Below are 114889 nucleotides of genomic sequence, written 5' to 3'. Positions count from 1 at the left end.
CGCGCCTTTGAATACGCGGATCGCCGCCAGCCAGCGGATGTTGTCCGCTTGGAAATGGGTGGCCATGCTACTGGCGAAATGGTTCAGGGCCTCATCCGTCTTTCCTGCCGGGAATCGATGTAAATCGTCCCATAGTCTGTAAACGCCCTCCATACCTCCAGTTTGTTCGTAAAAACGCGCGGCGTGAAGCGAGATATCCTGATAGGATCGATTTCTCAAATTTTTCCGAAGCCGTCAGAAGCATCCGCTTCAGCCTGCTGTTTCATGATCCCGCCGCCGCGCTCCCCACAAGGCCCTGGAGATCGAGCGGGCGGGTGAACATTTGCAAGTCACCTGTTGCGGAACGAGGCCATAGTTCGGCCGGGCGGTCCCAGTAGAGCTCGACGCCGTTGTGGTCGGGGTCGCGGAGGTAGAGGGCTTCGCTGACGCCGTGGTCCGCCGCGCCATCCAGGGTGATGCCGGCGCGGGTGAGGCGTCGCAGGGCGTCCGCGAGATCCGCGCGGGTGGGGTAGAGGATGGCGAGGTGATAGAGTCCGGTGGCGCGGGGCGGGGGCGGCGTGCCGCCGAGGCTTTCCCAGGTGTTCAGGCCGATGTCATGGTGGTAGCCGCCCGCGGAGATGAAGGCGGCGTCGGTGCCGTAGCGTTGCGTGACGTGGAAGCCGAGAACGCCGCAGTAGAAGGCGAGGGATCTTTCGAGATCGGCGACTTTCAGGTGGACGTGGCCGATGCGGACCTGCGGGTGGATCGTGGGTTCGGTGGTCATGGTCCGAGTCTAGGGGAGACGGGGGAAGTTGCCAGTTTCAGTTTTGAGGGAAGAAAAGGGGATCGCCATGGGCGGTGACGGATGAAAAATGACCGGATGAAGATTCCTCCCTTCGTCGATCAGTTGTCGCATTCGTTTGTCGTCGATCGTCTGCTTTCTCGATCTTTTCGTTGTCAGTCTGCCCCTTGAGGATGTGTCGGAAAGTTTGCCGCTTGCTGCGGGGCGGCGAGGTCCTAGGCTGGGCGGAGAAAATCGGATGATGAAACGAAGCGAGACGGAATTTTTATTCGCCCTGACGAATCCGGGCACGGAAAAGGCGTTGAAGCTGGAGGTGGAGACGATGGGGCTCGGCTGGCGGCTGAGTTACCAGCGGCGCGGGTTCGTGACGTTCAAGGCGGATACTCCGTTTACGTTGGATTCGCTGGATGCGGAGGTGGCCTGCGCACGGAGGTTGTGCCTTTCGCTGGGGAAATCCGCGACGCGCGAGGAGGCGGTGGCGCGGCTTGGCGAGGTGCCGGTGGTTCATCATGCGAGGTTCCACGATCGGAAAATGCAGGGGGGGCACGATGGTCCGGCACCGGCGCGTCCGAAGCCCGGCGACTTGATCGGCACCGTGGTGGAGCTTGGGGAGGGGGAATTCTGGAGCGGGCTTCACCGGCACGCACCGTTTCTCAGCCCGGACCCGGCGGGGGATTCGGGGATTGTGATGACGGAGCGTTCGCCGTCGCGGGCATGGCTGAAACTGGAGGAAGGCGCGCGTTTTTTTGATCTGGATTTCACTGCGAAGGACGTGGTGGTGGAGGTGGGTTGCGCACCGGGCGGGGTCGTGCTCGCGTTGCTGGATCGCGGGGTGCCGGTCATCGGCGTGGATCCGGCGAAGATGGCGGACGTGGTGATGGCTTCCGCAGTTGCCAACCGCGAGGAGGGCCTGCCGGGGCGGACGTGGTTCCACCACTGCCGCAAGCCCGCCGCGTTGGTGAGCAAGCGGGACCTCGGGCAAGGTGTGACGTGGTTCATGTCCGACATGAACCAATCCCCCGAGGTGGTGCTGAAGGAGTGTGCCCGGTTTTGTAAAATGGCACCGGGCATCCGTGGAGCACTGATGACCTTGAAACTGACGGACCCGGCGCAGGTGGCGGAGAAGGCGGGCTGGTTTGCCACTTTGCGGGAAATGGGTTTCAGAAAAATCCGCCTGCAACAGCTCGCGGTTCATCACAAGGAACTGGCGTTGCTGGCGATGCGGTGAGGAAGAGCGAGGAGCGGAGGGCAAGACAGGAGCGGACATTCTTAAAAAACGCGCCGCCCTTCCATCGAGCGTTCCGTTTTCCCATGCTGGACAAACCGCACCGGGTCTGGCATCCATCCGCCCCCATGTCCGAGTTAGCGAAAGCCTATGAGCCCCAAGCCGTCGAAGCCAAATGGTACGCGGCCTGGTTGGAAGGTAAATGTTTCGAAGCGAATCCCGCGTCCGAGAAGGACGGGTATTCGATCGTCATTCCACCGCCGAATGTCACCGGCATCCTGCACCTCGGTCACGTCCTGAACAACGCCCTTCAGGACATCCTGGCCCGTCGCGCGCGGCAAAATGGGAAGGAAGTGCTGTGGCTGCCGGGCACGGACCACGCCGGCATCGCCACGCAGGCGAAGGTGGAGCGCGAGCTGCGCGAGAAGGAAGGCGTGACCCGCCGGGATCTCGGGCGCGACGAGTTCCTCAAGCGCGTGTGGGATTTCAAGAACAAGCATGGCGACATCATCATCAACCAGTTGAAGCGTCTCGGCTGCTCGTGCGACTGGAGCCGCGAGCGGTTCACGATGGACGAGCCCTACACGGAGTGGGTGAGTCATGTGTTTGTGGAACTTTTCAAAAAAGGCCTGATCTATCGTGGCAAACGCATGGTGAACTGGTGCCCGGTCTCCCTCACCGCGCTTTCCGACGAGGAGGTGATTTCGACGCCCCAGCGGTCCAAGCTGTATTTCATGAAATACGAGCTTTCGGACGCTCCCGGCGAATTCCTTGAAATCTCCACCACGCGTCCCGAGACACTGATGGGCGACGTGGCGGTGGCGGTGAATCCGAAGGATCCGCGTTTCACGAAATACATCGGCCGCAAGGTGAACCGTCCTTTCCCCCATGCGGAGATCCCGATCATCGCGGACGAGCACGTGGACATCGAGTTCGGCACCGGCGCGCTCAAGATCACCCCGGCGCACGACAAGGCGGACTTTGAAATCGGCATCCGCCATGGGCTTGAGATCATCGACGTGCTGACGCCGGACGCGCACATCAACTGCCCGGACCTGCCGGATTTCCACGGGCTGGACCGTTTCGTCGCGAGGCGGAAGGCGGCTGCGAAGCTGGAGGAAATGGGCCTGCTCATTCGCATCGAGGAATACGACAACAACGTCGGCTACTCCGAGCGGGGCGGCGTGCCGATCGAGCCGCGCATCTCGATGCAGTGGTTCCTCAAGTATCCGAAAATCCAGGAAGCCGCCGATGCCGTGGCGAGTGGCGACATCAAGTTCCGCCCCGAGCGCTGGGCGAAGACCTACGCACACTGGATGGAGAATCTGCAGGACTGGTGCATCAGCCGCCAGCTCTGGTGGGGGCACCAGATTCCGGTGTGGTACCGCAAGGACAAGATCGAGGCGCTGAAGGGCGCCGAGTCGCTCGGCATGACGGATTTCTCCGCTGGTGACATCCATGTCGGGGTGGAGGCTCCCGCCGATGCGGAAAACTGGACCCGTGACGAGGACGTGATGGACACCTGGTTCTCCTCCTGGCTCTGGCCGTTCGCGACCATGGCGGACGTCGGTGAGAAAACCGAGACGCTGAAGAAATTCTACCCGACCGACGACCTCGTCACCGGCCCGGACATCATTTTCTTCTGGGTGGCCCGGATGATCATGGCCGGCTACGAATTCACCGGAGAACTGCCGTTCAAGAACGTCTATTTCACCTCAATCATCCGCGACCTCAAGGGGCGGAAGATGTCGAAGTCGCTCGGCAATTCGCCGGACCCCATCGAACTGATGGAGAAATACGGCGCGGACGGACTGCGCTTCGGTCTGATGCGCATCGCGCCGACGGGGAGCGATCTCCGTTTCGACGAGACATCGGTGGAGGAAGGAAGGAATTTCGCCAACAAGCTCTACAACGCCTGCCGCCTGCGCCAGATGGGGGGCGAGCCGTTCCAAGTTCTGGAGACGCTGGACTCCGCCCGCCCGTATCACATCAACGTGATGGCGAAGCTCGACGAACTCGCCGTGGATCTGGAACGACTTTACGGGGAATATCGTTTTGGTGAGATCGCCCACCGACTCTATGAATTCCTGTGGAACGACTTCTGTGACAAGTTCCTGGAAGCGGTGAAACTCGACTTGCGCGACACGGCGGAGCCATGGGCGAAGGCGCTCTCGCTCGGCGTGTTCGACGCGGTGATGGGCCGCTACCTGCAATTGCTCAGCCCCTACATGCCGCACGTGACCGAGGAGCTGTCCGCACGCATGGGCTACGTGGCCGAGGGCGAATTCCTGATGGGGAAGGAACTGCCTGCGGAGCCGCTTCTCGCGGAGCTTTCCGAGGAGGAGATCGCCGCCGCGCGATCCGTCGCCGGGGAGATCTACGAATCCGCCGGACGCATGCGGAATCTCAAGGCGGAATACAAGGTCGGCTCGCGCAAGGACGTGCGCTTCGTCATCAAGGCCGCTCCGGAGTGGCTTGAGGGGGAGGTGAAGGTGCTCGCCCTGCTCGTCGGGGCCGAGCAAATCACGCTGGATTCCGCTTACGAGGCGCCGAAGGGCACGCCCGCCGCCGTCACCGGAGTGGGCGAGGTTTACCTGCCGCTGGAAGGCTTGATCGACGTCGAGGCCGAGCGCGCCCGCCTGACCAAGGAGATTTCCAACACCCAGATCGAGGTGAGGAAATGCGAGGGCAAGCTGGGCAACGCCAGCTTCGTGGACCGCGCGCCGCCGGAGGTTGTCGAACAGGAAAAGGCGCGTCTGGAGGACTGGAAGGCCAAGCTGGTGCAACTCGGCGAAATGCTCGCAGCGCTTGCATGAGGTGGGTTTGAGCTGAAGAGGAGGGGCTTCGTGGTCCCTTTTCTTCACCCTCGCGCTCCGGGAAGATCCAAGGCCGCTCTCTCAAGCGGACGGCAGGTCAGAACCCTGAACGCGCCAAGTTCGCGCTTTCAGGCGGCAGCTTGTCCTCTTCGATTAAAAGGCGGTTGATCATGTGACCGCTTGCCAAGACTTATACGGTGACTAAAGTGACCACGCGTTGATTAACCCATGACGAATCTCCAAAGTATCCCGGGCATCGGGAAATCATCTCTCGAACTGCTTGAAGCCGCTGGATTCGCCAATGCGGAATCCCTGGCGAAAGCGGGAGTGGACGAACTCGTCAAGGAACTGGAGCGGGCGAACCAGATCCTCCGGATCGCCGAACGTGCTCCCGGCCGCAAGGACATCGATCAATGGATTTCCACCGCCCGCACCCTCACGGGAGTCGAGGAGGAAACCGTCCCGGAGATGGTGATGCCGGTGGACTATGAAAAATCGCCGCAAGCCGCCTCCATGCTGGCGGGCGCGCCCTTTGCCATCCCTCTGCCTGCGAAGGTGCTGGTGGAGCAGAAACTCGGGGTGGCGGACATTCCGCCCGGCATCCTGCTGAACCGCTATTCCGGCGATTTGGAAATTCGCGTGGAAGACCGCGTCCCGGCCTCGAGAAATCCTAAGCCCCCGGTGCCTGTATCCAGCAACGTGATGATTTCCGATCCCGGTCCGTCCCGTATCGAGATCGACACGGCGCGCATCAAATCCATCGACGTGCTGTCCGGCCCCGCCCCCAGGACGGGAACCACCAAGAAACTTGCCCAGGACGACGACCGCGTGGCGCTCATCCGCGCTCCGCGCGTGGAGACGAACCGGGGAAAGGACCCGAGTTCCCGCCGCTACATCCGGGGCGTGCTGCACAGCCACCCGATTTCCCTGAGCATCGGTGCCATTCTGACTCTCGTGCTGACACTGTTGCTCCCCGCGGGTATTGTCTCGGCGGGACTGCTTCTGCTTTCCGACCTGATGCCGCAGCACTTCCAGTGGGTTCCCAAATGGTTGTTGGTTTTCCCGCTCTGCCTCCCGGTCGTCGGTATCGCATGGATGATCTGGGGCATGAACGGCAGTTGCCGTATCTGCGGACAGAGGCTGTTCGTGCCGCGCATGTGTCTGAAAAACAGCAAGGCACATCATGTTCCGGGCTTGGGCTACATCCTGCCCGTCAGTTTCCACATGCTGGTTTTCAGATGGTTCCGCTGCACTTACTGCGGCACTCCGGTGAGATTGAAAAAATAAGCCGCCTTTTTTCCATGAAACTCCTCCCTCTCTGGACATTGATCCCCGCCATCGCCCTTGTTTCGTGTGGAGGCGCGGGAAAGATCGAGCAACGGGAGAAGCAGGAGAATCCCATCAATCCCGCGACGAAAAGACCGTTGATCCGTTCGGGCAGTTCAGATTCGGGAACGCCGGTCGCACCGGGAGGAAACATTGCCGCCGGCGGGGCGAAACCGGACCTTTCCATTTTCCCTTCGGCGGACGAGATCGCCTATACCAATCCGGACGATCCCGAGGCCGGTGTGCCGGAACTCGGCGACCTCCTCCTGGCTCCGAAACGCGGGCCGTGGGAAGAAAGCGAGACCATCGCGAAACAGCGTGCCATGCGCGAGGGAAAGCCCCTTCTCATCTGGTTCACGGATTCCCAGACCAGCCCGATGTGCAAGGCTCTGAGCCAGGAGCTGTTCTCCACGAATGATTTCGGCAACTGGGCGACGGAAAACATCGTGCGGCTCAAGGTGGACTCATTCGTCAGCAAGGAGGACGTGCAGGACATGAAGTCCGAGGAGGCGGATGACTACCGTGCCAGGGTGAAGGAATACAACATCCGTTTGAAAAAGCGCTATAAGATCATGGGTTACCCCTCCCTGGTCATGGTCAGTCCGAACGGCGAGGTGGTAGGACGCTACCGGGGATACAAGCGCGGCGACTCGACGTTCCTGTTCGGGCAGTTCAAGCATTCGGCGGAGGTTTCCGTCCAGTCGATCAAGGGGTGGCACGGCAGCCTTGAGAAAAAAGGCTACCGGGAGTGGCAGGACCGCAAGGGGCGGAAGATCTTCGCCAAACTTACCTCCTATTCCAGCGGCTCCGGCGTGCTCAACTTCATCGAGCCGGACGGCACCCGGTCACGGACCACCGAAAGCAAACTCTCCGACGAAGATCGCGCGTGGATCAACGAGCAGAAGAAGCTGAGGAATCTCGAGTGAATCCACGCGATGCCGCTGATGACATGCGCGGTCAATTTGTTGCGCGAGCGGCTATCAGGCATTCTCTTTTTTCCGGAACAGCATCGGAGCGAGGACGAAGAGCGTGAGCAAGGCGGATATGGCGGAGGCGGCGGGGAGGTTCCGGTCCGCGAAGTTCCGCTGGGCGATCTTGTTTCCGATCATCTGCCCATCCGTGCCGCCGACCAGATCCGGCACGACGTAGGAGCCGAGCATGGGCACGAAGACGATGACCAGCGCGGTGGTGATGCCCTTGCGGATGCCGGGCAGGAACACCGAGCGGAACGAACGGAACGCTCCCGCACCGAGATCCCGCGCGGCATCCAGCAGGCCGAAGTCGAATTTCTCCGCCGCCGCGTAGAGGGGCAGGATGGCGAAGGGCAGGTAGGTGTAAACGCTGACCAACACAACCGCGCCGGAGTTGAAGAGCAGCGATTCGTTCTCACCAAGCAGGTGGATGGAGCGGAAAAATTTCGCGAGCGGCCCTTCCGAGTGGAGGATCTGGTTCCATGCGAAAACCCGGATCAGGAAATTCGTCCAGAACGGTACGATGACGAGCAGCAGCAATCGCGACCTCCATGCCGCGTCCGCCCGGGAGATGAACCATGCGACCGGCAGTGCGAGCATAAGGCAGATAGCGGTGACGGCTCCGCTGATCCACAGCGTGCGCCAGAGCAGGACGAGCGTGCTTTTCTCCCCGAAAACGCGGAACTGGTCCAGTGTCCACCCCGCGCCGATGCCTCCCGCCGGTGCCGTCTCACGGAAGGCGATCGCCAGCACCAGCAACGTCGGGACAAGGACGAACAGCGCCAGCCAACCGAAGCTGGGAAGGGTGGAGAGGAGTTCCGTGCGGTGTTTTTTCAATAATGTCCGCCGGATTAGAAAGCAGCCGACAGGGGGTGGCGAAGCTTTTTTGTGTAACTTTACATTGCCCGACATCCGGGAAATCTGGCAGACTACCTGAATGCTTACCCTTTTTTGGAGAAAATATTGCCGCGGTGCCGGCTGTTTCTCGGACGTCTGCGGGAGGATGTGAGGCCCCACTGGGAGCGTAGAATGGAATTCGCGCGAAATGCGGGAGTGAAAGCAAAGTCTAGCGATCGTTTTTTCGGCGGGTGGGCGCAGAAGCTGTGTTGATGTTGGGCAAGTAGCCCGGCACGTTCTTAGTCCTTTCCTTACATGTTGCAATGAATTCGTGTAGAACGCATTGGTTCCGTTTGTTTTAATGCTGGTGGGTTCGGATTCGTCCGCTAAAAATGGCGTCACTTTTGATGAGCTACAGGGTCTTTATCAGTTATCGGCGAAATGACGGCAATACCACTGCCGCATGGTTGGCCTCGGAATTGGAGAGGGAACTGGAGCGCGATGATATTTTCCTCGACAGATCCCAAATCGAACCTGGAGAGGTTTTTTCTGCGGTGCTTGAAAAGGCGGTGAATGTGTCTCCAGTGTTCATCTGCTTGATCGGGCCGCGCTGGAATGAGGTAATCGACGGCGTGCCTCGCTTGCAGAGGTCCGGAGATTACGTAAGAAGGGAACTCACTTTGGCGATTGCCGGTGCTAAATCGATCATTCCGGTACTCCATGATGGGGCACGAATGCCAGCAGCCGATTTGCTCCCCGAGGACATTCGTTCCATCCGGGATCACCACTGCCTTGATATGGAGGCACAGCGTCAACAGGTTTCGATGTCGGAATTGGTAGGCCGCGTCATAGACCGCTTGGATTCTTTGGATGAAACTCCATTTGAGGAGCGGTGGATCATGAATCAGATTTCTAATCTCCTCTCATTCGACGAGAGGAGAGTTAAAAGCGCTGGCCGGATTCTGGCCGCAAATCATCCTGAAATAATTCAGCTCGTACCGACTACCCGGCGCGGACTGGCGCACTGTCTCTATCGGATCGGTCCACTTGCGGTAAGTAGTCTGCTTCCGTTCGCTGAGAATGACCGGGTAATGGAGTCTCTTGTAGAGCTGCTTGCGACAAAATGGATTAGGTCGCCGGAGGCAAGTCGATTGCGCGAAAATCTGCTGCAAGCCGATCGGCCCAAGGCAGCGGCGGTGGAATGCATGCATCCGGATTTCACTCCGGCCAAGATGCTTCTCAAGGCATCCCATCAGGGGCGAAACTGGCCATCCGTCCATGTCAAGACGTCCGATCCAGTGGAGGAGATTCTGGAGCAGATCGCGGGAACTTTGGCGCGCATGTTTCAAAATACTTCGATTGCCGGAGCGAGAGCTGGTTTGAATGATTTGCTGCACCGCTACGCGATGGGCAAAAGGTTTCCGGTGATATTGAAACTCGATCATCGGGCGGGTATGGATTATCAACTGGTAAGGACAATCCAGAATACATTCCCGGCTTTAAAAATCCTTGTCTCTACTCCGGACTTTGATGAATTGTCGGCTTCAGGACTTGGCTATGACTGTTTCAAGCCCTACGGTGACGCTGCGGACGATGAGGATGAGGCTTACTTCGACTACCTTGATGCGAAACAAAGTTTTATCGAATCATGATTTCCGCTCATGTCACTCAATCATCCAATAGATTTTCCTTCTGTCATGACTCCATTTTTATCCTCTCTGTTTCACTCGCTCATCGAATCACCGGGAACATCCGTGGCTGACTTTCGAGATCCAGAGGAGGCCAGCGCTATGGGAGACCGGCGCGACGGTCGCTTCTACCGCTATGGTGAAGACCTCAAACTTGCGATTCGAGTGGCCTTGATTGTAGGTCGCCCGCTGCTCCTTTATGGACCCTCAGGTTGCGGGAAGTCTTCGATGGTCTTCAATCTGGCGCGCATCATGGGGCGCCGCTACTATGAATTCGTAGTGCATTCGCGCACTGAAGCCAAAGAGTTGCTCTACCGGTTCGATGCGATCAGGCGCCTAGGGGAAGCCCATCTGGGCGGGGCCTCGCTTTCGGATGAAGCCGAACCATTATGGCGGAGCCCTTACCCCTTTATCGAGCCGGGTTCGTTGTGGTGGGCTTTGGACCCGCTTTCTGCGGGGCGGCGAGGCCTTCCCGCGGGAGAGAATGATAAGCTTGTGCAAGCCCGAGATCCCGGTTGGAGTCCTGTGTCCGACGGGAAGGACTTCGTTCCTGCGATCGTACTCATAGACGAAATTGACAAGGCGGACATTGATTTTCCCAATAACCTGCTTGTCCCCCTAGGTTCCCGTCAGTTTTCCATCGAAGAATCCGGCGAAAATGTCAGATTTTCTTCTCTCTCTGCGGGGGATGAACCGTTTGTGATCATCACTTCCAATCAAGAGCGGGAGTTGCCAGAAGCTTTTGTCCGTCGCTGCGTGGTTTGTGAGATTTCACCACCTTCAGATGAAGACCTTATGGAGCTGGCACAGGCGACTTTCCGCCAAAGCGATGAACAAGTGGTTTCGGAATGGCGGCTGATACTTGACATACTTCGCAGAACCCGCGGCGCGGCTGTGGTGAGCCCCGCCGAGTTCATCGACAGCATCAAGGCCGTCGCCGCGTTGGGCACCGGGGATCAGAGCCGATGGAGGGAAATCATTCTTCACACCTCGTGGCACAATTCTTACAATTCGCAATAATGCGGAAGCGTTTGCCATGCGTGACCTACCTGTCGGCCTTTCGGATCTTGCTATGGTTTTTGGCGTCTTACAGCCCGACACCAAGGACTATGATCGAATTTCCCGATTGTTTGGGTTGAGAGGTGATTTCCTCGGAGACGCCCGGCCCGAACCTGTTGGATTTGCCGGTGTATCAGAGCCGACTGTCTCGCCGGAGGCGGCATCGGACGTGGAAAAAGGAGGTGGTGTTTTGTCTACACGAATACGGTTGCCGAAGCCACGGCCGTGGCAACCTGAACCACGTATCCACAAACCCGACGTCAAAGAGAAGTCCCTGCCGATCGGATTGTGCGAATCAAGGCCTCCGGCGGAACATGGAAAGTGCCCGGAGTATGTCGCACAGGCTGAAGAATTGGACTTTCCCGTTGAGGGGATACGTTACCATCCCACGCCGGACGCATTGGTGCCGGCACGTCAATTGCGTGGGTTGATTGCCCGGATCTTTTCAAAGAAGGTCCCGGGTGCCCCAGATGTGGATGCGCTTGTTTCTCTAATGGTTCGTGGTTTGCCGGTGCGTCGCCTTCCCCGCGTCCTTACAAAAGGTACTGCCACGGCAATCCGGGTCTGTCTGGACCATACTCTTCTTCAGGGGCCTTTGGCGTTCGATAGCGACCAATTGCTTGATTCCATCCATCGCGTTGCGGGAGGAGCGCTTAGGGCGGTTGAGATTCTTTCGGAGCCTCCCATGTCATCATCATTTGTCGGGAATACCGGTGCCGGTGAGATCGTGGTTTTTATCTCGACTTTTGGCTTGGGGGAAGACGCCTTGGAAGGTTGGAAAATCCGCAGGCGCTGGACAAACCTCCTGACGGAACTGAAGGCTTCTGGAATCGATACGGTTTGCCTCTCGCCTTTTCATCCTTCCCGCTGGCCCCGAAGGCTGACACGCTTGGCGCGCTTTTGTCATTGGTACAAACCGGGCCAGCAGTCCGGCAGGATGTTTAGCGATGCTACAGACGTGCTGGCGAAAGCCTTGTCTCTCGGTGCGATCATTGACTATGCTCTCTTGAGAAAAACCCGGCTTGCTTTGTTCCCGCAGAGTGATTCCGGCTTGGAATTCGATCTTCTCAATTCCTCATGGATATCGGGTAACAATAGCAAGCTGGTTATCCTGAAGTCCGGCCTTGTCGGCAGACTTAGAGAAAGTCTGGCAAGTGATCCAGTTCTTCTAGGTCAGATGAAAGAGGTGTTGGATCGGCAGCGCCCCCGTTCGGAAGATTGGACACGGGTGCTCTTCGAGGAACAAATCGTATACCTCTCGTTATCTGTAAGCGCAGGAGACGAACAAAATCTGAATCTTGCACTGGGGAGAGTGGCCAAGTCCTTGTTAGGTAGGATGCAGACACCATCTGCCGCACGGTGGGTACTCGGATTTTTGGACGAACTGCCGGAGCCCGTCCGCCAAGGCGAAGCCGCCGAGCTGTTGCGGGCGATCGCCCTTGTCAATCTTGGTTCTTCGGCAGCCTTGGTAGGCGAAATCGCCTGTCGGAGAAATGCCGGCTGGCTGTTTGAGGAAAAAGTATTGGTGGGCGTAGCTTGGAATGGGTCGGCAATTTTGCTCCGCGAACCACCGCAGTGGGATGATTTGGTAATCCCAGTCCCAAAAACCCGTCCACGGGTGGTGATGATTGCCTCCCAGGACTACAGCCGCTACAAGTTGCTCCGCTTCAGGCCAGGGAAGGGGGGCTGGACGAAGGCGACATCGCTACCCCGCACCTTGGTCACTGTCGATCATGCCGTCGCCACCATCATTACGCACGAATCCATGTGGACCACGGTTGAAAAACTATATGTGTCGGGACAAGGGGTGCGCGGATGGATCAGGAGGTCCGAACCGGGAGGCTATCGAGTGGACATCGGGTGTGCGGCATATCTGCCTAGCGATCCTCTGGTGGAACATTCGATGATACCGGAGTTACGGGGCTCGGGCAAGCCACAGATTTTTTATATCCTGCATCTCGATGAAATGCATCGGAAGATCACGGTTTCCTTGAATCCCGTGGGAGATAAGGAGAAAAAGGGATACCAAGCGCGCCTGAATCGATTGGAAGAGCGTATCGTGAAACTTGAAAAATATGGGGCGAATGATGAAGTTGTCCGAGCCAAAGTGGTAGCAGAGACTCAAAAGGGGTATTTGCTTGATATCGGATTTCCCGCGTTCATGGCTCATGAAGCATTCCCCATTATGGTAGGAGAAGAGATCGAGGTGATGTTGACAGGGTTCGACGAACAACGATCCTTGATTTTCGCTTCGAGAGGGAAGGTTGAAAAACTCAAGGAGCTGTCCAGGAAGAAAGAAACAATTGAATCTTTCCGTGTTGGCCAGGTGGTATCCGGGAGGGTTATCAATATCACGGGGCCCGGTGCTTTCTTGGATGTGTGTGGAGTGGGGTGTTTGCTACGTTTGGAAGATATGTCATGGCTTCTAGGCCAAACCGCTTCCGAATTGATCAACGAAAACCAGTTGTTGACGGTAGTGATCCTTAGTTTGGATCGCGAGAAAGGGCAGGTTTCAGTTGGACTAAAGCAAATGTCTGACGATCCGTGGATGGATATTGTAAGCAAATACCCCATCGGCCACAATGTTAAAGGCCGCGTGACCAAGCTCCTGCCATACGGCGCGTTCATCGAGATCGAGCGCGTTGTCGAAGGCTTCGTGCACGTTTCCGAGCTCAGCTGGGTCAAGCGCATCACCCGTCCTTCCGATGTCCTTAAAATCGGCCAGGAAATTTCCGCCGTCGTTCTCGGTATAAACATCGAGGAACGGAAAATCTCGCTCAGCGTACGCCAACTGGATCCCAACCCATGGGATGATCTGGAACTTCGCTATCCGGTGGGTGCCATAATCAAGGGCTCGGTGCGCAACCTCACAGGCTATGGCGCATTCGTGGAGCTGGAAGAAGGCATCGACGGCATGATCCACGTCTCAAACATGTCCTGGACACGCAAGATCGACCACCCGTCTGAAGTTTTCAAGAAGAACGACGAAGTGGAAGCCATCGTGCTCGCCATCGACAAGGCGAACCAACGCGTAGCCCTCGGGATCAAGCAAACCGAATACGACCCATGGAGCCTCATCGACAGCCACTTCAAGGTCGGCGATCTAGTCAAGGGCACGGTTGTGAAAATCGCATCCTGCGGTGCGTTCGTCTCGCTCGACGGTGACATCGACGGCCTCATCGACAACCCGCAACTCAGCGAGGACCACGTGGAGAAGGTCAAGGACATCATCAAGGTCGGCGAGGAAATCGAAGCCCGCGTCATTAAGGTCGACCACGATGAGCGTCGGGTCGCTCTTTCCTTGAGAAAAGACGGTGGCTCGGGAGATATCCGGTGAACTTGATCGAGGGAGGTGTTTCCGGCAGTTTTATCTTTGATGATGTGCCCCGATGATGGATACGGGTGAGTTTACGTGTCGTCCGGCCTGGCCGATATCACATTCCGATTATTATTTTTCCAACGAAGGAACGCGGACGTTCGGATCGGTGTCGGCGGCGTAGTCCACACCGCTGAGGCCAAAGCCGAAGAGGCGGAGGAAGCTGGATTGGTAACCTTCGAAATCGCCGAACTCCGCGAGGTTGTCGGTGTTGACGGTTTCCCAGCGCTCGCCGACCAGGGCCTGCACCTTGTCGTCCATTTCCCAGTCATCCACGCGGATGCGGCCCGCTTCGTCGGGCTGCGGGCTGTTGTTGTAGAGCCGGTCGCGGAGCAGGCGGTCCATCTGTTCGATGGTGTCCTCGTGCGTGCCATCTGCCTTCATCACCTTGTAGAGAAGCGAGATGTAGAGCGGCACCACGGGGATCGCCGAGCTGGCCTGGGTGACGAGAGCCTTGTTCACGGAGACCCAGGCCTTTCCGCCGATCGGTGCGAGCTTTTCATCCAGCGAGCGTTGCGCGCGCTCAAGGTCTTCCTTGGCCTTTCCAATGGTGCCGTTCTTGTAGATCGGCCAGGTGACGGAGGGCCCGATGTAGGAGTAGGCGACGGTTTTCACGCCGTCCGCGAGCACGCCGGCTTCCAGCAGCGCGTCCGTCCAGAGTTCCCAATCCTGCCCGCCCATGACGGCGATGGTCTGCTGGATGTCGTCGCCCTCGGCCGGCTCGATGGTCACTTCATTGACGACGCCGGTGGTGGTGTTGAGATTCTTGTTCGTGTAGCTCTCGCCCACGGGCTTTAGCACGGATTTGTAAACCTCGCCGGATTTCGGGTCGGTGCGGCGTGGAGAGGCTAGGCTGTAGATGACGAGGTCCACCTGGCCGAGATCCGCCTTGATGGCCTCGATGACCTGCTTCTTCACGTCGTCCGAGAAGGCGTCTCCATTGAAGGAGCGCGCGTAGAGTCCCGCGGCGGCGGCTTCCTTTTCAAACGCCGCGGAGTTGTACCAACCGGCGGTGCCGCACTTGTCCGCCTCGGCGGGTTTTTCGAAAAAGACGCCGAGGGTCGCCGCGTTCGATCCGAATGCGGCGGCGATGCGCGAGGAGAGGCCGTAGCCGGTGGAGGAGCCGATCACGAGCACCTTCTTCGGCCCGTTTTCGATCAGTCCGCGGCTTTTGACGACGGCGATTTGCTCGGCCACATGCTTGGCACAACCTTCCGGGTGGGCGGTGGTGCAGATGAATCCACGGATCTTGGGTGCGATGATCATAGGTGGGGAGGCTATCGCGGCAGGGCGGGGAGGCAACTGTTTTTGCGGGTGGCGGTTGATTGCGGAAAACGGGAAATGGCTCGTAATGATCCATGCCCTGGCACAGGCTCGGGACATGTTACCGGTTGGTAACGAAGCGTCTCGGAACCAAATCCATCATCACCGGTTGAAAATGAAGTATCTGCTTTTATTGTTGTGTCCCATCCTCATGAGCTGCGGCGCGAGTGGTCCCCGCTTCACCAATTCCGCTCCGGCTGCGGGAAGAGGACGTGTGATCGTCTACCGCGTGCCGTCCACCCCCGGCGGTCGGGCCGCGAACGTGACGGTGGATGGTCGGCGGCAGGGCAGATTGAAAATGAAAGGCTACCTCGCCTACGACCTTCAACCGGGGAGACACATCATCGGCATGACATTCGACAAGTCGTCCACCTTTGGTGACGTCACCCCGGCATCGCAGGAAGTCCACGTCGGCAATGGCGGCAAGGTCTTCCTGCGATACAGTACCAAGGCGGTTTACGGAGGACCCGGCATGATGATCGGTAATGTCATGATGCCCGACTACACGATGCACGGAATTCTGAGTCATTGCTCCGAGGTGCAGGCGCTTCCCGAAGTGAGGCGTTATAACATGGGCGAGCCGTCACGCTGAGGTCTCACGTCCGATTCCGTTTGTCATCACAACGGGATGGTCGGACACTCGTCCGCGGATGACGGAATGGTATTACGGAGAAGGCGGTCGCAGGTTCGGCCCGGTTTCCGAACAGGACCTGGGTTCGCTCATCGCGGCGGGCCGGGTGAGGGTGGAGACCATGATCTGGTGCGAGGGCATGGAGGAATGCCGTTCCTTGGCACGGGTGAGTGCGGAAGGTGGCCTGGAAGTGCTTCCGCCTTCGATGGGTTACGAGCTTCTACGTCCCGGCACACGCTCCGGCTGGGCGGTCGCCAGCCTGGTCTTCGGGATACTCGGCCTGGTAAGCTGCATGCTGTTTCTCGGAATCCCCGCCGTCGTTTGCGGTCATGTGGCGCTGCAACAGATCCGTAATTCGCGGGGCAGGATCGTCGGGGAGGACACGGCGCACGGCGGACTGTTGTATGGTTACCTGTGCGTGGTGATCCTGTTTTGTCTGATGACGGCGGCGGTGGTCGTTTTCGCTATCGCCAAGAAACCATGATCCGGCAAGGATCAGGCCCATGCAATGGTATCACGCTGAAAACGGCCAGCGCCACGGCCCCATCTCCGAGCAGGATCTGGGCTCGCTCATCGCGGCGGGCAGGATCGGACCGGCGACGCTGATCTGGCGGGAGGGAATGGCACAATGGCTGCCGCTCGGCCAGGTGAGCGCTGAGGGCGGGTTGGCCGTTCTGCCGCCGTCCGCCGGTTATGACCTGCTGCGACCCGCGACGACCTCCGGCCTGGCGATCGCGAGCATGGTCTGCGGCATCCTCGGCCTGGTGCTGTCATGCATGTTCCTGGGAATTCTGGGAATCCCCGCCGTCGTCTGCGGGCATATGGCGATGCACCAGATCAACAATTCCCGGAACATGATCGTCGGACGGGGGATGGCTCTCACCGGTTTGATCTGCGGTTATCTGGGACTGCTGACGATGCTCGGGTTCATTCTCCAGATCGTTTTCGCCCTCGCTCATTTCCCGTGATTTGTTACACACCCCGCCCATGGAATGGTATTACTCGAAAAACAACACGCAGCTCGGTCCCGTCACCGGGGATGAACTCCGTGCGAAGCTGTCCTCAGGCGAGGTTTTTCCCACGGATCTGATTTGGAAAGAGGGGATGGCCGACTGGCTGCCCGCGTCCCGGGTTCCGGAGTTTGCGTCGGGTGCGGTATCCTCTCCCGCCATTCCACCGGTGGTGCCCGTAACGGGAAACGCGGGGGCTTCTCCCTATTCCACACCATTTTATCCGTCTCCGGCCATGATCGGAGTTCCGATTCCCAACTACCTGTGGCAGTCCATCGTGGTGACATTGTTCTGCTGTCTGCCCTTCGGCATCGTCGCCATCGTCTATGCGGCGAAGGTGGACGGCCTGCGTGCTGCGGGGGATGTGGCGGGGGCGTCGGCGGCTTCCGCATCCGCGAAGACCTGGTGCTGGGTGTCTTTCGTTTCGGCGCTGGTCCCTGCCTTGCTGTGGTTGCTGTTCGTCATCTTTTTTGGTGCCATCGGCGTGTTGCAGAATCACTGAGATGCGAGCGGACCGTGCGCTTTGGATCGCCCTCGGAGTGCTTCTCCTGTCGGTCGCCGCGTATTTGCTCCGGCAGAGCGGTCCCAACGGGCTGCCGTGGCTTCCCCGCTGCATGTTTCACGAAATCACCGGGTTGCACTGTGCCGGCTGCGGCATGACCCGCGCCGCCTACGCCGCCCTGCACGGGGAAATCGGCACTGCCTTCCGCTACAATCCGGTGGGCATGATTCTTCTGCCGCTGGCGGGGATGGGCGTGGGGCTCCAGCTCCTGGGCTGGGTGCGAGGGAGACCGCTGCCATTCCGTCTGGATGTCGGTGTGAAAGGGGGATGGGGCATCGCCATCGCGCTCATCGCATTCTGGATCCTTCGCAACATTCCGTCATGGCCTTTCACACTGCTCGCGCCGCCGTGAACAGGCTCGTCTCCCCGTCGGCCATGGGTCGGATTCATTTCTCGCCATTCTCTTTTCCCATGTCTTCAAATCTGGTGTCTTAGTCCTAAAAACCGGTCCACAAGTATCATGCTTGCCGCGAGGCTTCCCGGCGGGTATTTCCGCGCATGTCCTTGCTTCTCGGAGTCAACATCGACCACATCGCCACCCTGCGCCAGGCCCGCTATGCGAAAGAGCTGTCCTCGCCGAACGCCGAGCCCTGTCCCGTGACCGCCGGTCACGACGCGGTTGCCGGAGGCGCGGACTCCCTCACCATCCACGTCCGCGGCGACCGGCGTCACATGCAGGACGCGGATGCCTTCCGTATCCGCGAGGAGATCAACATCCCGCTCAATCTTGAGATGGGTGTCACCGAGGAAATGGTCGGCATCGCCCTGAAGCTCAAGCCGGAGTTCGTCTGCCTCGTGCCGGAAAACCGTATGGAAGTCACCACGGAAGGAGGCCTGAACGTGCTCGCCAGCTTTGACAAGACCCGCATGGTCATCGCCCGCCTCCAGGACGCCGGCATCCGCGTGAGCGTTTTCATCGACCCCGATCTGGATCAGGTCGAGGCCGCCGGAGAGGCCTGCGCCGACATGATCGAACTCCACACCGGAGCGTTCGCGAACGCGACAGGCGACAATGTCCAGGTCGAGCTGGACCGCCTCATCGCCGCCGCGAAGGAAGGCGCCCCCAGCCTGCAGGTGCACGCGGGCCACGGCATCAACTACACGAACATCGCCAGAATCCTCACCATCCCGCACCTTTCCGAACTGAACATCGGCCACAGCATCATCGCCCGCTCCACCCGGATCGGTCTTGCGGCGGCGGTCCAGGAAATGAAACTGCACATGGCGGCTTACCAGGCGTGAACCATGCGGATCTACGGCATCGGCATCGACGTGGTGGAGGTCGGACGCATCGCGGCCGCGATCGAGCGGCTTGGCGAACCGTTTCTCGCGAAACTTTTCACATCCGCCGAGCGCGCGTATTGTGACGCACAGAAAAAACCCGAACTCCACTACGCGGCCCGCTTCGCCGCGAAGGAGGCGGTTTCGAAGGCCCTCGGCACAGGCATCGGCGGACAGGCGGGCTGGCTGGATCTGGAGGTCACCCGCGACGCCGCGGGCGCGCCGAAGCTCCTTCTGCAGGGAGTCGCCGAGAAATTCACGAAAGCCCAGGGCATCAGCGAGATCCAGATCAGCCTGACGCATGCGAGGGAATACGCCGCGGCGAATGCGATCGCGGTGTGTATCTGACTGAAACCCTCCGCAACACCACGCTTCAAGGAAGGCTCCGGGATGCCGCACCTTTTGCATTGCATCCGCACGGCTTTGCGCTTGGTTGGAGCATCATGAACCCATTTTCCCGCCGCCATTTCATCCAGCTCGGAGCCGCCGCAGCGGTTTCGCCGTTTTTCATCGCCCGCGCGCAGGAAGCGTCCCAGAAAAAACTGGGGGTGGCGCTGCTCGGACTGGGAGATTACTCGACCAACCAGCTCGGACCCGCGCTCAAGCAGACGAAAAACGCCCGTCTTGCGGGGATCGTCACCGGTTCGCCGGAGAAGATCCCCAAGTGGCAGAAGGAATACGAGATCCCGGACGGAAACATCTACAACTATCAGAATTTCGACACCATCGCGGACAACAAGGATATCGACATCGTCTATGTTGTCACCCCCACCGCGCTGCACCCGGAGTTCACCATCCGTGCGGCGCAGGCCGGCAAGCATGTGATTTGTGAAAAACCGATGGCACCGACCACGGCGGACTGCATGCGCATGATCGAAGCGGTGAAAAAGGCGGGCAAGACGCTGCAGATCGGCTACCGCCTGCACTGGGATCCGAACCACATGCGCCTGATGGATGCGATGAAGAAAAAGGAGTTCGGCGATTGGAAATCCATCTCCACCGCGAACGGCTCCGTCATGAAATCCTTCACCGGGTTGAACGCGTGGCGTATCGGCAAGGATCTGGGAATCGCAGGCGCTCTCTACGACATGGGAGTCTATTGTGTGCAGGGTTCGCTCTACACCGCGGGCATGAATCCCGTGAGCGTCACTGCGAAACATTTCACGGACCGTCCGGAAATTTTCAAGGAAGTGCCGGAAACCTACGAGTGGGTCCTGGAGTTCGCCGACGGCCGCAAGGCGGAAGGGACTTCCAGCTACGGCCGCCAAGGGAATTTCCTGCGTGCCGTGGTGGAGAAAGGGGTGGTGGAAATCGCTCCCGGCTACAACTACGGGGGTGGCCCGAAAGGCCGCACTCCGGATGGCGAGATGAACTTCGGTCCTGTGAACCAGCAGGCGCTGCAGATCGACGGGCAGGTGGCGTCGATCCTCGCCGGTACGCCGAGTCTCGTCCCCGGAGAGATGGGCGCGCGCGACATCCAGGTCATCAACGGAATCATCGAAGCCGCCGAGACCGGGAAGGCGTTCACCTTCGGCAAGTTTCCTTACTGACAGATTTGTCCGGTTGCTCCCACAAATCCATATCCCCTATTTCCCATATGATAAAACCACTATTCCTACTATTCGCCGCGACACTGGTCGCGCAGGCCGTTCCTGGCAAACAATGGACTCCGGAAGAGGCGAACGCCTGGCATGACAAACAGCCGTGGCTCATTGGTGCGAACTACGTGCCGGCGACCTCCATCAGCCAGCTGGAAATGTGGCAGGAGGAAACCTTCGATCCGGAGCGAATCGATCTCGAACTCGGCTGGGCGGAAAGCCTCGGGTTCAACACCATGCGTGTCTTCCTCCACGACATCCCATGGAAGACGGATTCCAAGGGCTTCATCAAGCGCATCGAGAAGTTCATCGACATCGCCGAGAAACACAAGATCCGTCCGATGTTCGTGTTCTTCGACAGCTGCTGGAATCCCGATCCGAAGCCCGGCAAGCAACCCGAGCCGAGGCCGCATGTCCACAACTCGGGCTGGGTGCAGAGTCCCGGCTGGGAGATCCTCCAGGACTCCGCCAAGCAGGACGAGCTGAAGCCTTATGTCGTCGGCGTCATCAGCCATTTCAAGAACGACAAGCGCATCCTCGCATGGGACCTCTACAACGAGCCGAACAATGAGAACGGCGGCCGCTTCAAGGAAGACCCTGCGAAAAAATTCCCCAAGGCGCTGGAACTGCTGAAAAAGACGTTCGAGTGGGCGCGTGAGGCGGAGCCCACCCAACCATTGTCCTCCGGCATCTGGATCGGAGATTTCGCGAAGCCGGATGACTTCGCGCGCTATCAGCTGGAGACCTCGGACATCATCAACTTCCACACCTACACCCCTTTGGAAAAGACGAAGGAGCGCGTGGAGGCGTTGAAAAAATACAACCGCCCCATCATGTGCAGCGAATACATGGCGCGTCCGGAAGGCAGCACCTTCCAGGCGGTGCTCCCGTATTTCAAGGAACAGAAGGTCATTTCGATGAACTGGGGCTTCGTGGACGGCAAGAGCCAGACCATCTACCCGTGGGACTCTTGGAAAAAGCAATACACCGGAGAACCGGACCCATGGTTCCACGACATCTTCCGCAAGGACGGGACCCCGTACAAGGAGGATGAGGTGAAACTCATCCGCTCGCTGACAGGGGCGAAATAAGCTGGCAATCGTGCCCTCAAGGCGTCGCCCCCCTGCGGAGCGGCGCTTTTTTATTATACCGGTTGCGAAAAATCATTTCCGAAACGAGTGCGCCAAGGATCCACAAGTCTTATGGAGTATCGGAAACAACTTCTGGCAAACAGGCTACTTCTGTCTCCCGCGTCTATTCTCCGAGAAGGTTTTTTCTCAGGAATCCCGCGCGGCGGAATTTTCCATAGGGCGTCTCGGCCGCACCGTGGCCGGCGTTCATGACGGGGATGTAGTCGAATTCCTTGCCCGCCTGTTGCAGCGCGTTCACGACCTGTGCGGTGGATGCGGGATCGACGTTCGTGTCGAGCTCGCCCACGACGAGCATGAGCTTGCCGGTGAGTTTCGCGGCGTGGGTGACATTCGAGTTGTTCGCATAGCTGTCGTCCACGGGCCAGCCCATCCATGCCTCGTTCCACCAGATCTTGTCCATGCGGTTGTCGTGGCAGCCGCAGTCCGCGACGCCGGCCTTGTAAAAATCCCCGTGATGGAGCAGGCCCGCCAGCGTGCTCTGGCCGCCGGCGCTGCCGCCGTAGATGCCGACACGGGTGAGGTCCATCCAAGGGCGGCTTGCGGCCGCCGCCTTGATCCATGCGATGCGGTCCGGGAAGCCGCTGTCGGAGAGGTTCTTCCAACAGACATCGTGGAAGGCCCGGCTGCGCCAGTTCGTGCCCATGCCGTCCATTTTCACGATGACGAAGCCCAGCTCGGCCATGGCGTTCATGCCGGACCACGTGCTGTAGTTTTTCGGGACGAAGAAGTCGTGCGGCCCGGCGTAGATGTCCTCCACGACGGGATATTTTTTCGCGGGATCGAAATGGGTGGGACGGATGATGACGCCGTAAATATCCGTGTCGCCGTCGCGGCCCTTCGCCACAAACCGTTCGGGGCGGCTCCAACCGGTTTTGCGCAACGCTTCGTCGTCCTCGCGTGCGAGCTCCGCGATCAGCCTGCCGTCATCCGCCCGGCGGAGTTCGGTGACGGGTGGCTGGTCGACACGGGACCAGGTGGCCAGGATGAAATTCCCGTCCGGAGAGAACCTGATGCCGTGGTTGCCATCGCTGGTGGTCAGGCGGGTGAAGTTCGCGCCGTCGAAGTCCACCCGGACGAAATGGGTGTGATAGGGATCCTGCCCGGTCACTCCCATGACCTTGAGGAGCAGCCTGCGCTTCTTCTCATCCACCTCCACCACCTCGCGGACATTCCATTTTCCCCGGGTGATCTGTTTTTTGACCTCACCCGACACGGCGTCCAGCAGGTAAAGGTGGTTGTATCCATCGCGTTCGGAGGCCCAGAGGATCTCGCGGGTTTCGGGAAGTTCGTGGATGTATGTCTTCTGCGAGTAGTCGATGAACGTCGCGCTTGTGTCTTCATATATCTTCCGCGCGACGCCCGTGTCCGCCCGCACGCCGACGATGCGCATGAGTTGGTGCCCGCGCTGGTTGTAGACGAAGGAAAACTCCGAGGAATCGGCGGCCCATGAGATATGGTTGATCTCCCATGGGTTGCTGAAGAGCGAGTGTTCGACGGGAATTTCCCTGCGGTTTTCGATCTCCAGCAAACAGGGCATCGGCTGCTCCAGAGCGTCGCCGGGTTTCGCGTAGTCGAGGGTTTTCAACTTCGGCTGGAGCTGGTCCGGCGGGGAGGACTGGACGATGTGGATCTGCCGCGTGTCGACATGCCGGGTGCGGAAGGCGACGATCTTTTTCGAATCCGGCGACCACTTCAGCGGCCCGTTGAAGCTGTTTTCCGGCGTGCCACCCCGGCTGATCGCGATGGCGTCGCCGCCCTCCGCAGGTTCGATGAAGACATTGTGATCCCGGATGGATGACTTCCATTTTTTATCCGGTGAAAGATCGTCCCGCACGCGGGGCGGCGCTGGAACCCGCCCGGTGACGCGGGCGATGGTGGGGGTGTCCTCGGCTTCGAGGGCGGCGAGCGGTTCGCCCGTCGAACGGGTCATGAGCCAGACGTGGCCCGCGTAGGTGTTCTGCGTGAATTTTCCACCGGGCTCGATCCTGCCATAGGATTTCCGTTCGCGGCCGCTGACCCAGAAGATTTCGATCTCGCCATCGCTGCCGTTTTCGATGGTGAGCGCGGAGGGCGGCCCGCTGCGGCCCGAGCGGCCGCGGATTTCCTCGGGGGCGAGCAGGCGGCTTTCCTGTGGCGGCAGGTCATCGGGCGAGACCTGTCCGGCCGATGCGTCCCAGCGCCAGGATTTTTCAAACGCGCGGAAACGCACGGTGCCGTCCGCGCTGATTTCGAGCTGATCCAGCGGCAGATGCCTGCCGTCGGTCACGCGCCCGGCGGCTTTCGCGAGTGCCTTGGCCAGCAGGTCGTGATCGAAGGCGGGTGACAGGGTGCCGGACCGGAGATGGACTTTGGAAAAGACCAGCTCGTCATTTGTTCCCCTGATCCGGTAGGCCAGGTGGCTGCCATCCGCCGACCAGAAGGGGCGGAAATCATTGTTCGTGATGAGGGAGCCGGACTTCCTGCCGGTTTCTTCCGCACGCCGCATGTCCTCCCTCAGATCTCCGGAGGATGCGGAAGAAACACACAGGCCGGTGAGGAGGATGAAAGTGGGCAGGAGTCTCATGTTTTGGAGGAAAACACGGATGCCCGCCGACCTCTTACACCGAAATGGGATTTGCGTGGAATCTGTATGGGAGGCTGGGGAATCCGCACAAGGGATGCGGGACTTGTCGACCCTTCTCAGAGGATGTGGAAGACGATGGTGAGTTGGAGAGTGACGGCGACGGACAGCAGCAGGAACCACAGGGCCGGCCACCGCCATGCGAAGCCCGCGGCCTTCAGACGGATGACGACGGTCGTTCCCATCGCGCAGATACTGGCAAGCAGGCTGCCAAAGAAGTAAAGCGCCGCACCTGAGGTGATGGAAAAGGGAATGAGAACGAGGCTGCCGATGAGGCAGGCGATGCCGAGTTCCCGGATGTAGATCCACCTTTTCGCGCCGAGCAAGAGCCAGCCGAGCAAGATCTGGATGGCCCATTTTCCCCCGGCGATGGAGCCGGAGAGGATCATGGTTTCCTGCGAGACGTAGCCACCATACACCCGGATGAAGAGGGCGGTGATGAGGGTGGAGAGCGCGAAGGCGACGGTGATTTCCGCCGCCTGCCTCAAGGTTGGGAGGGGATGGAGCATGGGAATGATGTCGGTCCCATAGGACTTATGGGGTCCTATGGGTCCTATGCATTTCCGACAAGCGCCTGAAGCCCCTCCTCATCAAGGATGGGGACGCCGAGTTTCTCAGCCTTGTCCCGCTTGGAGCCACCACCTTCCCCCGCCAGGACGTAATGGGTTTTTGCGGAAACGGAACCGCTGACCTTGCCTCCCTTGCTTTCGATGAATTCCTTCATCGCGTCGCGGTCCATGCTTAGGGTTCCGGTGATGACGAAGGTTTTTCCAGCGAGCGGCAGGACGGACAGATCGGCCTCCTCGGCGATGGGGAGGTAGTTGTCCGACTGGGGATCGATGCCGAGTTCGGTGAGCCGGGCGAGCACGTATTGTCCGGCTTCCGAGGTGAAAAAGCGGGTGATCGTTTCCGCCACGGCGGGGCCGACATCTCCGGTGATGGAATATTTCGCGAGGAAATCGTTCTGCTTTTTCGCGGTGGCGCGGGTGTCGCGCAGGAGTTCCGCAAGGATCTCAGAATTGGCGATTTCCCCGATGCCGAGATGCAGGCGGGAGAGTTCCTTCGCCGCGGATTCGCCGAGCTGCCGGATGCCCATGGCGAAGAGCCAGCGGTGCAGCGGCTTGGATCTGGCGGCATCCAGTGCGGCGAGGACCTTGGCTGCGTTTTTCTCTCCGAAACGGCGTGGGGATTCTTCGGTGCCGAGATTGAGGTTGGCGAGGGTGTCCTCGGTCAGCTTGAAAAGGTCCAGCGGCGTGGTGCAATGACCGTGGCGGACGAGCGCCTCAGCGACGATTTCACCGAGGCCGTCGAGATCAAGGGCCTTGCGGGCGGCGAAGTGCTTGATGCTGGTGACCGTCTGGGCCGGGCATGCGAAGTTCGTGCAGCGCCATGCGACGAATCCTTCCTCTTGGGAAATGGGGCCGCCGCACGACGGGCATTTGCCGCCGACACTGTCGTAGAGGGAAAACGGAACGGCTCCTTCCACGTGGCGGATGACCTTGACGATGGCTGGAATGATTTCTCCGGCTTTCTCAATGAGCACGGTGGCCCCCAGCCGGATGTCCTTCTTGGTGATCTCGTCCTGGTTGTGCAGCGTGGCGCGGGCCACGGTGGTGCCAGAGACGAGCACGGGCGTGAGCTCCGCCACGGGGGTCAACACTCCGGTGCGACCGACCTGGATGGAGATGGCGTTGAGCGTGGTTTCCTTCTGCTCCGGCAGGAATTTGTATGCGGCGGCCCAGCGCGGCGCACGCGAGGTATAGCCGAGCTGCTCGCGTTCGGCGCGGTTCAGCACCTTGATGACGGCTCCGTCCGTGCCGTAGTCGAGGTGGTGGCGGTCGATGTTGATCTGTCTTACCGCCTCCAGCAACTCCTCCAGATTGTTCGCATTGAGGATGGGCTGGTTCTGCGGAATGCCGAGGTTGGCCAGCAGGTCGTGGAATCCATGCTCGGTATCGAGCGGAGTGCCGTCGTAGGCACCGAGCCCGTGTGCGAGGAAGGCGAGCGGGCGCTGTGCGACGATCTTGGGATCGAGCAGTTTCAACGTGCCGGCGGCGGAGTTGCGTGGATTGGCAAAGGTGGGAAGACCCGCTTCATCACGCTCCGCATTGAGCGCGGCGAAGGCTTCGTTCGGCATGAAAATTTCGCCACGGACCTCAAGCAGGGTGGGGATGGCGGGTGGAGGAGGGGCGGCGAACGCGTCACCCTCCGAGAGAATCTGGAGGTCGATGGGAACAAGCTCGCCATCTTCGGTCTTGATGAGGTTGCCGACATGGGCGTCCGCGATCTCCACGCCCGATTCGTCATTTTTCCAACGGTTGTGCCCGGTGGAATGATAACCGTTCGAGGTGAACCATGTGGCGATTTCCTGAGCGGTGGGCTGCACTCCCGGCACATAAGGTTGGGAAATGACAAGCGCGGGGCCGAGCTTGGTTTCCAATACTCCGTGGAGCTGGATGTCATCGCCGAACACCTGGTTCGCAGCTTCCAGGTTTTTCAAATAAGCAATCGCATCACCTTGCGCTCCGAAATACGGAGGAAGAGTGAATTTGATCACACGGCCACGGCTCTGGAGGTGGAAGACCGTGTGCTCGGACTGGCCGCCTAGCTGAGGGTAACGAGCGGCGAGTCTTCCGAATCGTCTCGGGTCGAGGAGCCGGTTTGATTCTCCGGCCCACGATACCACGGATTCGGCTTCCTGTCGGACCCGTTGCGGAACATCTGTTCCATCGCCTCTTCCGAGGTCATCGACAAGCCTTTTCGCCAGGCTATTTCCCTGGCTTTGCGGAGGCGTGCGGCGAGAAGCTGCGTTTGGTTCATGGGTGTCAAGATAGGGAAGAAGGCTGTCCAAGTCAACCGTGGGGGGCGGCTGGGGTGCTTCATGGAATTTCAATTCCAATGGAATGCTACGGATCGTCCGTACATTGTGCGTCACATCGTCCCCCGTCTGGCCGTCACCCCGGGTGGCGGCGTAGGCGAGCTTGCCGTCGCGGTAGAGCAGGGAAACGGCGACGCCGTCGATTTTCGGTTCGATGGTGACGGCGATGTCCGGGCGTTTGAGATTTTTCTGGAGGCGTTGGTAGAAGTCGATGAGTTCCTGCTCCGCGCTGGCGGCCCCGGATTTTTCCATGGCCTCGGCACCGAGCTCGAACACGTCGTCGATGCTGAGCATGGGGACCGCGTGGCGGATCTGCTGGAATCCCTCGATGGGCGCGCCGCCGACGCGCAGGGTGGGGGAGTTCGCATCGTGGAACTCGGGGTGTTTTTCCTCCAGAAGTTCCAGCTCGCGGAAGAGCGTGTCATACTCCGCATCGGAGATTTCCGGCGTCGCCTTGTTGTAGTAGAGGCGGTTGTGGTGGTCGAGCTGGGCCCTGAGATCGCGGATGCGCGTCTCGGGTGGGGGTGCGGAGGAAAAAAGATCAAGCTCGTCCATGTGGAGAGTCTTGTCCGCCACACGAAGTTTTCAAGGCAGGAGTCCGCCGGGTGGGGATTACGGCACCTCGACGATCTGCGGCTTCTTCTGGGTGAAGCGGACGACGAGCTGGTAGCGTGCGCCATCCCGCGCCGTGCCGAGCAGCGCGCTTCCACCCTCGATCTTCCACAGGTGGGACGGGGAGAACATGCCGTCCGTGAGCGAGGTCACGCCGGGGAGAGGACCTTTTTGCAGCGGCTTGCCGTAGAGTCCGGTGAGCAGCTCGCCCAGCTGTTTCCAGCCGGGTTCCAACACGGACTTATAGTCGGATTCGGGACGGAGGTCGGTTTGCAGGGTGAGTTCCTTGAGTTTGCCCGCTTCCGTCCAGTCGAAGTAGAGGAAGCCATCCAGCGCGCCGATCTTCGCACGGGTCTTGAAAACGCCGTTCAGTCCGGAGCGGCCGATGAAAGCCTCGTCCGCCGTCATCTCCACCAGCTTGCTGACCTTGAGTTTTTTCAACGCGGTCTCCCGCGTGTCCTTGAAGGTGAGATTGTCGAAAAACGCCGTGGGGTCCGCCGCCGGAGGAAGCCCGCCGATGGGCTGGTTCGTATCCAGCCACTTCACGTCGTCCGAATGGAGCTTGGTGAACTCGATGGTGAGTTCCTTTCCTGCGTCCGTTTTGATCGTGACGCTGGTGGCGTCCCGCTTTACGAACTCGCCCTGTATTGTGCGCGTGCCATCCGCGCTCTTCCAAGGACGGGCCTCGGCAAACACGGAGGAAAAGGAGGCGGCGGCGATCAGCGAAATGAGGAGATGGCGTGGCATGGCGGTCCGGGTGGGGTTTATACAGAAAATCCGCGGGATGTCTAACGCTGTCGGCGGGGGATTTTTCGTTTTCACCATTTGCCATCCTCCGGGCATCCTCACTCCGTCAGTTTTCTCACCGCTTCCTCGGTTCCCTTCCATTTGTCGAAAACCTGCTTCTGCTCGACTTGGATGGAATCGTTCGGCAGCAGGACGATGTTCTTGTGGGCGAGGTTGGTGAAGTCCAGGCAGTACTGCTTTCCATCCCGCAGCAGGAGCAGATTCCTCCCGCCGAATTCATTCCGCCCGCCCGCCGCATCGATGGCCTGGATCACCGTCATGCCCTTGCGGAACGGGCTGTCGCCGGCGCGGCGGACCTGCCCACCCACACTGACAACCGCCGTTCCCTGCTGGTCCTTGCCCTGCAACGCCTCCACCTCGATGGCGGGGCGCGCGTAAATTCCGGCCTTCACATAGGCCGCCTCCGCAGCCCGTGCGAACTGCTCGGGCGTCAATCCTCGTGCGGATACCAATTCGTCGAGCAGAGGCAGACGGATCCCGCCGCTTTCCCCCACTCGATAGACGCCCGAGATTTTCTGCTGCTCCACCGGCCCAACGCCCCGGATGGTGAGGTTGATCTGCTCACCCGGCTCCAATCCCGCCAGAGCGGAGCTGGGGAGGACGACGAAAAGCAATGATGCGGCGATGTTTTGAAGCGGGCGTTTCATAAGTGGATTGGTGAATTACAAATTAACTTTGTGGGAAAAAGTTAATCTGGCAAGCATGGAATCGAATCCCCATTCACGAACGTTTCCGGTGGAAATCGCGGGGAACGAAGGCATGATGCGGTTTGATCATGAAAAAGACCGCTGCTGAAAGCCATCGGGTGGAACGCGATTCCATGGGAGAGATGGAGGTGCCCGTGGAAGCGCTTTATGGCGCATCAACTCAACGGGCGGTGTTGAATTTCCCGATTTCCGGCACGCGGCTGCCGTCGGCCTTGATCCATGCCTACGGGCGGATCAAGAAGGCGGCTGCAGAAACGAATGCGGAGCTCGGCCTGCTTGATCCGGTGGCCGCGGGAAACATCGTGCGGGCGGCGGAGGAGATCATCGCCGGCAGGCACGACGCGCAGTTTCCGGTGGATGTTTATCAGACCGGCTCGGGCACTTCCACGAACACGAATGTGAACGAGGTCATCGTGGGTTTGTGCGGGCATGCGGTGCATCCGAATGATCATGTGAATTTGGGGCAGTCATCGAACGACACGTTTCCCACGGCCATTCATCTGGCGGCGGGAATGGAAATCCGGCAGACCTTGATCCCTGCGTTGGAGAAGCTGGCGGCTGCGCTGGCACGGAAGGCCGGGGAGTTTCATGGAGTGCTCAAGATCGGCAGGACGCATCTGATGGATGCGACTCCGGTGCGGCTTGGACAGGAATTCGGTGGTTGGGCGAGGCAGGCGGAGTTGGCGGCGAGGCGCGCGGAGAAGGCGCTCGAAGCCTTGCTGGAGCTGCCGCTGGGTGGGACGGCGGTGGGGACGGGACTGAACACTCATCCGGAATTCGCGGCGAGGGCCATCGCTCGGTTGGCGGAGTCCACCGGAATTCCGTTTCGCGAGGCGGAGGATCACTTCGAAGCCCAGTCTGCGAAGGACGGTTGCGTGGAAGCGCACGGACAGCTTTCCACCATCGCGGTTTCCCTGCACAAGATCGCGGGCGATATACGGCTGCTGGGTTCGGGACCGCGTTGTGGGTTGGGCGAGATCGTGCTGCCGGCGACGCAACCGGGATCGTCGATCATGCCGGGAAAGGTGAACCCGGTGATGTCGGAATCCGTCACGATGGTGGCGGCGCGGGTGGCGGGAAACCAGACGACGGTCACCTGGTGTGGGGTGGGTGGTTTTCTGGAACTGAATGTTTCCATGCCTTTGCTCGGGAGCTGCCTGCTGGAATCCATCGGACTGCTGGCGAATGTGGCGGAGGCATTCCGCGAACGGTGTGTGGAGGGCATCCGCGCGGATGAGGAACGGTGCGGGGAACTGATCGAACTTTCGCTTTCCATGGTCACGGCGCTGGCTCCACGCATCGGCTACGACCGGGCGGCGGCGATCGCGAAGGAGTCGGTGTCCACCGGACGGACGGTGCGGGAGATCTGCATCGCCCGGTCTGATGAGCTGGGCGTGACGGCGGGCGAACTGGAGGAATTGCTGGATCCGGGGCGGATGAGCGGGCGGTGACGGTTTTGCCGCACCGGATCCATACGACGTGACAGGGCTTGCGGTTTTTCCGCCGCGCTCTATCCTACCGCCAAACAAATCACCGACATGTCCAAACCAACTCCCAAAATCACTGCCTACCTGAAAACGTTCTGCGGCTGGAGCGAAGGCGTCCGCGCGATCATGCGCAAGTATGAGCTGCCTTACGAAGAGAAGGACATCATCAAGAATCCCGCGTTCCGCTGGGAAATGGAGCAGCGCAGCGGCCAGCCGCTCTCGCCTTGTGTCGAGATCGACGGCCACATGCTGCCGGACATTTCCGGTGAGGAAGTGGAGAAATGGCTGCTTGAGAACGGCTATTTTGAAAAAAGCGACGCCACTCCGGACGCGCCGATCAATTCGTCCTGCACGGACGAGCAGCACGCGGAAATGGCGCTCGGACGCCTGCCGGTGCCCGGCAAGATCCGCTTCCTGGATTGATCGGGAAATCTGGCCGGAACCGCCTGGCCACATCATTTCGAGCCCGCTTCGTTTGACCATCAAACGACGGGCTCTTTTTTCGAGAGCGGACAGCCATACCTGATCGCACGTCTTCCCTCTTGAGCTTCCTGCCGCGCCCCGTCAGGGTCCTGTCCATGTCTGAAATCTGGTGCAACGGCGGCTGGTTGCCTGCGGCGGGTTATCCCGGGAGCGCGCAGGACCGCGGTGCGTTTCTCGGCCTCGGTCTTTTCGAAACGATGCTCGGTCTCGATGGTTCGCTGGTTTTCGCGGATCGGCATGTTTCACGGCTCCGTAAAAGTGGTGAACGGTTCGGTTGGTTGTTGGATTTGCCGGACCTGCGGGAGATTGCCTCGGAGTTGCTGCTCAGAAACCGGCTCATCGAAGGGAAGGCGAGGCTGCGTCTCATCGTCACGGCCGGAAGCGGTCTTCACAACGATCTCACACCGGGGGCGGACCGGCTCATCTGGCTTTCCGCGTTTCCGGGTGGTGAGGTTCCGGAATCCATCCGCCTCTGCCTCTCGCCATGGCCGCGCAACGAACGTTCGCCGCTCGCCGGGTTGAAGACGGCATGTTATGCGGAGAACATGGTGGCCCTCAACCACGCCCGGCAGCTCGGCTTCGAAGAAACCGTTTTCCTCAATACGGCAGGCAATCTCTGTGAAACCGCGACAGCGAATCTTTTCCTCGTGAAGGATGGCGCGCTGCTCACCCCGTCATCCGACTCCGGCTGCCTGCCGGGGATCGGGCGCGAGGTATTGCTGGAAATCGCCGGAAGCCATGGGATTGCCACCGATGAGAGGACGCTCGGACCGGAGGATCTTTACGAGGCGGACGAGATCTTCATCAGCTCCTCGACCCGTGGGCCGGTGGCGGTTTCCCGCTTCGAGGATCGGGATCTCGTGGCGGGTCCTGTGACCCGCGCGCTTGGCATCGCATACGCGGAGGCGGTTGCCTTGGATGTGCGGCGGTGAGGGATACGGGAAGTGTCGCCGGCAGCACGGTGAAATCCGGAAGCGGGAACATGGGTTCGCAAAGCCGGCGCTCGATTATTTCCTTTATCCCACCGATCCGTTTCAGTCATGCTCCGCACACACCCATCGTAAAAACCATGTCACGCCCAGTCACCCTCTTCACCGGCCAGTGGGCCGATCTTTCCATCACCGAACTCGCACCGCTCGCCTATGAAATGGGCTACGACGGTCTGGAACTCGCCTGCTGGGGAGACCACTTCGACGTGGATGCCGCGCTCTCGAAAAAATCCTACGTCAAGGAGCGCTGGGAGCTGCTTTTCGACCACGGCCTCACCAGCTACGCCATCTCGAACCACCTCGTCGGCCAGGCGGTCTGCGACAACATCGACGAGCGTCACAAGTCCATCCTCTCACCGGAAATCTGGGGCAACGGTGACCCGGAAGGCGTCCGCAAGCGCGCCGCCAAGCAGATGATCGCCACCGCCAAGGCGGCGCGTCTCTTCTTCAACGCCAAGCCCGGCCGCGATGGCAAGGACGATTTCCCGGCGGTGGTGAACGGATTCACCGGCTCCTCCATCTGGCATTCCATCTACGCCTTCCCGCCGACCTCCCAGGAGTATTATGAAAAAGGCTTCAAGGACTTCGCCAAGCGCTGGCTGCCGATTCTCGACGCGTTTGAAAAAGTGGACGTGAATTTCGCCCTCGAAGTCCACCCGACCGAGATCGCGTTCGACATCGCCACCGCCCAACGCGCGCTCGCCGCCGTTGGAAACCACAAACGCTTCGGCTTCAATTACGATCCGTCCCACCTTGCCTACCAAGGCGTGGACTACGTGAAATTCATCCGCGACCTCGGCAACCGCATCTACCACGTCCACATGAAGGACGTGTGGTGGAACCATGGCGACGGCTCCGTCGGTGTCTTCGGCGGCCACACGAATTTCGGCGACGCCCGCCGCTACTGGGACTTCCGTTCTCTCGGCCACGGAGACATCGAGTTCGAGGACATCATCGTCGCGCTCAACGACACCGGCTACCGCGGACCTCTCTCGGTGGAATGGGAGGACATCCGCATGGACCGCGTGCACGGTGGCGAGGAAGCCGCCGCCTTCGTCCGTAGTGTGGATTTCCCGACGAGCAACATCGCGTTCGACGCCGCGTTCGACAAGGCGAACCAGTGAAGAGACCGTAACGGTCCGAATGGAAAGTTCCGGGCGTGAAGGGGGAATCTCCCTCACGTCCGGCATTGTCGATGTGTGCGGGGAGGCGGCAAGGCCATGCCTTTCCGACAAGGAATCAGAATGTCTTCCGCAGATGAGAAGGCAGGATGTTCAACTGCTCGCGGTATTTCGCGACGGTGCGGCGGGCAACCTTGATGCCTTGTTTGTCGAGAGCCTTCATCAGGAACTCGTCGGAAAGCGGCTTCGCGGGGTTTTCCGCAGCGACCAACTGCTGGATGGCCTCGCGGACCCCGGCGTTGGAAACCTCCGTGCCGTCGCTCGTCTGATAGCCGGTTGCGAAAAACGAGCGCATTTCCATCAACCCGTGCGGGGTGAAGACATATTTCCCGGCCACCGCCCGGGAAATGGTGGTCGCATGCAGGCTGAGCTCGTCGGCGATGTCGTTCATCGTCAGCGGGCGCAGGTGGCGCGGGCCTTTCGCGAGGAACGCGGGCTGGTGTTCGATAAGCTTGTGGGCGATGGCGAGGATGGTTTCCTGACGCAGCGAGATCGCGTGGATCAGGCTGCGTCCGTCGCGGATCTGGTCGCGCAGGAACTGGCGGGCCTTGGCATCCGTGCCGCTCTTCCCGATCATGTCCTTGTAGAAATCATTGATGCGGAGGTTCGGCAGATGCTCGCCGGTGAGGCGCGCATACCAGTTTCCATCATCGTCACGCTCGATGACGACGTCCGGCAGGATGTAGGGATTGCCGGTGGGATCAAACTCGCCACCGGGGTTGGGTGTCAGGCGGCCGATGCGCGAAGCCGCCTCGGCGATGCGCTCCACCGTGGTGCCGAGAGCGCGTGCGATCTGTGGATGACGTTTGCGGGCGAGGTCTTCCAGATGGTCCCGGACGATCTTGTATTCGATGGTTTCCTTTCCCGTCGTGCGCTCCAGCTGCAGCAGAAGGGACTCGGGGATGCCCGAGGCGCCAACGCCCGCAGGATCGAAGGACTGCACCAGGGTGAGCGCCGCGTCCATGTCTTTCGGCCGGATGTCGAGCCGGGTGGCGAGAGTGCGCGCGGGCAGGTCGAGGAAGCCGCGATCATCGAGATTTCCCAAAATGGCCTGGGCTGCCTCGCGGATTTCAGGATCGACCATCGAGAGGTCGAGCTGGTTCTGCAAATGCTGTTGAAGCGTTTCGGGGGCGACGATGGAGTCGTAGATCCGTTGGCGGCGTTCCTCGTCCTCGCTGGTCCAAGGTGAGCTTTTTCCGTCCATGATGGAACGGTCGCGCCAGTCGTCGTCGGTGTCATTCAGATAATCCAGCGAATCCGCTTCCTCGGGATCCGGACCCTCTTCGTCGAGGGAGATCACCTCGGTGATGTCCTCAAGAACCGGGTTCGTCTCCAGCGCCTGCTGGACAAGCTGGGTCAGTTCAAGGGTCCCGGCTTGGAGGATTTCCAAGCTCTTGCGCATCTGAGGCGCAAGCGTTTGCTGCTGTGAAAGGGACTGGTGGAGGTAGACGTCTGACATGGCGGGCAATTGTTGCCGCCGCTATGCTAGAAGGGTTGCTTAAAAAGCGAAGCAAAATTTGTGCCATTTGAAAAACTTTATCACTTGCGTTCTCCTTGAGCTATGAAACTGTGGTGATAATATCCCCCATAATTGCGCTGTTCGAAGGGATATTGGCCTCTCTTGTCTCAACGGCGTATGTCTGCGGAAATTTTTCAAATACCCAATTTCTCAGATCAGGCATTCGCTGGTCGCCCTATTTTTATCGTGCATGATTTCCCTCCCGTAATGCGGTTTGCAATGCGGGAGGGAGTCAAGAATACTCGGATCATTTGAAATAGCCCACACCCGCACTGAAGATCGGCTGGTGCTTTTCACCGGGGATGTTTTTCGCGACGGAAGCCCCGCTGCGCTCGGTGTGCGCCATTTTCCCGAAAACCCGGCCGCAGGGGCTGGTGATGCCCTCGATGGCGGCGAGCGAGCCGTTCGGGTTGACGGCGATGTCCATGGAGGGAACCCCATCGGCATCGCAATACTGGGTGGCGATCTGCCCGCTGGCGGCAAGTGCGGCGATGGCTTCCTGGCTGGCGAAGAATTTACCCTCGCCGTGGGAAACCGGGACACGGTGGATGTCGCCCACCTGGCTGTTCGCGAGCCATGGGGAGAGCGTGCTGATCACTTTGGTCCGCGCGTAACAGGAAATGTGGCGGCCGATGTGGTTGTGGACCAGGGTCGGGGCGTCTTCGGTGGCGGTGCGGATCTCGCCGTAGGGGACGAGTCCGGTTTTGACGAGGGCTTGGAAGCCGTTGCAGATACCGAGGATGAGACCGTCGCGGTTTTGCAGCAGATCCATGATGGCATCCGCCACGCGCGGGTTGCGGATGATGGTGGCGATGAATTTGGCGGAGCCGTCCGGTTCGTCACCCGCGCTGAAACCACCGGGGAACATGAGGATCTGGGACTGGCGGATCTGTGCGGCCAGAGCGGCGAGGGATTCCTCGATGTGTTTGGAAGTAAGGTTCCGGAATACAAGGATTTCAGCCTCGGCACCCGCCTCGCGGAAAGCTTTGGCGGAATCATATTCGCTGTTGGTGCCCGGGAAGGCGGGGATTACGACCTTGGGCCGGGCGATGGCGGAATCGCGCTTGCGGAGGGCAGGCTGTGGCGAAGGGGGCAAGTCCTGCATGGTATCCTGTTCCTTTTGCGTCGGATAAACCGGCTCCAGTGTTCCGGTCCATGCGGTTTCCAGTTCCGTGAGCGTGTGCGCTTCGCCGTTGAGAACGAGGGTCGCACTGTCTGTGGTCCTGCCCAGTTCGGCGGAGGAAAACTCGGCAGGCAGCGGCTCGGCGTGCTCGATGAGAAAGCCGAAATAACGCTCCGCCGAGAGATCGAGCGTGGTGTTGATCTCCGCTCCGATGTGGTTCCCGAACGCCATCTTCGCAAGCGCGGCGGCGATGCCGGGCTGTCCGATGTGGTGGAGGGAGAGGATCTTCCCGTCCGCGTTCAACTGGTGGAGTGATCCGGCGAGTGCTTTCAGTTCCTCGAAGTCCGGGAGCTGGTCGGCATCACGCGAGACCTGGACGAAGGAGAGCGTGGAGCCTGCTTTCTTGAACTCGGGAGAAAGCGCGAGTCCGGTTTTCCCCGGAGCGAGCGCGAAGGAAACCAGTGTGGGTGGCACGTCCAGTTCGTTGAAGGAGCCGGACATCGAGTCCTTGCCGCCGATGGCCGCGAGACGGAGCGAGTGCTGCGCCTGGTAGGCACCCAGCAGTGCCGCGAAAGGAAGTCCCCAGCGGGTGGCGTCGTTGCCGAGTTTAGGGAAATATTCCTGAAGCGTGAGGCGGATGTCGGAGAGGCGGGCTCCGGCGGCGACGGCCTTGCAGACGGATTCCGTGACGGCATAGAGCGCGCCGTGGAAGGGGGACCAGGAGGAAATGTCCGGGTTGAATCCCCAGCTCATGTAGGTGCAGACGTCGCTGTTCCCTTCCAGGAGCGGAAGCTTGGCGACCATCGCATCCGGGGGAGTGAGCTGGCGGTCACCGCCGAAGGGCCAGAGCACGGTGCCGGCACCGACGGAGCCGTCGAAGATTTCACCGAGGCCTTTTTGCGAGCAGATGTTGAGAGAGGAAAGGGTGTCAACCAATGGCTTGGCGGACGGCTCGGGCTGTTTGGAAATGCCGCCGACGTGGATCTTCGTGCTTTGCTGGACGCCGTTGGTGTCGAGGAAGGCGCGGGAGAGATTGACAATGGTCTTGCCACGCCAGTTCATCACGAGGCGGCCGCTGTCGGTGACGTTGGCGACGTGTTTGCACTCGAGGTTTTCCTTGTCGGACTCGGCGATGAACCAGGCGATTTCAGACGAGTCCACACAGATGGCCATGCGCTCCTGGGATTCAGAGATGGCGAGCTCGGTGCCGTCGAGTCCGTCGTATTTTTTCGAAACCGCATCGAGGTCGATTTCCAATGATGGAGCGATCTCGCCGATGGCCACGGAGATGCCGCCCGCGCCGAAGTCGTTGCAGATCTTGATTTTTTTCGTGAGTTCCGGATTGCGGAACAGGCGCTGGATCTTGCGCTCGGTAGGGGCGTCGCCCTTCTGGACTTCCGCGGAGTTTTCCAGCGCGGTGTCGGTGTGTTCCTTCGAGGAACCGGTGGCTCCACCTACGCCGTCGCGACCGGTGCGGCCGCCGATCAGGAGGATGACATCGCCCGGAGAAGGAGCCCCACGGAAGACCTGCGAACGCGGAGCGGCGGCGACGACGGCACCGATTTCCATACGCTTCGCGACGTAGCCGGGGTGATAGACTTCCGCCACCTGGCCGGTCGCGAGGCCGATCTGGTTGCCGTAGGAGGAATAACCCTTGGCCGCCACCTGGCAGATTTTTTTCTGGGGAAGTTTGCCGGGAAGGGTTTCGGAAAACGGCGTGAGAGGATCGGCCGCGCCGGTGACGCGCATGGCCTGATAGACGTAGGAACGGCCGGAGAGCGGATCACGGATGCATCCGCCAAGGCAGGTGGCCGCGCCGCCGAAGGGCTCGATCTCGGTGGGGTGGTTGTGCGTCTCGTTCTTGAACATCACCAGCCACTCCTCCTCTTCCTTTCCGTCGATGGAGACGGGGACGACGATGGAGGCGGCGTTGACTTCCTCGGAGACTTCGAGGTTGTCGAGTTCGCCGGATTTCTTCAGCTCGCGCATGCCGATGAGCGCGATGTCCATCAGGGTGACGGGCTTGTCCTCACGGCCCAGGTCCTTGCGGGCCTGTTGGTAGGTTTCCCATGCGCGTTGCACCGGCCCGGTGCCTTCGCCGAACGTGACCTCGTCGATTTTGGTGAGGAAGGTGGTGTGGCGGCAGTGGTCGGACCAGTAGGTGTCGAGCATGCGCAGCTCGGTAAGGCTCGGGTCGCGGTTTTCTTCGTCGCGGAAATAGGTCTGGCAGAAAACAACGTCCTCCACGGACATCGCGAGGCCGAGGTCTTTGCGAAGCGCGGCGGGATCCAGCGTGGCGAAACCCGTGAGGATCGCGACATCGGCCGGTTCGTGGGTGTTCGGCTCCAGCGATTCGGGAAGGTCCATCGATGCCTCGTGGGAGTCCACGGCATTGATGACGAAGGATTTCACACTTTTGATTTCGTCGGCCGTGAGAGTGCCTTGGAGCAGAATGATTTTCGCGGACGCGACGAGCGGACGCTCTTTTCCGGTCAGGATCTGCACGCACTGGGCTGCGGAGTCCGCACGCTGGTCGAACTGGCCGGGAAGGAATTCCACGGCGAAGGCGGTTTCATCTTCCCCGATGGCGAGCGTGCAGGAGGTGTCATCCACCTGTGGCTCGGAGAGGATCAGGCCCACCGCCGAGGTGAATTCCTCATCACTAAGTCCATCGACGTCATAGCGTTGCACGATGCGGACGGCTTTCAACCCGGGCAGCACCAGCGACTCGTGGAGGTCGTGGAGAAGGTGGCTGGCTTCGGCGTTGTGTCCGGCTTTTTTTTCGACGAAAATGCGATTCATGGGAGCGTGGTAGCGGCAGAGCTTGGGAAAGCACTGGATGCTAGGATACCGGACCGTGAGCGCAAGCGGAATGGCACGGCACCCCGGATGGGACACGCCGCGCGGTTTTATTTCGTTCCAGATTTTGCCGCCCGGCCTCGACGGCGGCGCCCGCCTGCGGAAGCATTCCAGATTTGTCTTGGGCCCATTAAAAATTTCATTAGATATCCAATCCGATGGTTCTCACTCGTCACTCATGGCTGGAAGTCCTCGCTGGTGCGGGCCTGGCGGTGTTGGCAGGGACGGGTGTGATCTCTTTCCGGTTGGCTGGCCGGCCGTTCACTTCCGGGCCTCCTTCCCCGACCGGTTCTTCCTCCGAGGTGAGGAATGTGCGGGGAACCATCGCCGATGAAATACCCCGGCATCTGCTGGCCCCGGAAAATGCGGTGCAACTGGCGAGGTGGATGGAAGATCACCCGGGTCAGGTGATGGATCAGATCGACGCCATGGAGGACAGGGAGCAGGCCGCTCTACTGACGAAGGCTCTGGTGAAATCCATCCAGGGCCCGCACTACGATCTTCTTTTGAACTGGCTGACCCGGCAGAGGGACAAACCTGTCGCCGCCTTGATTTTCCGAGGACTCATTCCGAGGTTGGCTGGTGAAAATCCGGAGCACTGTGTCGCCCTTGCGTTCGGACTCGGCGATGGAGAGGATGCCAGAAACGCCCGCGACGAATTATTCTTCTTTCTCCCGCTGGACCAGCGGATGCGTCTTCTAAACCAGCAGAACCCGGACGAGAGGGCATGGCTCATGAGTCGCAGGGCTTACGCCTTCGGAGACAGGGCACCGGACCTGTGCCTGCAGGTGATTCGGGATCTGCCGAAGTCCGAACATGCCGGGCAGGCGCTGGAGGGGCTGATGAAAGTCTGGGCGGGCGGGGCGAATGTGTGGCATCTGGCGGACCCTGTGTCCGCCGTGAAGGGCGTGATGACTATTCCGGACGCGGAGATGAAGGAGAATGGACTGCGGGTGGCCATGTCCGAGTGGACGAGAACCGATCCCGATCTTGCGGCGAAGTGGGTGAACCTGCTTCCCTCCGGGCCGGATCGCGATGCTGCCATCGGGGGAATGGTGAACAGCCTTGCGGTGAAAGACCCCGAGCGTGCGATGGAGTGGGCGGGGACCATCACGGACGAGGCGTCGCGCTCCAAGGCAATGGGGCACATCAGGCGGACGGTTTCAGACAAGGGGAGGGAGGCGCAATGAATGCTCCTCTCATGAGGAAGATGAAAATCGTGGCGGCCGCCCTTGGTGTCGGCGGTCTCGCCGGGGGATTGGTTCCGCTTCCGGACCGGGTGGAAGCAAGTGAAGTCCGGGTCACACCCGACCGCTCGCGTCAAAGCGCCCCTCCCGGTCTCGCGGGAAAGATAGAGGTGCCGGAGCAGATCACCACCGCATGGGCCGCCGGCTGTGCGAAATCACGGCCGGACGAGTTTTTCCGCTGGTTGGTCAAGGCGGATCCGCAGCCGGATTTGGAGATCGTTGCGGCGTTTTTTCAAGAATGGATCCGGCGCGATCCCGACTCCGCCTACCGTGCCGCCTTGTCGCTGCCGGGGCGCTTCGGTTTCAGAGAAAACCGTTTTTTCGTCCTCGAGCTCCAGGAGCTTTTCAAACGCGACCCCTTGGCCGCCCTCCGCTGGTGCGGCAGGATCGAGGGCATCATCGGCGACGGCCCCGTCATGAATCACAGCAAGGATGTGGCGGAAAAACAATTCCCTCGTCTCGATCCGGAGGAAGTCCGGTCTCTGCTCAACCGAGCCCGGGTGGGAAGCGCCACCGTGTGGATGGCGGATGCCTATGCGCAATGGCTCGCCGACAGTGATCCCCGGGCCGCCATCCGGTGGGGGGAGTCGCTGAATGTGGAATTCCAAACCACCATCCTGCCGATGGTCTTCCTCCGCTGGGCGGAACAGGATCCGAAGGCGGCGATGGAATACATCAGGAACGCGCCTTCCCACATCAGGCAATACGCGGCACTTTTCGCCATGCCCGCCGGATCCGCTGCCGAGATTTTCACGGGTATGAAATGGCTCGAACAGGAGATGGGGATTTCCTCATACGCGGGTATCAACAATCTCATGGGCAGGCTGTATGGGAAGGACGAGAAAGCGGCTCAGGATTACGTGGTTTCGTTGGAGCCGGGCGGGCAGCGGGAGGCCGCCGTGCGGGGGCTTGCGGAAGCGGCGTGTGGTCGCCCGGAGACCGTGCTTTCCCTCGTCGTGAATCTCCCGGATGAGTTGCAGTTGGAAGCGACAAACTCGGCATTCCTGACAAGGATGCCCGGGTGGTATCCTGATTTTCTGAAACCTCTCGCGGATGGTTCCGTCAGCGAGGCCAACATGGAAAACTACATCCATCAGCTGGCCATCTTTCTGGATGGTGAGACCGGCACCTCGTTCGCGAGAAAAACCGTAACGTGGAAGATAACGGACATGCCGGAGGTGCTCGGCCAGACCCAGGATTGGCTCAAGGACAATCCCGGCCCGAACCGCGACCGGTTCATCCGGGACGCCCATGGGGTGCTCAAGGAAAATCCGGAACTCAGGGACCGGGTTTTCGAAAAGATTCCTGCCGATGAATTGAAACGGATCTTGGAAAACTAGGGGTATCCCAGCCTCGCAACGGTCCGGATCGTCCTGTCCGGAAAACCGATCCTCTTCAAACCGAGCGGCTCAGCGCCCGCTGGTGCAGTTCCTCCAATGCTGATGCGGAGATCGGGGTCGGATCCGGATATTCGAAAATATTTCCCTCGAAGTTCCGCAGAGTGACCTTGCCCGCGGCCGCGTCCACGACGTAGTTCGGGTTGATGGGGATTTTTCCACCGCCACCGGGGCCGTCGATGACGAACTGTGGGATGGCGTAGCCCGTGGTGTGGCCACGCAGTCCTTCGATGATGGAAACTCCTTCGGCAACCGAGGTCCGCAGGTGGGAGGAACCGGTGATGAGGTCGCACTGATAGAGATAGTATGGCCGCACGCGGCACATGAGCAGCTTGTGGACGAGGGCCTTCTGAACCTCCACGCTGTCGTTCACCCCGCGCAGCAGCACGCTCTGGTTGCCGAGCGGGATGCCGGCGTCGGCGAGGCGGCCGAGGGCGTCGCGGACTTCGGTGGTGAGTTCGCGCGGGTGGTTCGTGTGGACGGAAATGAAAAGCGGGTGGTGCTTCTTCAGCATCGCGCACAACTCCGGGGTGATGCGCTGGGGCAGGAAGATCGGAATCCGCGAGCCGATGCGCACGAACTGGATGTGAGGGATGGATCTCAGACGGGTGAGGATCTTGTCCAGCCGGTCGTCCGAAAAGAGCAGGGGATCGCCACCGGAAAGCAGGACATCGCGGACTTCCGTGTGTTGTTCCAGGTATTTGAATGCGGGTTCCCATTGCGTTTCGAGATGTTGCTCACCCACACCGGATACCACCCGCGAGCGCGTGCAGTAGCGGCAGTAGGACGCGCAGCGGTCCGTCACGAGAAACAGCACGCGGTCCGGATAGCGATGCACGAGGCCCGGAACCGGCATGTGGGAATCCTCACCACACGGGTCCGCCATTTCTTCGGGAGCGGTCCAGCCTTCATCAATGCGCGGGATGATCTGCCTCCGGATCGGGCAGTTCGGATCATCGCGGTCGATGAGGTTGAAAAAGTGCGGCGTGATGGCCATCGCCAGCTTGGTCCCCGCCAGCAGGACGCCCGCGCGCTCCTCGTCGGTGAGATTCAGCCGGGCATCAAGATCCGCGAGAGAGTCCACGCGGTTTCTGAGCTGCCAGCGGTGGTCATGCCAGTTTTCCGTTGCCTCTTCCGACCAGTAGCCGGGCGCGTGGGAGATGAAGGCGGGATCGAGATCGGTGGGACGCATGGGATTGTAGGCCGCAGACACGGTGACAGTTTGATTTTGGACCGCATCCGCAAATCCGCAACCCATAATGTTACTTTTAAAATTTCTTATTTGGAGGCGCAGCGGCGGACCAGCTCGATGAGGCGGCCCGTGGACGCGGCCACTGTCGGGGCGAAGGGAAGCTTGTCATCCTTATCGTCGGCGGTCGGCATCGCGCGGGTGGCCACGCGGACCGCTGGCAAATCCATTTCAAAGAGCGTGCTGGCCAGATCCGTATCATCCCCCAGGCAAACCACTTCCGCACCGTAAACGGACCCCAGGCCTGAAACGAGCGCCAAGGGGGCGGCGGAAACATCACGTGATGTCAGCCACAACGATTCACCCGATCCCATCGCTTCCACACAGAGCACGGCATGGGGAGCACCGGCGGCTTTTATCACTTCGTGGAGTTTCGCGGCGGTTTCCAACACGGGGGATTCGCTGTCATTCACATGGGGAAGGAACAGGAAATGGATGGGGGAGAGAGGTTTGTCCCGGGCGGTCGCTTGCGCGGCGGCGAGGGTGGAGGCGAGTCCGGTGGCATTCGCTTCCGCTCCGCGCGACCCGGCACGGCTGTCGTAGGAGGTGAGCACCCATACCGGCGGCCGGTCGGATTTCTGGCCTTGGATCGTCACCTGGAGCAGCGGCCAATCCGCCGGGCCACGGTGTTTTTTCACGGTGTATCCCGTGTTCGAAGGGCCGAGCAGTCCTTCGATCATGGACGACGTCCGGGACAAGGCCGCCGCGGCGGTTTCGGACGACGTGTTCCGCTCGCCGATCACTTCCACGAATTTCTTCAGGTCATCCGCGATCAGTTCGGAAGAGACGGCTTTCACGAACCGTTCCTGTTCCACCTGCGCTTCTTTTTTTTCCCGGTGGAAATAATACCACAGCGCTCCGCCACCGGAGGCGAGCAACCACACGGGAAGCAGGACGAGAAAAAGGGTGACGGCGACGGGCCGTTTTTTCAACTCGCTCATCTCCTATTCCTTGTGGGCGCTGTCTTCGATCAGTGGAACGGCGGTCTCATCCTCCGAGTCCACCTCGACTTCGATCTCCTTGCGCAGCTTTTGGGAGATCCAAGGCCGCACCAGTCCATACAGCAGGAACATGCTGAAAAGCACCACCGGCATCACGTAACGGAACAACACCGTGGCGAAAACGAGCAGCATCGCGATGACGATGGCACCCAGGGTGCCGCGTGTCTTCCAATCCACCTTCTTGAAACTGGGGTAACGCACATCGCTGATCATCAGGAGGGAAAGCCCGAGCATCGCACCTGCCAAAACGTATTTCCACAAGCCGAGTTCGTGGTCGTTCTCGTGAAGATCGATGATCAGGAACGTCAGCGACGCGATGAACCCGGCCGCCATCGGAATCGGAAGGCCGCGGAAATCGGTCGAGGCACCGGGCTTTTTCGGCAGGGCGGCGAGGCAGTTGAATCTCGCGAGGCGCAGGGCTCCGCAGACCAGATAGATCAAGGCGATCGCCCAGCCGATGTTGCCCAGCGGATAAAGCACCGCGCGGGAGAGCAGCATGGCGGGAGCCATGCCGAAGGAAATGATGTCCGCCAGAGAGTCGAATTCCCGGCCGAACGGTGATTCCTGCCCACCCAGCCGTGCCAGCCGCCCGTCCAACAGGTCGAACAAACAGGAGCCGAAGATCAGCAGGATCGCATACTCATAATAGCGTTTTGAGATTTCGAAATATTGCTTGGCGGAAAGCAGTCCGTCTCCGGAGTTCTTCTGCACCTCGATGAGGCCGATGACGATCATCACGACGGCGAAAAATCCGCACGCCAGATTGAGTGCCGTCATCAGGTTCGGCAAAAAGTAGATTTTTGGTTCGTCAGGATCGCGTTCCCTCGGCATGCGGTAGTCTATTCCACGACTTGCCATCAGTAAACAGCGCAAAGTATGCAAGATTTCAACCGGTCCCGGATGAGGGTTATTTGCTTCCAGCGATCATTGTGGCAGGTTTATCTTCAAGAAGACCGACATGCCAACCCGTGCTTCAAAGATCGCCAGCTCGCTCAAGCAGATCGGGGACATCCATGTGAATGACGTGGACCTGCGCGGACTGCTGAACACCGACATCGAAGAACTGGAAATCTCGCGTTCCCTCCGCCGCCTTGGCCGGATCCGTGTGACGGACTGGGAGTTCAGCGACGTGTTGCCTGCGGTGAAGAAGGTGGCGAACCAGGAGGTTCATGTGATGGACTTCCTCAGGCGCACCGCCAATTACAAGGTGATGGACTGGGATTTCCGAGTGTCCGGCACGGAGGGCAGCCGGAAACCTGAGGAGGAAATCACCGATTCCCCTGAAATCCGGGCGCTGATCGTCCGATTGAAGGGTTTCCTGCAATATTTGGTGCTCCATCTCGTCGAGAAACCGGAACTCGCACGGATAAGGGTTTCCCCATTGCAACCACGCGGCCTGAGATTCAGGCTCGTTCTGGTGAAAAAAGATGTCTCGACGCTCATCGGCAGGGAGGGACAGACGGCTGCGGCCATCCGCGGCATGATGAAGGCCGCCGCCCGCAGCCACGGGGTCGACATCCTGCTGCAGATCCACTCGCATGAAGAAGAGGCGGATGACCGCTGATCCGGGATAGCGGGGTTGTTTTCAAACGAACCGTGGTTCACACTCCTCCCATGCAAGTCTCCGAACTGACGACCGATTCACCGATGGGGCAGATCATGGAAGCCCTGCCGGGGGCCAAGCGGGCGATCTTCGCCCGCTACCACCTGGGGGGGTGCCAGAGCTGCGCGTTCTCGAACGAGGAAACGCTGGCGGAACTCAGCGCCCGCTCGGAAATTCCGGCGGACGAGGTGCTGAAACATCTGCTCGCCAGCCATGTGCATGATTCCGAAATGCTGATGGAGCCAGCCGTGGCGAAGGAGGAGATTTCCACCCTGCGCCTCATCGACCTTCGCACCCGCGAGGAGCACGAGGCCGTCGTCATCGCGGGGTCCGAGTTCTTCACCCAGGAACTCCAGCAAAAGCTCTTCGCCGGGGATTCGGATGCCCGGATCCTGCTCTACGACCACAGTGGGAAGAATGTCCTGGATCAGGTGGCCTGGTTCCGGGGACACGGACTCAAGCAGACCTACGGGCTGCGTGGCGGCATCGATGCCTGGAGCAGGGAAGCGGACCCGTCCGTGCAGCGCTACCGGCTGGAAATGGACTGAGGCGGGAGAACGTCATTCCCACGTTTCAAAGTTCCATCTTGCATCCAACCGCCAGAATCCCGAACCTCCGCGCCTCTACCATGCAGCTCCTCGAATTCGAAAAACCGGCAGCCGATCTTGAACGCGAACTCGAGAAACTTCGTACGAAGTCCGCTTCGCAAAACATCGACATGTCCGCGGAGATCTCCATCATGGAGAACAAGCTCGCCGAGACGAAGGCGCAGATTTACAAAAACCTAACCCCGTGGCAGCGTGTCCAGATCGCCCGTCACACGAACCGTCCGTTCATGCTCGACTACGTTTCCCTCGCATTCACGGATTTTTGTGAACTCCACGGAGACCGCCACATTGGCGATGACGCATCCATGCCGGGTGGATTCGCCCGCATCGGCGGCCAGCGGGTGGTGGTCATCGGCCATCAGAAGGGGCGCGACACCAAGGAAAATCTCAAACGCAACTTCGGCAGCGCGCACCCTGAAGGCTACCGCAAGGCATTGCGCCTGATGAAGATCGCTGAAAAATTCGGCCTTCCGGTCATCACCATGATCGATACTCCCGGCGCCTTCCCGGGCATCGGCGCGGAGGAGCGGAACATCGCCGAAGCCATCGCGTTCAATCTCCGGGAAATGATGCTGCTGAAAGTCCCGGTCATCGCCATCGTCCTCGGTGAGGGCGGTTCCGGCGGTGCCCTCGGCATCGGCGTCGCCGATCGCGTCATCATGATGGAGAACGCGTACTACTCCGTCATCAGCCCGGAAGGATGCGCGGCCATTCTCTGGAAGCACCGCAAGCACGCTCCGGAAGCCGCGGAAGCCATGAAACTCGTTGCTCCGGACCTGAAGAAACTCGGCCTCATCGACGACGTGATCGACGAGCCCACCGGCGGCGCGCACAACGACCACCAGGCCACGGCGGAAGCCTTCCGCGACAAGGTCCTTTCCCACATCGCCGAGCTGTCCAAGCTGGGCACGGAGCAACTCCTCAACGAACGCTACGAGAAATTCCGCGCCTTCGGCGAGTGGCAGGGGAAAGAATGAGCCAAAGTTCCCCGTATCCCGCGCGCGATGTTGCAAAAAGCACGCCGCCAATTTTCCATTTTACCCAAAAAAATACCATATCATGTCGATCAAAGTAGGAGTCATCGGAGCAGGCGGAATGTTGCAATACCACGCCGCGGGTTTTCGCCAGGCAGGAGCTGAAATCGTGGCCGTCGCCGATCCCGCACCCGGTGCCGCCGCACGTGCCACGGAGAAGTGGGGCATCGCGAACGCTTACGAGTCCGTCGATGCCATGCTGGCCGAATGCGCGGAACTCGATGCCGTCAGCATTATCGTGCCGAACAAGTTCCACGCACCGCTCGCGCTCCAGTGTCTCAAGGCTGGAAAACACGTTTTCTGTGAAAAACCACCCGCCCTCAAGGCTGCGGAGGTCGAGGAAATGATCGCCGTCGCCGATTCGGTGGGCAAGAAGCTGATGTTCAACTTCAACAACCGCGCCCGCCCCGAGTCCCAGGCGATGAAGGGCTATTGCGACGACGGAACCGTCGGCTCGATCAACTCCGCCCAGGCGAAGTGGATCCGCCGCACCGGAATTCCGGGCTTCGGCGGTTGGTTCACCACCAAGGAACTCTCCGGCGGTGGCGCGGTCATCGACCTGCTCCACATGATCGATCTCGCCCTGTATTTCATGGGTTACCCCGAGCCCGCGCACGTGCTTGCGAACACCTTCGACACCTTCATCACCGACAGGGGATTCAAGGGTCCTTGGGGCATCCCCGACCGTGCCGATGGCACGAACAACGTCGAGGCCGCCGCCCACGGATTCGTCACCTTCAAGACCGGCCAGGTCCTCACGCTGCAGGTCTCCTGGGCGGAGATGGTCAAGCGCGAGGAAGTCTCCGTCGTCTTCCAAGGCACCAAGGCCGGTGGCAAGGTGGAGCGCCTTTTCGGTCGCGACGGTTTGGATGAAACCGCCATCGACACCTGCGAACTCTACGTCCAGGAAAACGGCAACAGCGTGAACCGCACCATCGTCACCCCGGCGTGTGAGGACATGGGCCGCAGCAATTCCGCCCGCAACTTCATCGAAGCGATCGAAGGCAAGGCCGCCGCGCTCAATACCCCGGACCAGGCGCACAAGCTGATGAAGATCATCGACGCGCTCTACGAGTCCGCCGCTTCCGGCAAGCCTGTCTCGATCTGATTCCTCACACCCAACCAAGAACCCAACTTCCTCATGACCCGCAAACTCCGCATGGGCATGGTCGGTGGTGGACGCGGTGCCTTCATCGGCGCCGTCCACCGCATGGCTGCGAACCTCGACGGGAAAATCGAACTCGTCGCCGGTTGCTTCTCGTCGAACGCCGAGAAATCCAAGCTCTCCGGCGAGGATTTTTTCCTCGACCCATCGCGGGTTTACACCTCTTACACGGAGATGGCGAAGACCGAAGGCGCGCTGCCGCTGGGCGAGCGCATCGACTTCGTCAGCATCGTCACCCGGAATGACCTGCATTTCCCGGTGGCGAAGGCCTTCCTCGAAGCGGGAATCCACATCGTCTGTGAAAAGCCGATGGCGTTTTCGCTCGCGGAAGCGAAGGAGTTGAAAAAGATCGTCGTCGAGTCCGGCCTCGTCTTCGCCCTCACGCACAACTACACGGGATACCCGATGGTCAAGGAAGCGCGGGCGATGGTGAAGGCAGGGAAGCTGGGCCGCATCCTGAAAATCGTCGCCGAGTATCCGCAGGGATACGCCGTCGGCGCGATCAAGCAGCAGGCGGACGGAGCGATTTCCAACTGGCGCATGGACCCGAGCGTGGCGGGTGTCTCGAACTGCATCGGTGACATCGGCTCCCATGCGGAGAACCTCGCCCGCTACATCACCGGTCTCGAACTCGAGGAAATCGCCGCGGATCTCAACACCTTCATCCCCGGCCGCACGCTGGATGACGACGGCAGCATGCTCGTCCGTTACGAAGGTGGCGCCCGCGGGGTTCTCTTCGCCTCGCAGATTTCCACGGGCGATGAGAACAACCTGAACATCCGCGTTTACGGTGAGGATGCGTCCATCGAGTGGCACCAGGAGCACCCGAACGAACTCATCGTGAAATTCGCCGACGCTCCCCGCCAGGTCTGGCGCCGGGGCAACAGCTACAACGGCCCGGAAGCCGCGAAATACACACGGCTTCCATTCGGCCATCCGGAAGCGTTCATCGAAGCCTTCGCGAACGTCTACCTTGCGGCCACGGAGGCGATTTCAGACCACCTCGCGGGCAATTATCCCCGCGCCGAGGGCTACGATTTCCCGGATGTCGATGATGGTGTGGAGGGTATGGCGTTCATCGAAGCCGCCGTCGCGTCCTCCAAGGAGAACGCCGCTTGGAAGCCCGTCCACGGAGCCTGAAACCGGGAGCGCGGAATTCATTCCGCGCGAAAGGCTTTGCGTGAGTCTCGGTAGCCCATAGGACCCATAGGACCTCGATTCGCGCGGAATGGACTGCCGCGCTCCAATGCTTACCTGCCCAAGCCTTTCACGATGGCGGTCACATTATGGCGCACCATTTCGTCGTAGCTTTTGACGCCGGTACCGTCCGCGATGAGCGGCTCTCCCAGCCGGATGCCGGTATCGTTCGTCAACGTTTGCAGGATCTTGGGATTCGACTCTTTCTCCGGGAAAATCGCCAAAACCTTTTCCTTCTTGAGAGTCGTGACCAGCGCCGCCAGTTCCTTGGGATCCGGCATTTGTTCCCTACTAAGGCCCTGCACCGGGTGGGCGGTGAAGCCGAAGTCCTTGCAAAAATAATTGAACGCCGCGTGCGCTGTCGCCAGATGCCGGCTGTCTCTGGGGATTTTTGAAATCTCGCGTCTCGTCCAGCGCTCCAGCTCATCGAGTTTTTTCCGGTAAGCTTCGGCATTCTTCCTGAACTCTTCCGCATGCTCCGGTGCAGCATCGGCAAGCGACCCGCTCACGATTCCCGTCGCCCGGCGGAACAGATCGATCGAGTGCCACCAGTGGGGGTCGGTTTCGTGTTCGTGGTCGTGATCATGCCCTTCGTGGTCGCAAGCTCCCTCCAACGCCGGCAAGGTCGAGCCCACCTCCACGAGCACCGCCTTGTTCGCGATGATGGCCTTCAACTTGGGCAGGTAGCCTTCCAATCCCATGCCCGCGACCAGATAAATCGTGGCGCCTTCTGCTTTTTTCAGATCGTCCGGTTTGGGCTCGAAGTGATGGGGATCGCCGTTCGGACCGATCAGATCCACCACCTCCACCGACCCGCCGCCCACTTGTCTGGCGATGTCTCCCAGCAGGGGATGCAGCACCGCGACCTTCAGTTCTCCCGCCTGCAATGGAAACAGGCCGAGCAGGATTGTGGCGAAAAAAACACGAAACATGGCCGGAACCTGCCGCGTATTTCGCGATTCGCAAGTAAATTGCGTTTACTTGAATATTGCCAGGACCGGCCGATGGTCGGATGCCTTGTTCCATTCCTCGTCGTCGATGATTTTCGCCGCGGGAAAATCCACGTCTTTTTTCAACGCGCGGGTGACCATGATGTAGTCGATGCGGGAATAAATGTCCTGGAATTCCCAGTAGTGGGTCCATGCCATCTGGCGGGAGTCCTTCGCGGGGATGGCGGTAAGATAGGTGGGGTCGCTGTAGTTCCCCGTGATGGTCTTGAGACTCGGACTGGCGCGGGTGTCGTTGAAATCGCCGTAAACGACGAGGCGGGCGTTTGGATTTTCCTTGAGGATGGAGTCCACATGGCGGCGCAGCAGGCGGGATTCGTGGAGGCGCATGGCTTCCTGGTCGCCTTGTTCGACATCGCGTTTGGATTTCAAATGCACGCCGAGAAAACGGTAGGATTTGCCGCGGACTTCGAGCGTGGCATCAAGGATGCCACGGTTGATCGCGAAGGTCTGCCCATCGAGCTGGTAGCTGGTTTCCGACGGCTTGGCGGTGGAAAGAATGGGAAACCTGGAAAGCAGGCCCAAGTGGCGCACGGGATCCGAACCGCCGGTGAAATGGGTGTGGGGAAGGTTCAGGCCCGCTGTCTTGAGACGTTCCTGAAGATCCGCGAGATCCGCCGCGGTGCCGACCTCACAGAGGCCGATGATGTCAGGCGAGTGGCGGACCAGCATCCGGACGACATCCTGCTTTTCCGATTCCGGTTTGGGCGCGCCCTTGATGGATTTCCGCTCCACGTAGCGGTCCATGGTCAGCCAGTTCTGGACGTTATAGGTGACGAAACGGAGACCGGTGTTACTTGGTGTCGCAGGTGCGGAGGATTCCGCATGTCCGGTTTTCGCAGATCGGGAATTCTCCGGCAGGCCTGCCTGCGCCGCGAGTGGCTGCGGCGGGGGAGGGGATCCGGTTGCCTCCGAGGAAGTCGGAAGTTCCGCAGCAGGAGTATTCCAATCCGGAGTCTTGCTCTTCTCGCAAGCGGTGCAGAAAAGAACCGCCGCAGCAAAAACAGCCCCAAGGATTCTTGGGGCTCGTATCGATGTCAAATTGAGAAGGACGCGCGAACGCATCCTGACTCAGGACTCGCGTGGTTCTTTGCCGGGAACTTCCTTCACGCGGGTTTCGGTCTCCGCGCGGGTGATTTCATGCTCGAACTCGTCACGTGCCTTCTTGAACTCACCCATGCTCTTGCCGACTCCGCGGGCAAGCTCGGGCAATTTTTTTGCTCCGAAGAGCAACAAGATTATGATGAAAATCACAACCATCTCCTGCATTCCAAATGATCCCATAGTTTTGTGGTGTTGTTGCTGGTAGGGTAACGTCGCAAAACCTGCTTGCAATTCATTTACTTTCGAATAAGCGACGAATTTTCTGAGGACGCTGTTTCGAAGGCGGCGATTTTTACGGAATGGGAGGAGGCGTGCGGTGTTTCTTACGGCGTTTCGTCATGAAAAGAGCGAATCCCAAAACGACTGCGACGGGCATCAGCAGGAGTCCCAGGGTTATCGAGATCACGATCCATTCCTGTATTCCGATGTTGCTCATGCGGGTGTTTCAAGCAGTCAATGACACACCGGGCAGGAGTTCAGGGAGGTGAAGAAGTCGTTCCCCTTGTTGTCCACCAGGATGAATGCGGGGAAATTCTCCACCGTGATCTTCCACACCGCTTCCATCCCGAGTTCCGGGAAATCGACCACTTCCTGGGAGCGGATATGATCCTGCGCGAGCAAGGCGGCTGGTCCGCCTGCTGAACCGAGGTAGAAACCGCCGTGCTTGTGGCAGGCTTCGGTGACTTGTTTCGAGCGGTTTCCCTTGGCCAGCATGACCATCGAGCCGCCGTGGGATTGGAAAAGATCCACATAGCCGTCCATCCGCCCGGCGGTGGTGGGACCGAAGGAGCCGGATGGCATGCCTGCCGGGGTTTTCGCCGGGCCGGCGTAGTAAACAGGGTATTTCCGGAAATATTCGGGCAGTTCGCCGGTATCATCGAGGATTTCCTTGAGTTTCGCATGGGCGATGTCGCGGGCCACGATGATGGTGCCTGTCAGGGCAAGGGCGGTGGTGACAGGGTATTTGGAAAGTGTGTTGAGCGTTTCCTCCATGCCGAGATCCAGATCGATGGGCACCCCCTTGAACTTCCAATCGCGGAATTTCTCCGGGATGAAGCGGCCCGGATTCTTCTCCAGTTTTTCCAGGAAAAGACCGTCCTTGGTGATCTTCGCCTTCGCTTGGCGGTCCGCCGAGCAGGAGACGCCGATGCCCACCGGGCATGACGCGCCGTGGCGGGGGAGACGGATGACGCGGACGTCGAGCGCGAGATATTTCCCTCCGAACTGCGCACCGATGCCGATCTGCCGGGCGATCGCGAGGAGTTCCTTTTCCAGTTCCACGTCGCGGAACGCCTGGCCGTGTTCGTTGCCCGAAGTCGGCAGGGCGTCGTAATAACGCGTGGAGGCCATTTTCACCGTTTTGAGGCAGTTTTCCGCCGAAGTACCGCCGATGACAAATGCGAGGTGATAAGGCGGGCAGGCCGCCGTGCCGAGGGATGCCATTTTCTCGGTGCAGAACTCCTTGAGCCGCTTGGGATTGAGGAGCGCCTTGGTTTCCTGGTAGAGGAAGGTCTTGTTTGCCGATCCACCGCCCTTGCTGACGAAGAGGAACTTGTAGGAATCTCCTTCCGTCGCATACAGGTCGATCTGCGCCGGCAGGTTGGTCTTGGTGTTGACCTCCTCATACATGGTGAGCGGGGCGGTTTGAGAGTAGCGCAGGTTCTCCTTTGTGTAGGTGTCGTAGATGCCCTTCGACAGAAATTCCGCGTCGTCACAGCCTGTCCAGACCTGCTGGCCCTTTTTGCCAATGATCGTCGCCGTGCCGGTGTCCTGACAGAAGGGGAGGATGCCATTCGAGGCGATTTCCGCATTCTTCAGAAGCATCAGGGCAACCATGCGGTCGTTTTCGGATGCCTCAGGGTCTTCCAGAATTGCTGACACCTGGGCCAGATGAGAGGGACGGAGGGTGAAATTGATGGCCTTGATGGCTTCCGCCGACAGCAGGGTGAGCGCCTCCGGGGCGATCTTCAAAATGGGCTTGCCGTCGAATTCGGTTACTGAAACGTGGTCCGAACTGATCCGCTCATACTCAGTGGTGTCGGGGCCGAGAGGGAAGGGATCCTGATAGAAGAAGGGCTTGTCGGACATGGCGTGCGCCCATTTCTAGCTGCGTCGGCGGAGCGGTGCAAACCGTTTCATCGGGCGACGGCAATGTGCGAAATCGCCGGGGGAAGCGGGAAGAATGGGCTGTCATCGGTGGTTCACAGGAGGTGGATTCGTGTCCGTGGACAAGATGGTGACAGGTTGTGAATAACCCGGACCAAGCTTGTTCACGGGTTATTGACATCGATTCCACAGTTCTGCGGGAGCAAGGGAATTCACTCCCTGCCATTGGAAAATTATCGGAAACGGCTGAGGCGCGTCGATTCAATCAATAGATTTAATCGTTTGTTTGGATTTTATTAACGTTTGATCCTTCAGTTTGAATGGATTCAATGACTTCGAAATGGGGCACCGGTTAGGAGTTGATTAAAAAGTAAAAATTACTCATGATTAAAGGTATTAGATAATTTTTACCAAAAAAAATTAGGTGTTGCGATTGTTTGAGAAGTTGACTAATCATTCGATTGAATCGAACGATTGAATCGAATGATTGCTTTTTGTTATTATAACCGATCTCTTTCTACTTGGATCATGTGGCCGGGTGTATCCTCGCATGAGAGGTGAACCGCCTTGGGCTTCCGTAATTTTTCCGGCGTGGAGATCAATTACGTCCCCCGAAGTTTTTCGTAAATTTCCCTCCGCCGGGCTTGCGGCGGGGAGGGCGGGGGGGTAAACGCCGTTCGTCATGGCCAAGAAACCTGTAGTGCTCATCATTCGCGACGGCTGGGGTGTGAATCCCGGGGGAGAAGAAACCGCAAAAAAGGACGGAAACGCGACCCTGCTCGCGAAGACGCCTTTCCACGAGGTGATGTTCGCCAAATATCCGAAAGGTTTCCTCAGCGCTTCCGGCCTTGATGTCGGCCTGCCACCGGGGCAGATGGGGAATTCGGAGGTCGGCCACCTCAATCTCGGAGCCGGCCGCATCGTTTATCAGGATCTGACCCGCATCAACAAATCCATCGACGAAGGCACGCTCGGGAAAAACCCCGTCTTCGTCGAAGCCCTTGAAAAGGCGAAATCCAGCCGTCTCCACCTTCTCGGCCTCGTGTCCGACGGAGGCGTGCACAGCCATCAAGACCAGCTCATCGCCATGGTGAAGCTGGCGAAGGAAGCGGGTGTCGAAGACATTTTCATCCACGCCATCACCGATGGCCGTGACACCTCGCCGACCGGCGGCGAAGGATTCGTCGCGAAGGTCGAGGACGAGGCGGCGAAATCCGGCGCACGCATCGCCACGGTGATCGGGCGCTATTTCGCCATGGACCGCGACAAGCGTTGGGATCGTGTGAAGCTGGCTTGGGATGCGATCGTTCTGGGCAAGGGCGAAAAGCGCGAGGTGCTCGCTAGCGAAGCCATCGCCGACTACTACCGCCTGGACAAGACCGACGAGTTCATGCCGCCGATGATTTTCACGGAGGCCGACACCCAGCGCGTCCGCGACGGCGACGTCGTCCTGTTCTTCAATTTCCGCTCGGACCGTGCCCGCGAACTTTCCGAGGCGTTCCTCTATCCTGACTTCGACGGCTTCGACCGCGAGGTCACGCCGAAGATCCACTTCGTCACCCTGACCCAGTATGATGAAAAATACGGTTGTCCGGAAATCTTCTCCGCCCAGACGCTCGACATGGTGCTCGGCCAGACGGTCGCAAACGCCGGCATGACCCAGATGCGCATCGCGGAAACCGAGAAATACCCGCACGTCACCTATTTCTTCAACGGCGGCGAGGAAGTCGCATACGAAGGCGAGGACCGTGTCATCATCCCGTCGCCGAAAGACGTGCCGACCTATGATTTCAAACCGGAGATGAGCGCCCGCCAGGTGACCGACACCGTCGTCGCCAAGCTCAAGGATTATGACATGGTCATTCTCAACTTCGCCAACCCCGACATGGTCGGTCACACCGGCGTTGTCGAGGCCGCCATGAAAGCCTGCGAGACCATTGATGCCGATGTGAAGGAGATCGCCGAGGAAACACTCCGCCTCGGTGGCAAACTCCTCATCACCGCGGACCACGGAAACTGCGAGTTCATGCGGAATGCCGACGGCTCGCCGAACACCGCTCACACGACGAACCTCGTCCACCTCTTCTACGTCGCGGAGGATGCGGACCAATACACTGTGGCGGACGGGATTCTCGCGGACGTCGCCCCGACGCTGTTGGACATGCTGGGGCTCGCCCAGCCGAAGCAGATGACCGGAAAAAGCCTGCTCGTCCGCAAAACGGACCAACCCGTCAGAAAAGCGGTGAAATCCGCCGCGAAGCAGGCCTCCGTTCCCACACCCGTTGCCAAACCAGCGGCGACGCTGCTCGAGAAGAAGAAATCTCTTGTGAAAAAGAGCAAGGGTTCGCTGAAAAAGTGGAGCCGCTGAGCCTCGGATCACGTATTTGAAGCGCCGGAACGTTTCCGTTTCGGTGCGGATGAACCCCCGGAGAAGTTTCAGAACACTCCGGGGTTTTCATTTCTCCGCATTTCAGGGAAAGCGGGCCGGCGTCTTTACGAGCTGCCTTGAGTCTCAGGCCTTCGGCAGGAAGTAACCCCGCTGTTTTTCTGAAATGGGAAGCGCCAGCTTCTCCATCACCGCCAGCATGTCCTCCCACACCTGGCGTTTCACGTTGGTGCTGCCACCGCTCTGGAGCAGGTAGCTGGGATGATAGGTCACGCGGAGGGGCGTGCCGGAAATCTCGTGCCACTTTCCACGCATGGACGTCACGGAACCTTCCAGCCGGAGCAACCCTTCCGCCGCGGTGCCGCCCAGGGCGATGATGCACTCGGGTTTCACGATGCCGATCTCCGCGCGGACGAACGGCATGCAGGCCTCCATTTCCTCGGGGGTCGGTTTGCGGTTGTTTGTCGTTTGTTTCGCCGTGGCGGGGCGGAATTTCACGATGTTGGAGATATAGACCTCCTCGCGGGCGATACCCATCGCCTTCAGGATATCGTTCAACTTCTGTCCGGCCGGACCCACGAATGGTTCGCGCTCCCTTTCCTCCTGGTAGCCCGGAGCCTCGCCGACCAGCATCACGCGTGCCTCGGGGTTTCCGGTGGAGAAGACCATCGTGTCACGCAGGGATCCCAACGCTTTCGCCGGACCCCAGTTCTCCGCCTGGAGACGCAGGGAGGCGAGTTGTTCCCCGCGGGTCGATCCGGTGATGGAAAGCTCGGTGGAGACCACCACGGGCTTTGTCTCCTCGAGGGAAATTTCGATGCGGGGTTTCTCCACATTTGCCACCGAAGGCTCTTCCCGGACGGGCATGGGGGCGGGTGTTCCTCCGGACTTCGCCAGGGCGAACACCTCCCTCAATCCTTCCCGAGCGCCTTCGTCCAAATGGACGTGCGTCACTCCGCGAGCTTGCTCGGCGGCGAGAAATTCCAACAGGACATCGACAGGACGGATCACGCGGCGGACGCTAGCGGGTTCCCTGGTGCGGTGCAACCGTATCCTTCCCATTGATGGTCTGTCCGTGCTTGCGCTTGCGGCTCGTTGGAAAATGGGGCATCTTCGGGCCCAGCATTCGTCATGTCGCCCAAGCAACCACTTTCCGCCCCGCGCTGGTACTCCGCCCCGCGGCTGTGGCGCACTCTCATCCGGGCCGCCGCCACGGCCGGGCGCAAGACGCTGCTCGCGGCCTTGACGCTTTTTTACTGTCTGCAGGATCGCGACACACCGCCATGGGCGAAAGGTGTCATCGTGGGAGCGCTGGGCTACCTCGTCCTGCCCACCGACCTGATCCCGGACATCATTCCCGGCGCGGGATTCACCGACGACTGGGGTGCGATCGTGGCCGCGCTAGGGACCGTCGCGGCCTATATCAAGGATGAGCATAAAGCGAAGGCCTCGGCCCAGGTCGGACGCCTGCTTGGTTCGCCCAATCCACCACCGCCACCCGAATTTTTCGAATAAAAACCGGTCTGGTTCAGTATCACTCCGCGATTCTTCATGAAACCGAAATTCCTATTCCTCGCCACACTCCTCATCGGTGCGTCATACGCCTTTGCCGAGGTTTCCATCGATGAGGAAGCTTTCGGGAAGAGTCTTGGCGGGTGGAAACGCAAGGGAACCGCCGCGGAATACCCTCTCTCAGGTGCGGACTACCGGACCTACAAGCCGGAAACCAGCCCCACACCGGATGGTGGCATTTTCATTTCCGTCCGCATCGATCACGTGCGCGGCTGGCTTGCGACCAATGACCATGCGAACCTTGAAATGACCGTGAATTCCAAGGGGGCCATCTCCTCCGCGCAATCCACCCTCGCCATCCAGGGGCAGTCGATCAAGAGCGATGTCATCCTTGGCGGCAACGAAGCGGGAAAAGCCATTCTCAGTCCCGAAGGTGCGGTGCAGATCGGTACCGATCTCGTCGCGAACCTCACCGCCAAGCTGCTCCGTGAAAATATCGTCGAGGCTGGCCGCGTTTCGTTTCCGGCCGTGCTCAGGCACAATTACAACCGGCTTTTCCAAGCGATCCGCGTGGATGGATTCCAGATCCTGCCAAACGTTCCGACCGCCACAGTGGTGCCCGACACGTCGAACCCGGATCCCGCCGCTGCCACCACGACCCAGACCCAGTCCGTGCCGCCCGCACCAGCGACGCCACCCACGCCTCCGCCCGTACCAGCAACGCCGCCGCCAGCTCCCGCGTCCCCGCCAACGCCCGCTCCGGAAAAAGCCAAGGAACCGGAGCAGAAGCCATTGGAGATAAAACCCTATTTCTGATCCGGTGGAATCCCGGGCCGTTCGTCAGCCCCGGGGGTGGAATTGCTTGTGCACCGCCTTGAGCCGCTGCCGGTCCACGTGTGTGTAGATCTGGGTGGTGGAAATGTCCGCATGGCCCAACAGCTCCTGGATCACCCGCAGGTCCGCACCGCCCTCCAGCAAGTGTGTCGCGAACGAATGCCGCAGCAGATGCGGGTAGATGTTTTGTTCAATGCCGGCGAACCTCGCACGCTCCTTCACGATCTGTCTCACCCGGTCCGGTGACAAAGCTCCGCCGCGGACACTCAGAAAAACGTGGGACGAGGTTTTCTTGGTCACCAGGCCGGGTCGCTCGTTGGTTAGGTAATTCTCCATGGCCGCCAGTGCTTTTTTACCGACCCTCACCACCCGGGTCTTGTTGCCTTTGCCGGTGATGCGCATGAATCCTTCCTCGAAATCCATCATCTCCAACCGGACCTTGCACAGCTCGGAAAGCCGCAGCCCGGATGAGTAGAACAATTCCAGAATCGCCAGATCCCGCCGTCCCAACGGCTGTGAGGGGTCGATCGAGTCCAGCAATTTCCCAACCTCCGAAGCATGCAGGGTTTCCGGCAGGGTCATGTCCGGGCGCGGTGCGAGCAGTGGCTCGGCCGGGTTCATTTCCAGCGTTCCCTTCCGCGCCAGCCAGCGGAAAAACACTTTCAGGTGCACGGTCGTGATCCGCAGGGACGCCGCGTTCAGCCCTTCCGCTTTCCGTTGCACGAGAAACGCCGCCAGCTCGTCGGTGCCGATGTCCCGCAGCTCCATGCGGCGGGATTTCACCCATTTCGCCAGAGCATCCAGCGTCTGCCTGACAGAGGACTGATAAGCATCGGAAAGCCCGCGCTCCGTGGCGAGATAGCGGATGAACCGGTCGGTGTGGGATTCCATTTCGATTCCTGACCCTCGCCCGATTCGATAATAAGTAAAGTCCGGGACTTGATCTCAGACGTTGAAGGGGAGACCAGATGCCGGTTTACGGCTCCCCCTCCACTTTCAGGCGGAAATAGCGGTTGGAGGTCAGGGGAGGGGTGAGGACCGCGCGCAATGTATTGGGGAATTCCGGATCCGCTTCGAGGTTTTCGACGAATTCCGACCAAGGCGGGGCCAGATCTTGGGAGGATTCCAAAGAATACCGGACCGTCCCCAAACCGGAAAGACGTTGGAAGGTAACCCACAAGACTCCTTCCGTTCCCTTCGCCCGGATCGCGCCTGCGGCGGGATCGTCCGGGGTGGTGGGATTTCCGCCCGTCGCATATTCGAGGAAATTCGACCGACCGTCGGAATCCGGATCCGCACCGGGCAACTTCATCAGTGGATCGGTAATGGTCGGGAATCCGGACAGCCAGGTGCCGAAGCTGCCCACCGGGGGAGCGGTGGAAGTGGTGAATTTCGACACATCAAGACGGTTTCCCACCAGCAGCTTGGCATCGGCAAGATGCAGCGAGAGCAGTGGTTCCAAACCGGTGGGGGATTCAGGTTCGAATACCTTGCCGGGGAAACGTGCGACAAGAAACTCACCGCCCGCGGTCCGGATCAGAAGGGACACGGTCTGGCCCGCACAGGGGGAGGTGGAGGTCACCGGGGATTTCACGGCGATTTCGAACCCTCCCGGCGCTCCGTCCACACCTTGGCCGATCGCGCACTGCCCGCCGAAAGGAGTGAAGGATGTGGTGATTCCGGAAAGACCTCCATGCGAAGCGAGATCGAGGATCTGGTCATCGCTCATCCCGGGAAACGCACCCACATGGACTTGGGTGCTCGAAACGAGAGGAAGGCCCGCCAGCGATGTGAGCGGTGCCTGCGGGTGGCCGGGATCGGCCACAGAGGTGATCACCACGGTTCCGGCCCATAGCCGGGATGAAAGCAACCCTGTGAGGAGAACGGTTTGAATTGTCCGGGACATGGGTGTCAGTATGCTGAAAGCGTGAGCTTCAGGCGGTAAAAGAAGCGGGTCTGGCCCGCGGGGAGTGTGAATTTCACCACTCCATCGACGGGTGGGGCCGAGCCGAATGTCGTCCATGAACTCAGGTCCGTGCTGGTTTCGATCGCCATGTTGATGTCGCCCGGAAGTCCGGGCGGAATATTCAGTCCGACCGTGGGCAGCTCCGCAGTGAGAGGGATCTCATCGGGTTCGGGCTCGGCAGGAAGGACCGGTATGGGAACCGCCGGAGGTGCCACACTTCCTTCGACCAAAACATGTCCGGAATCCCCCTCACGCCTCAAGATGAGGGTGGACAGGAAATCCAGAGGTTGGATTGATGCGGTGCTGTCATCGACCCCTACTTCCCGCCAGCCGGAAAAATCGGGCTGTGAGAGCCGATAAAACGGGCCGCGATGGATTCCGGTGGTCGGTTCTTCGAAAATGAGGAGATCGGAGCTCTTGGCATTCGGACCGCCGATGACCGGATACGGACCATTCGAAGGGAACAATCGATCAAGCGATGCCGAGAGATTCAGCGGCAGGGAGAACACGTTCGCCCCGGAACGGACCGGAAGCAGGATCGCATCCGGGCTCATCTCGCCAGCGAGGGCGATACGGATTGTTCCGGGAGAGCGTCTGACGATGTAGAAACCGTAGGGAAAATTGAAAACAGCGTTGCTTGCGTTGGCTTCAATGTCCTTTTCCTCCCAGCGGTTGCGGATCGAGTGGAAAAAGTAAACGCGTTCCTTTTGGAGTTCAGGATCCCAGATCACCACATTGTCAGCGGTGCCGGCATCGATACCGGCTCCCAAACCAAAGCGGTTTCCCGTTCCCAATAAATCCGACAGTTGCGGATGGGATCTCATCGTGACGAGATCCCCCGGCCTGATCCAGGGGGTGACGTCTTCGGTGCAGACGATTGCGGAAGGGAGGAATTCCCGGATATTGGCGATATACCCCCTGCCCGCACCGCTGAGAACATGCAGGTAGTATTTCCTGTCCGCAGATGGATTTTCCAGGTTTCCCGATGGGAAGCTATGGAAGGAAAGACGATCGCCAGCGACATGCATGGCCACCCCCCTGAAACGTGTTTCCGGTAACAGTTGGATTCCCAAGTAGGTACGGGCCGGGATGGAAGGCTCGGACGTTCCAGCCACCTTGACAGTGTAAATTCCACGCGGGGTGGTGAATACCGCTTCCTGCGCGAGGGACGCGCCTGTCATCAGCAGGCTGGTGATGAAAACCAGGCAGCGGCGTGCGACACGCCGGAACGAGGGGCGGGGGACGGGAGCAGGGAGTCGGTGGAAGTCCATGAAGGGGGGCTCGCCCGCAAGCTAGTCATTTGGGGATGCTTGCCAAGGATTGCTTTGTCCCCAGCGCGATACGGACTCCCGCGTCACGGGGAGAATTGCATGGCGGACGAGAGTGGGGAAATCCTCCCGCCTGCCCGGAACCGCGTGAATTCCAGACAATCGGGGAAATTGGTTTCGATGTTGTAGAACAACCCTCCGCAGGTTCTTTTACTTCAGCCATGCTTTCCATCCCCAAGTTCGCCCTCGCCATCTCCGTGGCGGTTCCATGCATCCAGAGTACGGCCTTCGCAAAGGCGGATCCACAGGTGGAGGCGGCGGTGCGGGCGGTCTATCCGGCGCTGGTCCGCATCCATGTGGTGGCGGAGGAGGGCGGCGCGGGCCGCATGCAGAAGGGGCGTGCGAGCGGTTCCGGCACGATCATTTCTCCCGATGGCTACATTCTGACCAACCACCACGTGGCGGGCCGCGCGACACGCATCACGGTGCGGTTGGCGGACCGCCAGGAACTGCGGGCCACATTGGTGGGTACGGATCCGCTGTCGGACCTCGCGGTTTTGAAGATTGATCGGAAAAACCTCCGCGATCCGGAGGCGCCGCTGCCGGTCGCGAAATTCGGTGACAGTTCGACGCTTGAGGTGGGCGATGCGGTGCTGGCGATGGGCAGTCCGGCGGGTGTTTCGCAATCCGTCACGCAGGGCATCGTCGCGAACACCGAAATGATCGCACCCGGCGGAGCGATGCGGTTGGACGGTGAATCGGTGGGTGAACTGGTGCGCTGGATCGGCCATGACGCGGTGATTTTTCCGGGGAATTCCGGTGGTCCGCTGGTCAATCTCCAGGGCGAGATCATCGGAGTGAACGAAATCGGCATCGGCAGTCTGGGCGGGGCGATTCCCTCGAATCTCGCGCGGAAAGTGGCGGATGAGCTGATCGCGACCGGCCAGGTGAAGCGGAGCTGGGTGGGCTTGAACGCACAGCCGTTGCTCAAGTCGACGGACGCGAAGGCCGGGATCCTCGTGGGTGGAACCATCAGCGGATCACCTGCTGAAAAAGCGGGGCTGAAGGCGGGTGACATCATCACCCGCTGCAATGGCACGGACATCGCGGCGTCCCGTGCGCCGGAGGATGTCCCGGTGTTCAACCGGATCTTGTTGGAAGCGGCCATCGGCTCGGAAGTAACCTTCGAGGGAGTGCGCGACGGTCAGCCGATGACATGGAAGGCCGTCAGCAACGTTCGCGAGCCTGCCGAACCGCGGGAAAAGGAACTGCTTTCGTGGGGCGTCACCGCACGGGACCTGACGGAGTTGAATGCGAAGGAGCTCCTCCGCGACGACAACAAGGCGGTGCTCGTACAGAGCATCCGGCCCGGAGGTGCCGCAGCGGCTTCGAAGCCCGCGCTCGTTCCTGGCGACCTCATTGTGGCGGTGTCGGACAAACCGACGCCGAATCTGGCGGAACTCATGAAGGTCAGCAATGAAATCACCGAAGGCAAAACCGAGCCGGTGCCTGTTCTGGTTTCCTATGAGCGGGACGGCCGGAGTTACCTCACCGTTGTGAAAATCGGACCCGAACCGGATGCTGACAAACCCGGCCTGGTGAAAAAGGCATGGATCGGCATCGACACCCAGGTGATTTCCTCGGACCTCGCGGGAGCACTCGGCATTCCCGGAGCGAAGGGCGTGCGGGTGACGCAGGTCCATCCCGGCACCAGCGCCGAGAAGGCGGGATTGAAGACAGGAGATCTCCTCTTGAAGCTCGATGGTCAGGTGATCCCGACGTCACGCCCCGAGGAATCCGATGTCTTTCCCGCCCTCATCCGCCAATACAAGATCGGCACGGAGGCCGCGCTCAACATCCGCCGTGGTGCGGAGGATCTCGTCATCAAGGTGCCGCTCGACGCCAGCCCGGAAGGAACCTCCGAACTGGATTCCCATGAATGCGAGACTCTGGAGTTCACCTCCCGCGACCTCGGCCAGGCGGACCGCGTGAGCGAGAAACTGCCGGAGGATTTCAAGGGCGTGCTCATTACCAATGTCGCTCCCGCAGGCTGGGCCGCTCTGGGAGGGCTTGCTCCGGGGGACATCCTGATCTCCGCGGATGGCAAGCCGGTGGATTCCATCGAAACCCTGAAACCAATCCTTGCGGATCTGGAGAAAAACAGCAGAAGTCCCATAGTGCTTTTCGTCCGGCGGGGAATCACCACCCGTTACATCGAGCTGGAACCGGGCTGGTGAGCATCATTCCTGCTAAATATGAAAATCGTTCCAACCGCGCTTCTCGGAGCGGCATTGTTTTCGCTCAATAGTTGCGTGGCCGCCTGGATGACCCAGACAGGGAAGAGCGAAACCATTCCCCGCACGCGGTCCGAGGCCGTTTCCACCTACGGTCAGCCCGTCATCTCCCGCAAGCTCGCCAAAGACTCTCCTGTTCAAAACGATTTGAGATGGACCACCCCCGACGGCAGCAAGCGTAGGACCGGAGGGATCCGGTCCTACGAAATCTACGAATACAAGGGCTTGATGAAGGATAAGGAATTCGGCAACTCGGCCGCGATGGCCAACGCGCTCACCTTGGGAACTTCGGAAGCCATTGCCATTCCAAGTGCGATTGTGAACCGGGCGGCCGGAGTGACCAAGACGCATCGATTCTTCGCAGGATATGAGGGTTCCGATCAAATTGTGATATTCCGTCGAATCGAAAAAAATACCAGGTTTGCCACCCTCCTCGAAAAATACCCGGCTCCGGTTGATCGCTGATTCTCCCAAAAAAATAACTTAAAATCTTATCAAACCGCATCACTTCATGAAACCAATCCTCCCGCTTTTCGCCGCGCTTCTTGCCTCGCCTCTCGCCATCGCGGCCGATGGTCCCCTCAAGGAAAAGGCGCTCGCGCTCTCCGCTTCCAATAAGGACTCCGTGCTGTTCCTCAGCGCGGTGGTGGAGATCGAGGTGACGGCAGGGGACAATCCTGCGAAAAAGGAAGAAAGAAAGCTGGAGATGCTTGGCACGGTCATTGGAAAGGACGGCCTCATGGTGGTGCCGCTCTCCACGCTGGACGTCGCCTCGACCATCGATGGCCGCATGGTGAATGGTCCCCAGGGGCCGATGAAGCTCTCCGCCAAGGGCACGACGAAAGAAGTGAAGATCCTGATGCCCGATGGTTCGGAAACGGCTGCCAAGGTCTCGTTCAAGGATACCGACCTCGACCTCGCGTTCATCCGTCCGGAGAAGCCCGAGGAGGTGAAGCTCACTCCTGTCGATACCGCGAACAGCGCGCCGATGGCGGTGCTGGACGACGTCATCATCCTCGGAAGATTGGGCAAGGATCTCAACCGCGAACCGGTGGTGATGACGAACGAGGTCATCTCGCTGATCAGCAAGCCACGCACTTTTGGAAAGATCGCCACACAGGTGCTGGGCATGCCCGTATTCAACAAGGATGGGAAATTCCTCGGCATCGGTATCAACCGGTTCACCCCCAAGAGCGACAGCGAGCAAGGCCCCGCTCCCTCGAACGTCGTGCTGCCCGCCGCGGATCTCCTGGAGTCCGCCGCGCAGGCGAAGTGAGGCGACTTCGGAGCGCGGCGGCAAGGCCACGACCGGTCTAGCGCTCCGACTTCAGCCGCGTGAGGATCTCGATCCTTCCCGTATCGACGGAACGCGATACGATGCGGTCCGTTGAAACGGAGAGGAGCGTGTCGCGGATCACATCGCTGGCTTTGTAGGGTCCGGAGGCGCGGGTTTTGATATCATAGGTTTCCACCACATCCCCGACGACCCGCCAGCGGCTGGTGAAGGGGATTTCCGGCAACACGAAACTGACGCCATTGGTTTTCTTTTTGATGAGAAGCACGCCCCGTGCGGAACCGTCCGGGTTGAACTGCTTGATCATGCGGCTGTCGATGCCGTCACGCTTGACCTGGCAGGACCAGGTGCCGGGAACCGTCGAGGTGAACAGGCGTCCGAGTTCACCGGGAGATTTTGTGCCAGTCGGAAGCGAACAGGCGGCGAGGAGGGTGGACAGCGCGACAAGCGCGAGCCAGCGGAGGACCCGTGAAATCATGGTTTATTCTTTGGTGGTGGGGAGGCGAGTTCGGTGACGGGGGTAACCTGGAAGTGTTTCTTCGCACTCCGGTAATAGGCGGCCGCCGTCAGTCCGGCCGCGCGGTCCACCATCTCTTCGGGGTAGGTGGAGCGGATGACGACCATCGGGGCGTAAGCGGCGAATTTTTCCCCTCGCTTTGTCCGGACCTCGCCGAACCGTCCGATGGTACCCATCGCGAGAACGGCGGGATCGGGTTTCGCCGGAGCGGATTTGCCGACGATGCCTTCTTCGATCTTCTTTTCCATGGCGGCGATGTGCTCCTTGGCCGGTTTCTGGCCCGGACGGACACCCGGGATGCGGATCACAACCGGCACGCCTTCCGGATTGGCAACAGGTGCGACGGAGGTGTGGATGCACGAGGGAAGAAGCGCCGCGCAGAGCAGCACGAGGGCGTGTTTCATGCGGAATGCAATCCCGCAGGTTTCGAAATGCCAAGGAGCAAGTCACCGCGCCACCATTTTGCGATGGGGCGCGGCGCCGGCCGTGTGCGGTCTGTCACGGAGTGTATGCTTCCAGCTCGGAGAGGAATCCGAAGGTCTCGCTGTACTGGTCCTGCTTCGGATGGCTGTCGATGAAGGTCGCGCGGACGTAGCGGACTTGTTTGGCGGCGAACCGCGCCTGCGCGGTTCTTGCCTTCTTCCGGGGGAATTCGTTGCGACCGACTTCGGTAAAATTCTTGCCATCCTCGCTGACCGAAACCGCGACTGTTTTCGTAGCTCCGACATCCGGCGTGCCATAGTTGATCACGTGGATTGGTTGGACGGAGCCCAGATCGACCGTGACGGTCTTTGGGAAATCCGGCGATTCGCTGGTGGCGTAGCAGGTGGAGGATTCATTGCCCCAGGTGCCGTCTGTCAGGCCGGAGTCCCAGTTGTGGGTGTTCGGGTGGCTGGATTGATGCGGTTTGCCGACGGAAACCTTGTGGCCCAGGGTGGGATCGTTCGGCCAATGCGTGTTGAATGCTCCGGCGGGAAGGCCTTCCTTGTTGATGAGATTCGGCTCGGCGGACTGTGACCAGGCGAAGCGGGCCCGATCAGGCTTCGCGACGGCGGAGCTGGTCAGCAGGATGGTTTTCCCGTCAGCGGAGATTTTAGCATCCGCAGGCTTGTAGTCGCCATCGATGCCGGCGATCTCAAACAGGGTGGGGGACTTGCCATCGCGCGTCGCGAGACCGCCTCCGGTATGGTCGAAGGCGATGGCGATGCCGCCATCGACGGCCTTGTACTGGGAAAACAGCGGGCCGGATTTCACAATGTCCTTCTTCCCGTAGGTATCGGCGAGCGCCCACAGCGCGAGGCGGCGGGCGATGTCACCCTTGTTCGTCGGGTGGATGTCGCGGATATTGCCGATGTCATTGGTGACGGCCATGCCGGTGTGGGGGATTTTCAACACCTCCTGCTGCGCCCACCAGATTTCGGGGAGACCGTTCGCACGGTTGCCATCATAATTGAAGGGCGCGAGCTGGACGAAAAGGAACGGTGCGTCCGCCGCCTTGAACTGCTTGCGCCAGCCGGCGATGAGCGCCTGCATTTTCGCGGTGTAGGCCATGCCTTCCCCGTTGTTCGATTCGCCCTGGTACCAGAGGAAACCCCGCAGCGCGTAGGGGACGAGCGGATGGATCATCGCCTGGTAGGTTCCCACTTCCGAACCCGAGCCGAGCTTGAGGAGTTCGGGGGCTTTCGGCATCTCGGGGGCGGGGAGGGAGTTGTCCAGCGCCTTGGCCGCTTCATCCGCCCAACTGCGGACCGCCGTGATGTAGTTGCGGTAGGGCTTGTCATACTCGGGGAAGCCGGGGCTGCGGGCGAGTCGCTCGTTTCTCGTTTTTTCCAGTTCCGGAATGCCTTCCAGACCTTCTTCCGCCCACCATGGCTCGATGCGGGAGCCACCCCACGAGCTGTGGATCATGCCGATGGGCACCTTCAGTTCCTCGGCGAGTTTTTTACCGAACAGGTAGGCGACGGCTGAGAAATCCGCCGCGTTTTCCGGAGTGGCCGGCTCCCATTTGGCTTTCACGGTCTCCTGGCGCACGCTGTTGACCACCTTCGGCACGCTGAAAATCCGCATTCCGGGCACTGGGCCGCTTGCCGCTTCGTCCTGATCTTCCTTCCGCGTGCGCTTGATGATGAATTCCATGTTGGACTGCCCGCTGCCGAGCCAGACCTCGCCGACGAGCAGGTCTTTCACCTCCACGGGCGGGAGCCCTTGTTCCGTCACTCCCATCGTCCGGCTTTCCGCGTTCGCTGTCATGGGATCGAGCGATACCTGCCAACGTCCTCCCGCATCGGCGGTGGTGGTTTTGGTTTGTCCGCCGAAGGTGACACTCACGGATTTGCCAGCGCTGGCGCGACCCCACACGGGCACGGGTTTGTCGCGCTGGAGCACGCCGCCGTCTTGAAACAGGGGGGCAAGGGTGATTTCCGCCGTCGCCGACTGCGCGACAAGCAGTACCACCAACCATTGGGTCTTGGATGTGAACATGGTCCACTCCTACGCAATCGCCCGCCGCCGTCTAGCGAATCATTTGGTGAAATGGTTGTCATAATCCGGACGGATGTGGAAATAATGATTGCTTATCGGGGGGTTTGCATCCACTTTTCGGGTGAAACCTCATAATATAAGGTAATTAACTAAGGAATATGCTGCCTGAGCACGCCCCGTTTACTTCAAGCCAACGCCAAGCGTTGGACTCGCTCCTTTCTGGTCTTGATCCTGTCCAACGCGGCTGGCTGAGTGGCTTCCTTGCCGCATCCGGAAGCTCCGCTCCGGTGTCATCCGCTGCTCCGGTGGCAGGTGGGAAATTGACCGTGCTCTACGGAACCGAATCTGGAAATTCCGAGGTTCTTGCGGACCGTGCGGTCAAGGCTGCCAAGAAGCGCGGCTTCCAGGCGGTGATGAAAAACATGTCGGAAGTCTCTCCGGCCGATCTCGCGAAGTCGCCGAATCTCTTCGTCATCGTCTCCACCTGGGGGGACGGCGAGCCTCCGGAAACCGCGGTTGGTTTCTACAAGGAATTCATGAGCGCCGACCTCAAGCTCGCGAACGTGAAGTTCTCGGTGTGCGCGCTCGGCGATACGGCATACGAAAAATTCTGCCAGATCGGCAAGGATGTGGATGCCCGCCTTGAAGCGCTTGGCGCGGCGCGCGTTTTCGCCCGCCAGGATTGCGATGTGGATTATGAGGACAGCTTCGCCACGTGGCTGGAGGGTTCTCTCTCCTCGCTCGCACCCGCCGCTGCCGAGCCCGTTTCATTCGTCGCTGCCGTTGCCGCCCCGGCGGTCGAGTATGGGAAGAAGAATCCATTCCCCGCCGAGACGATCGAAAATCTCGTGCTCAATGGCGAGGGATCGTCGAAGGAAACCATCCATATCGAGTTTTCTCTTGCCGGCTCCGGGCTTTCGTATGAGCCGGGCGACGCGCTTGCGGTTGTCCCGGTCAATGCGCCGGATGTGGTGCGGGGGGTTCTCCAAGCCGCCAAGCTCACCGGAAACGAAGAGATCGAGGTGAAAAATGTTGGCACGAAGCTTCTTGCCGACGCTCTTCGCGAGGACTTCGACATTACCGCCCTGTCCCGCGCCGTTCTCACCAAACTCGCCGAAGCCGCGGACTCCGCCACGTTGCGCGCGTTGCTTGCCGAGGATTCGAAGGAGCAACTCAAGGAATACAACTACGGCCGCGAGATCGTGGACGCCCTCGTGGACTTCGCTCCACACGGTCTCTCCGCCGCCGCCCTCACGGGCATCTTCCGCAAGCTGCCGCCGCGTCTTTACTCCATCGCCTCCAGCCCGCTCGCTCATGAGAACGAGGTGCACCTCACCGTCGCCGCCGTCCGCTATGATTCGAACGGCCGCTCGCGCAAGGGCGTCTGTTCCACCTACCTGGCGGATCTGGTGAAGTCCGGCGACACGGTCCCGATGTTCATCCAGCCGAACAAGAATTTCCGCCTTCCCGCCGATGGTTCCACACCGGTCATCATGGTCGGACCAGGCACCGGCGTCGCGCCGTTCCGTTCGTTCATCGAGCATCGCGCGGCCCTCGGCAGCAGCGGGAAAAACTGGTTGTTCTTCGGAGACCAGCATTATACCTACGATTTCCTCTACCAGTTGGAATGGCAGGAATATCTCAAGGACGGGGTGCTCACACGCCTCGACGTCGCCTTCTCCCGCGACCAGCCGGAGAAAGTCTATGTGCAGGACCGGATGGTCCAGCAAGCCGCCGAGCTCTATGAGTGGCTCGAACAAGGCGCCCATTTCTATGTCTGTGGCGATGCGAACCGCATGGCGCACGACGTGCACGAGGCGCTCATCTCTGTTGTGGAATTCCAGGCAGGCATCTCCCGCGAAGCGGCGGAGGCCTATGTGGAAAACCTCAAGAAAACCAAACGCTATCAACGCGACGTTTATTGAATCCCCCAATTTCTAATCTACCCACCACCATGAGTGAAAAGAAACTTTCCGCCAACGAATACATCAAGATCGACAGCAACTACCTCCGCGGCACTATCGCGGAAGGCCTTGCCGATCTTTCCACCGGCTCGATGGTCGAGGACGACCAGCAACTGCTGAAATTCCACGGCACCTATCAGCAGGATGACCGCGACATCCGTGCGGGCCGCCGCAAGCACAAGCTGGAGAAGGCGTTCTCCTTCATGATCCGCATCCGCGTGCCGGGCGGCGTCGCCACGCCGCACCAGTGGCTTGAGACGGACCGTCTCGCGACCCAGTTCGCGAACGGCACCATCAAGCTCACGACGCGCCAGGCCTTCCAGTTCCACGGCATCATCAAGACGAATCTCAAGCGCACCATCGCCGAGATCAACCAGGCCGCCATGGACACCATCGCCGCCTGCGGTGACGTGAACCGGAACGTGATGTGCAATCCGAACCCCTATCTCTCGGAAATCCACGCGCAGGCGCTCAAGGCCGCTCAGGACATTTCCGCACACCTCACCCCGCAGACCCGCGCCTATCACGAGATCTGGCTGGACGGTGAGAAAATCGAATCCAGCGAGGAAGAAGTGGAGCCGATCTATGGCAAGACCTATCTCCCGCGGAAGTTCAAGATCACCATCGCCGTTCCGCCGTCGAACGACGTGGACATCTACGCGAACTGCCTTTCCTTCATCGCCATCGTAGAGGACGGGAAGCTTGTCGGATACAATGTCGCCGTCGGAGGCGGCATGGGCTCGACCCATGGCAACGAGGCGACCTACCCGCGCATCGCGGATGTCATCGGCTTCTGCACGCCGGAGCAGGTGGTGGACGTCGCTGAAAAGGTGGTGCTCGTGCAGCGCGATTTCGGCGACCGCACGGACCGCAAGCACTCGCGCTTCAAATACACCGTGGACGACCACGGCCCGGACTGGATCCTCGCCAAGCTGAACGAATACCTCGGTTACGAGCTCGGCCCCGTGCGGGACTTCAAGTTCGAGGACAACGGCGACCGCTATGGCTGGGTGGAGGATGCGAATGGCAATTCCCACCTCACCCTTTTCATCGCCGGTGGCCGCGTGCTCGACACCCCCACCTACCCGATGCGCACCGGATTGCGCGAGATCGCCAAGATCCACGACGGAGACTTCCGCCTGACCGCCAATCAGAACCTCATCATCGCGAACGTTTCTCCTGAGAAGCGTCCCGAGATCGAAAAACTGCTGGAGCAGTACGGCATCAAGGACAGCCACCTGCAAAGCGCGCTGCGTCTCAGTTCTCTGGCTTGTGTGGCTCTTCCGACCTGTGCGCTCGCACTCGCCGAGGCCGAGCGTTTCCTGCCCACCGTTCTGACCGATCTGGAGGAGTCGTTGGAAGAAAACGGCCTGCGTCATGACGCCATCACCATCCGCATGACGGGATGTCCCAACGGCTGCGCCCGGCCCTTCATCTCCGAGATCGGATTCGTCGGTCGTGGCCCGGACCACTACAACCTTTACCTCGGTGGAGGTCACGCCGGGCAGCGTTTGTCCAAACTCTATCGCGAGAACATCGCATCTTCCCAGATCAAGCCACTGCTCGCCCCCATCTTCAGCCACTACGCGAAAGAGCGGAATGACGGCGAGCGCTTTGGTGATTTCTGCATCCGCGCCGGCTATGTCGTCGCAACCGTCCAAGGGCCGGATTTCCTCAAGAACATCAAGCCCGAGGCATTCACCTCAAACAACTGATCCGTTCAACAACCGCGCTCCATCATGGCAGCCATCAAATTTGAAATACCCGCGACCATCTCGCAGGACATCGATCCTGCCGAGCTTTCCGCGGCACTAGCCCCCCTGCGCGCCGGGGACCGCCTCCGTTTGCTTTATGACCAGCTCGGTGAGCGCCTTGTCGCGTCCACCAGTTTCGGCCTGCAGGCGGCGGTCATGCTCCACCTCATTCACGAGCACGCGCCGAAGATTCCGGTCGTGTTCATCGACACCGGATTCCTGTTTCCCGAAACCTACCAGTATATGGAAGAACTCACTTCCAGGCTGAATCTCGATCTACGCGTCTATCAGCCCACGGTTTCCGCCGCGCGCATGCAGGCGCTGTGGGGGAATCTGTGGGAGCAGGGCAAGGACGGTGCGGACCGCTACGGCCTTCTCACCAAGGTCGAACCGATGAACCGCGCCCTCCGCGAAACCGGGGCGGATGTCTGGCTCAGCGGCCTACGCCGTTCCCAGTCCAGCTCACGGGTGGACCGCCCGTTCGTCGAGCAGCAGAAAAAAACCGTGAAAGCCTATCCGATCCTCGATTGGGCCGATGCGCAGGTGGATCTTTATTTCCACCAGAACAACCTGCCCCGCCACCCGCTCGCGGAAAAAGGCTACGTCACGATGGGAGACTGGCACAGCACCCGCCCCGTCGTCGACGGCGACGTGGAGGCCACCCGCTTCAACGGCGAGAAATACGAGTGCGGACTCCACCTCGACTCCACCTCGGCGGATTTCCAAATCTGACAATCGGTGGTGCGGAGCGGATGCTTCGCGATTTGATACCATGGACCTTGTCAACGCTCCTGCCTTCTGTTAGGTGGCAGAGGTAGATGAGTATGCATTGGTGCACTCCCGGCAGATTGATGATTATCGCGCTTGTTATTGGCGTCGGCTTTTCCGGCGCCGCAGCGTATTTTGGAAATCGCTATCTATGGCTTTGTGCGATTTTGACCTTTTTTGCGGGAGTCGCAGGGAATCAGTTCCAGTCTTACTGGGCTTCCAAAGTAAAGCAGCCGCCACCGAATGTTGATGACGTTTTCAGTAACAACAACATCCGGAATCTCGTCTGCCAGGCCATGATTTCCTCCGTTGAAAGAGTGACCGAGCCGCTGCGGGAAAGGCATGGCAATGTCACAGATCTTTTTCGCAGGGCCGGTCATCTTCTGGGAGATCATTTCAAAAAGGACGGAGATCTGCCCGGGGGCCCGCTTTCGGAGTTGCAGGAGGTAAACATCCCCGCCGTCCTCGGTAAATATGCCCATGGGCGGCAAAACGTTCTTTCCAGCGATGAAGCGTGGCCCGCCTTCATCGCCATCACCCCCGGCTTGGAAGATCTCACGGAAACCGAGCGTGCCGATCTCGCGGCGGCCTTGAGTGAAAATTTCGGCGAGGCGCTATGGAATCTCGCGAAGCATGACAATGCAGCCGGAGGGGAGGCCTTTGCGGGCATCCAGTTGCTTTCCCATGCGCAGCTCACAGCGAAGGTGGATTCCCTTAGAAAAATCACTCCTCCTGCGGCATTCGATAAACTTCATACCATTCCGCCACCACCACAGGGATTCATCGGACGGGTGGACGAATTGGAGGAACTGAGGAATCACGCCGGGCAGGGCGGCGCGGTCATTAGCGGACTCAAGGGAATGGGTGGCATCGGCAAGACGGCGCTGGCGTTGGTGCTCGCGCGGGAATGGGCGGCGCGGTTTCCTGATGCCGGGCTGCTGGTGGACGGCCAAGGGCTGAAACGGGACGCCGCTCCCACCGGTGCCGCGCTGTTGGCGCAGATCATTCTCTCCTTCCACCCGGAAACGGGAAATCTGCCCGAGGATGAGGCATCCTTGCGCGGTCTCTATCTCAATGTGCTGCATGGAAAAAAAGCTCTCATCCTGCTCGACAACGCGCGGGACGCTGCGCAGGCCCGGGCCTTGCTGCCACCGGACGGCTGCGCTCTCATCGTCACCTCCCGCGCGAATTTCATGGTCGATGGATGTTCTCCCTACGCTGTCGGAAAACTGAAGGACGCGGAGGCCTCGGATCTCCTGCGCAACGCCTATCCGGAACTGGGCGAGGTGGAGGTGGCGGAGCTGGTGCGTCTCTGTGCCGGATTACCACTGGCGTTGCGCCTCGCCGCCGCCCATCTGAAGCTGGACGCTGGCGACCGTGGTGGCGTGGCCGATGTGGCCGCGTATCTAAAAAAACTCGGCAGAGGTCGACTGGCTTACCTTGATGCCGGTGCTACGGATGCTGGGGAAATCACCATCTCTGAAACCCTCAGTCTCAGTGTAGATTTCTTGACCGGATACCAGCAAGCTGCTTGGAAGAATCTTTCTATTTTCAGCGTAGACTTCGACGTGCTGGCGGCGCAGAAAATAGTTGGCGCGAGCGAGGAAATGCTAGCCTCTTTCCTTCGCCGCAGCCTGTTGGAACCCGTGGGGACGGACCGCTACAAACTCCATGATCTTGCTGCTGCCTACGCTCGCAGTTGCCTCAATGGAGAGGAACTCGACAATCTAACTATCGCCCACGCTCGCCACTATACCGAGGTCGGAAAAGATGCTGAGCGATGGTATCTTGAAAAAGGAAATATGCTCACTGGTTTAGCTCTTTTTGACCGCGAGCGAGCGCAGATCGAGGCCGCTTGGATCGCGTTAGATATGCGGCGGGACGAAGCAACTGCCGAGTTGATGATGGATCTCGTTCACTCCATCAGTTATTGCAGTAATGTCCGATTTCATGCTCGCCAGCGCATCGTTTGGTTGGAAAGTCAGCTTCGCGCCGCCCGTCGTATCGGTCACAGGGGGGAGGAAGGAGCTGCGGTGGGCAATCTTGGCAACGCATACGCCGACTTGGGTGATGCGAGGAAGGCAATTGAGTATTACGAGGCACATTTTGAGATCGCCCGTGAGACTGAGAATCGGTGTGCGGAGGCTAACGCGCTTGGTAACCTCGGCACCGCATATAAAAACTTGGGCGATGCGCGCAAGGCCATAGTCTACCACGAACAATCTTTGCTGTTGTTCCGCGAGATCGGGGACAGGCGTGCGGAGGGGAGATCGCTGGGCAACCTCGGCAACGCGTACAGGAACTTAGGGGATATATGGAAGGCTCTTGAGTATTACGAGGGACGTTTGACAATCGCACGCGAGGTTGGGGATCGGCGCGAGGAGGGAGGTGCGCTCGGTTGTCTCGGTGCTGCTCACTCTACCTTGGATGATGAGCGGACGGCTATAGAGTATCATGAAGAGCACTTAGTGATCGCCCGAGAGATTGGAGACAAGAACGGTCAGGGGGCAGCACTGGGTAATCTCGGCCTCGCTTATATTAAGTTGGGCGAGATACAAAAGTCCATCGGGTATTGTGAAGATTACTTGATAATTGCCAGAGAGATTGGGGATCGGCATGGGGAGGGATGCGCGTTGGGTAAACTCGGCCTCGCACATGCCAGACTAGGCGCGTCAAGTATAGCGATCGAATATTACGATGAACATCTAGTCATCAGCCGAGAGATCGGAGATCGGATTGGCGAAGGAGGAGCGCTGTGGAACTCAGCGAATGAATTTTACAAGATGGGAGAGCGTAAGGAGGCGGTGCGGAGGGCGAAGAAGGCGCTGGAGATTTACGAAGCCATAGAGGCTCCAGAGACTGCCCAAATGTGCAAAGTGCTAGCCAATTGGAAATAATGCGCCGCTGTAAACTCTCAAAGAGATTTATCTGAAAATATTTTGACGTTGTGGGCCTCTTTATATAGCTAGGGTGACAGGTGAGCATTCCGTCAAATTAATGTGTCACAATGTCATGGTTTCCCACTACGTGACGCGTTCCAGTCCTAGTAGGCTGCATCGACGAGGGCTCCGATAGAGACACCTGACTTGACTTGCCTGCACTTCTGGGGGCAAACTGCTTGGGGATTATCCCCTATTCATCATGAACATCGCTGAAAACATGGTTGCCACCGTAGGCAACACCCCGCTGATCCGTCTCAACCACCTCACTGCAGGCCTCGAAGCAGAAGTCTGTGTGAAAGCCGAGTTCTTCAACCCGCTCTTCAGCGTGAAAGACCGTATCGGCAAGGCCATGATCGAAGCCGCTGAAAAAGACGGCTCGCTCAAGCCCGGCGGCCTCATCATCGAGCCGACGTCCGGCAACACCGGCATCGCGCTCGCCTTCGTCGCCCGTGCGAAAGGCTACCGTGTGATCCTCACGATGCCTGAGAGCATGTCCATCGAGCGCCGCGTCCTGCTCCGTCTGCTCGGTGCGGAAATCGTCCTCACCCCACGCGCCCGTGGCATGAACGGCGCCATCGCGATGGCGAAGAAGCTCATCTCCGAGAACCCCGGTTCCTTCGGTCCCGGCCAGTTCGACAATCCTGCCAACCCGCAAGTCCACCGCGAGACGACCGCCGAGGAAATCTGGCGCGATACGGACGGCCAGATCGACGCATTCGTCGCCGGTGTTGGCACGGGCGGCACCATCACCGGTGTGGGTGAGGTCCTCAAATCCCGCGGCAGCGCTAAAGTCATCGCTGTCGAGCCGGTGGCCAGCCCCGTCATTTCCGGCGGCGCACCCGGCCCGCACATGATCCAAGGCATCGGTGCCGGCTTCATCCCCGGCAATCTCAACACCTCCATCATCGACGAGATCATCCAGGTTTCGAACGAGGACGCCATCGCCACCGCCCAGGCCCTCGCCCAGGTCGAAGGCCTGCCAGCCGGTATCTCCACCGGAGCGAACGTCTGGGCCGCCCTCCAGGTCGCGAAGCGTCCTGAGTTCAAAGGCAAGCGCATCGTCACCGTCGGCTGCTCGTCCACCGAGCGCTACCTCTCCACCGCCCTCGCGGAAAAGGTGCGCGAGGAGGTCACGAACCTGCCGGTGAACGAAATCTGATTGATTTTCCATTTCGAAAACGGCGGCATCCAAACGGGTGCCGCCGTTTTTCTTGGAGCGTTCATTCCGAACATTGCTTGCCAGGGACTTCCTGTTCCCCGTGCTGGCTTCTCCGGACAGGATATCCGGCGGAGGCAGTCGCCGGGATGACGACACCCGATTTCCCACCCGGACCTTTGGCTTGCGTCATTGGCGAAATTGTTCAAGCTGCGCACCCTTTGCTTCCCCTGAATCTCCTGATGGTCGTTGAGACATGCTTCGATTTCTCCCAAAAACCCCCGTTTTGAGTTTGGTGCTGCCGGTCGTTTTTTCCGGTGTGGCGATGTCAGACGTGCAGATGCCTCCGTCCTCGGGCCAGGGGCCGATCCGGATGACAGCTCCGAAAGTCTCGGTTCCCACCGCGCCCGCACGTCGTCCCGCCACCACCGCGGCCAGACCGCAGCAGCAGCCCGGCGCCTCTTCGCGGATTCTTTATCCTTGGAAACTCCACGTGACCTGCACGATTTTCTGGATCGGCGAGCAGCCGACGGACCGGAACCCGACGCCGAACTGCAAGTCCTCGTGGGATCAGAATTGGTCGGCCAATTTCGGAGGTTATGACAATCCGGATCCGACACAACGGATCGCCAACCATACGACCGGCGACTTCCGGCCGAAAAATTTCATTCCGAAGCTCAATCCGTTCTACATCGCACTGCCTTACAATGACGTTCTCGGTTGGGCCGCGCACAAGCCGGAAGCATCGCGTGTGATCCCGTGGTTCGGGAGAATGCGTCCCGAGCCGGGGAAAACCGTGTGCAAGGGGCGCTGGGTGCAGATCTACAATGGCAGCCGCAGTTGCTACGCGCAATGGGAGGACTGCGGCCCATGGGTGACTGATGACTGGGAATTCGTATTTGGCAACAAGCCTCCCAAGGCGACCCAGAATGGCGCGGCGGGTATCGACATCTCGCCATCGGTGCGGGACTACCTCGGAATGCGGTCCGGGCAGAAGGTTCACTGGCGTTTCGTCGAGGACGGGCAGGTCCCTTATGGACCGTGGAAAAAGTACGGCCAAGAAGTTGCGGTGACGGCGAGTGCCACCGATCTCGCGGCCCAGCAGCGGTATCTGGAGTATGTGAGGAAGCTCCGCGACGAGCAGTTCCTGAAGAAACCCACTGAGTCCGTGCGGAATTAACCCGGCCAGACTCCGGTTTTCAGAAATTCCAGGCTGAGGCGGATGGCTTCCGGGTGCGTTTGGATGAAGGTGTGGTCGGCATTGATGACGGAAAATCCGCAGAGGCCGTCGATACGCCCCTTTGCCGCAGAGACGATTCCGTCGTTCTCGTCACCGAGCAGTTTTTTGAAAATGGGGATGGAGCAGCGGTTTCCCATGATGACCGCCGCCCGCACCTCTGAAGGAAGCGCGGGTAGATTCTGTGGCACGCCGTCGCTGGCGAGTTCACGGCCCGCCGGTCCGAGGGCGATGTGGAGGAGTGGATGTTTTTTTGACCAATCGACGATCTCACTGCCCGCGTTCGGTGGAGCAAGCATGATGGCCCTTCCTGTCTTCCACCGGACTTCCCCGGCCAACAGTGACCGGAGGAGGATGCCTCCGAGCGAATGGGTGATGAAATGCACGGGGCCGTCGCCGACCTTGTCCTCGATCTGATGCCGGACGTGGGTGACGAGGTGATGGATGGGCAGCCGGGCGGAAGGGTAGGGAATGTTCAGGGTGGAAAAGCCATCGTTTTCCAATGCCCGGGCCAGCGGCTGCATCGCCCGCCAGCCACGCCACAGGCCGTGAAGCAGCACCACCGTGGGGCCGCCCGTGTCATGCCATTGAGGGCGGTCCCAAGGGAATGGCGGAGTCAGCATCTCGGCCCGGTGACGCCACTCGGTGATGGTTTGCATGGCTGGAAGTATGGGAGGAAAACCGGAGTTCGCAAGTCGGGGGGGAGGTCACGTAGTTTCCGCCGGCCGGTCATGGATGAGGTTTGTCGGAACGACTGGCTTGGCTGATCTATTTCTGTTCCGCCTTCTTCGCCAGCGATGCCTTGATCTGGCCGACAAACTCCTGGTCCTGCCGACTCAGCCGGTCCAGCGCGAGTTCGACGGGCTTTTTGTCTATCAACAGCCTGATCTTTCCGTCGCGGACGACGGTGGGGTTTTCCGGCGGAGCGGGCATCACCGGCTCGGTCGCTCCCTTGGGGACCTCCGCGACGATATCTTCGAATGCGATGAGCTTTGCTTCGAGAGGCTTGCCCTCCGCGCTGGTCCAGAAGCGGTTCTGATAGAGCACGACGTGGGTGACGTAGCGGACATTCGGATTCTCAGGTTTCGTGGTGTCGATGGACACGCCGGGATTCACTCCGCCACCTACGGCGCGGGTGGTGAATTTTTTCGGGGTCACGGTGGGATTGGCAGGGATCTCGGTCTGGGCGAAGGCAGCCGGGATCGTGAGAAGTCCGAAAAGCGCAAGGATGGTGAATTTCATGCAGGAATAGTTCAATGTTGCGAACGGAGTTCGGACTTGAGGCGTTCCACCTGGTTCATCAGGTCGAGGATGAGCTTGAGGCCGGAAATGTTCGCCTCGCACGTCTGCCGGAGATGTTCGATGCGGCGGAGTGTGTGGACCGCTTCGTCGTCGAGGTCCGTGCCGCGGATCAATCCCTGTTCCTGATAACGCAGGATGGTTTGCGAGGAAATGCCGGTAAGACGGGCTACGATGTCCAGTTGATAGGTGGCTTCGGTGTCCGGCTCGTAGAGTGGAAGTTCGGAGTTCATCAGGCGGAGGGGTTGCGTGGGTTGAAGGACGAGGCGGCGCGGAGCTTTTCCCATAGTTCTCGTTCCTCCGCGGTGGATCGGGTGGGCAGATGGACGGTGATGGTGGCATGATAGTCGCCACGTTCGCCGGTTTTTCCTTTTGGCAGCCCACGGCCCCGGACGCGGAGCTGCTGGCCGTTCTCGCTGCCTGCGGGGATGCGGAGCTTGATGGACCCATCAAGCGTGGGGACGGTGAGTTCGGTGCCCAGCACGGCTTCCCACGGAGCGAGATCGAGGTCGTAGTAGAGGTCGTGCCCCTCGGTGTGGAAATCCGGATGGGCGGCGTGGCGGACGCGCAGGTAGAGGTCTCCGGCTTCCGCACCGCCGCTGCCGGGTTCGCCCTGGCCCGGGACGCGGATGCGTTTGCCATCGATGACCCCGGTGGGGATGCGGACCTGGAACGATTGTGTCTCGGTACGGCCGGTGCGGGGATCGGTCGTCTGCAGGGATATCGGGCGGACCGCTCCGTGCATGACTTCTTCCAGCGTGACGAGGATGTCGCCCTCGATGTCGCTGCCCCGGCGCTGTCTTTGTCCGGTGTGGGGTGCTCCTGTTTCAGGAAATCCGTAACGGCTCGCACCGCTGAAATATTGCTCGAAGAAATCGCTGAAACCGGTGCCGCCGAAGTTGAACTCCTGGCCGGGACCACCCGGCGCGTCTTGATGGGACTGCCGGGCACCGGCCTGCGGGTTGTCCCAGTTCGAGCCGAGTTCGTCGTATTTTTTGCGCTTCTCGGGATCGCTCAGGACCTCGTTCGCTTCGTTGATTTCCTTGAATTTCTCTTCGGCGGCCTTCTTGTCCGCGGCCACGTCCGGGTGGTGGGTCCGCGCGAGCTTGCGGAAGGCCTTCTTGATGTCGGCGGTGCTGGCGTCGCGCGGAACGCCGAGGGTTTCATAGTAATCTTTGAATGCGGCGGACATGGCTTTGCTGTTAACGCACTAAAGCAGGATCACGGCGGTTGTCCAGAGATGCGGAGGAGCGTGTCTTCCTGTGGCAATGGAAAGGTTCAGGTCTTCCGGAATCCGCGCAAGGCGAACATCCCGGCCGAACCGATGACCAGCGCGGCGGCTCCCGCGGAGAGGTAGATCCACGTGGGAACGGGGATCCTGGATTTGAATTGGATGGTGAAGGGCGTCTTGACCGCCGCTGCCAACGGCTGGTCCCATATCAGCGTCCGCCCTCCGTTTTCCGTCCGCATGGCATTGGTAAGGATAGGGGCTTGCGGCAGATGCAGGATATAGGTCAACCGCCGGTCCTTGAACTGTGATGCGGGCAGCAGGGATGATCCGGGCAGAGCGTTGCCGGCGGAGATGGTGCGCGAGAAATCCAGCGCCCATCCGTGACGGGAGACGCGCACCTTCCCCGCAAGTCCATTTGCGGAGGAGGGGAGTTTCTTCATCGGATCGCTCCTTGAAATTTCTCTCAGCTCCAGGGCGGAGTCGAACGAGGCTTTCACCCGGATTTTCAAGCGATCCCCATCTGTGACCACCTCGTGGCTGGAAGACGTGAGACCCGGAGCATCCCGGAGGAATTTCGCCAGCAGTTTTTCCACTCCTTCCGCTCCGCCTTGGAATCTGGCGGCGACGGCGGGCAGGGTGTAGGTGACATCCGCCCTGCCGCTGCCATCCGCGTTCAGCCAGATCTCCTCGTGGCCGTCGATGCATGAGGTGAGCAGGCACACGGCAACGAGAACCAACAGGCGGACGAGATGGCGTGCGGAACTCATGTCAGCTCCGGCGGGAGGGGGAATCCGGAAGACGCGCCGGTGTTGCGGGCCGGGAGGGCTTTGAAAAGTTGTGGCAGATCCGGAAGGTCCGATGCCGAGCGCGCGCGCTGTGAGGAGATGATCTTTCCATCACGGAAAAGGAACGCGCCGGGCATTTGCAAACCGTCGCCCGCGAGGTGGCCCATGCCGCAGCCCTTGAAGATCGAGATGGCGCCGCGCCACCAGACCTGCGGGCCGAAGAGTTCGAGGAAGCCTCCCTTGCCCAGGCCGAACGCGCGATAGAGTTCGCAGCGGGGATCGGCGATCCGCGAGATGCCTCCATCCTCCCGCAGATACGCGGTTTCCTTGCCGCTCTGAAGCATGTGGACGAGCACCAGATCCGCGCCATGCTCGGTGGCTTCCCGTTCGATTTCCTCGAGTCCGCGCAGGATCTGGCGGGTGAAGGTGCAGCCGAAGTGACGGAGGAAGACCATGGCCAGCAGTTTGTTTTCAGACGCCTGGGCGAGCGTCCTGCCGTCGGACAGTTGATAGTTTTCCGCCGCCTCTTCGACGGAGTAAGGTTCCGACCGCGTCGGAGGGACACCGGTATGCGCGCGGACGCAGGCCCACAGGATGACCGCGAAGGGGGCCCACCAGATGAGGTCGTCCACGAAAAGCATCCATACCGAGCGCAGATGGATCTTGTTTTCCACAATCGGTGTGACGAAACCGACGATGCCGAGCGTGAATTTCAATAAGCCGGTGAGCACGATCCTCCAGTTCCGCATCGGGCTTTTCGATGCCAGCACCAGAGCGATGCCGAAGACGCCAAGCATGAATCCGATGCCCTGCCAGAGCAGCGGGTGGTTCGGATGCTCGATGCCGATCCAGTCGAACCACAGGCACGGCCAGAAGATCGCCCAGACGGCGAACAGGATGTGGTAAAGTCCGGCGGCGAGCAGGACATTCCGCATCCAGCGCGGGGTCTCGCAGCGGCCGTTCTTACAGGAAAAGGGCATGGCGGATCGTAGCGGGCATTTCGGACGGTGCAACCGGGAGCTTACCCGTCATTTCAGCCCGGCGATGAAGGCGTAGAAGAAATCCGCACCTTCCTCGAGGGCGGAGATGTCGATGAATTCGTCGATGGTGTGCGCCTGGTCGATTGAACCGGGACCGATGCAGATGCTGGGGATGCCACCGTTGGAAAGATGTGCGGCATCCGAAAACCAAGGCGCGCCCGCGAGCCGCGTCCCGGAGTCCGTGGCGAGCAGGGCCTGGATCATCGGATGATCGGCGGAGGTATCCATCGGCGGATTTTCGTGGGGTTTCACGATTTCAACCGGCAGTTCGTGGAACTCGATGGTCTCCTGGAGCAGTTTCAAAGCTCCTCCGGCCGCCGCGAGCGCCGGAGTGATGCGGATGTCGATTTCGGCTTCCGCCAGATCCGGCACGATGTTCGGCCGCGCCCCGCCGCGGATCATGCCGACGTTCATCGTCGAGTGGCCGAGCACGGGGTGGGTGAAGGTGGCGAGTTTTTTGCCAAGATGGTGGTCCAGCAGATCCAGCGCGCGGGTGAGCTTGAGGATGGCGTTCTCCCCACGCTCGGGTTGCGAACTGTGGGCGGCTTTGCCAGTCGCGCGAAGGGTGGCCCAGAGCGAGCCCTTCGTGACGTGGACGACCTGCAGGGAGGTCGGCTCGCCGACCAGCGCGAAGGAATAGTGGGAACCGTGACGTTTCGCGAAATCGATGGAACCCCACTGGCCCGACTCCTCACCCATGAAGGCGACGAAATCCACCGCGACCGGCAGATCCGCCAGGATCTCGCGGTGCTCGTGCAGCGCCCAGAGCATCGCCGCCATGGGACCTTTTGTGTCGGAAGAACCCCGTCCCCAGATCCGGCCGTCACGGTTTTCACCGCTGAACGGCTCGATGGTCATGCCGCCCACCCCCACGGTGTCGAGATGGGGGCCCAACAAGATACGCGGTCTGCCATCCAGCGGGGCGAAGCGGGCGATCAGGTTCGGGCGGCCGGGCTTGATTTCCTCCAGCACCACCTCCGCGCCGATGGATTCCAGCCAGCCGGATAGGAAGATGGCGAGCGTCTCCTCGCCGATCTGCTCGGTACCCGGCGCGTTGTCGGGATTTACGGAAGGAATGCGGACGAGTTGCTGGAGAAGGGAAACAACGTCTTGGCTCATATGGTGGAGATTCCACTTTCCTCCACGCCGGGGCAAGACCGGGTTTTGATCCGGGGAATCGACGGGCGGATTTTCCGACCGCTAAAAGGCGGAGAATAAGAGAATTCCGGTGTTTCGGGAATTCCGCAATCTTCTGGTGTTTTCCTACGGGTGGGGTTAGGTGTGGGAATGCTCGCGAAATTTTCGCTCCTGTTTCTTCTGGCGGCCACCTCACTCCCTGCCCAGACGGGTGAGAAGCTCGTCACCTCCGCGCGCAAGCAGGTCGGTGTGACGCAATACTATGACCCCATGTACCGGACGCTCGATTTCCCGAATGGAGATGTCCCTGCCGACCGGGGAGTCTGCACGGACGTGATCATCCGCGCGATGCGCGACGCGCTGGCGAAGGATCTCCAACAACTCGTCAATCAGGACATGCGTGCGAATTTCTCCGCCTATCCGAAAAACTGGGGCTTGTCGAAAACGGACAAGAACATCGACCACCGCCGCGTGCCGAACCTGCGGACCTATTTCAAGCGCAAGGGGTATGATGTCCCGCTTGGCAAGGACAAGGACCCCGCGAAATTCCTGCCCGGAGACATCGTCACCTGCACCGTGCCTCCGAATCTGCCACACATCATGCTGGTGAGCGATAAAAAGACGGATGCGGGCGTGCCGCTCGTCATCCACAACATCGGCATGGGGGCAAAGGAGGAGGACTGTCTGTTCGGTTACCCGCTGACGGGACATTATCGGGTGAAGTGAGGGGTGTTAACTTGCGACAAACAAGGATGAGCGATGAATCTGTTCACTTGAGGCTCTCTGCCCAGAATGCCTTATTGGGGCATGTTCCGCCGTGTTTACGAGCGGCATCCATTCAAAAGGACGGAGGCCTGATTTTTTGGAGATGCGTTTTTGATGTTGATGCGACGGAGAATGACTTCGAATTGATGCGGATGGCTGGCACCGCAATCACCGCAGACTTTCCGGAACCGGCCACTATCGAGGAGGAAATCGTGACGATGCCTTTTCCCGAGATGCCACAGCATCTCAATTACTTGGTCTATCTCAGGTATGAACCTACTTGCTGTGGTGACCCAGGATTGTGAGAGGTGAAGTGATCATGAAGATTATTTTCCTACGTTCTTCAGCCGTGGTTTGAGAACCGTACCATCCATCAGCACGATGCGGTGCTCGGTGGAGCCGTTGACCTGCATTTCGACGAGGTAGAAATCCACGCGTTTCGCTGTGGCGGTGGTCAGGAATTCCAGCCGCTTGACAACAAAGGCCCTGCTTTTGTCCAGATCGTCGGATTTGCCCGCCAGCTCGATCGCCCGGATCGCGCCGAGTGGTGCGGATGCTGTGGTGTCGATGGCCGGGGGAAGTTTTTCGAGTAATCCGGTGTCGATGAAGAATTGTTTGATGAATTCCAATTCTTTGGAGGTTTTTTCCGGAGATTCCATGGATGACACGGGTGTGGAAACGGTCGGGCCGTTGTGAAGCAGGACTTCGCCGGCGGAGGAAAGCCCGGCGAGAAGGGTGGAAACGAGGAATAGGAAAGAGTTTGTTCTCATGGTGTTGATTTGTTAACTCCGCACGTGGCTCGCGACCTCAAATTTTTTGGGGTTGTCATCGCCAGAATCCATCCAAAATTCCGCACCCAATCATGAATCTCGATCTTAAATACAAAACCGCCCTTGTCACCGCCGCTTCCGGAGGGATCGGCCAGGAAATCGCCCGCTCGCTTGCGGCGGAGGGCGCCAGTGTGATCGTCAACGGCCGGACTACGGCCAGTGTGGAAAAAGCCATCGCCGAGATCCGCGCGAGCGTGCCGGATGCGGACCTCGTCCCGCTGGCGGCGGACAACGGCACTGCGGAAGGTTGTGAGAAAACCATCCAAGAGTTGCCGAGCGTGGACATCCTCGTGAACAATCTGGGGATTTATGAGGCGGTGGGATTTTTTGAGGAGACGGATGAGGCGTGGCACCGGCTCATCGAGGTGAACATCATGAGCGGCGTGCGTCTGGCGCGGCATTATCTGGCGGGGATGCTGGAACGCGGGGAGGGAAGGGTGGTGTTCATCTCCAGCGAGTCCGGTGTCAGTCCGGCACCGGAGATGGCGCACTACAGCGCGACCAAGACCATGCAGCTCGGCATTTCCCGTGCTCTTGCGGAACTGACGAAGGGCACGAAGGTTACCGTGAACTCGGTATTGCCGGGGCCGACACGGACGGAAAACGTGGAGAAATTCATGCAGAGTGTTTTCCCGGGTGTGTCGCCTCAGGAAGCCGAGCAGAAGTTCATGTCGGAAAACCGTCCGAGCTCGTTGATCTCCCGCCTGATCGATCCCCGGGAGATCGGCGACATCGTGACCTTCATCTGCAGCCAGCGGGCCGCTGTCATCAATGGCTCGTGCATCCGGGCCGAAGGCGGGCTCGTGAGAAGCGCGTTTTAAAAGATGGCTACGTAACACGCTGGTTTCCCCCGGAAGCAATCCCCGGAACAAGCGGCATGGAAGTGTGAGCGGTGCGCCTATGAGAGGTCGGCGCTCCTGTAAACAGGACTATGGACAAAGCCAGTTCTGACGCCCCGGCACGAAGACCTCGAACCCGGAACTTGAACGCGGGCTGCACCGCTCACGCGGTGGAGTATGCCGGAAGGTTTCCGAAGGGGACTGAAAAGGTGAGAAAGCCGCCGTCATTCAGACGCCTGGCCCGCCGCAGTGCGGGAGTTGACGCGAGCCGGATCGAAATGTTTCCGGAGGTGGAAGTGCGTGTGTCCGGGCGGAAAGCCAGGAAGTTCGGCGAAAACCTCGTAACCCAGGTGTTGGTAAAAATCCCGTGCCTGGAAGTCGAAGGTGCCGAGCCATGACCCGAGACAGCCTCTGGCGATGGCGGTGGATTCCGCCGTCAGGAGGATTTTGCGGCCAAAGCCCTGTCCCCGCAGCGAGGGAGAGATCCACAGGCCGTCGATCATCAGCCACCGCCACATGGTTGCTCCATAAATCCCCCCGAGGAGGGTGCCGTCTCCGGATCTCAGAGACAGGTTGAGCGGCTGCCAGTCACGACCTCCGACATCGGGTGGATCATTTTCCCGAATGCCTTTCCGCACGGCGGCGGACAAGGAATCCGCGTCGGTTTGTTCGTCGATGATGAGGTCCATCGGCGGATGCTGTTAGGTGGAATGGCGGATGGAAAGCCCGACGGCTTGAAATTTGTTGGAAATTCCGTGCCGTCAGATCAGGTCAAGCGCCTGATCCAGCGACGCGACCACCCGGTCCGCTCCACAAGCTTCGAGCTCCGCAACGGAAAAGCGTCCGGTTGCCACGGCGAGGCAGCGGGCCCCGACGGCATGCGCGCAGGCGATGTCCTTCGGAGTGTCCCCGATGACCCAGGTCTCGTCGGCGGTGAACTTCCGCCCCGCGTGCAGAGCCGCGCGTTCCAGGGCGATGGGGCCGAGCTGGTTCCGGTCCGCATGGTCGGAGCCATAGGCACCGAATGAGAAATAGTGGGAAAGACCGTAGTGGCGCATCTTCGCCGCAGCACCTCCGGAAATGTTTCCGGTGAGCAGACCGAGCGTGGCATCCGGCTTCTTTGCCAGATGTTGCAGCAGTTCGGTCGCTCCGGCGATCACACGTCCGGGGTGTCCTCCGTTCGCCAGATTCCAGTCAAGGCGGTCCAGATAGACTTGGAAATAGGTGTCGATGCGCTCACGTGTGACCTCGATTTCGAAATGCGCGTGGATGTTCGCGATGATTCCGAGATCCGTGCTGCCTGCGAGGTCGAGTTCGGGACCGTCATGGCCGAAGATCTCACGGGTCGCTTCCACGAGCGCGGTCAGTCCCGCGCCGCCGGTGTCCACCAAGGTGCCGTCGATGTCGAAGAGGTAGAGCATGAAAAAAGTGGCGGCGGAACCGAATCCACCGCCACGGAGAGTTTGGGATCAGGCCTTCGGCGCGTCTTCCGCCGGAACCTCGTCAGGCACTTCATCCGGGACGTCGTCGTCCGGGACTTCCTCCTCGTGACCCTCTTCGTCTTCGAAGTCGTCTTCTTCCATCAGCTCGCCGTGGAAGAGGTGGAACTTGCGCTTGCGCTGGTGCGCGGGAAGGGGGGAAAGGATCATCGCCACCGCCCGACCGTTCAGACGCGGGGGCTGGTCCACCTGGGCCATGGTCTTGAGATCCTCGATGATTTTGTTCAGCACCACGAATCCGAGATCCTTGTGAGCGTTTTCACGACCACGGAACTGCAGGACGAAACGGCACTTGTGGTTCGTGTCGAGGAATCCTTCGGCACGACCGAGCTTGATGTTGTAGTCGTGCGTGCCGGTTCCGACGCGGAATTTCACTTCCTTCATGCGGGTGGCGCTCTTCGACTTCTGCTTTTTCAGCTTGGCCTGCTCGTATTTGTATTTTCCGTAATCGACGATCTTGCAGACCGGTGGGTCCACCTGGCCGGCGATTTCGACAAGGTCGAGTCCGAGGGATTGGGCTTTGATGAGTGCTTCGCGCGAACTCATGACGCCTAGCTGATCGCCATTGGCGAGCACGACGCGAACTCTCGGGGCACGGATGCGGTCGTTGATCCGCGTCATATCGCGGAAACGACCCCTGTTTTGGTCTCTTTGTGGCTTAGCGATGGCTTTGTCCTCCAGTGGGTAGATGCGACACACCGCTGCACGGACGGACGATGCCGCCGCACGATACCGGTGCGAAGAGTGATGCGGAACGATGGACCGGACGCCGGATCATAGATCGGAGACAACGGGGCCAAACCGATCGTCAACAAGATCGGTCTTGAGGGTCATGCTATATCGTTCCAGGAAAATCATTGAGCGGCGGGAGCCGGAATCATCGCGTCCATCATGCCGGACCATGGGGGTAGCCAGCATCCGATGAACGTCTGAGGCAATTGAATAGGGGAAAAGATCGATTTCGGCAAGCCTCATTTTTAAGGGGATGAGCGGGATCAATTTCCTTTCTTCACCGGATGGGCCACGAGCCGGTCGATCGCCTGCTTGAGGTTTTCCCCGGCTGCCGCATCTGCAGGCAGCGCGTCTTCTCGAACGGCGGGCAGAAGGTGTTCCCAGACGACGTCGAGCTCGCCCTGCATGTTCCCTGTGTCGGCGGTGATGGCGACGACCATGTCCTGTTCCGGCATGACGATGCAGAACTGGCCGCCCGCGCCGTCGCCGCGATAGGCGTTGTGGCGGCATCGCCAGAATTGGAAGCCGTAGCCTTCCTTCCAGTCCGCGCCGATGCCCGCGTGGCCCGCGTTTTCATTCGGCACCTGTTTGGAGGTCGCCAGCCCGACCCAGTCCTGGGAGATGAGTTGTTTTTCATTCCATTTGCCCTTCTGCAAATAGAGTTGGCCGAGCTTGGCGATGTCCTCCGTGCGGAGATACAGTCCATAGCCGCCGAGCGAATTCCCTTCCGGACTGCTGTCCCATCTGGGGTTGTCGATGCCGAGGGGTTCGAACAAACGCGGCTTGAGGTATTCCAGCGGGGTTTGTCCGGTGACTTTTCTCACGATGGCGGAAAGCGTGTAGCTTCCCATGGTGTTGTATTGGAAATGCGTGCCGGATTTGAAGGGAACGGGGTGGGCGAGGAACTGCTTCACGGACGGGCCGCCATTGTCCCGTTTCGGCTCGGACTCATGTCCGCAGGTCATGGTCAGCAGGTCCCGCACTGTCATGGCTTTGAGATTTTCCGAAGGGTTCTCCGGTGCGTCTTCGGGGAAGAATTTCAGCACCGGGTCGTCGAGCTTCAACTTTCCATCCTGGATGGCCAGGCCGACCGCCGTGGAGTTGAAGCTCTTGCTCACGGAGTTGAGGATGTGTGGTTTGTCCGCTGACTCGGGTTTCCACCACCCTTCCGCAATGACGTGGCCGTGACGCACGATCATGAAGCTGTGGAAGGTGTTGACGTTTTTGTCGGCCGCTTCGACAAATTTGACAATCGCCGCCGGGGAAACGCCCTGTTCCTCGGGCGTGCTGCGGGGAAGGGGAGCCGAGAGGGCGAAAGGGGTGAGCAGGGCAGCGGCCACAACCGGGAAGAGTGAGGAATTCATGGGTTTCAGGGTGGATACTAACGATTGTCCGGCGGGGATCTTGCGGCGGAATTCAATATTTGATCATCAGGTCGGTTCTGGGACGGAAGGAGTCCGGGAACCGGGAATTGCTCTTGTCGCCGTAAGGAATGGAAGATAGGAGAGGGTCTGATGCACGGATCGTCGTCGGCAGCCCAAGAGACCATGTCAGGGGATCATCTGCCGGCTGACCGGCTGATGCCTCTGGTCTATGACGAGCTGCGGCGCCTGGCCGCCTCCCGAATGATGGGGGAGGCCGCCGGCCATACGCTGCAACCGACGGCACTGGTCCATGAGGCCTGGCTCAGGTTGCAGAATGGCAACGGAGGCATGTGGGAGAACAAGGGACATTTCTTCGCCGCCGCCGCGCGTGCGATGAGGTGCATTCTCGTGGATCGCGCGCGGAGGAAATCGGCATCCAAGCGTCAGGCCGACGAACGGTTTCCCGATCCCGCTTCCGACATCCTGCCGGAACGGGATGATCACATCCTGCGGATTCATGAAAGTCTGGCGCGTTTGGAAAAGGAAGATCCGGAGGCGGCGGAGATCGTGCTGCTGAAGTTTTTCAGCGGTCTGGGCAGCAAGGAGATCGCCGGCATGACGGGCAGCAGCGTCCGCTCGGTGGAGAGATGTTGGACACTGGCGAAAGCCCGGCTTTACCAGCTCATCCGGGAGGACATGTGACGATGGATCCTTCAGAAGGGAGGAGGGCGCGGCGCGACCCGCGGAAAGAGATCGAGGGGGCGATCCTGGAAACCGCCCTGGGCCTGGAGGATCCGGAAGCCAGGGAGGTTTTTCTCCGCCAATGGTTCGGCAATGATCCGGAGGGACTGGAAAGAATGCGTGGATTGCTGAAGGCTTCGGCGGAGTCCGCGTCTTTTTTCATGGAAGCCCGGGAACACCGGGTGTCCGCCGCGCGGGATGCTGTCGAGGACATGGAGCCCATCCAGGTGGCGGGAGTGATTTCACCACCCATCGAGGGACCCGGCTCACACATCGGCCCTTACCGGTTGCTCGGCCGCATCGGCGAAGGTGGCTGTGGAGTGGTGTATGAAGCAGCCCAGGATGAACCGGTATCCCGCAAGGTGGCATTGAAAATCATCCGTCTGGGAATGGATACCGAGGCGGTGATCGCCCGTTTCGAGGTTGAACGGCAGGCGCTCGCGCTGATGGATCATCGGAACATCGCCCGCGTGCTTGATGCCGGCGCCACGGATACCGGACGGCCCTACTTCGTGATGGAGTTGGTAAAAGGGGAGAGGATCACCCGCTACTGCGATGCCCATCGGCTGGATCTGCCACAGCGGCTGGAGCTTTTCATCCAAGTCTGCCACGCCATCCAGCACGCCCACCAGAAGGGGATCATCCATCGCGACATCAAGCCTTCCAACATCCTCGTCGAATCCCCGGACGGGGTCGCCGTTCCCAAGGTGATCGACTTCGGCATCGCCAAGGCCGCCGGTGCCGACCACCAGGGGCGGACCCAGATCACCGAGCGCGACCAGATCATCGGGACACCGGCCTACATGAGTCCCGAGCAGGTGGACCTGCGCGGCATCGACATCGACACCCGCAGCGATATCTACAGCCTCGGCGTGCTGCTTTACGAGTTGCTGAGCGGGCGGCCTCCCTTTGACGAGGCGGCGTTGGAGAAGGCCGGGATGTCGGAAATGCGTCGGGCCTTGCTGGAAGATGATCCCCCCGTGCCTTCACAACGGCCTGCTGGAGAGGTGGTGGCGGAAAACCGCCGGACGGACCCGTCACGATTGCAATCCACCCTGCGCGGCGATCTGGACGCCATCGTCATGAAGGCGATGGAAAAACTCCGCAACCGCCGCTACCAGACGGTGAACAGCCTCGCGATGGACGTGCGGCGCTATCTCGCGCACGAACCGGTGCTCGCCCGCAGGGCGGGGCGGCTGTATCACATCGGGAAATTCGTCCGCCGCAACCGGGTTGCCTGCTTGTCCGGCGCGGCTGTCGCCGTCTCGCTGGTCGGTGGCATGGGAGCGTCCACCTGGCTTTACGTGCGTGAGCGCGCGGCGTTTTCCGAACAAAAACGCCTCGCTTGGGAAGCGGAGATAGCCCGCAACAAGGAGTTCCATCTGTTGGAACAAGCTGAGGCGAGGGCCAGCATTTCACAGGTGGCAGGGCTTCTCAACCGCAGGCAGACCGGGGTGAGCTTGTCCGCGGACAACGACTTCGGCGGCGTCGCGATCCTGCTCAACGAAGGAAAGGCCGAGGAGGCGGATGCCCTGCTCCGTGAGAATCCGCTGGATTCCATCGAGCCGTCCCCCGACGCCACGCGCGTGTTCCGCACGCTGGGACATTGGAACGCGATGCGCGGCCGCTGGCATCAGGCGCTCCGTTGTTTCCAGTGGCTGGACCAGGCGAACCGGTTCGACAATATCGAGGGAATCATCGAGGGGACCGATCCCATGTGTCTCGCCACCCTGCTCGCCGAGTTCGGAAAGGAGGAGGATTACAAGAAATTCCGGCGGGAGGCGCTGGACCGTTACCTGCCGGTGCGCAGCGCGCTCGCGGCGGAGCATCTGCTGAAGATCACCCTGCTCCGGCCGTTGGAGGCCGTTGAACTGGAACGTTTGCGACAGGCTGCGGAAATGTGCGCTTCCGGCAGGCGGAGCGAGTATTCAGGGCGGGATTCTTTTCCGCAGTGGGACGCGCTGGCCCTGACGATGTTCCACCACCGTAGCGGGGAATCACGGAAGGTGCTGGAGTGGAGCGATAGATGTTTTTCCTTCTCCGGAGGCAGGGGGGATCGCGAACGCTCGACCCGCTGCCTCCGCGCGATCTCCCTGCATCGTTTGGGAGATCGGGATGCGGCGCTGGGCCAGTTGGCCCACGCCCGGACTCTGACACCCCCTCCTTCCGGACCCGAGGAAGAGCTCAAGTTGGACATCTGGCTGGATTGGTCGGTTTCCCGTGTCCTGTTGAAAGAGGCTGAAGCAGTGGCGGCGGAGTGATTTTTGCAGAGGGGGGAGGGGGAACTCCGCAACGGTTCTGAAGAGGGACTCCGGAATTTTTTCGATTTTTTGGCGGAGTCCGGGATGGGAATACGCATTGGGGATTACGGTGAATCGTCCTTTCCCCCGGATCCCGAGGATCGGTCGGATCCACCTGTCATCCTTCCACGAGGAAATCCATACAACCCAAAAAATCGATCCATGAAATTTGATAAAACAAAAACCTCCCGCTCCATTCTCGCATTGGGAATCCTGTTGGGAGCCAGCACCGCCTGTCACGCGACCATCATCGGTTTCGGCAATCTGGGCGGAAACAATACGAACATCGCCGCCGGTTTCGTGTCGAACGCGAGCGCGGACGGCAACGGTTTCGTGGTTTCGAACGGAACCACACCGGACATCGCCCTGCTTTGGGACAACAACTGGGACATCCACACCTCCAACCGTTTCGATCCGCTCGAAGCCCAGACGATCGGTGGCGGGGCTTGGGACAACGAGTCGAACATCGCCCGCATCGGCCAGCTGGACGGTGGGATCCACACCATCAAGTTCACCCCGAACGCGGGCTTCGCGGTGGTGCTCAATTCGTTCGACTTCGCCCACACCAACGAAACCGCAGGAACCACCTCATGGAATCTGAGCCTCACGGATTCCTCGTTGAACACCGTCTGGACGCAGACCGTGGGGTTCACCAATGGCCAAACCTTCACCATCACGCCGAATTTCCACGGCCAACTGGGCCAGAGTTACACGCTCAACTTCAACCGAACGGCCTCAAGCTACGGTTCCGACGGCCGCCACGGAATCGACAACCTGAGCTTCAACCAATCGCTGGTTCCCGAGCCGTCGTCAGCCGGTTTGCTGGGCATCGCGGGCTTGGTGCTGCTGAAGCGCCGCCGCAAGTAAAACCGCCGCGTCCGCTCCCAAGCCATTCCTCCGGATCAGTCCGGAGGGATGGCTTTTTTCATGGGTGAAGGGGAATCAGAGGCTCCGTTCCGCGATCTCGGATTTCACCTTCGCGACGAAGTCTTCCAGCGGCAGGGTTTCCAGCTCTTCCGTATCGCGGCGGCGGATGGAGACGGTGCCTTCGTCCACTTCCTTCTGACCGAGCACGATCATGTAGGGCACGCGCTCAAGGCGGGCGGTGCGGATCTTGGCTCCGACTTTTTCCGAGGTGCGGTCGATGGTGACGCGGATGCCGGCATCGGCGAGTTTCGCGGTGGCTGCCTCCGAGGCTTCGAGCGTTTTTTCTGAGATCGGGATGACCCGGACTTGCTCGGGAGCGAGCCATGTCGGGAATTTTCCTTCGAAATGCTCGATGAGCAGGCCGGTGAAACGCTCCAGCGAACCGAACGGCGCGCGGTGGATCATCACGGGAACGTGCTGGGCGTTGTCCGCTCCCACGTAGGTCAGACCGAAGCGCACGGGCAGGTTGTAGTCCACTTGGACCGTTCCGAGCTGCCAGTCGCGGCCGATGACGTCCTTGACGACGAAGTCGATCTTCGGTCCGTAGAAGGCGGCTTCACCGAGTTCTTCGGTGTAGTCCACGCCCAGTGTCTGCACGGCGTGGCGCAGCGCTGCTTCCGCCTTGTCCCAGTTTTCCGGATCGCCGACGTATTTGTCCGACTCCGGGTCACGCAGGGAAAGACGCACGCGGTATTCGTGCATGCCGAGGGTCTTGAGAACCTTCTTCACCAGTTCGAGACAGCCGGTGACTTCTTCCGCGACCTGGTCGGGAGTGCAGAAAAGGTGGGCGTCATCCTGTGTGAAACCACGCACGCGGGTCATGCCGCCGAGCTCGCCGGATTGCTCCCAGCGGTACACCGTGCCGAACTCCGCGAGCCGCACGGGCAGGTCGCGGTAGGAGTGGTGGTCGCTCGCGTAGATCTTGATGTGGTGCGGGCAGTTCATCGGCTTGAGCAGGTAGCCCTCGTAGGTGCCGTCCGACAGTCCGTTGATCAGCGTGGCGCAGGTCGCGTCCTCATCGGCGAGTTTTTCCAACACGTCGCGCTCGGCGATGGCCGGATACTGGCTCTCCTGATAGTAGGGGAAATGCCCGGATGTCCGATAGAGGTCCAGCTTGCCGATATGGGGAGTGAACACCTGGGAATAGCCCTGCTTGTCCAGCTCTCCGGTGATGAACTCCTGCAGAGCGCGGCGGACCAGCGCGCCCTTGGGCTTCCAGAGGATAAGTCCTTGGCCGACCATTTCGTCGATGTGGAAAAGACCGAGCTCCTTGCCGAGGCGGCGGTGGTCGCGTTTCTTCGCCTCTTCCAGACGGGTGAGATGGGATTCCAGATCCTCCTTGTTTTCGAACGCCGTGCCGTAGAGACGCTGGAGACTGCCCTTCGACTCGTCACCCAGGTAGAATGACGCGGAAACCGACATCAGTTTCACGTTCTTGCACTTGGAGGTATAGCCGACGTGGGGACCCGCGCAGAGGTCGATGAAGTCGCCATTCTGGAAGCAGGAGATCTGCTCGCCCTCGGGGATCTTGTCGATGAGGTCCAGCTTGAAGCGCGAGGGATTGCCCGGACGCTCGCCGAGTCCGCCGAGACGGCCGCTTTCCGCCATCGCCTTCGCCTCCTCGCGGGAGATCGCCTTGTATTCGAACTTCTGGTTCTCCTTGGCGATCTTCTTCATCTCCGCCTCGATCTTCTCGAAGTCATCCGGTGTGACGCGGTGCTTCATTTCAAAATCATAGTAGAAGCCGTTTTCAATCGGCGGGCCGTAAGCGAACTGCGCGTCGGGCCAGAGCCGCAGGATGGCGGTGGCCATCACGTGGGCTGAGGAGTGGCGGACCCTTTCGAGGTCGGTCATCTGGGCGCGTTCGTCGAGTGTCTTGCGTTCGGACATAAGAAAGTTGAGAGTTTGGAGTTGAGTGTTGAGGGTCAGAGGCAGGTGGAAGAGCGGTGGAAGGATGACAGGGGGCGAGGAAAGTTTTGATGACTTCTTTCTCTCAACTCTCAACCTTCCACTCTCAACTTCTTCGTCACCGGTCCATCAGCGCGAACTTGAGTTCCGCCTCGGAGGCGACCTCGCCGTTGACGAGGCAGCGGGCGCGGGTCTGGCCGATGGAGCCGCGCATCCTGAGGATCTCCGTCTGGATGAAAATCGTGTCGCCGGGCATGACCGGGCGGCGCCATTTCACGTTGTCGGCGCTCATGAAGTAGCCGATCTTTCCGGTGTTCTCCGGTTTGCGCAGCATGAGAACGGAGGAAACCTGCGCCATTGCTTCAAGCTGGAGCACTCCCGGCATGATCGGGTGGCCGGGGAAGTGTCCGGCGAAATACGGCTCGTTGATCGTGACGTTCTTGATCGCGGTGCAGAGGTTGTCGCCTTCGAAGCTGACGATGCGGTCCACCATGAGAAACGGATAGCGGTGCGGCAGGATTTTCATCACCTCGTTGATGTCCAGCACGCTCTCGCCGTCGGGGAGGTTCACGTCCGCGGGAACCATCGAACGCATGCGGGTGTATTCCGCCTTCAGCCTGGCCGCCATCTTGGTGTTCGGGCCATGGCCGGGCTTCACGGCGATGACGTGGCCGAGGATGCGGACGCCGGCAAGCATCAGGTCGCCGATGAGGTCGAGCGCCTTGTGACGGGCGAACTCGTTGTGAAATCTCATCGATTCCTTCGACATGATCTCATTGCCACGGATAACGACGGCACTCTCCAGGGAGCCGCCCTTGATCAGTCCTTTTTCGAGCAACGGTTTCACATCCTCATAATAGACGAAGGTCCGCGCCGCGGAGATTTCCTTCTCATAAACCTCCGGAGTGACCTCGGTGGAGAAATACTGGGTGAAGCGTCCTTCCGGGCCGACGTTGGTGACCGAAACCTTGAATGTCTTGCAAGGGACGATGGTGATGATGGTGCCATCGCCCATTTCCTGGTGGATGGGCTCGCGGATTTCCCACACCTTGCGGATCGCGTTCTGGGGCACGATGCCGACCTTTTTGATCATTTCCACGAACGGTCGGGAAGAGCCGTCGCCGATCGGCGGCTCGTTGGCGTCCATCTCGATGAGCGCGTTGTCCACGCCCATGCCGGTGAGGGCGGAAATGACGTGCTCCACGGTGTGAACCTTGACCGATCCCTCGGCGAGGGTCGTCGCGCGTTCGACCGTCTGGACCTTGTCCACGTCGGCATTGATGAACGGTTGATCGGGCAGATCGATGCGGCGGAATTTGAATCCGTGGCCTTCCGGAGCGGGTTTGAGAGTGAGTGTGACTTTCTCTCCGGTATGGAGGGAAGTGCCTTCAAGAGTGGCTTGGCCAGCGAGAGTATGTTGGACGGCTGCGGACATGGAGGCGCAGGTTTCATTTTTCCCGGCGAACTATCAAGCCGGAATGGTGGGGGGCTGGCGCGGTTTTGAAAATGGCCCGGAACGCACCGGATCGTGCCCGGATCCGGCCGGAATCCGGGCTTGTCCTCCCGATCCGACCGCATCCGCCCGTCCCGTCCGAGGCCCCCCCTCAATAGGGTTAGTCGGGCGTATGATGTTGACCCGGCCCGGGTGAAGTCTTCTTCTGCCGGATGAACGTGGTCGCCGGTTTCTCCCCATACCCATCGGAATCCGGTCAAACGGCACCGTTCCCAACCCAACAAAACCCCTGAACCCACGCCACATATGAAATTGTCCCGTTCCTCATTCATCCTCGGAACCTCGATCGCCACCATGCTCGTTTCCTACACCGGTGTCCATGCCGCCGGTATCTGGGATGGCACCACCGGAAACTTCGATGTGGCCACGAACTGGGACAACGATGTGGTTCCCGGTCCGATCAATGTGGATGTCAGCAACAACGGGACCGTCATCATCGACACCAACCACACGACCAACGACATCCTGACCGGCACCGTCGGCACCAGCACCACAAGCACCTGGCAGCAGGATGCCGGAGTGGTGACCATGGGCGGTGGCTGGTTCCGCATGGGCACGGCGACGAACGCCGGCGGCACCTACAACCTGAACGGGGGCTCGCTCGCCGCCCGCGGACAAATCAACATCGGTGAGGCGAACGGCACGGCCGGAGCCACCGCCACGCTCAACATCGCGGGCGGGACATTCACCAACACCGGTAGCGCGGATCGCCAGAACATCGTGGTCGGCGGCCGTCTGAACCTGGCAAACGCCGGCAAGGGCGTGCTCAACATTTCAGCCGGCCAGCTCGACAACAGTTCCGAGCTGTGGGTCGGTGCGGGCACCGGCAGCCAGGGTGTCATGAACATCAGTGGCGGAACCGTCAACCAAGCGCAATGGCTGGCGGTTGGAAGGTCGGGAGGGACAGGCGTCCTCAACATGACGGGCGGCACTTTCAACAAAGCGGCGAATGCCGGCAGCGCCACCATCATCGGAGCCAGCGGCGCCGGTTCCGGGACTCTCAACCAGACCGGCGGACTCTTCAACATCACGGCGGGTGAGACATGGATCGGTGAAACCAGCACCGGCGTCTGGAACGTCTCGGGCGGCAGCGCGAACCTGGGTGTCCTCACGCTGGGCCAGGGAGGGGCTGGAAATGGAACTCTCAACATGCAGAACGCGGCGAGCGGCCTGACCGGCGCTCTCGCCAACGGCGGCGGCACGCAGACGGTCACCGCCACCACCCTGCGTCTCGGCAACAACGCCACGGCCACGGCCACAGTCAATCTGGATGGCGGAGTCCTTGCCGTGAACAACGTGGCCAAGGTCGCCGGCACCGCCACCTTCAACTTCAACGGCGGCACCCTGCGGGCCCGCACCAGTTCGGGTGCCTTCATGGGCGGTCTGAACAACGCCTTCGTCAAGGCGGGCGGCGCGATCATCGACAGCAATGGCAACGCCATCACCATCACGCAGAACCTCCTGACGGATGCCGTTTCCACCGGCGGCGGCCTGACCAAGAACGGCACGAACGTGCTCATCCTGTCCGGTGCGAACACCTACACCGGAGACACGACCATCAACGCGGGGACGATCTCCTTCCAGCGCACCCAGTCCCTCCCGGGCTATACCACGGGCGGCGGCAGCGGTGCCGGGATGACCATCGCTCCGGGTGGTGGAATCGCGGTGGGTGTGGGAACCACCGGGTCCTTCACCGCGGCGGATTTCGACGCCATCCGCGCGAACACCAGCGGGAAGTTCAACCTTCCCGCCGGAGCGCACATCGGCATCGACACCACCGAGGCGACCACCGCGAACGGAAATGCGAACAACACGTTCACCTACGGTTCCGACATCACCGACACCGCGAACGGTTCGCTCGGATTCATCAAGGTCGGAGCGAACACGCTCGCTTTCTCCAGCTCCGCACACAGTTATACCGGTGCCACCGTCCTCAGCGGCGGGACACTCAGTGTCTCCTCGATCGCGAACGGAGGCGTGAACAGCGGCATCGGCGCATCTTCCTCCGCATCCTCGAACCTCGTCTTCAGCGGCGGTGGTCTGCTTCACACCGGAGGCGCCACCGTTTCGGACCGTGGCTTCACCATCGGACTCGGCGGTGGAACCATCGATACCGCGAACGACCTCACCTTCTCCGGCCAGGTTCTTTCCAACAGCACGGGTTCGTTCACGAAAAACGGCGCAGGCACCCTCAGCCTGACAAACACCACCGGCACCAACACCCTGGCGGGTGGAACCGGCGGCAATGCCCTCGGAGTCGTCGTCAACAACGGTCTGCTCCAGCTTGGCGGGACGACGGGAGCGCCGCTCGCCCAGACCAACCAGATCAATGCCGAACTCATCGTCGGCTCCGTCAACAGCGCCTCATCTCCCAATGCCGCGGTGGAGATCAACGGCGGCACGACCACCGTGACGAGTTACGTCGGAGTGGGTCGCGGAAACGGCACCAACAACGCCGCGACCAGCCTGACCCTCAACAACAACGCCGTTCTTTCCAGCGCGAATTTCTCGATCGGTTATTCCAACGGCGTGTCCGGCTACACCTCCTCGCCCACGGTGAATTTCAACGGCTCGTCCAGTTTCAGCACCGGGGGGGTCTTCCGCATCGGTGAATCGGCGAACGGGGTGGGTGGTGTCTCCACTGTCAATATCAACGGCACCGCGACCGTCAATCTCACCGGGGGCTCGTCACTGATCGCCGTCGGCGATGGCGGTGCGGGTGTGCTCAACCAGGCCGGAGGTACTCTCACCGTCACCAACAAGGTGGTTGTCGGAAACGCCGGGGGCACGGGAACCTACAATCAAACCGGCGGCACGCTCAATGCCAACGGCAACGTCACCCTTGCGGCCGGGGCGGGTGCGGCGAATTACAATCTGAAAGGCGGGGTGCTTGCCACCACCGCGGTTGTGAAAGGTGCGGGCGCGGGGGCCGGAAATCTCAACTTCGATGGAGGCACCCTCAAGGCCGGCGCCGCCAGCGCCACATTTGTCAGCGGTGTGACGACCAACGTGCTCGAGGGTGGAGCCATCATCGACAGCAATGGTTTCGGCGTCACCGTCACCTCGAATCTGGTCCACGGCGGAGTCGCAGGCATCGACGGCGGACTCACCAAACAAGGAACCGGCATCCTCACCCTCTCCGGAACGAACAGCTACACCGGAGCCACCCTCGTCAGCGCCGGAACGCTTCTGGTGACCGGGGCGCTCAGCGCCACCACTGGCGTCACCGTGGCCAACAGCGCGATTCTGGCGGGCACGGCCACCTCCATCGCGGGAAGCTCCATCGTCAACAGCGGAGGATCCATCAATCCGGGCAACGGTGGCGTCGGTGCCATCAGCTTTGAAAACCTCGACCTGCAAGGCATCTTCAATGCCGAGATCACCGGCAACGGAACGAACGACCGCATCAACACCAGCGGTGTGCTCAACCTTGGAAACAGCTCGTTGATCAACATCCTGCTCAGCTACAGCCCGCTGGCCGGAGACAGCTTCGATCTGGCGAACTTCGGCTCCTTCACCGGCGACAGCACGCCACAGTTCAGCTTCTCGCAACCGCTCGGTGGCGGTCTGACGTGGGATACCTCGCAATTCACCACCACCGGTGTCCTCACCGTGATCCCGGAACCGTCCACCGCCCTCCTCGGAGCAGCGGCCGGATTCATGCTCCTGCGCCGCCGCCGGAAGTGAGAGCCGGATTTTCTTGATCACAAGCCCCGGTGCCGAGAGGTGCCGGGGCTTGTTGGTGATAGGGAGAAAGGTGGATTCCCGCCTGACGGGGGAGGCCGAATCCCGGTCATCCCCAGAAATCCCACATCAGTTTCAGAGTCATCACGAAGACGACACAGAGAAAGACCGGGCGGATGAACGCCGCGCCCTTGCGGACGACCAGGCCCGAGCCCAGCCGGGCTCCGAAGACCTGTCCCGCGATCATCGCCCCGGCGGCGGGAAAATGGACGCTCCCCATGGCGAGGAAAATTCCGAGCGATCCGAGGTTGCTGGCGAGATTCACCGCCTTGGTGTAGCCGGTGGCGTGGCGCAGGTCCATTCCCAACAAGGCGACCAGTCCGATGGTCCAGAACGAACCGGTCCCGGGGCCGAAGAATCCGTCGTAAAATCCCAAGGTGATTCCAAATGCCATGGCGAAGACCAGTGGCGGAATCCACGTCTTCCCCGGATGAACGCCGAACTTCCGGTTGAGCGCCGTGTAGATGGCGACCGAGGCCAACATCCAGGGGATGATCTGCCGCAGCAGATCCTTGTTCAGCAGACTCACCGCGTAGGCGCCTCCCATGCTGGCGAAAAATGAAAATATCGCCGCAAGCCGGAGCCACGGAGTTGTCATGAGCCCGGCGCGCGCATACCGGAGAACGGCCAGGGCGGTGCCGCATGAAGATTGGAGTTTGTTCGTGCCGAGCGCGATCTGCGGCGGCAGGCCGGATGCCAGGAGCGCGGGCACGGTGATGAGACCGCCGCCTCCGGCGATCGCGTCGATGAAACCGCCGCCGAAGCCTGCCAGAAAAAGCCAGATGTAGGTGGTCGGAGGCATGGACTCACGGTTTGATCATGGAAAGCACCTCCGCTGGCGTCATGCCTCTTTCGCGCAGTGTGGCGATCGATAGCGCGGCGTTTCGTTTCGCGAGGCGGTTGCCGTTTTCATCCACGACCAATTCGTGGTGGAGGTAGATTGGTTCCGGCAGATCCAACAGCTCCTGCAGGAGCCGGTGGACATGGGTCGAGGAAAGAAGGTCCTCGCCGCGCGTGACGTGGGTGATTTCCTGAAAGGCGTCGTCCACCACCACCGCAAGATGGTATGCGGTGCCGATGTCCTTGCGGGCGAGCACCACATCGCCCAGCAGCTTGGGATCCACCGGTATTTCGCCGAAGCGGAGATCGTGGAAGGTGAGGGGACCCGTCAGCACGCCGGCCTTGTCCGCATCAAGACGCCACGCGTAGGGAATGCCGGAGCGGACTTTTTCCCGCCGCGATTTCTCCGTCAGATACCGGCAGGTGCCGGGATAGACAGGGGCCTCCGGCCCTTGCGGCGCGGCCCCGATGCGTGCCCATTCTTCCTGGATTTCACGCCGGGTGCAGAAGCAGGGATAAACCAGATTCCTTTCCTTGAGCGCATGCAGCGCCGTCTCGTATGCCGGGATACGCCCGGTCTGACGCAGCGGTTCTCCATCCCAGTCCAGCCCGAGCCATTTCAAATCCTCCTCGATGCCTTCGTAAAACTCCTCTCTTACCCTTGGTCCGTCGATGTCTTCGTGGCGCAGCAGGAAAATCCCCTCCGCCTTACGTGCGAGCGAGTGAGCCACCCTCGCGGCCAACACATGGCCCAGATGGAGGCGACCGGTGGGGCTTGGGGCGAAGCGGGTGCGCATGGAAAGGAGTCTGCTGGTTTTAAGAGTTCGGTTCCAATGGAGATGCCGCAACACCTCTTCTCTGAAAACTGAAAACCGGCAAACTTGCTACTTAAAAAGCACATCCACCCCCATCGCGGATTCCCGCATGAACTTCGGCAGTGCCTGCGGCGCGCGGGTGCGGAAGATCCGGTAGGCGTGGCTGAGAAGATTCAGCGTGAAAAGGTGGTCGAAAAGGCGGTAGCCACGCTTCTTCCTCACCATCAGCCGGATGCCCAGGGCGATGGTGTGGCGCTTGAGCTTGAACGGTTCGAAGGAGACCTTGATGCGGTAGCGCTGGCGGATCTGCTTCGGCCAGCGGGCTTTGTAGGCCTTCTTGGCGGCGCGGATTTCTCCGGCCATTTCTTCCGTGAAAGGCAGGAAATAATAACGCCGGGCGAGCAGGATGAGTCCGAAGGCGTCACGCATGTGCTCGATGTCATCCACTGGAAGACCGGCGCTCTCCGCGAGTTCGACCATCCGGGGAAACAGGGCGGCGCAGGCTTCGCCCGCACGGAGCGCGCGCTCGGGATCCGTGATGAAGTGGGAGACAATCTTCCGGACACCGTGGTTGATGAAGATGCAGTCCCAATACATGTGCAGCATCGGCGGCACGCGGACCCTGCGGAAGAACAGTTTCTGCCGGGCGAATTCCTCGATGTAGAGCAGTTCGTGGATGACGGTGTCCGCGTGGTGCAGGAGCTCCAGGACGGCGGGGGCGTTCTCATGTCCTGAAAATTCGCCGATGATCGTCTCCACGGACTTGCCGTGTTTGAAAACCCCGATGGCTGCGGCGGTGTTGAGCCGGATCCAGACATCCCGGTTGTTTTCCTCCAGGAATGCGAGCCGGCCGAAGCGGTGCCAACCACCGGTCTGGCACCATACCGACATGCCGGCCATGTTCGGAGCTCCGGCGAGCTCGCGTGCGAAGCGTTCGCAATCCCGCCCGATGAACGACGGATATTCACCCGCCCCTTCATATTCCCTGCGGGCCTGCATCTCGATGATTTTCCGGTGCGGCAGGCTGAAAAACGCGCGGTTGAGCGGCAGGTAGCGGAAGAAATCGCTCTCGCCGTGCTTCATCGAAATAATGAAATTCGGCGAGTTGATGCCGGTGAAGGTGTCCGCAAGCGTCCCACTGTGCCAGATAAGGTCGCCGATGCGGTGCGCGCCGACGGTCCAAGTGCGGAGGATGAGGTTTTTCCCGCGTTTCTCGAAATCGGGCAGGAGGCGCCTCAGCAGGTGATTCGTCTCCTTCGACGTGGTCAGGTGGAGCTGGGTGCGGATGGGGTCCTGCACGTCGTGGCCGTCGCTCTCGCCGATGCGGAGGATGAGTCCGGCCAGTTCCGGAAAATCATCCAGCACGCCGCGCACGAGCTGCAGGTAATAGTTTTCCAGCTTTTCCGTGTCGTTCCCCAGCGCGGCGGTGACCGCGGCGGTCATCGGCAGCACGTCGGTGGTGAGGTAGATCTGCAGCCGGAACTCGTGATGGAGGATCTGGAAGAGTTTTCGGAATTTCTCGCGGAAAAGCTCTATTTCCGCACTGACCTCCGGCTCGTGCAAGGGGTGGGGGGCGAGATGCGCCAAATCATCCAGCGTGACCGCGTTGTAACCTTGCTCGGAAACTTCCCGGGCGAAAGTCCGGAGGTCCGTCTCGATTCGCGCCCACCGTGATTCCCCGGCTCCGTAGAGATGGGAAAACGGGATTTTCGACCAGTTCACGCGCTCGTTCTCATAGTCCCTGAAAAACGGGCCGATGGCATCGATGAGAAACAACTCCATGTGCGTTGGCAGCATAGCCGGACAAGTGTGGAGGGCTACCAGAATCGTCGATTGACGGAATTGTCACGTGGCGGGCCGCCTGATTCCTATCTTGTTGCGGGAAAACGGAAGGCCGGAGCCGCATGAAATTTCCGGCATCGGGTTCATGTCTCATGGCGACGCCGATATTGGAAAATCTCCTCGCCATGATACGTGGGATCCGGTTGTATTGTGTTAGATCGTACTGTTTTGCGGTCGAGAATCCCATGAAGCCCTACATTGCCCTCCTTCTCTTGTCCGCATGCCTTGTCTCGCATTCTTCCGCCGCGATTCTACTCCAACATTTTGGTTCCGCGGATCCCGTATCCGAAGGATTCATTCTCAACGCGCCTGGAAACGCCACGCGGAATCCTGTGACGAACGATTTTGGAGTCAACGCCTGGTCGATCGATTTGAACTCGGGTTCCCAGTTCGGAATTTACAGTTACTCCCTGACTTCTTTGGAGAATGGATTTACCGCCCTCGGATGGATGTTGTCCGTGAATCTCCGGATTGTGGAGACTCCGGATGCGGGAAACGTGATGCTGGCGAGATTTTACACAGGCACCGAACGGTTTGACATGTACTTCGGCGCCCAAGCTGACGGCGACCCTTTCGTCAGAACCTCCGGCGGACAGATTTATACCTTGGAAGGAAGCGGCGGCGGGTATCACCAATACACCCTCTACTGGTATTCTCCGACGCAGACCTCCTTGGCAGTCGATGGAACCATGCGTATCAACGGGATCACCGGAACTCCGCTCATCTCCGCTCCGAGGGTGGATTTCGGCGGAGCGCAAGGGGCGTCACACGCCAACTGGAACCAAGTCTTCCTCAACAGCATCCCGGAGCCTTCCACCGCCGTATTCATGTTGTTGAGCTTGGCGGGTCTGGGGTTTCGTTCCGTTTCCAGAAACCGCGATTGATGCGGCTGACGGTTATTCGTTTTCCTGAATCAACCGCCCGCCTCGGTCCATCAAGCGAGGGAAGGGCGGTTTCCTTGTGAAAAATTTCACAAACGTCTTGAGACGTCGGGCGAGCGGGGGCACACTTCCGCCAGCAGTAACGAACCATGGTCAGCCCTTCTTCAAGCACTCTCCACACGGCCTACGATTCGAAGATCGAAGGAAATGTGATCATCACCCGCGTGGATGCCGCCATCAACTGGATGCGGAAGAACTCCTTGTGGCCCATGCCGATGGGACTCGCCTGTTGTGCCATCGAGCTGATGGCGACGGCGTCGAGCCGTTTCGACATCTCCCGCTTCGGGATGGAGGTCATGCGTTTCTCGCCGCGCCAGGCGGACGTTCTCATTGTTTCAGGCACTGTGACTTATAAGATGGCGCTCGCCGTGAAGCGGGTCTGGGATCAGATGCCGGAGCCGAAATGGTGCATCGCGATGGGTGCTTGTGCGTCTTCCGGCGGCATGTACCGCAGCTACGCGGTGCTCCAGGGAATCGACAAGCTCATCCCGGTGGACGTTTATATTTCCGGTTGTCCGCCACGGCCCGAGGCCCTCATCGAGGGGTTGATGAAACTCCAGCGGAAGATCGAGGGCGAGGAATCCACGATGGACCAGAAAAAAGTGTTCCTCGAGGAGAACGCCTGATTTTCAACGATTTTCAAACATGTCAGCAGCAGACGATGTCACCAAGCTCCGGGAAGCCTTCGGAGAAAAGATTTGGGAAACGGTGGAATTCCGTGGCGAGCACACGGTGCGGGTGGAGCTCGGCTCCCTGCACGATGTGCTGTCGAAATGCCGGAAGGATCTCGGTTACGAGATGATTCTGGATATTTCCAGCCTTGATCACTTTGGCGACGACCCACGGTTCGAAATGGTGTATGAGATCGCCACGCTGGATGACTCCAAGCACCTGCGCGTGAAGGCGAAGGTGGGCGAGGACGAGACCGTGCCATCGGTGACGGACGTATGGGTCGGCGCGGACTGGCATGAGCGCGAGGTGTGGGACATGATGGGCATTCCATTCACGGGTCACCCGAACATGAAGCGCATCCTCATGTGGGAAGGGTATCCGTTTTTCCCGTTGCGCAAGGATTTCCCGTTGGCGGGACGTCCCACCGACATGCCTGACGTGGCGACCACTGGGGTGGCTCCATTGGAAGGCGGTCCGTTTGTGACCAGCCCGAGCGTGGAGGATGTCGCCAAGCGGGAGCCACGGGCACGGGTGGTGGAGTAAGAATGATCCATTAGAATCGAACCGGACCGCGCACCTGTATGAATTCATCGGGTGCTCCGTTTGCTAATGCCGCGCGCAACCTGCGCCAGCTCCGGAGCTCTCCAGCCTCCTGGGCTTGTGTGGCGGTGGTTCTGGCGATCCAATTGGTGGTCACCGCGGCAGGCGGCCCCGACCAGCAGCCTGCATGGAGATGGTTCGAATGGTTCGGTCTGAGTCGCGGCGGAGTCCTTTCAGGCCGAATCTGGCAGGTTTTCAGCTACGGCCTGCTGCATGGCGGGTGGATCCACGTGGTGATGAATTCGCTGCTGATCCTGCTCGTCGGTTCACGGGTTGAGCACATGACGGGACAGGCGACCATGATGAAAGCCGTGATTTTCGGAATTTTGGGTGGAGGTTTGGGCCACCTGACGCTTGCCCCGGGCGGGCAAGGAGCCCCGTTGCTTGTCGGACTTTCAGGAGGGTGTCTCGCGCTGTTGCTGCTGACGACGACACTCTCTCCGCAGTCCCGGATGATGCCGTTGTTTGTGTCCGGTCGGGTTCTGGGATTTGCTGTCCTGACCGTGGAACTGGCCATGGCCTTGATGGAGCCGGTCATGGGAATCGTCGGATTTTCCCACGTGGGACATGCCTGCCACTTTGGCGGCGGGCTGGCCGGCTGGGCTTATGGCCGCTGGCTCTTACGCCCCCGGGTTTCCCTGAAACGCCTCCGCCGCGACAGGGAGCGGCGGGAGGCGGGGAGTATCCGGCGTCTGGATTGATCGGATCAGCGGTAGCCTTGCACCCGGCCTTCTTCCTGGCGGGGTTGCTTCTTGCCTCCGGAACCACGGCCTGCCTGAGGTTGTTGTTGCCTCTGGGGCTGAGGGCGTTGGTTGCCGAAATTTTGTGGTACGGCGCGCTGGCCCTGCTGCGGACGCTGGCCTTGGTAGGACTGCCGCTGCGACGGGTTTGTCACCGGACTGTTGAAGCGCTCTGGTGGGCGGTTCCCGCTTTGCGGGCGGTTGCTTTCACGGTTCCCGCTTTGCGGACGGTAGCTTTCCCTCGACTCCCGGCCGTTCTGACTGCTCGGCTGGCGGTCGCGGGAGTAGCCTCCGGACGGACGCGAATCGTTGGTCGATGGGCGTGAACCACTGCCGGACGGCCGCTCGAAGAAGTTGTTCGACGGGCGGTTGAAGTTATCCGGGCGCGACCCGTTTCGCGGAGAATCGTTCCGTTGGAAGCCGCCTTGTGGCGGACGGCTGCCTTGCACACGTCCTCCTTGTGGAGCCTGGCGGACTTCTCTGGCCCATTTGTAATTGCTGTTCCGGTAACGGCCCTCGCGGTTGCGGTAATCCGAAATGTAGCCATGGGAAACGTAGCGGGGTGGCGGGCAGTAGCCGTGGCCGGGACGCCAACCACCCGGATGGGGAACCCCGTAAACCACGGGTGGGCGATATCCGACGGGGTAATAACCATTCAGGTAGGGATCATAGTAGCAACGGCGGCTGTAGTCGTAGTAGCTGTAACAATAAGGATCGTAACCCCAGCGAGGATCGCCGGTGCTGACAAAAACGGAGGTGCTGAACGAACTGCCACCGTAACCGTAGCCATCGCCATATCCCCCGCTGCTGTAGCTGCCTCCGACAGTTGTGGTGGCGTAGGGATCATAATAGCAGGACGTGGAGGCGAGGGCGGTCAAGGCGGCCAACGCCGCACCGGCCAGCGAACGGAAGTTTTTATTCATGCCGTTAAGACAGCACAGGTCGGAATTCTATTCGACCGGATTTTGTGAGAATTTTTCACTTCCGGCTCCCATGGGTTGACAGAGGAGTGGTTTCTCCGGTTTCCTCTCTGCGCAAACTTATGATTGATCAAAGCGCACCGATTCTCGTCACTGGAGGAGCTGGCTACATCGGCTCCCACACCGTCCGGCTCCTTGCGGGACAAGGCCGGAAAATCGTGGTACTGGACAATCTCGTATTCGGTCACGACCAAGCCATTATCGACGAATCCGTCGAGTTGGTGGTCGGTGAGGTGGGCGATCAGGCATTGGTGCGTTCCTTGTTTGAGAAACATCAGTTCGGCGCGGTGATTCATTTCGCCGCCTACGCCTATGTCGGAGAATCGGTGACGAACCCGCTGAAGTATTATCAGAACAACACCGCCGAGCCCATCAAGCTGCTCCAGGTCATGCAGGAATTCGGCTGTGAGGTTTTTGTTTTTTCCTCAACCTGTGCGACTTATGGTGTGCCGGACAAGCTCCCCATCACGGAGACGAACCAGCAGAACCCCATCAACCCGTATGGCATGAGCAAGCTGATGGTGGAGCGGATCCTCGCGGATTGCGACACAGCCTGGGGTCTTCGCAGCGCCTGCCTCCGTTACTTCAACGCCAGCGGATGTTCTCCGGACGGTCTGATCGGGGAGGATCACAACCCGGAAACCCACCTCATCCCACGGGTGATGATGGCTGTAACCGGGGAAATCGAGCATGTCGAGGTTTTCGGCACCGACTACGACACTCCGGACGGCACCTGCATCCGCGACTATATCCATGTGGACGACCTTGCCGACGCCCACGCCCGCGCGCTTGATCATCTCGCCGCAGGCGGGCCATCCGTCCGATGCAACCTTGGCACCGGAGTAGGAGTTTCGGTGAAAGAGATCATCACCGCTGTCGAGGCGGTCTCAGGGAAAACCGTCCCGGTGAAATACGGCCCTCGTCGTGAAGGAGATCCGCCATCCTTGGTCGCTGACCCGACTTTGGCAAAAGAACTGCTCGGCTGGGTCGCCACCCGGCGCGACATCCGCGACATGGTGGGTCCGGCATGGTTGTGGGCTACGGGTCCTCATCAAGGCCGATATCCCGAGAATAAAAACAAAGCGTAAATGCGATGTATTGACATTTGCACTTGCGATTTACAAATATTGAACCACTTTCCATCAAAACGAGCCTTAAAACCCATGAACTCAAACGATTTGAATTTTTCCTCACGGCGGCAACGCGACGGCTTCACGCTGGTCGAGATGCTGGTCGTCATTGTCATCATGTCCATTCTGATGACAGCCGGTGCCATCGGCATTGGTAACATGGGCGGCAAAGGGGTTTCGAGTGGTGTGGCGAGCGCGGAATCGTTGTTTGACGAAGCGCGTTCAATCGCGGTCGGCCAGCGCATTTTCGCCCGTGTTCTCATCGCCAAGGATCTGACCAGCTCCAGCAGTGACAACCTCCGCCGGATGGTTGTCGTTGCCGAAGAACTCAATCCGGACGGCAGCCGGAATCTGGATGCCGGTGGACGGCCTACCAGATGGGTGATGTCGAGCCGCGGCGCCTTGCTTCCGGATCAGGTGTATTTCAGTGAAAACTTCAGCAAAAAGGGAGACGGTGGAAGCATTGAAGTGGAACCCCTTTCCGGAGCTTCCAACGCATACGCGGGTTCCTATTATGCCTACGAATTCAATTCCGAAGGCATCTGCACCACACCCGGTGCCAGTTTTGTCATCGGGACCGGATCGCGCAATGTCAACGCTCCTACCGAGCAGCCTCGTGTGACGTCCTCGGGCAAAAGGGATTTCGGTGGTTTCGTGGTCTGGAGAAACGGCCGGACTTCGATCTATCGCAGCCCCGAGCAAATTTCCCCCACCATCAAATCCCTCAGCACAGGAAGCAAATTCTAAGTCATGAAATCCTCACCTTCATCCCTTCATCGTGGATTCACCCTTCTGGAGACCGTCATCGCCATCGGTGTGCTGGCAGTCCTGCTGACGGGCTTCATGCTGGTGTTCTCACCTGCCGCCGAGGGCATCCGCAAGTCCATCAATGTGCAGGAGGCCGATCGCTTGGCATCCGCGCTCGAGCAAGAACTCGTCACCCTGAGAGAGGGGGAGGAGACCACGGACATCGCCACCGGTTTTGACAAGGCGTTCAATTTCATCGAAGGGTCCGACACCGCTGCCGACGCGTTGCTGGTCTATCAGTACCGGGGCAATGCGGATCCGACCCGTGTGAGGACGGACGGGACACCCGAGCCGGTCGCTTCGGTGAAGGACAAGATCCCGGGCAAGGATTTCATCGTTGTTTCCATGGCACGCAAAGCCAGTGACAACCTGTTCAGCAATGAAAATACCGGTGATATCTCCGCCGTTGAAGGAGCGGTTTACCTGGTGAAATGCACCCAGCTTGTTTTCGGCAACGGGAACAACGCGGGTCTCGAACTGGGTGATCCGGGCAAGATCGTGGATCCGAAGGACACGCAGAACACGGCGTCAAGCGGAAGCACCTATTCCGATGCGGTTATCGCCTTTGCCGCGGATTTCTACATGCTGCCGGCGAAAAACGCCGCCTTCTTCTCCGGTTCGGCATTCGCCAACAGCTTCAACAACATGAAGACTCCCGTCTTCACCCGCAATCTGGCCGTCCGCCGTTAATCCTTTTTCCAACATTTTATGAAAACCCAACGGATTTCCTCCAAAAAAACCGGCTTCACCTTGGTGGAGTTGTTGGTGGCCATGTTCATCACCACCATCATCATCTCGGTGTTGGTGGGCATCACCTCGATCGCCTTGGATACCTGGAACCGCAGCCGATCAGAGCTGCGCGCGGCGCGTCAGGCGAAAGCGATGATTGATACGATGGCACGCGATCTTGAATCACTGGTCACCCGCAAGGGCAATACGAACGAATGGCTTTCGGCGATCGCCGATGACAGTTCCATCGGTCAGAACCTCACCAGCACCAACGCCACGAAACTCATCTTCTTCACCGCCGCGACCGACCGCTATGACGGCAACATCGGCGGTTCGGACGACAGGGGCGGCGATGTTTCCTGCGTGGCATACCAGCTCGAATACAAGGATCCCATTGGTTCCACCGGTGCGGCGGGCGGAACCTTCGATACTTTCGTTCTGAACCGTTTGTTGGTGAATCCCGATGAGACGTTCGACAAGTTGCTCGGCGAGACCCAGACCGATCCCAACAAAAACGTTTCCACCCTGGAAGATGTGTTCAACCAGAATTTCTCACAGGATATTTCCGATGAGCAGAATTTCGTTTGTGAGAATATTTATCAGTTTTCCGTCACTTTCTACGTCCAGACTTCCGAAACCTCCGGCGGAGCGAATCCGACCACTGAAGTGAAGAATCACCTGGTGAAGGTGGATAAGAATAATAACAGCTTCCGCATCTTGGGCACCGGTATCGAGACCGAAGCTCCGGCTGGGGTTACTCCAGCCACATTTGCCGCAGGCCGTGTCACCGCAGTGCAGATCTCCACGACGGTTCTTTCCGACTTCGGCGTCGATCAAGCCAAAAAGCGGAGCTTTGCAAGCGACGAAGCAAAAGCCAAGTTCTTCAGCCAGAACTCCTTCGAATACTCGAAAATCATTCAGATTCCGAGCATGTGACCTTGTCGAAGGTGATCCGGATTGGTTCCGGCTCATGAGATATTCCTAACTAAAAAACGGACCGAACGATTTTGGTCCGTTTTTTTGCTTTTGGAGGAAGCTCATACCAGAAATGAACTTCCTGACTTGTTACCATTTCAGAAAGTTCCACAGCAAGGGATGTCCCTCGGAGCAGTTGTCAGAATGACGGCGCCCCAGTGGTCGTGGGAGAAAGGAGGGCGTTGATTCTGGACGCTATCTGCCGTGGACATTCTGTCCGGCGACGGTGTGAAAGGTGATCCGCATGCGACCGATCTGGTAAATCAAGAGGCAAGGGCACTTTGGTGCCGCCTGTGCCATTTGATTTCTTGTGATTCGAAGGACTCGGATAGAGTGCGGGCCGCCGTCGCATCTCAAGCGGCGTCTTCAGGTTTCAGGCCAAACCGGATCCACCCGCCGAATCTCACAGCGCGCCGAACCGCCGGTGCCGCCGCTGGTATTCCTGCACGGCCTCAAACAGGTCGCCTTGGCGGAATTCCGGCCAGAATTTTTTAACGATCACCATCTCCGCATAGCTGATCTGCCAAAGCAGGAAGTTGGATACCCGCATTTCGCCGGAGGTGCGGATCAAAAGGTCGGGGTCAGGCATTCCCGCCGTATGAAGACGCGAGGCGAAGAGTTCGTTGGTGATATCCGTGGGGTCGATTATCCCTGCCACCGCATCTGATGCCAAAGATTTAGCGGCCGATACGATTTCCTCGCGGCTGCCATAGGACAGCGCCAGAACCAGTGTCAGGGCGGTGTGGTTGGTCGTGCGTTCCTGGATCTGTTCGATCAACGCACGGGTTTTTGCGGGCAGTCTGTCGAGCTGGCCGATGGCAAGCAGCCGCACGTTCTGACGGTCCAGATCCTTGGCCTTCTCCTTGAGAAACCGGTCGAGCAAACCCATCAGGGCCGTGACCTCGGCCGCGGGACGATTCCAGTTTTCCGAGGAAAACGCGTATAAGGTGAGGTACTCCACACCCAGCTCGATGCTGGCCTCCATCACCTCCCTTACGGATTCTGCCCCCGCGCGATGTCCTTCAAGCCTCGGAAGCCCGCGTTGCTTCGCCCAGCGTCCGTTGCCATCCATGATGATGGCGACGTGGCGGGGGATGTCGGGCTGGGTAGCCATGGCGGTGGATGATGCTTTGAAGAAACCGGACTTCACAAGGGGGTGGGGCACGTTCATTTCGCCGGAGGATGATTCCGGTGGATGAGGGGGGTATGCGGGACTGGTGAAAATTGAATGAACTCAGACGACCAGCGTCTGGGCACGGTCCGGGCCGACTCCGACAAAGGAGATCGGAGCACCGCAGAGTTCGCCAAGGCGGGTGAGGTAGGCTTTCGCTTGGGCTGGAAGTTCGTCGTAGCTGGCACACGCCGTCGTGTCGGATTTCCAACCGGGGAGTGTTTCATAGACCGGAACCGCCTTGTCCCACGCCTTGCGGTCCGCAGGCGGGAGTTCGTGGATGGTGCCGTCGATGTCGTAGCTGGTGCAGATCTGCAGCGTGTCGTATTCGTCAAGACCATCGACATTGGTCACCGCCAGGCCTGTGACACCGTTCACCATACAGGCGAAGCGCAAAAGGACGGTATCCAGCCAGCCGCAACCGCGCGGGCGGCCGGTGGTGGCACCGAACTCGCGACCGAGGCCGTGGAGGTATTCGGAAAGCCCTTCATCGCCGGTCGGGAAAGGACCGGAACCGACGCGGGTGGTGTAGGCCTTGCAAACGCCGATCACGGATTGGATGGCCGTGGGTGGCAGTCCGGTGCCGGTGCAGGAGCCGCCGGACGTGGTATTGGACGAGGTGACGAAGGGATAGGTGCCGAAGTCGATATCCAGCAGGGTGCCTTGGGCTCCTTCAAACAGGATGGACTCTCCGGCTTTCCACGAGGAGTGGAGAAGGGGAATCGTATTGGTGACGTGCGGACGGAGTCTTTCGAACGCCGTGTAAACCTCCTCGATGACCTCCTCCGCCTTGAAGATCGTCAGATCGTAACGCGCGAGCACCTCGTTGGCTTCGGCGACGCGGCGGGTGATCTGTTGCTCGGTGAACTCCCGATCAAGGAAATCCGCGACGCGCAGGCCGCAGCGGTTCACCTTGTCCGCATAGGTCGGGCCGATGCCACGCCTGGTGGTGCCGATCTTCTGGTCGCCGAGAGCGGCTTCGCGGGCGGCGTCGAGTTCCTTGTGGAATGGCAGCACGACGTGGGCGCGGTCTGAAATGAGCAGTTTTTCCGGAGTGATGGAGATTCCCTGGCTCTCGATGCGTTGGATTTCCTGGACGAGTCCGACGGGATCGATGACCACGCCGTTTCCGATGATGTTCTTCTTCGAGTCCCAAAGAATGCCGGAAGGCAGGAGGTGGAGCACGTATTTGGTCCCCTTGGCGATGACCGTGTGGCCGGCGTTGTTTCCGCCTTGGCCGCGCACGACGACATCGGCGTCCTCCGTGAGATAATCGACGACCTTGCCTTTGCCCTCATCGCCCCACTGGAGGCCAACAATGATAGTGTTCATTTGAAAATTTGAATCTGAAATATGAAATCCGGGGCAGATACGGGTGTTCCGCTCTTTGTCCGGGATCCGGGGTTTATTGCTTCGTGCTTTCGATCAGCTCGGCGAATTCCTCGAAGAAATAACTCGCGTCGTTCGGGCCTGGAGCGGCTTCGGGGTGGTATTGCACGCTGAAAACAGGGAGGGTCTTGTGACGCATGCCTTCCACTGTGCCGTCATTCAGGTTCACGTGGGTGACTTCCACATCGTCCGGCAGGGAGTCCGGATCGACCGCGAAACCGTGGTTCTGCGAGGTGATGGAAATTTTTCCGGAACGGAGATCTTTCACCGGCTGGTTTCCGCCGCGATGGCCGAACTTGAGTTTGAAGGTGTTTCCCCCAAAGGCGTGGGCGAGCAATTGGTTTCCAAGGCAGATGCCGAAAATCGGTTTTTTTCCGATGAGCTGTTTCAACTCCTCGTGGATGTAGCCGAGGGCGGACGGGTCGCCCGGTCCGTTTGAGAGGAAAACACCATCCGGATTTTTCGCCAGAACCTCGCTGGCGGTGGTGGTTGAGCTGACAACCTCCACTTCGAAACCTGCCTGGCGTAGGCGGCGGAGGATGTTGTATTTCAAGCCGAAATCGAATGCCACGATGCGGTGGCGCACCGGTGGGAGGTCGCGATAGTTCCCGAC

General features: G+C 60.0%; 100 protein-coding genes and 1 pseudogene (2 of these 101 cut by a window edge). 54 read left to right on the top strand and 47 right to left on the bottom strand.

From position 1 onward, the window contains the following. Together JIN84_RS21380 and JIN84_RS21375 are read right to left on the bottom strand one after the other, a co-directional pair. A protein-coding gene (locus JIN84_RS21380) for a helix-turn-helix transcriptional regulator (protein ID WP_200353139.1) crosses the window boundary here: on the bottom strand, positions 1-66 show its beginning. It extends 630 nt beyond the left edge of the window; only the first 66 of its 696 coding nucleotides appear in the window; the start codon lies at positions 64-66; its stop codon lies off the left edge, out of view. Between the two features lie 196 nt (positions 67-262). Further along, entirely contained in the window at positions 263-763 is a 501-nt protein-coding gene (locus JIN84_RS21375; RefSeq protein WP_200353138.1) for a VOC family protein, read from the bottom strand. A 256-nt stretch (positions 764-1019) separates the two neighbouring features. Here JIN84_RS21375 and JIN84_RS21370 point away from each other — a divergent pair, with 256 nt between their 5' ends. From JIN84_RS21370 to JIN84_RS21355, 4 genes are all read left to right on the top strand, one after another. Next, the gene (locus tag JIN84_RS21370) at positions 1020-2009 is read left to right on the top strand and encodes an SAM-dependent methyltransferase (protein ID WP_200353137.1); all 990 of its coding nucleotides are present in this window, start codon (positions 1020-1022) and stop codon (positions 2007-2009) included. A 125-nt stretch (positions 2010-2134) separates the two neighbouring features. Next, positions 2135-4822, top strand: coding sequence for a valine--tRNA ligase (locus JIN84_RS21365; protein ID WP_200353136.1), 2688 nt, complete (start codon positions 2135-2137; stop codon positions 4820-4822). A gap of 228 nt (positions 4823-5050) precedes the next feature. After that, the gene (locus JIN84_RS21360; RefSeq protein ID WP_200353135.1) at positions 5051-6109 is read left to right on the top strand and encodes a DUF4332 domain-containing protein; all 1059 of its coding nucleotides are present in this window, start codon (positions 5051-5053) and stop codon (positions 6107-6109) included. Between the two features lie 14 nt (positions 6110-6123). Then, positions 6124-7074, top strand: coding sequence for a thioredoxin family protein (locus JIN84_RS21355; protein ID WP_200353134.1), 951 nt, complete (start codon positions 6124-6126; stop codon positions 7072-7074). 54 nt (positions 7075-7128) lie between these two features. Here the strand turns inward: JIN84_RS21355 and JIN84_RS21350 are convergent, their stop codons facing one another. Beyond that, on the bottom strand, positions 7129-7956 hold the full coding sequence (locus tag JIN84_RS21350; RefSeq protein ID WP_200353133.1) for an ABC transporter permease: 828 nt from the start codon (positions 7954-7956) through the stop codon (positions 7129-7131). Positions 7957-8363: 407 nt separating this feature from the next. Between JIN84_RS21350 and JIN84_RS21345 the strand changes: the two genes are divergently transcribed. From JIN84_RS21345 to JIN84_RS23585, 3 genes and pseudogenes are all read left to right on the top strand, one after another. Next, entirely contained in the window at positions 8364-9608 is a 1245-nt protein-coding gene (locus JIN84_RS21345; RefSeq protein WP_234043642.1) for a toll/interleukin-1 receptor domain-containing protein, read from the top strand. Positions 9609-9617: 9 nt separating this feature from the next. After that, entirely contained in the window at positions 9618-10664 is a 1047-nt protein-coding gene (locus JIN84_RS21340) for an AAA family ATPase (protein ID WP_200353131.1), read from the top strand. Between the two features lie 2359 nt (positions 10665-13023). Then, positions 13024-14010 (top strand): annotated as a pseudogene (locus JIN84_RS23585) (S1 RNA-binding domain-containing protein); the annotation flags it as partial. 141 nt (positions 14011-14151) lie between these two features. Here JIN84_RS23585 and fabV read toward each other — a convergent pair. Further along, positions 14152-15345 (bottom strand): enoyl-ACP reductase FabV, encoded by a 1194-nt coding sequence (gene fabV / locus JIN84_RS21330; RefSeq protein ID WP_200353129.1) that lies wholly within the window; start codon positions 15343-15345, stop codon positions 14152-14154. A 172-nt stretch (positions 15346-15517) separates the two neighbouring features. Here fabV and JIN84_RS21325 point away from each other — a divergent pair, with 172 nt between their 5' ends. From JIN84_RS21325 to JIN84_RS21285, 9 genes are all read left to right on the top strand, one after another. Beyond that, positions 15518-15994 carry a DUF2846 domain-containing protein gene (locus tag JIN84_RS21325; RefSeq protein ID WP_200353128.1) on the top strand — a complete coding sequence of 159 codons (477 nt, stop codon included), beginning with the start codon at positions 15518-15520 and terminating at the stop codon, positions 15992-15994. Positions 15995-16052: 58 nt separating this feature from the next. After that, positions 16053-16517: a DUF4190 domain-containing protein gene (locus JIN84_RS21320; protein WP_200353127.1), complete on the top strand. Its 465-nt coding sequence runs from the start codon at positions 16053-16055 to the stop codon at positions 16515-16517. A 19-nt stretch (positions 16518-16536) separates the two neighbouring features. After that, positions 16537-17001 carry a GYF domain-containing protein gene (locus JIN84_RS21315; RefSeq protein ID WP_200353126.1) on the top strand — a complete coding sequence of 155 codons (465 nt, stop codon included), beginning with the start codon at positions 16537-16539 and terminating at the stop codon, positions 16999-17001. Positions 17002-17020: 19 nt separating this feature from the next. Further along, on the top strand, positions 17021-17545 hold the full coding sequence (locus tag JIN84_RS21310) for a CD225/dispanin family protein (RefSeq protein ID WP_200353125.1): 525 nt from the start codon (positions 17021-17023) through the stop codon (positions 17543-17545). Between the two features lies 1 nt (position 17546). Beyond that, positions 17547-17957: a DUF2752 domain-containing protein gene (locus JIN84_RS21305; protein WP_200353124.1), complete on the top strand. Its 411-nt coding sequence runs from the start codon at positions 17547-17549 to the stop codon at positions 17955-17957. Between the two features lie 146 nt (positions 17958-18103). Then, entirely contained in the window at positions 18104-18847 is a 744-nt protein-coding gene (locus JIN84_RS21300) for a pyridoxine 5'-phosphate synthase (protein ID WP_200353123.1), read from the top strand. Positions 18848-18850: 3 nt separating this feature from the next. Continuing rightward, positions 18851-19234: a holo-ACP synthase gene (acpS, locus tag JIN84_RS21295; RefSeq protein WP_200353122.1), complete on the top strand. Its 384-nt coding sequence runs from the start codon at positions 18851-18853 to the stop codon at positions 19232-19234. Between the two features lie 95 nt (positions 19235-19329). Continuing rightward, positions 19330-20436: a Gfo/Idh/MocA family protein gene (locus tag JIN84_RS21290; protein WP_200353121.1), complete on the top strand. Its 1107-nt coding sequence runs from the start codon at positions 19330-19332 to the stop codon at positions 20434-20436. A gap of 47 nt (positions 20437-20483) precedes the next feature. Beyond that, positions 20484-21575, top strand: a complete 1092-nt coding sequence (locus JIN84_RS21285; RefSeq protein WP_200353120.1) for an endo-1,4-beta-xylanase — start codon at positions 20484-20486, stop codon at positions 21573-21575. Between the two features lie 163 nt (positions 21576-21738). Here the strand turns inward: JIN84_RS21285 and JIN84_RS21280 are convergent, their stop codons facing one another. From JIN84_RS21280 to JIN84_RS21260, 5 genes are all read right to left on the bottom strand, one after another. Next, positions 21739-24198, bottom strand: coding sequence for a prolyl oligopeptidase family serine peptidase (locus tag JIN84_RS21280; RefSeq protein WP_200353119.1), 2460 nt, complete (start codon positions 24196-24198; stop codon positions 21739-21741). 116 nt (positions 24199-24314) lie between these two features. After that, positions 24315-24764 carry a hypothetical protein gene (locus JIN84_RS21275; protein ID WP_200353118.1) on the bottom strand — a complete coding sequence of 150 codons (450 nt, stop codon included), beginning with the start codon at positions 24762-24764 and terminating at the stop codon, positions 24315-24317. A 44-nt stretch (positions 24765-24808) separates the two neighbouring features. Then, positions 24809-27709, bottom strand: a complete 2901-nt coding sequence (gene ligA / locus JIN84_RS21270) for an NAD-dependent DNA ligase LigA (protein ID WP_200353117.1) — start codon at positions 27707-27709, stop codon at positions 24809-24811. Positions 27710-27745: 36 nt separating this feature from the next. Further along, positions 27746-28492: a hypothetical protein gene (locus JIN84_RS21265; protein WP_200353116.1), complete on the bottom strand. Its 747-nt coding sequence runs from the start codon at positions 28490-28492 to the stop codon at positions 27746-27748. Positions 28493-28590: 98 nt separating this feature from the next. Further along, the gene (locus JIN84_RS21260; RefSeq protein WP_200353115.1) at positions 28591-29199 is read right to left on the bottom strand and encodes a polysaccharide biosynthesis/export family protein; all 609 of its coding nucleotides are present in this window, start codon (positions 29197-29199) and stop codon (positions 28591-28593) included. Positions 29200-29327: 128 nt separating this feature from the next. Here JIN84_RS21260 and JIN84_RS21255 point away from each other — a divergent pair, with 128 nt between their 5' ends. From JIN84_RS21255 to JIN84_RS21240, 4 genes are all read left to right on the top strand, one after another. Further along, the gene (locus JIN84_RS21255) at positions 29328-30710 is read left to right on the top strand and encodes a class II fumarate hydratase (protein WP_200353114.1); all 1383 of its coding nucleotides are present in this window, start codon (positions 29328-29330) and stop codon (positions 30708-30710) included. An 87-nt stretch (positions 30711-30797) separates the two neighbouring features. Then, positions 30798-31169 (top strand): glutaredoxin family protein, encoded by a 372-nt coding sequence (locus JIN84_RS21250; protein ID WP_200353113.1) that lies wholly within the window; start codon positions 30798-30800, stop codon positions 31167-31169. Positions 31170-31324: 155 nt separating this feature from the next. Further along, positions 31325-32161: an aminotransferase class IV gene (locus JIN84_RS21245; protein ID WP_200353112.1), complete on the top strand. Its 837-nt coding sequence runs from the start codon at positions 31325-31327 to the stop codon at positions 32159-32161. Positions 32162-32298: 137 nt separating this feature from the next. Next, positions 32299-33342: a sugar phosphate isomerase/epimerase family protein gene (locus tag JIN84_RS21240; protein ID WP_200353111.1), complete on the top strand. Its 1044-nt coding sequence runs from the start codon at positions 32299-32301 to the stop codon at positions 33340-33342. Between the two features lie 115 nt (positions 33343-33457). Here JIN84_RS21240 and rpoN read toward each other — a convergent pair whose 3' ends face one another. Then, positions 33458-34858 (bottom strand): RNA polymerase factor sigma-54, encoded by a 1401-nt coding sequence (gene rpoN, locus JIN84_RS21235; RefSeq protein ID WP_200353110.1) that lies wholly within the window; start codon positions 34856-34858, stop codon positions 33458-33460. 307 nt (positions 34859-35165) lie between these two features. Next, positions 35166-38843 carry a phosphoribosylformylglycinamidine synthase gene (locus tag JIN84_RS21230; protein ID WP_200353109.1) on the bottom strand — a complete coding sequence of 1226 codons (3678 nt, stop codon included), beginning with the start codon at positions 38841-38843 and terminating at the stop codon, positions 35166-35168. A gap of 215 nt (positions 38844-39058) precedes the next feature. Here JIN84_RS21230 and JIN84_RS21225 point away from each other — a divergent pair, with 215 nt between their 5' ends. After that, positions 39059-40090: a hypothetical protein gene (locus tag JIN84_RS21225; RefSeq protein ID WP_200353108.1), complete on the top strand. Its 1032-nt coding sequence runs from the start codon at positions 39059-39061 to the stop codon at positions 40088-40090. An 11-nt stretch (positions 40091-40101) separates the two neighbouring features. Beyond that, a complete protein-coding gene (locus tag JIN84_RS21220; protein WP_200353107.1) occupies positions 40102-41487 on the top strand; it encodes a hypothetical protein in 1386 nt (461 codons plus the stop codon). Positions 41488-41542: 55 nt separating this feature from the next. Here JIN84_RS21220 and JIN84_RS21215 read toward each other — a convergent pair whose 3' ends face one another. The 3 genes from JIN84_RS21215 to pssA all read right to left on the bottom strand — a co-directional run bounded on the left by JIN84_RS21215 (position 41543) and on the right by pssA (position 44625). Beyond that, positions 41543-42736, bottom strand: coding sequence for a KamA family radical SAM protein (locus tag JIN84_RS21215; RefSeq protein ID WP_200353432.1), 1194 nt, complete (start codon positions 42734-42736; stop codon positions 41543-41545). Between the two features lie 86 nt (positions 42737-42822). Then, a complete protein-coding gene (locus JIN84_RS21210; protein WP_200353106.1) occupies positions 42823-43734 on the bottom strand; it encodes a zinc-binding metallopeptidase family protein in 912 nt (303 codons plus the stop codon). Positions 43735-43737: 3 nt separating this feature from the next. Next, positions 43738-44625, bottom strand: a complete 888-nt coding sequence (pssA, locus tag JIN84_RS21205) for a CDP-diacylglycerol--serine O-phosphatidyltransferase (RefSeq protein ID WP_200353105.1) — start codon at positions 44623-44625, stop codon at positions 43738-43740. Between the two features lie 127 nt (positions 44626-44752). On the opposite strand from pssA, the gene JIN84_RS21200 reads away from it, so the two are divergent. From JIN84_RS21200 to JIN84_RS21180, 5 genes are all read left to right on the top strand, one after another. Further along, positions 44753-45358: a KH domain-containing protein gene (locus tag JIN84_RS21200; RefSeq protein ID WP_200353104.1), complete on the top strand. Its 606-nt coding sequence runs from the start codon at positions 44753-44755 to the stop codon at positions 45356-45358. Positions 45359-45408: 50 nt separating this feature from the next. Beyond that, complete coding sequence (locus JIN84_RS21195) at positions 45409-45945, top strand: rhodanese-like domain-containing protein (protein WP_200353103.1); 537 nt, start codon at positions 45409-45411, stop codon at positions 45943-45945. Positions 45946-46025: 80 nt separating this feature from the next. Further along, complete coding sequence (locus JIN84_RS21190) at positions 46026-46982, top strand: acetyl-CoA carboxylase carboxyltransferase subunit alpha (protein ID WP_200353102.1); 957 nt, start codon at positions 46026-46028, stop codon at positions 46980-46982. A gap of 82 nt (positions 46983-47064) precedes the next feature. Next, positions 47065-48147, top strand: a complete 1083-nt coding sequence (locus tag JIN84_RS21185; protein ID WP_200353101.1) for a Gfo/Idh/MocA family protein — start codon at positions 47065-47067, stop codon at positions 48145-48147. Positions 48148-48180: 33 nt separating this feature from the next. Further along, complete coding sequence (locus tag JIN84_RS21180; protein ID WP_200353100.1) at positions 48181-49344, top strand: Gfo/Idh/MocA family protein; 1164 nt, start codon at positions 48181-48183, stop codon at positions 49342-49344. Between the two features lie 110 nt (positions 49345-49454). Here the strand turns inward: JIN84_RS21180 and JIN84_RS21175 are convergent, their stop codons facing one another. The 5 genes from JIN84_RS21175 to JIN84_RS21155 form a co-directional block, all read right to left on the bottom strand. After that, positions 49455-50333: a metal ABC transporter substrate-binding protein gene (locus JIN84_RS21175; RefSeq protein WP_200353099.1), complete on the bottom strand. Its 879-nt coding sequence runs from the start codon at positions 50331-50333 to the stop codon at positions 49455-49457. A gap of 45 nt (positions 50334-50378) precedes the next feature. Further along, a complete protein-coding gene (locus JIN84_RS21170; protein WP_200353098.1) occupies positions 50379-51449 on the bottom strand; it encodes an endonuclease/exonuclease/phosphatase family protein in 1071 nt (356 codons plus the stop codon). Positions 51450-51479: 30 nt separating this feature from the next. Next, positions 51480-51677 carry a Sec-independent protein translocase subunit TatA/TatB gene (locus tag JIN84_RS21165; protein ID WP_200353431.1) on the bottom strand — a complete coding sequence of 66 codons (198 nt, stop codon included), beginning with the start codon at positions 51675-51677 and terminating at the stop codon, positions 51480-51482. Positions 51678-51804: 127 nt separating this feature from the next. After that, the gene (locus tag JIN84_RS21160; protein ID WP_200353097.1) at positions 51805-51948 is read right to left on the bottom strand and encodes a hypothetical protein; all 144 of its coding nucleotides are present in this window, start codon (positions 51946-51948) and stop codon (positions 51805-51807) included. A gap of 17 nt (positions 51949-51965) precedes the next feature. Continuing rightward, a complete protein-coding gene (locus JIN84_RS21155) occupies positions 51966-53600 on the bottom strand; it encodes a fumarate hydratase (protein ID WP_200353096.1) in 1635 nt (544 codons plus the stop codon). A gap of 700 nt (positions 53601-54300) precedes the next feature. Here JIN84_RS21155 and gpmI point away from each other — a divergent pair. Continuing rightward, entirely contained in the window at positions 54301-55986 is a 1686-nt protein-coding gene (gene gpmI / locus JIN84_RS21150) for a 2,3-bisphosphoglycerate-independent phosphoglycerate mutase (RefSeq protein ID WP_200353095.1), read from the top strand. 144 nt (positions 55987-56130) lie between these two features. Here the strand turns inward: gpmI and JIN84_RS21145 are convergent, their stop codons facing one another. Then, positions 56131-57015, bottom strand: coding sequence for a uracil-DNA glycosylase (locus JIN84_RS21145; RefSeq protein ID WP_325099626.1), 885 nt, complete (start codon positions 57013-57015; stop codon positions 56131-56133). A 120-nt stretch (positions 57016-57135) separates the two neighbouring features. Here JIN84_RS21145 and JIN84_RS21140 point away from each other — a divergent pair, with 120 nt between their 5' ends. Together JIN84_RS21140 and JIN84_RS21135 are read left to right on the top strand one after the other, a co-directional pair. Further along, positions 57136-57519 carry a YkvA family protein gene (locus JIN84_RS21140; RefSeq protein WP_200353094.1) on the top strand — a complete coding sequence of 128 codons (384 nt, stop codon included), beginning with the start codon at positions 57136-57138 and terminating at the stop codon, positions 57517-57519. A 36-nt stretch (positions 57520-57555) separates the two neighbouring features. Beyond that, complete coding sequence (locus JIN84_RS21135) at positions 57556-58332, top strand: hypothetical protein (RefSeq protein ID WP_200353093.1); 777 nt, start codon at positions 57556-57558, stop codon at positions 58330-58332. Between the two features lie 24 nt (positions 58333-58356). Here JIN84_RS21135 and xerA read toward each other — a convergent pair whose 3' ends face one another. The 3 genes from xerA to JIN84_RS21120 all read right to left on the bottom strand — a co-directional run bounded on the left by xerA (position 58357) and on the right by JIN84_RS21120 (position 61587). Beyond that, the gene (gene xerA / locus JIN84_RS21130) at positions 58357-59241 is read right to left on the bottom strand and encodes a site-specific tyrosine recombinase/integron integrase (protein WP_200353092.1); all 885 of its coding nucleotides are present in this window, start codon (positions 59239-59241) and stop codon (positions 58357-58359) included. Between the two features lie 85 nt (positions 59242-59326). Beyond that, entirely contained in the window at positions 59327-60256 is a 930-nt protein-coding gene (locus JIN84_RS21125; RefSeq protein WP_200353091.1) for a hypothetical protein, read from the bottom strand. A gap of 5 nt (positions 60257-60261) precedes the next feature. Next, the gene (locus tag JIN84_RS21120) at positions 60262-61587 is read right to left on the bottom strand and encodes a hypothetical protein (RefSeq protein WP_200353090.1); all 1326 of its coding nucleotides are present in this window, start codon (positions 61585-61587) and stop codon (positions 60262-60264) included. A gap of 218 nt (positions 61588-61805) precedes the next feature. Between JIN84_RS21120 and JIN84_RS21115 the strand changes: the two genes are divergently transcribed. The 3 genes from JIN84_RS21115 to JIN84_RS21105 are packed head-to-tail and all read left to right on the top strand — an operon-like array spanning position 61806 to position 65154. Then, entirely contained in the window at positions 61806-63821 is a 2016-nt protein-coding gene (locus JIN84_RS21115; protein ID WP_200353089.1) for a PDZ domain-containing protein, read from the top strand. Positions 63822-63839: 18 nt separating this feature from the next. Next, positions 63840-64343, top strand: coding sequence for a hypothetical protein (locus tag JIN84_RS21110; RefSeq protein WP_200353088.1), 504 nt, complete (start codon positions 63840-63842; stop codon positions 64341-64343). A gap of 46 nt (positions 64344-64389) precedes the next feature. Then, positions 64390-65154, top strand: a complete 765-nt coding sequence (locus JIN84_RS21105; protein ID WP_200353087.1) for a S1 family peptidase — start codon at positions 64390-64392, stop codon at positions 65152-65154. Between the two features lie 37 nt (positions 65155-65191). Here JIN84_RS21105 and JIN84_RS21100 read toward each other — a convergent pair whose 3' ends face one another. The 3 genes from JIN84_RS21100 to JIN84_RS21090 form a co-directional block, all read right to left on the bottom strand. Then, the gene (locus tag JIN84_RS21100) at positions 65192-65650 is read right to left on the bottom strand and encodes a hypothetical protein (protein WP_200353086.1); all 459 of its coding nucleotides are present in this window, start codon (positions 65648-65650) and stop codon (positions 65192-65194) included. Beyond that, entirely contained in the window at positions 65647-66093 is a 447-nt protein-coding gene (locus tag JIN84_RS21095) for a hypothetical protein (protein WP_200353085.1), read from the bottom strand. The genes JIN84_RS21100 and JIN84_RS21095 overlap by 4 nt, the downstream gene beginning before the upstream one ends. Positions 66094-66187: 94 nt before the next feature. Beyond that, on the bottom strand, positions 66188-68170 hold the full coding sequence (locus JIN84_RS21090) for a sialate O-acetylesterase (protein ID WP_200353084.1): 1983 nt from the start codon (positions 68168-68170) through the stop codon (positions 66188-66190). A 158-nt stretch (positions 68171-68328) separates the two neighbouring features. On the opposite strand from JIN84_RS21090, the gene JIN84_RS21085 reads away from it, so the two are divergent. From JIN84_RS21085 to JIN84_RS21060, 6 genes are all read left to right on the top strand, one after another. Next, complete coding sequence (locus tag JIN84_RS21085; protein ID WP_200353083.1) at positions 68329-70095, top strand: assimilatory sulfite reductase (NADPH) flavoprotein subunit; 1767 nt, start codon at positions 68329-68331, stop codon at positions 70093-70095. Positions 70096-70124: 29 nt separating this feature from the next. Then, complete coding sequence (locus tag JIN84_RS21080; RefSeq protein WP_200353082.1) at positions 70125-71849, top strand: NADPH-dependent assimilatory sulfite reductase hemoprotein subunit; 1725 nt, start codon at positions 70125-70127, stop codon at positions 71847-71849. A gap of 24 nt (positions 71850-71873) precedes the next feature. Further along, entirely contained in the window at positions 71874-72620 is a 747-nt protein-coding gene (locus JIN84_RS21075; RefSeq protein ID WP_200353081.1) for a phosphoadenylyl-sulfate reductase, read from the top strand. Between the two features lie 119 nt (positions 72621-72739). Beyond that, entirely contained in the window at positions 72740-75553 is a 2814-nt protein-coding gene (locus JIN84_RS21070; protein ID WP_200353080.1) for a tetratricopeptide repeat protein, read from the top strand. A gap of 244 nt (positions 75554-75797) precedes the next feature. Further along, entirely contained in the window at positions 75798-76757 is a 960-nt protein-coding gene (cysK, locus tag JIN84_RS21065) for a cysteine synthase A (RefSeq protein WP_200353079.1), read from the top strand. 322 nt (positions 76758-77079) lie between these two features. Beyond that, the gene (locus tag JIN84_RS21060; protein ID WP_234043640.1) at positions 77080-77934 is read left to right on the top strand and encodes a hypothetical protein; all 855 of its coding nucleotides are present in this window, start codon (positions 77080-77082) and stop codon (positions 77932-77934) included. On the opposite strand, the gene JIN84_RS21055 is transcribed toward JIN84_RS21060, so the two are convergent. The 7 genes from JIN84_RS21055 to JIN84_RS21025 form a co-directional block, all read right to left on the bottom strand. Beyond that, complete coding sequence (locus JIN84_RS21055) at positions 77931-78650, bottom strand: alpha/beta hydrolase (protein WP_200353078.1); 720 nt, start codon at positions 78648-78650, stop codon at positions 77931-77933. The two genes, JIN84_RS21060 and JIN84_RS21055, sit on opposite strands and share 4 nt — an antisense overlap. A 109-nt stretch (positions 78651-78759) precedes the next feature. Continuing rightward, positions 78760-79233, bottom strand: a complete 474-nt coding sequence (locus tag JIN84_RS21050; protein WP_200353077.1) for a hypothetical protein — start codon at positions 79231-79233, stop codon at positions 78760-78762. 11 nt (positions 79234-79244) lie between these two features. Then, positions 79245-79523, bottom strand: coding sequence for a chaperone modulator CbpM (locus tag JIN84_RS21045; RefSeq protein ID WP_200353076.1), 279 nt, complete (start codon positions 79521-79523; stop codon positions 79245-79247). Continuing rightward, on the bottom strand, positions 79523-80482 hold the full coding sequence (locus JIN84_RS21040; RefSeq protein WP_200353075.1) for a DnaJ C-terminal domain-containing protein: 960 nt from the start codon (positions 80480-80482) through the stop codon (positions 79523-79525). Before JIN84_RS21040 ends, JIN84_RS21045 begins: the two co-directional genes overlap by 1 nt. Positions 80483-80568: 86 nt before the next feature. Continuing rightward, the gene (locus JIN84_RS21035; protein ID WP_200353074.1) at positions 80569-81288 is read right to left on the bottom strand and encodes a hypothetical protein; all 720 of its coding nucleotides are present in this window, start codon (positions 81286-81288) and stop codon (positions 80569-80571) included. Next, complete coding sequence (locus JIN84_RS21030) at positions 81285-82286, bottom strand: AhpC/TSA family protein (protein WP_200353073.1); 1002 nt, start codon at positions 82284-82286, stop codon at positions 81285-81287. Before JIN84_RS21030 ends, JIN84_RS21035 begins: the two co-directional genes overlap by 4 nt. 48 nt (positions 82287-82334) lie before the next feature. Further along, a complete protein-coding gene (locus JIN84_RS21025) occupies positions 82335-83465 on the bottom strand; it encodes a M20 family metallopeptidase (RefSeq protein WP_200353072.1) in 1131 nt (376 codons plus the stop codon). A gap of 168 nt (positions 83466-83633) precedes the next feature. On the opposite strand from JIN84_RS21025, the gene JIN84_RS21020 reads away from it, so the two are divergent. Together JIN84_RS21020 and JIN84_RS23625 are read left to right on the top strand one after the other, a co-directional pair. Then, complete coding sequence (locus JIN84_RS21020) at positions 83634-84209, top strand: DUF1287 domain-containing protein (RefSeq protein ID WP_200353071.1); 576 nt, start codon at positions 83634-83636, stop codon at positions 84207-84209. A gap of 26 nt (positions 84210-84235) precedes the next feature. Beyond that, the gene (locus JIN84_RS23625; protein ID WP_486347940.1) at positions 84236-84553 is read left to right on the top strand and encodes a MafI2 family immunity protein; all 318 of its coding nucleotides are present in this window, start codon (positions 84236-84238) and stop codon (positions 84551-84553) included. A 21-nt stretch (positions 84554-84574) separates the two neighbouring features. Here the strand turns inward: JIN84_RS23625 and JIN84_RS21015 are convergent, their stop codons facing one another. After that, positions 84575-85018 (bottom strand): hypothetical protein, encoded by a 444-nt coding sequence (locus JIN84_RS21015; RefSeq protein WP_200353070.1) that lies wholly within the window; start codon positions 85016-85018, stop codon positions 84575-84577. Positions 85019-85110: 92 nt separating this feature from the next. Between JIN84_RS21015 and JIN84_RS21010 the strand changes: the two genes are divergently transcribed. Beyond that, positions 85111-85899, top strand: a complete 789-nt coding sequence (locus JIN84_RS21010) for an SDR family NAD(P)-dependent oxidoreductase (protein WP_200353069.1) — start codon at positions 85111-85113, stop codon at positions 85897-85899. Positions 85900-86141: 242 nt separating this feature from the next. Here JIN84_RS21010 and JIN84_RS21005 read toward each other — a convergent pair whose 3' ends face one another. The 4 genes from JIN84_RS21005 to JIN84_RS20990 all read right to left on the bottom strand — a co-directional run bounded on the left by JIN84_RS21005 (position 86142) and on the right by JIN84_RS20990 (position 89512). Next, positions 86142-86606 (bottom strand): GNAT family N-acetyltransferase, encoded by a 465-nt coding sequence (locus tag JIN84_RS21005; protein WP_200353068.1) that lies wholly within the window; start codon positions 86604-86606, stop codon positions 86142-86144. Positions 86607-86678: 72 nt separating this feature from the next. After that, entirely contained in the window at positions 86679-87338 is a 660-nt protein-coding gene (locus JIN84_RS21000) for an HAD family hydrolase (RefSeq protein WP_200353067.1), read from the bottom strand. Positions 87339-87386: 48 nt separating this feature from the next. Beyond that, a complete protein-coding gene (gene infC / locus JIN84_RS20995) occupies positions 87387-88037 on the bottom strand; it encodes a translation initiation factor IF-3 (protein WP_200353066.1) in 651 nt (216 codons plus the stop codon). A gap of 374 nt (positions 88038-88411) precedes the next feature. Next, on the bottom strand, positions 88412-89512 hold the full coding sequence (locus JIN84_RS20990; protein WP_200353065.1) for a serine hydrolase domain-containing protein: 1101 nt from the start codon (positions 89510-89512) through the stop codon (positions 88412-88414). A gap of 183 nt (positions 89513-89695) precedes the next feature. On the opposite strand from JIN84_RS20990, the gene JIN84_RS20985 reads away from it, so the two are divergent. The 3 genes from JIN84_RS20985 (at position 89696) to JIN84_RS20975 (ending at position 93420) form a co-directional block, all read left to right on the top strand. Continuing rightward, positions 89696-90214 carry an ECF-type sigma factor gene (locus JIN84_RS20985; RefSeq protein WP_200353064.1) on the top strand — a complete coding sequence of 173 codons (519 nt, stop codon included), beginning with the start codon at positions 89696-89698 and terminating at the stop codon, positions 90212-90214. 2 nt (positions 90215-90216) lie between these two features. Continuing rightward, positions 90217-92514: a serine/threonine protein kinase gene (locus JIN84_RS20980; RefSeq protein ID WP_200353063.1), complete on the top strand. Its 2298-nt coding sequence runs from the start codon at positions 90217-90219 to the stop codon at positions 92512-92514. A gap of 201 nt (positions 92515-92715) precedes the next feature. Further along, positions 92716-93420, top strand: a complete 705-nt coding sequence (locus tag JIN84_RS20975) for a PEP-CTERM sorting domain-containing protein (RefSeq protein ID WP_200353062.1) — start codon at positions 92716-92718, stop codon at positions 93418-93420. A gap of 75 nt (positions 93421-93495) precedes the next feature. Here the strand turns inward: JIN84_RS20975 and thrS are convergent, their stop codons facing one another. After that, entirely contained in the window at positions 93496-95370 is a 1875-nt protein-coding gene (thrS, locus tag JIN84_RS20970) for a threonine--tRNA ligase (protein WP_200353061.1), read from the bottom strand. A 136-nt stretch (positions 95371-95506) separates the two neighbouring features. Further along, entirely contained in the window at positions 95507-96823 is a 1317-nt protein-coding gene (locus JIN84_RS20965) for a bifunctional UDP-3-O-[3-hydroxymyristoyl] N-acetylglucosamine deacetylase/3-hydroxyacyl-ACP dehydratase (RefSeq protein ID WP_200353060.1), read from the bottom strand. 324 nt (positions 96824-97147) lie between these two features. Here JIN84_RS20965 and JIN84_RS20960 point away from each other — a divergent pair, with 324 nt between their 5' ends. Next, positions 97148-100588, top strand: a complete 3441-nt coding sequence (locus JIN84_RS20960) for a beta strand repeat-containing protein (RefSeq protein WP_200353059.1) — start codon at positions 97148-97150, stop codon at positions 100586-100588. Between the two features lie 106 nt (positions 100589-100694). On the opposite strand, the gene JIN84_RS20955 is transcribed toward JIN84_RS20960, so the two are convergent. From JIN84_RS20955 to JIN84_RS20945, 3 genes are all read right to left on the bottom strand, one after another. After that, the gene (locus JIN84_RS20955) at positions 100695-101447 is read right to left on the bottom strand and encodes a TSUP family transporter (RefSeq protein ID WP_200353058.1); all 753 of its coding nucleotides are present in this window, start codon (positions 101445-101447) and stop codon (positions 100695-100697) included. Between the two features lie 4 nt (positions 101448-101451). After that, positions 101452-102282, bottom strand: coding sequence for a tRNA glutamyl-Q(34) synthetase GluQRS (gene gluQRS / locus JIN84_RS20950; protein WP_200353057.1), 831 nt, complete (start codon positions 102280-102282; stop codon positions 101452-101454). 87 nt (positions 102283-102369) lie between these two features. After that, complete coding sequence (locus JIN84_RS20945) at positions 102370-104082, bottom strand: hypothetical protein (RefSeq protein WP_200353056.1); 1713 nt, start codon at positions 104080-104082, stop codon at positions 102370-102372. 245 nt (positions 104083-104327) lie between these two features. Here JIN84_RS20945 and JIN84_RS20940 point away from each other — a divergent pair, with 245 nt between their 5' ends. The 4 genes from JIN84_RS20940 to JIN84_RS20925 all read left to right on the top strand — a co-directional run bounded on the left by JIN84_RS20940 (position 104328) and on the right by JIN84_RS20925 (position 107056). Beyond that, positions 104328-105026 (top strand): hypothetical protein, encoded by a 699-nt coding sequence (locus JIN84_RS20940; protein WP_200353055.1) that lies wholly within the window; start codon positions 104328-104330, stop codon positions 105024-105026. Between the two features lie 146 nt (positions 105027-105172). Then, positions 105173-105709, top strand: a complete 537-nt coding sequence (gene nuoB, locus JIN84_RS20935; RefSeq protein ID WP_200353054.1) for an NADH-quinone oxidoreductase subunit NuoB — start codon at positions 105173-105175, stop codon at positions 105707-105709. A gap of 19 nt (positions 105710-105728) precedes the next feature. Beyond that, positions 105729-106298 carry an NADH-quinone oxidoreductase subunit C gene (locus tag JIN84_RS20930; protein ID WP_200353053.1) on the top strand — a complete coding sequence of 190 codons (570 nt, stop codon included), beginning with the start codon at positions 105729-105731 and terminating at the stop codon, positions 106296-106298. Positions 106299-106336: 38 nt separating this feature from the next. Next, entirely contained in the window at positions 106337-107056 is a 720-nt protein-coding gene (locus JIN84_RS20925; protein ID WP_200353052.1) for a rhomboid family intramembrane serine protease, read from the top strand. Between the two features lie 5 nt (positions 107057-107061). On the opposite strand, the gene JIN84_RS20920 is transcribed toward JIN84_RS20925, so the two are convergent. Then, complete coding sequence (locus JIN84_RS20920; protein WP_200353051.1) at positions 107062-108018, bottom strand: hypothetical protein; 957 nt, start codon at positions 108016-108018, stop codon at positions 107062-107064. A 119-nt stretch (positions 108019-108137) separates the two neighbouring features. On the opposite strand from JIN84_RS20920, the gene galE reads away from it, so the two are divergent. From galE to JIN84_RS20900, 4 genes are all read left to right on the top strand, one after another. Beyond that, the gene (gene galE, locus JIN84_RS20915; protein ID WP_200353050.1) at positions 108138-109163 is read left to right on the top strand and encodes a UDP-glucose 4-epimerase GalE; all 1026 of its coding nucleotides are present in this window, start codon (positions 108138-108140) and stop codon (positions 109161-109163) included. A 75-nt stretch (positions 109164-109238) separates the two neighbouring features. After that, positions 109239-109952, top strand: a complete 714-nt coding sequence (locus JIN84_RS20910) for a pilus assembly FimT family protein (protein WP_200353049.1) — start codon at positions 109239-109241, stop codon at positions 109950-109952. A 3-nt stretch (positions 109953-109955) separates the two neighbouring features. Then, the gene (locus JIN84_RS20905; protein WP_200353048.1) at positions 109956-110702 is read left to right on the top strand and encodes a type II secretion system protein; all 747 of its coding nucleotides are present in this window, start codon (positions 109956-109958) and stop codon (positions 110700-110702) included. 18 nt (positions 110703-110720) lie between these two features. Further along, the gene (locus JIN84_RS20900) at positions 110721-111677 is read left to right on the top strand and encodes a PulJ/GspJ family protein (protein ID WP_200353047.1); all 957 of its coding nucleotides are present in this window, start codon (positions 110721-110723) and stop codon (positions 111675-111677) included. 442 nt (positions 111678-112119) lie between these two features. On the opposite strand, the gene uppS is transcribed toward JIN84_RS20900, so the two are convergent. The 3 genes from uppS to carA form a co-directional block, all read right to left on the bottom strand. Then, positions 112120-112830: an undecaprenyl pyrophosphate synthase gene (gene uppS, locus JIN84_RS20895; protein ID WP_200353046.1), complete on the bottom strand. Its 711-nt coding sequence runs from the start codon at positions 112828-112830 to the stop codon at positions 112120-112122. A gap of 120 nt (positions 112831-112950) precedes the next feature. After that, positions 112951-114219: an adenylosuccinate synthase gene (locus JIN84_RS20890; protein ID WP_200353045.1), complete on the bottom strand. Its 1269-nt coding sequence runs from the start codon at positions 114217-114219 to the stop codon at positions 112951-112953. 73 nt (positions 114220-114292) lie between these two features. Further along, positions 114293-114889, bottom strand: the 3' portion of a protein-coding gene (gene carA, locus JIN84_RS20885) for a glutamine-hydrolyzing carbamoyl-phosphate synthase small subunit (protein ID WP_200353428.1). The gene runs 546 nt beyond the window's last position; 597 of the gene's 1143 nt are visible here — the last part of the coding sequence; its start codon lies off the right edge, out of view; its stop codon occupies positions 114293-114295.

The organism is Luteolibacter yonseiensis (genome assembly GCF_016595465.1).
Classification (GTDB): Bacteria; Verrucomicrobiota; Verrucomicrobiia; order Verrucomicrobiales; family Akkermansiaceae; genus Luteolibacter; species Luteolibacter yonseiensis.
This window is presented reverse-complemented; position numbering and strand designations above follow the sequence as displayed.

Bases quoted from the DNA above. Each gene is read 5' to 3' on its own strand.
- JIN84_RS20955 (WP_200353058.1), bottom strand. From the start codon at position 101,447: ATGCCTCCGACCACCTACATCTGGCTTTTTCTGGCAGGCTTCGGCGGC.
- JIN84_RS21000 (WP_200353067.1), bottom strand. From the start codon at position 87,338: ATGCTCTACCTCTTCGACATCGACGGCACCTTGGTGGACACCGGCGGC.
- JIN84_RS21110 (WP_200353088.1), top strand. From the start codon at position 63,840: ATGAAAATCGTTCCAACCGCGCTTCTCGGAGCGGCATTGTTTTCGCTC.
- thrS (WP_200353061.1), bottom strand. From the start codon at position 95,370: ATGTCCGAACGCAAGACACTCGACGAACGCGCCCAGATGACCGACCTC.
- JIN84_RS20900 (WP_200353047.1), top strand. From the start codon at position 110,721: ATGAAAACCCAACGGATTTCCTCCAAAAAAACCGGCTTCACCTTGGTG.
- JIN84_RS21255 (WP_200353114.1), top strand. From the start codon at position 29,328: ATGAAAAAGACCGCTGCTGAAAGCCATCGGGTGGAACGCGATTCCATG.
- JIN84_RS21125 (WP_200353091.1), bottom strand. From the start codon at position 60,256: ATGTCCCGGACAATTCAAACCGTTCTCCTCACAGGGTTGCTTTCATCC.
- JIN84_RS21030 (WP_200353073.1), bottom strand. From the start codon at position 82,286: ATGCCCTTTTCCTGTAAGAACGGCCGCTGCGAGACCCCGCGCTGGATG.
- JIN84_RS21320 (WP_200353127.1), top strand. From the start codon at position 16,053: ATGACGGAATGGTATTACGGAGAAGGCGGTCGCAGGTTCGGCCCGGTT.
- JIN84_RS21180 (WP_200353100.1), top strand. From the start codon at position 48,181: ATGACCCGCAAACTCCGCATGGGCATGGTCGGTGGTGGACGCGGTGCC.
- rpoN (WP_200353110.1), bottom strand. From the start codon at position 34,858: ATGTCAGACGTCTACCTCCACCAGTCCCTTTCACAGCAGCAAACGCTT.
- JIN84_RS21210 (WP_200353106.1), bottom strand. From the start codon at position 43,734: ATGAGCGAGTTGAAAAAACGGCCCGTCGCCGTCACCCTTTTTCTCGTC.
- JIN84_RS21165 (WP_200353431.1), bottom strand. From the start codon at position 51,677: ATGCAGGAGATGGTTGTGATTTTCATCATAATCTTGTTGCTCTTCGGA.
- JIN84_RS20890 (WP_200353045.1), bottom strand. From the start codon at position 114,219: ATGAACACTATCATTGTTGGCCTCCAGTGGGGCGATGAGGGCAAAGGC.
- JIN84_RS21300 (WP_200353123.1), top strand. From the start codon at position 18,104: ATGTCCTTGCTTCTCGGAGTCAACATCGACCACATCGCCACCCTGCGC.
- JIN84_RS21195 (WP_200353103.1), top strand. From the start codon at position 45,409: ATGCAAGTCTCCGAACTGACGACCGATTCACCGATGGGGCAGATCATG.
- JIN84_RS20960 (WP_200353059.1), top strand. From the start codon at position 97,148: ATGAAATTGTCCCGTTCCTCATTCATCCTCGGAACCTCGATCGCCACC.
- JIN84_RS21345 (WP_234043642.1), top strand. From the start codon at position 8,364: ATGAGCTACAGGGTCTTTATCAGTTATCGGCGAAATGACGGCAATACC.
- JIN84_RS20975 (WP_200353062.1), top strand. From the start codon at position 92,716: ATGAAATTTGATAAAACAAAAACCTCCCGCTCCATTCTCGCATTGGGA.
- JIN84_RS21105 (WP_200353087.1), top strand. From the start codon at position 64,390: ATGAAACCAATCCTCCCGCTTTTCGCCGCGCTTCTTGCCTCGCCTCTC.
- JIN84_RS21285 (WP_200353120.1), top strand. From the start codon at position 20,484: ATGATAAAACCACTATTCCTACTATTCGCCGCGACACTGGTCGCGCAG.
- JIN84_RS21365 (WP_200353136.1), top strand. From the start codon at position 2,135: ATGTCCGAGTTAGCGAAAGCCTATGAGCCCCAAGCCGTCGAAGCCAAA.
- JIN84_RS20940 (WP_200353055.1), top strand. From the start codon at position 104,328: ATGAAGCCCTACATTGCCCTCCTTCTCTTGTCCGCATGCCTTGTCTCG.
- JIN84_RS20985 (WP_200353064.1), top strand. From the start codon at position 89,696: ATGTCAGGGGATCATCTGCCGGCTGACCGGCTGATGCCTCTGGTCTAT.
- cysK (WP_200353079.1), top strand. From the start codon at position 75,798: ATGAACATCGCTGAAAACATGGTTGCCACCGTAGGCAACACCCCGCTG.
- JIN84_RS20930 (WP_200353053.1), top strand. From the start codon at position 105,729: ATGTCAGCAGCAGACGATGTCACCAAGCTCCGGGAAGCCTTCGGAGAA.
- JIN84_RS21080 (WP_200353082.1), top strand. From the start codon at position 70,125: ATGAGTGAAAAGAAACTTTCCGCCAACGAATACATCAAGATCGACAGC.
- JIN84_RS21215 (WP_200353432.1), bottom strand. From the start codon at position 42,736: ATGCGTCCCACCGATCTCGATCCCGCCTTCATCTCCCACGCGCCCGGC.
- JIN84_RS21360 (WP_200353135.1), top strand. From the start codon at position 5,051: ATGACGAATCTCCAAAGTATCCCGGGCATCGGGAAATCATCTCTCGAA.
- JIN84_RS21275 (WP_200353118.1), bottom strand. From the start codon at position 24,764: ATGCTCCATCCCCTCCCAACCTTGAGGCAGGCGGCGGAAATCACCGTC.
- JIN84_RS21190 (WP_200353102.1), top strand. From the start codon at position 46,026: ATGCAGCTCCTCGAATTCGAAAAACCGGCAGCCGATCTTGAACGCGAA.
- JIN84_RS21050 (WP_200353077.1), bottom strand. From the start codon at position 79,233: ATGAAATTCACCATCCTTGCGCTTTTCGGACTTCTCACGATCCCGGCT.
- JIN84_RS21045 (WP_200353076.1), bottom strand. From the start codon at position 79,523: ATGAACTCCGAACTTCCACTCTACGAGCCGGACACCGAAGCCACCTAT.
- galE (WP_200353050.1), top strand. From the start codon at position 108,138: ATGATTGATCAAAGCGCACCGATTCTCGTCACTGGAGGAGCTGGCTAC.
- JIN84_RS20945 (WP_200353056.1), bottom strand. From the start codon at position 104,082: ATGGAGTTGTTTCTCATCGATGCCATCGGCCCGTTTTTCAGGGACTAT.
- acpS (WP_200353122.1), top strand. From the start codon at position 18,851: ATGCGGATCTACGGCATCGGCATCGACGTGGTGGAGGTCGGACGCATC.
- JIN84_RS21035 (WP_200353074.1), bottom strand. From the start codon at position 81,288: ATGAGTTCCGCACGCCATCTCGTCCGCCTGTTGGTTCTCGTTGCCGTG.
- pssA (WP_200353105.1), bottom strand. From the start codon at position 44,625: ATGCCGAGGGAACGCGATCCTGACGAACCAAAAATCTACTTTTTGCCG.
- JIN84_RS21175 (WP_200353099.1), bottom strand. From the start codon at position 50,333: ATGTTTCGTGTTTTTTTCGCCACAATCCTGCTCGGCCTGTTTCCATTG.
- JIN84_RS20925 (WP_200353052.1), top strand. From the start codon at position 106,337: ATGAATTCATCGGGTGCTCCGTTTGCTAATGCCGCGCGCAACCTGCGC.
- JIN84_RS21085 (WP_200353083.1), top strand. From the start codon at position 68,329: ATGCTGCCTGAGCACGCCCCGTTTACTTCAAGCCAACGCCAAGCGTTG.
- JIN84_RS21355 (WP_200353134.1), top strand. From the start codon at position 6,124: ATGAAACTCCTCCCTCTCTGGACATTGATCCCCGCCATCGCCCTTGTT.
- fabV (WP_200353129.1), bottom strand. From the start codon at position 15,345: ATGATCATCGCACCCAAGATCCGTGGATTCATCTGCACCACCGCCCAC.
- JIN84_RS21120 (WP_200353090.1), bottom strand. From the start codon at position 61,587: ATGGACTTCCACCGACTCCCTGCTCCCGTCCCCCGCCCCTCGTTCCGG.
- JIN84_RS23625 (WP_486347940.1), top strand. From the start codon at position 84,236: ATGAGCGATGAATCTGTTCACTTGAGGCTCTCTGCCCAGAATGCCTTA.
- JIN84_RS21375 (WP_200353138.1), bottom strand. From the start codon at position 763: ATGACCACCGAACCCACGATCCACCCGCAGGTCCGCATCGGCCACGTC.
- JIN84_RS21155 (WP_200353096.1), bottom strand. From the start codon at position 53,600: ATGTCCGACAAGCCCTTCTTCTATCAGGATCCCTTCCCTCTCGGCCCC.
- JIN84_RS21135 (WP_200353093.1), top strand. From the start codon at position 57,556: ATGAAACCGAAATTCCTATTCCTCGCCACACTCCTCATCGGTGCGTCA.
- JIN84_RS21310 (WP_200353125.1), top strand. From the start codon at position 17,021: ATGGAATGGTATTACTCGAAAAACAACACGCAGCTCGGTCCCGTCACC.
- JIN84_RS21025 (WP_200353072.1), bottom strand. From the start codon at position 83,465: ATGAGCCAAGACGTTGTTTCCCTTCTCCAGCAACTCGTCCGCATTCCT.
- JIN84_RS21260 (WP_200353115.1), bottom strand. From the start codon at position 29,199: ATGAAACGCCCGCTTCAAAACATCGCCGCATCATTGCTTTTCGTCGTC.
- JIN84_RS21200 (WP_200353104.1), top strand. From the start codon at position 44,753: ATGCCAACCCGTGCTTCAAAGATCGCCAGCTCGCTCAAGCAGATCGGG.
- JIN84_RS21040 (WP_200353075.1), bottom strand. From the start codon at position 80,482: ATGTCCGCCGCATTCAAAGATTACTATGAAACCCTCGGCGTTCCGCGC.
- JIN84_RS21075 (WP_200353081.1), top strand. From the start codon at position 71,874: ATGGCAGCCATCAAATTTGAAATACCCGCGACCATCTCGCAGGACATC.
- JIN84_RS21160 (WP_200353097.1), bottom strand. From the start codon at position 51,948: ATGAGCAACATCGGAATACAGGAATGGATCGTGATCTCGATAACCCTG.
- JIN84_RS21280 (WP_200353119.1), bottom strand. From the start codon at position 24,198: ATGAGACTCCTGCCCACTTTCATCCTCCTCACCGGCCTGTGTGTTTCT.
- JIN84_RS21020 (WP_200353071.1), top strand. From the start codon at position 83,634: ATGCTCGCGAAATTTTCGCTCCTGTTTCTTCTGGCGGCCACCTCACTC.
- JIN84_RS21220 (WP_200353107.1), top strand. From the start codon at position 40,102: ATGAGGAAGATGAAAATCGTGGCGGCCGCCCTTGGTGTCGGCGGTCTC.
- JIN84_RS21015 (WP_200353070.1), bottom strand. From the start codon at position 85,018: ATGAGAACAAACTCTTTCCTATTCCTCGTTTCCACCCTTCTCGCCGGG.
- JIN84_RS21315 (WP_200353126.1), top strand. From the start codon at position 16,537: ATGCAATGGTATCACGCTGAAAACGGCCAGCGCCACGGCCCCATCTCC.
- infC (WP_200353066.1), bottom strand. From the start codon at position 88,037: ATGACGCGGATCAACGACCGCATCCGTGCCCCGAGAGTTCGCGTCGTG.
- JIN84_RS21090 (WP_200353084.1), bottom strand. From the start codon at position 68,170: ATGTTCACATCCAAGACCCAATGGTTGGTGGTACTGCTTGTCGCGCAG.
- xerA (WP_200353092.1), bottom strand. From the start codon at position 59,241: ATGGAATCCCACACCGACCGGTTCATCCGCTATCTCGCCACGGAGCGC.
- JIN84_RS20965 (WP_200353060.1), bottom strand. From the start codon at position 96,823: ATGTCCGCAGCCGTCCAACATACTCTCGCTGGCCAAGCCACTCTTGAA.
- JIN84_RS21070 (WP_200353080.1), top strand. From the start codon at position 72,740: ATGATTATCGCGCTTGTTATTGGCGTCGGCTTTTCCGGCGCCGCAGCG.
- JIN84_RS21305 (WP_200353124.1), top strand. From the start codon at position 17,547: ATGCGAGCGGACCGTGCGCTTTGGATCGCCCTCGGAGTGCTTCTCCTG.
- JIN84_RS21100 (WP_200353086.1), bottom strand. From the start codon at position 65,650: ATGATTTCACGGGTCCTCCGCTGGCTCGCGCTTGTCGCGCTGTCCACC.
- JIN84_RS20905 (WP_200353048.1), top strand. From the start codon at position 109,956: ATGAAATCCTCACCTTCATCCCTTCATCGTGGATTCACCCTTCTGGAG.
- JIN84_RS21225 (WP_200353108.1), top strand. From the start codon at position 39,059: ATGGTTCTCACTCGTCACTCATGGCTGGAAGTCCTCGCTGGTGCGGGC.
- nuoB (WP_200353054.1), top strand. From the start codon at position 105,173: ATGGTCAGCCCTTCTTCAAGCACTCTCCACACGGCCTACGATTCGAAG.
- JIN84_RS21060 (WP_234043640.1), top strand. From the start codon at position 77,080: ATGTCAGACGTGCAGATGCCTCCGTCCTCGGGCCAGGGGCCGATCCGG.
- JIN84_RS21245 (WP_200353112.1), top strand. From the start codon at position 31,325: ATGTCTGAAATCTGGTGCAACGGCGGCTGGTTGCCTGCGGCGGGTTAT.
- JIN84_RS20920 (WP_200353051.1), bottom strand. From the start codon at position 108,018: ATGAATAAAAACTTCCGTTCGCTGGCCGGTGCGGCGTTGGCCGCCTTG.
- JIN84_RS21265 (WP_200353116.1), bottom strand. From the start codon at position 28,492: ATGCCACGCCATCTCCTCATTTCGCTGATCGCCGCCGCCTCCTTTTCC.
- JIN84_RS21185 (WP_200353101.1), top strand. From the start codon at position 47,065: ATGTCGATCAAAGTAGGAGTCATCGGAGCAGGCGGAATGTTGCAATAC.
- gpmI (WP_200353095.1), top strand. From the start codon at position 54,301: ATGGCCAAGAAACCTGTAGTGCTCATCATTCGCGACGGCTGGGGTGTG.
- JIN84_RS21115 (WP_200353089.1), top strand. From the start codon at position 61,806: ATGCTTTCCATCCCCAAGTTCGCCCTCGCCATCTCCGTGGCGGTTCCA.
- JIN84_RS21340 (WP_200353131.1), top strand. From the start codon at position 9,618: ATGTCACTCAATCATCCAATAGATTTTCCTTCTGTCATGACTCCATTT.
- JIN84_RS21240 (WP_200353111.1), top strand. From the start codon at position 32,299: ATGTCACGCCCAGTCACCCTCTTCACCGGCCAGTGGGCCGATCTTTCC.
- gluQRS (WP_200353057.1), bottom strand. From the start codon at position 102,282: ATGCGCACCCGCTTCGCCCCAAGCCCCACCGGTCGCCTCCATCTGGGC.
- JIN84_RS21325 (WP_200353128.1), top strand. From the start codon at position 15,518: ATGAAGTATCTGCTTTTATTGTTGTGTCCCATCCTCATGAGCTGCGGC.
- JIN84_RS20980 (WP_200353063.1), top strand. From the start codon at position 90,217: ATGGATCCTTCAGAAGGGAGGAGGGCGCGGCGCGACCCGCGGAAAGAG.
- JIN84_RS21370 (WP_200353137.1), top strand. From the start codon at position 1,020: ATGATGAAACGAAGCGAGACGGAATTTTTATTCGCCCTGACGAATCCG.
- JIN84_RS21055 (WP_200353078.1), bottom strand. From the start codon at position 78,650: ATGCAAACCATCACCGAGTGGCGTCACCGGGCCGAGATGCTGACTCCG.
- JIN84_RS20990 (WP_200353065.1), bottom strand. From the start codon at position 89,512: ATGAATTCCTCACTCTTCCCGGTTGTGGCCGCTGCCCTGCTCACCCCT.
- JIN84_RS21230 (WP_200353109.1), bottom strand. From the start codon at position 38,843: ATGAATCGCATTTTCGTCGAAAAAAAAGCCGGACACAACGCCGAAGCC.
- JIN84_RS21005 (WP_200353068.1), bottom strand. From the start codon at position 86,606: ATGGACCTCATCATCGACGAACAAACCGACGCGGATTCCTTGTCCGCC.
- JIN84_RS21140 (WP_200353094.1), top strand. From the start codon at position 57,136: ATGTCGCCCAAGCAACCACTTTCCGCCCCGCGCTGGTACTCCGCCCCG.
- JIN84_RS21010 (WP_200353069.1), top strand. From the start codon at position 85,111: ATGAATCTCGATCTTAAATACAAAACCGCCCTTGTCACCGCCGCTTCC.
- JIN84_RS21290 (WP_200353121.1), top strand. From the start codon at position 19,330: ATGAACCCATTTTCCCGCCGCCATTTCATCCAGCTCGGAGCCGCCGCA.
- JIN84_RS21095 (WP_200353085.1), bottom strand. From the start codon at position 66,093: ATGAAACACGCCCTCGTGCTGCTCTGCGCGGCGCTTCTTCCCTCGTGC.
- JIN84_RS21250 (WP_200353113.1), top strand. From the start codon at position 30,798: ATGTCCAAACCAACTCCCAAAATCACTGCCTACCTGAAAACGTTCTGC.
- JIN84_RS20910 (WP_200353049.1), top strand. From the start codon at position 109,239: ATGAACTCAAACGATTTGAATTTTTCCTCACGGCGGCAACGCGACGGC.
- uppS (WP_200353046.1), bottom strand. From the start codon at position 112,830: ATGGCTACCCAGCCCGACATCCCCCGCCACGTCGCCATCATCATGGAT.